The sequence below is a fragment of the Lachnoclostridium phytofermentans genome, assembly GCF_000733755.1.
Taxonomy (GTDB): domain Bacteria; phylum Bacillota; class Clostridia; order Lachnospirales; family Lachnospiraceae; genus Lachnoclostridium; species Lachnoclostridium phytofermentans_A.
Genome location: NZ_JPOF01000001.1, coordinates 463,015 through 566,604, shown reverse-complemented (window position 1 = coordinate 566,604; position 103,590 = coordinate 463,015). Strand labels below are relative to the sequence as shown.

The following is a 103,590-nucleotide window of genomic DNA, read 5'->3' as shown; positions in this document are numbered from 1 at the left end:
TCATATCATTTTCTACAGCAGAAATCATAACAGATGGTAAAAGCATATCTGCAAACCCTGCAAATATTGTTTCTGAAACAGCTGGCCGCTTCCGGTATTCCAAGCATATTTAAGAATGGTAATAATGGCTTCCCAAGTATTTTCAAAAACTGGTGTGTATTTCGCAATCACAAGTGCTGTGGTCCCCATCGCCATAACAATCGGAATAACAACAAGCCACATATTTAAAACATTGCTTACACCATCCGTCATCACACTTTTTATTACCTTTTTGCCTTCTACTGTTTCTAGAGCCTTATGATAGGCAACAGAAAGACTTTTCTGACTCTTGGCATCTCCAAATGGAATTTTATTATCCATTGTAAAATCATCTTCTGCTCTATCCCCTCCATTTACCCCATCCACATAGCAATCTTTTTTCCTAGAAAGAGGTGGAAGTTTAGGAATCACAATAGCTGCTACTAGACAGGCAAAGGTTACTGTTAGATAAAAAGGTATAAACATATGTGACAATCCAACGGTATTAATTACAACTAAGCAAAAAGTTATGGATACCAACGAAAAGCTAGTCCCAATAACACAAGCTTCTCTCTCTGTATAAAATCCCTCTTCATATTGCTTGCTTGTTAGTAATACTCCTATCGTACCATCACCTAGCCAAGAAGCAATTGCATCAATAGCAGCTCTTCCAGGCAGGTTAAACAATGGCCTCATTACCTTAATTAATAAGGTTCCTGCAAATTCTAATAATCCAAAATTCAATAACAGTGGTAATAAAAAACCTGCTAAGAAAAATATCGTAAATAGGATTGGTAATAATTCATAAAACACAAGGCCACCAGTATTTTCAGAATAGATTAGCTCTGTTCCAATATGAAAATAAGTAAAAACGCATAACAGAAAGGAAAACCCTCTTACAGCAATCGATATGAATGAAATCTGAAACAGTGAACAAAATACGGAATTCTTCTTTAACATAGCAATCACACTACTCTTACTATAACGAAACATAAAAAAAGTAATAACACTTCCAAAGAAGGAAACTCCCACTAGCCCTAAGACAATCAAAGGCAAAGAAGAAAAATATCTATCTTGTATAAAATCGGACAACAAAGCAATTGGTATCGTAATCTTATTCCCGATTTTTATTGGAAACATAAATAATATTACACCAAGTAAGGATGGTAATATAAATTTAAAACTGGTTTTGTAACTATATTTCTTTTTTACATAATTATTCATTTCTACCTCTCTTTATCAGTAGCACAAAACTAAATTTACTGGTATTTGGAGATTTTATTATAAATAAAAAAGAATAAAAATGCAAGCATATATGCATATTTTCACATTTTACCATATTCGAGTGTTGATCATGTAGAAAGGGGCTGTGAAAAAAGCACCTAACTAGAAAAGAGGATTTTTAATTCACGTTAGTGAGTTAAAAATCCTCTTTTTGTGGTAAAATTTATCTGCAATGAAAAATCAAACCACAACTTATTCTAAATCAAAACAAGGCATTTTGCCAATGTTTATTTCAGATTTTCTTGATATTTGTGATCCGGTTTTGACATTTGACGAATTCATGGAGGGAATTGACTTAGCTAAGTATCTGAGAAACATACCAGAACATGAAACTGGGCGCATCAGATATAATCCCGTCAACATGCTGAAAACGGTGCTTTTTGGATTTATGACCCAGGGCTACATGTCACTAAGAGAACTGGAAGATAACTGCAGAGTAAATATCAGATTCATGTATTTAATTGATAACGAAAGACCTTCCTACAGGACTTTTTCCTATTTCATCAATGATGTTTTAGGTGACTCCATTGAAGATATTTTCAACGATATCAATAAAAAGATTTTTGAACAGGAAAATGTAGACCTCAACCACCTTTACATAGACGGTTCAAAATTTGAAGCAAATGCGAATAAGTACAGCTGGGTATGGAAAAAAGCTACTGAGAAATCCAGATACCGACTGTTTGAAAAGATAACTGCCCTTTTTCATGAAATCAATACAGACCTTGAATGGTCAGGGCTTAAAATAGAAGCAAACGTAGAGTATGCACCTGAACAGCTACGTGAAATAGCTGATCAGTATGCCAAGGTTTGGAACGTTGATAGATCCGATTTTGTTTATGGAAAGGGACATCGAAAAACCTGTCAGCAGAGGCAGTATGAGAAGCTTTTAGAGTATGCCTCAAAGCTGGAGGAATACATAGAAAAGGTGAATATCTGTGGCCCTGCACGTAACAGTTATTCCAAAACAGATCATTCCGCCACATTTATGAGGATAAAAACGGATTACATGGGAAATGATCAGTTACTTCCGGCATACAATGTACAGGTTGGGGTAGCTGATGAATATATAGCAGTTGTTGACGTTAACCAGTATCGTTCAGACATGGACTGTTTTGTACCACTCATGGAGCAATTCAAAAAGACATATGGATTTTACCCGAAATATCCAACTGCGGATGCCGGATATGGTTCATATAATAACTATATTTACTGTGAACAGCATGATATGGAAAAATACATGAAATTCACTATGTTCAAGAAGGAAACCGAAGATAAAAAATACCATAATGATCCGTTCAGAGCTGTCAATTTCAGATTTAATTCGGAAGGATACATGATATGTCCAAATGAAAAGAGATTTATTTTTTCTCACCGAAGAGCAGTACGTGGAAATGAATACGGACGTCAGGAAGAAATCTATGTCTGCGAAGACTGCAGCAACTGTCCATATACAGCTCAATGCAAGAAAACAGAGAATAATCGTACTATAAGAATCAATCAAGAACTGACAGCGATGCATCAGGAAGTGATTGAAAATCTTGAAAGTATACATGGTGCACTTTTAAGAATGAATCGATCCATTCAAGCAGAAGGAACATTTGGAATCATGAAAAATGATCGAAACTATAAAAGAATTGTCAGAAGAGGAATCAATTCTGTACGATTAGAGATTTTTTTAGTTTCTATCGGACAAAATCTATATAAATATCATAATAAAAAGATGCGACTTCAAAAATCAGCATAAAATCCAAAATGCTGATTCTATGGGGTAGGGGGATTTATGCTCTTTTTTAGAGTGTTGATTTAGATTAAAAACAACTAGAGACGTCGGTTAAACCGACGTCTCTGTGTTAGGGGCTTTTTTCACAGCCCCAATAAGTTTGTACTGCGATTAAATTAAACCATGCGCTCTCTCTCTTTTCTTTGTAACTACGAATACTACTCCTGCAATAGTTACGATACCAAGTAATACAATAACTGGCATCCTATTCTCTCCAGTCTTTGGTACATCCTCTGTAGCAGTGCTCGTAGTTGCATCGGTAGCAACCGATGTTTCTTCAACTGCAGGTGTACCTAAACTTGAAGCCTGATCATCGGATAAAAACATGTCTTTAATGGAATAAACACTACTTCCGCCGTCAAGCCCTGTAAAATTAACCCATGAAATTACTGCAACGCCATTTTCATCGACAGGAAGAACTACATCCTGATATTCCTCTGTTAACATGATACCTAGATCTTTTAGATGAAAGGTTGCAGCATCTGAAACCACGATTTGTGCAGCAGCAGTGTCTCCTGTTGCCTTCATTACAATATGTAAGTACTTTGCATTTACTTCGTAATCACCTAAGTTAAGCTGTGTCCAGTTACCAGGTCCTTGTATTGTTCCATCTACTTCTTCCCCTGCATTGACAAATCCGCCACTTAAGATCTTACCATCCTTCATTAAATCCGTAGCTGCCAATGCATTCACAGTAAACAAAGTCATGATAGCAAGTGCCGCAAACATAGTTGCAATAGATTTTCTTAATTTTCTCATTGTAAATACCTCCTCATGTTATTTAGTTTGACGTAAAACCAAAAATCTTTTAAGATATTTATTGTATATATTGTATAGTTTAACGTTTAACTAAATAGTACCATTACTTCCTTATTATGTCAATATGTATTTTAGATTCTTATAAAAACTTTCGGAAATGATGATTGGGATCCGATGGGTGTGAAAGACCTTATCCGAGCTGCAAGCAAAGAAGATGGAAAGGACTATTCTTCCATTCCAACCTTATTATCAATTGAAACAACAAATACTGAAATCGAATCTGGAAATGCAGAAGCAACATTAACTTATTCCGTAAAATAAAACAGGCGATAACAGTTTAGTTGCAGTTTCTATCATAGGAATCTGTGTAATTTTTGCAGGAACACTTTTCTTTATCTCTGGTAGAAAATTAAAAAAAGTACAGTAATCTGTAGTTTTAAATAACATTCGAAAGGAACTGTCAAGTTATCATTGTATTCTAGATAACTGACAGTTCTTTTTATAAAATAGGTATAGGTAATATCAAAAGCTTCTTATCATTTTTAAATACTTGTGATATACTTTGTATAACCTTACGAAAGGAGGATATCTATGATTATGACACATGAATCACGACATAAAAAAGACAAAAAGAAAGTTGATACCATACATAAAAACAAAAAAGAGCAACTTTATAAGGTTATCCATATCATTTCTATTATTGCTGTAATCGTAGGTATCTTCTTACTCGTAGATATTTTATGGATTAGTCCTTCCAACTCAAACAAGGCAATAAAAGAAATTCAGAATCTTTATGAAAGTAATAATGATCAAGCACCGAAAGAGGATATCATCCCTTCTATTACAGCAGAACCAGATAACCAAGTCTCATTCACAGCAACTACAAAAGATGCACCTTTAGATAAATTTATTCCCTTACTAGAACTAAATCCTGATGTAAAAGGGTGGATTCAAATAGAAGGCACTAATATTAACTATCCGGTGCTTCAATCTAGTGTGGATGACCCTGAATATTACTTAACTAGGAATATCAATAAAGAAGAAGATCGATTCGGAAGTATTTTTCTTGATACAAACACAAATATCGAAACACCGACCCAAAGTCTGTTAATCCATGGACATAACATGACAAGCACTGGGAATATGTTTCATGAATTGATGAATTATAATGATTTAGACTTTTTAAAGAAAAATCCCGTGATTCAATTTGATACACTCTATGAGGAAAGCTTGTGGAAAATCTTTGCCGTATTTAAAACAAACGGTTCTTCGGCAAAAGAGAAGCTTTTTGATTATCAACGTGGAAGTTTTATAGATTCCGCTGATTTCTTAAATTTTGTTTATCAAATAAAAGCTCGTTCAATTTTTGATATTCCTTTGAATATTTCCGAAGAGGATCATCTGCTTTTACTCTCAACTTGTTCTTATGAACTTCCAAATTATCGAACAGTTATTGTTGCCAGAAAGTTAAGACCAGATGAATCCAAAGAACTACCAAAAGAATCCATTGTGAAAAATAAAACACCGCTTTATCCAGATAGCTGGTATCAACATTATGGCGGAACACCACCTACTATAACTAACTTTGATGAAGCCTGGAAAAATGGTGAAATTAGCTGGTATCAAGATGTCACAGATGCGATACCAGATCAAACAAGATAGATAAAACAAGAAAACGCACGCTTCGCGTACTTTTCCTTGTCCTAAATAATTCAGGCTGTACTTTAGTGGTACAGCCTGTTTATTTTTGAATTTATTGGATTATGTAAAGAATTACTTTTTACCACCGATGAGAAACATCTGGACATGCATTCGATTTCATTGCTGCTCTCATTTCAACAAAGCAACCGCAAGCTCTACACATACCACTAATTAACTTATCACATTCACGACACTGATTTAACCTCTGTTGATATATCTCTGGTGCCACCTTGATATCTTCGCTTAAGCTTTTGATATATTCATATACTCGTTCCTTTAACCCCTCTTCTGACATATCAGCAAGCAGACATCGTTTGCACATTCTTTGGTTATACATCCACAACTTTCTCCTTTTTTATTGATTTAAATCTAGAATATAACTTATTAATACAATTTGGTGTATATTCTAACATATTATTAAATAATTTGTTATTTTTTCACTACATTAAAGAATTGACAGATTTGTTTGATATTTGTATAATTTTTACAGCTTGTTTAAGCCAATCTATTTTAGAAAGAATGAGGGATGTGTATGAGTAAGAAAACCTTTCGTTGCATAAGCAGAAAGAGTATAGCAATTTTGCTTGCTTTCCTTTTTGCTCTTTCTACTGTGAATCAAGGGGTAACAGTAAATGCAGCACAATCAAGCACTAAGTTATTAGCGTCTACAAAAGATTCAAACACCTCACCTAACGCTAAACCATACGGATTAGAAAAAATATCATTAGAAAAGAATGCACTAACATTATTAAAGGAAGAAAACAAACTTTCCACTACACCACAGAATAATCAAATTTTGAAAGAGGTAACCATCATTGTAGAATTAGAAGGAGCTTCTTTGCTTGATTATTATAACATGCAGTATAGTTATGATAGCTACTCATTCATAGAAGAAGATTCTGCTCTCTATGATTTTTTTAGCATTCCTGACATACGCACCGAGAAGGAACAGATACTTCATTCTCAACAGTCATTATTTAGCCAAATTTCTGCAATGACAACAACTTCAGAAGAATCCTCAACGATAGCTCGAAGTAACAAAGTAACTCCAAAGCTATTATATCAATATACTACAATTATGAATGGTTTTGCAATCCGTTGTAATGCATCTTTGTTAAAAGACATAAAAGCACTGGAAGGTGTAAAGAATGCTTATGTCTCAGCTACCTATGAAATGGAAGAACCTCAGATGTCAAGCAGTGTTGACATGATTGGAGCAAGCAATACATGGGATTTAAAATACCGGGGAGACGGCATGGTAATTGCTGTAATTGATACTGGTCTAGACATTAACCATGCTGCTTTTTCTGCAGCACCATTTACTTTATCTCTAACTCAGAGTATAGTAAATGAAAAAATCTCCTCAGGTTTGATTGAAAATGGTAAGTACATAAGTGATAAGATTCCCTACGTTTATGATTATGCTGACATGGATTCTTCAGTCTCTCCAACTGCTGATTCCATCACTCTGTATGGCAATGAACATGGAACTCATGTTGCTGGAACGATTGGGGCGAACGCAGGTGAAATTACTGGCGTAGCACCAGAGTCCCAACTTGTCATATTAAAAGTTGCTTCTGATTATTACGATGGTATTCCAAGTGAATATATTCTCGCTGCGCTAGATGATGCAGCTGACCTCTCCGTTGATGTGGTTAATATGAGCCTTGGTGCCCCTGCTGGTTTCTCTAATGCAGAAAGCGAAACCATGGAATTGATTTATCAAAGAATGACAGATGCTGGCATCTCCTTATCGGTATCTGCTGGGAATAACTATAGCAGTACCTATCAAAACCAGCTTGGAGGATATGCAAAAACCAATAATCCAGATACAGCAGCTGTTGGTTCTCCATCCACCTATACCAGTTCTACCTCCGTTGCCAGTGTGATCAATAGCACTTACCACTCCGCCTACTTTACTATTGAAAATCTGTCGATTCCATACACAGAAACTGCTACCGCAACACAACCTAAGTTTTCCGATTTAGCAACCATAGAGAAAACTTCTTATGAAGCAGTTCCTGTCCCTGGATATGGTGATAATTTAGACTATAGTGACATATCAGTCACAGGAAAAGTAGCGGTTGTATCCCGTGGTGGTATCTCTTTTAATGAAAAAGTTGTTTATGCTGCCAGTCATGGTGCGATTGCAATCGTCGTTAAGAATAATCAATCCGGAACTTTTGGCATGGCAATCAATGATTATCTAATTCCAGCTGTATCAGTTACTTCCGCTGATGGGTTAATAATAAATAACTCCTCAATTAAAATGATAACTCCACAATTAGGAAACGGTGAATTTCCAAATGCGAATGAAAAACAACCATCTGCTTTTTCCTCTCTTGGTGTAACTCCTGACTTAAGATTAAAACCTGAAATAGCTGCACCTGGTGAAAATATTTATTCCACTGTCCCATTTGACGGATATACTTCCATGAGCGGTACTTCCATGGCTGCTCCTCATATTGCAGGCTGTTACGCCCTAATGAAAGAATATTTAAAATCATCTCCTCTGTTCACACAAAATAATCCAAAGGAATTAGAAGAACTAGCCACAAAGCTATTAATGAGCACTGCAATTCCTAGTAAGAAGAATGGTGTTCCTTATTTTCCAAGAAAGCAGGGAGCTGGCGTTGTAAATATCTATAATGCAATCAACACCAAAGCTTATCTATCCGCCTACAATAACGAAAGCCATAATCGTCCAAAGTTAGATCTTGGAGATGATAGGAATAAAACTGGAGTATTTACGCAAAGTTTTAAGCTAACCTCGATCTCAGATACAGAGTTAACATATCACATTAACACCACGACCTTAACAGAACGTGTACTTACCTCCTCCTATGGTAATCTGATTGCAGAAACACCTTTTGATATCACAGGTTTTGTGACTGCTGTTACTGCAATAAATGGGCAGCCTGTCAATACAGTTACCTTAAAGCCATTGGAAGAGGTTACAATTACACTAACCATTACTTTATCAGAACAAGTGAAACAATACCTGATAAGCAATTTTATGAATGGAGAATTTATAGAAGGATATGTAACACTAACACCAGTGTCAAGTGTTATAACACCGCTATTAGGTGAGATAACCTCGACGGATGCTGCTATTACTACGCAAACTGGTGTTACACTCTCTATTCCATTCCTCGGTTTCTTTGGTGACTGGACCAAGGCAGGCTTATTTGATGAGTCCTCTATTTATGATAATCAGTTATTTGGAAATGGAACAAATGAAGTATACTCTCAAGCGCCAACATTACTATTAAGTAAAAGCCAATATCTTGGGGTAAACTTCCTTGATGACATGGCTTATACTTTGCTTAATAATAATTATAGCCCTTATAGCTATTCCTCGTATTACCAATCCATATTAAGCCTAAGCCCAGAAAAAATAGCCATCTCACCAAATGGTGATGGCTATATGGATACTTTTTATCAAGCAAACATAAGTCTATTGAGAAATGCTGACTCCATTGCAACGAAAATCATAGCCCCGAACGGATCCATTGAAACCTCTGCAACAGACCGTTATCTCCGTAAGACCTTGTACTACTCTTCCATTAAAAGAATGGGTATTCTAACAGATACTATGGACTGGGCGCCAAAAGAACCTGTTAATAACGAAATTTATACTTACCTTGTAGAAGGCTCATTTGTCTATGATGGTCATGAAAGTAACACCCTTAGGAATACGCTCTCCTATCCTATTACCATCGATATGGAAGCACCTTCTGCACTAAGTGCTTCTCTCTCCTTACAAAATAGTAGGGTTCATCTTACCTTAACTGGAACTGACAATCAGTTCCTTGCAGGAGGTTTACTAGGCTTAATGAATGAAGATAACGAACTACTTGGTATTTTATCTATCACACCTATGAACGAATCCGCCAAAGGTGCAACTTCTACCTTCGATTATGATATCACAGACTACTTAACTGACTCTAAGGTAAATCTTGCATTCCTATTGATTGATTATGCCATGAACGAATCCGATTATGTATTTTCAATTGAAATTCCAGATAAGATATCATTACCATATGAAGAGGTATCTCTAAATCCAAAGGAACAATTAAGTCTTGTAGCAAAAACCTATCGAAATAACGAGGAATGTGATAGCGATGTTCTCTATCAAAGTTCAGACTCTTCTATTGTATCAATTGATGCCAATGGACTTATTACAGCAAAAAAAGTGGGTACAGCTACAATCACTGCTTCAACCTTTCATGGCTTAACCGCAACTTGTACTGTAACTATTAGTAACTTAAAACCTTCACTTTCTCAAAAACTCTATCCCTTAGAGATTGGAGATCAACAGATAATCAAGATACAAGGTGTCTCAACAACCGCAGAATTTTCTTATCAACTGGTTCCTGAAAAGTATGCATCCATCTCTAAAGATGGTGTCTTAACTGCTGTAAAAGAAGGAACAACACTCCTAACTATAACGATCAGACAAAACCAGACGACCTATTATCTACTTGCTACCATAGTAGTTACAAAAGCACCTACCATATCAATGGTAGCCCAAACCACAACTTTTAAAGTAAAGCAGACTGGTGTTTTCCTTCCTAAAATAACTGGCATAGTTGCTTCCTACAGCTGGTCAAGTAGTGATTTAGGAGTAGGTACTATTCATAAATATACCGGTGTATTTGTTGCAAAAAAAGCTGGAACAACAACGATTACCTTATCTGTAACTACCTTAGCCGGTAAGACGATTACTGCTACCAAATTAATTACTGTACGGTAGGATAAAAAGCTTTGTTGAAATACTTAATATCAAAAATGAGCTCATAGTTAATATACTTTTTCATGTATATGTTCGATATGACAACCTTAATAATAACAGGGACAGATGAGAATATTCTAATCTAGATCAACTTAACTCTTTTTTCGAATATTTCCTCTGTCCCCTAGTTCTGAATATCTTTATAAGATAAACTTAATTCAATTCTTACCATACTTCCATAAATCAATTTACTTTTTCTTATACTTCCTTATAACAATTTGCTTTTCTTATACTTCAATAAATCGATTTGCTTCTTCGTTTAAACTCACTGCTATCATCTCATTACTCTTAACTTCTTCGCTAATCTTAGCCATCTCTTCCACTAAATTGGAGGCACTGCTTGCAGCGTTAGAGACTCCGATTGCACTTTCATCTACAGCGGAAGCGATTCCCTTAAAAGACTCACTCATATTATTGATCATCCTGCTTAATGCATTAATATGCTCCAAGAATTGAGAGATACTATCATGAATAAAGGAAGCATCCTTATCATATTGAATACCACTACTCACATTCTTATCATAATCACTTAATACTGTAGTATGAATATAATCTAATACAAGCTTTGAACTATCCGAAAGGTTTAATACAGCATCTCTTACCAAGCCACTGATTTCTTGAATATTCGTTGCTGTATTTCGGCTGTTATCTGCTAACTGGCGAATCTCATCTGCAACAACAGCGAATCCCTTTCCTGCTTCCCCAGCACGAGCAGCTTCTATCGATGCATTTAAGGCTAACAAATTTGTTTGGTTGGAAATAACTAAAATGTCATTCGTTAACTCATCAATACGTTCTACCTTCTTACTATTTTCAATGGCTTCACGCAAAGTATCTCCGATTTTACTTATCATTTCACTGGTTGTAGCCTTCTTACCCGTTGCGTCGACCTTCATCGTGTTTGCTCTGTTCTTCATCTCGCCGATATATTCTACAATTTCCTTACTCTGTTCTGTCATTGTGATAACATCAGTATTTAAAAGACCAATACTTTCTAACATCGAGGATACGGTTGCTGTTACTTCCTCCATGCTTGCTGCCAGTTGTTGCATCGTAGAAGATATATCACAAGAATTGTCATTTACTTGACTAATACTGTCAGAGACTAAAGAAATACTTGTGTTAAGCTGCTTAGAATCTAATATCATATGCCCCATTATTCTTTGTAGCGTTTCTAAAAAGGTATTAACACCTAATACTAATCGTCCAATTTCATCCTTGGTATAAACGGTAACTCGTTTTGTTAAATCACCCTGACCAGCATCGAAATCACTTAGTATCTCTTCCAGTTGTTTCGTAGACTTCTTTGTAGGTAAAATAATGGTTTTTGTAGAGATTACTATGGCAACAAGTGTTAGAAATACCATAAATCCTATCCCGATATAATTGGATTGAACGCTATACTGATAGGTTTCTGTAAGATCATCTCTAGCTGCTGCTATTACTTCGGGATCATCGCTGTCAATCAAAGCATACGATACATCATATACCTCTCTGATTGATTTCAAATTTGTTACATTTGCTACTATACTGAATAAAGACAACAGTAATACAACTGATAATAACTTTGTTCGTATACTCTTACGCATAATCATCCTCCTGTGTATCCTAATATAATTTAGATACCATTTCTTTTAATTAAGTTCACGCAAAATTTCTTTCGTTCGATTTATAATCACTTCCATTTTTTCTTTAGGTAAATACTTCACTTTGTGTGAAATACAGATTGCTAACTCATCTTGGTAAGTAATAACACCTATCGTTTTATCATAGACAGCAGCGGCTGGCGGTAAATAAGCCATGTCTTTTATCTGATACTTCTCTGTGTTTAGATCTATTTCAAAAACTCCTAGATTCGAGAGATCAATTCCTTCTTCATGGTCCTTAAAATTAAGTAGCTTGGATACTTTTTTAAGCCAATCGTTTGTATAATCACTATACTTTGAGTAAAACAACCCATCAAATATGCTACTATCTAGTAAACAAAATAAGTGCACCAATTGAAAGGCTTTTTTCGGGTTTTGAATCTCTTTTTGTACCATCGCTCCTAGATGATTCGCATTTTCCCAAAAATCTTTTTTCAGATCATAACTTAGCATCTTAGTAATAGCTGCTGCATAATTACCGATACACCTTCCTGGATGAAACAAAAGCCTGTTTCTTAAATTAATTGCAACAGTTACTTTTTCCTCCGTAAACTCCGTCAACTCTCTTAATGCTTTCATTAATGCAACCAAGATTACAGTATTCATCGTGATCTGATGTTGTTTTACCGCTTGCCTAAGCTTTTGATACTCACTACCTTTGAGATAAAAAAGAGCAACATCAATGTTTTGCTTCTCTTGATATTTCTGATGCACTACTTTAAATTCACTTTGAGTTAAAATTTTGCGATTCTTAGCCCACTTACGGTTCAATTGCTTAATAATATAGCGGATAAGGAAAGATGGTTGACTACCCTTTGGTAAATTCTGTACGGATTGAATCGGTTTCGATTCTTTTATTTCCAGATTTTTTTTACCATTACAATAGCACTCGATAAGATCATGATATAAATATAAATACGATAAGCCATCTCCTAACATATGGTGGCCAATCATGATAAAATCAAATTCTTTTTCTTGATATAGAACAAAAAAATGAACGGTAGGTTCCTTCTCAAATTCAAAAATCACATGTTCTTGCTGTTTCACCAATTCTACCCACTGACTTTGGCTTTTTTTCTCTATGTAGGTAATTTTTAGGGTTGCCCCTTTATGATAGACATAACTGACTTTTCCGTCTATACTTTGCTTCACAACACATTGCAGAATTGGATGTGCTATTTTTAGTTGCAAAACTGATCGTTCAAATTTTTCTTTATCAAATGTTCCGACAATAGTACCTTTGAGAACAAGATTTTCTGATGGATTTCGAAAAAATCCTCGTTCAAAAACTAAATCATATCTTATTCCCATTACTACCTCCAATGAAACAATTCTTATGTTTTTTCATGTAACGCTCCAATCCGTAGCTTAGGATATTCCCCTTGCTTCTCCATTATTGTAATCTACTTCCTATTTACATCTTCTATGTTTCTAGGAAGAAATCTATTTTAACCCCTAAAATATATTCATAATGAAAAGAATTACAGCGCTTATTCTCTTTTGGACACCTTCTTTCTGTAGAATTTGTTATTATGACGTAGAAAATTATACCAATTTAAAAGTAATTCTTCAATAGAAAACAATTATTATTTGACTTCTTTGCGCATATCTCTTTTTTTCCAAACATTTACATTAATTATATAAAATAGAGCCGCAATATTTCTAATGTTCAAACATTAGAAATATCACAGCCCTTTATACTAGTTATTTACTATATTTCTTAATACTTTTATAGCTTTTTTACTAATAAGACAGGATGCATGTTCCTTAAGGTATGCTACTCTGGCTTGATTTTCCGAATGAAACTTTCCATATTCATTCGCCCGATCACATACATATTGAAAATTGACTTTTGATAATCTACCCTTTTCCAATACAAGGTAATACAAGGAGTCCTTCTCAACTTTATAAAGAGTGCTCTTAACCGTCCAGGATTCCGGTAAGATTACTGAAAATCTTTCAATATCATATAGTTTCCCAAAGGTATAAATCTGAACTACAGATTCTACTCCTTGTTTATTTTTCTTATTTTTACCTTCTTTCTCTTGATTTACATCCTTCTTTTTATTGTATTGCTGTTCCTCATATTCATCTGCAACATCCTGTATAAGATTTCGAATAAACTTATCAAAGGCTTCTGCTTTTTCAATATCCGATAAATCCTCATATCGACTTATCATGCTTTCTGGAGTAAATTCTCCATTACCACCCAATGCATCGTTAATCTGATGTAGAATATCCTCCATACCCTCGGAGCCTTTTTCAGAAAAAGTTATTGCCAGACGATTCCTTGGCAATGGCATCACCTGCATCGCTAGCAATCCGTTCTTAGGATTGTAACCGACCTCATCCACTGCCATCTCTACGATTTTATGTAGAAATTCTTGAATCTTGCCTCTATTTTTAAGAAAATCGTCGATTTCTATATTATATTCCTTCATATCGTCTTCGTTGATTATACAACGAACCGTTTCATCATCAATTCTCTTGAATTCCATATATTCTCGCTTTCATTCTATAGGGTCAATATAGGTGTTAAACTTCCCTCTATTATACGTCAACTCCCCATAGTTATGCAAGTATCTATTCATGGTATCTAAATTCTATGCGGTTCGTAACACAAAATAGCTGCTACGATTGCATCATGCTGGTCGCACATTGTAAAGGGGAGTGTCATATGACACTCCCCTTACCTACGTTCTATCTTCTCTTTAATTCGGCAGTAGATCCTTCATAAGTTAATTTTAGAGTATCCCCACTCACTTCATAAGTGTATTCTTGAGACTGCTCTGTTCCTAATAAACTCATGGTTAAGATTAACTTGTCGCCATCTGTCTTATAAGATGTATCAAGACTCATCTCCATTAATTTCACGTTGCCTGTTCCATCGGAATTAAATGTATACTCTACAGTTAAATCGTCTTCTTCGCCAAACCAAGTACCTACAAGACCATTCTTCCCCTTACTGCATGCAATGAGTGAAAGCGCAAGCACTAATGTTAATAGTACTAATACAACATTTTTTCTAAGTTTCATCCTTAGTCCTCCCTAACCTATTATTCTTTCTGCTTTTGCACAAAGTAAGTATATATTATCCAAATATATCTATTTTGTCAATATTTTACCATTATTTTCGACAAATTTCTTTTATATTACTTAACGTGTACTGCAGTTCAGAACTTTGATAAGGATGTCTGCCGCCTCACCTCTTGTTATTTTAGCTGTTGGTTCAAATGCTTTTTCTTTACCACTTCCGAATATCTGAAGTGCTTTTGCTATTGCAACATAATTGTAATAATCCTTTCCTATCTTTGCATCGTCAGTATAACCACAACGGAAGATATCTCCAATCGTCGCAAATTTCTCATATCCTAAAATTTGCACACTATACTTTGCCAGCTGTTGTTTGGTTATTCCACTATTACTCTTTATTTTAATCTCATCTCTCGTCGCTTCATAAAATAGCTTTTCAGCTAGACTCTGTAACTCTTTCCCGGTAATCACATCATTTGGTCGGAATTTAAGTTCGCCAGTTCCTGCCCCTAAATCACGTAATAATAAGATGCTGCGCTCATAAGTAGTACCTTTAATATCAGTATAATCATCCATTATCTTTGCCTTAGGAACATAAACTTCTCCAGACCAATCTAATTGCTTACCCGTAAATGGTGATATGGTATCAGGGTTAATATTGGTACGATATACTAATCTTGGTTGATAATCAATAGAGTATGAACTTTCGACAATGCTATTGGTATCTCCATCCTTTACCAGTTTATGAACTGTATTAATCTCATAAACAAGCTCATATCCCTCTAATTTGATATATGCGTTAAATGCCTGCTCTGGTGTCATTGCATTCTTTGGTGACTCGAATTTGACAGTAGTATCCCAGTACTTACGATAATCGAATACTTTACCACTAATAGAATCAACACTGCCAGAAAAATAATTGTCTGCATAAGGAATTCCTTCATTTACTCTTTGATATCCAAATGCATATCCTCCATAAACAGGAATTTCTTTTACATAGTCATAGATGTAATCTGGAATTACTGAAGCTTGCTTTGTATTCGTAAATTGTTTATCGTTCTGAGATTTTGCAAATGTTTCAAAGATCTCTGCACATTTTTCTCTGGATAGCTTCGTTTTCGCTTTCTCTAGCTCTTCTGGAGTCATCTGATCTGCATTTTTTACGCTGGAATGGAAGGATAAAATCTCCCCTGTTTTTGCATCAACCGTTGCATACGCATTTGTTCTATAATAATCATTTTTACTATCATCTGGAACTCTAGGGTCTGTTAGTGAAATACTCCAGACGTATTGCTTTTCCTTTTCTTTACCATACATACGATACCCAGAAAGAGATGCTGTTATCGCCTTTACATTAGCATCAATCAGTAGATTTTTATTCTTTACAACTTTCTCGATCGCTTGTTCCTTCGTTATTAAACTTCCTAATTCCTTAATTTGTGCTAATTCTTCTTCTGTAAAAGAAGTTGCACCTGTACTTTTCTCATTTGCAGCAGTATCTTGCATTGCATTTTCTTCTTGTTTAGAAGTTTCTATCCACTGCTCTCTCGATGTGTATACTTCCCCAGTTTTTGCATCTACTGCTACGTAATTATTACTTGGTGCATATACTAGGTAAGCACTTCTAGTGTTACCATCTTCACTCCACTTCGTTAGATACTTAAGTTCCATAGAAACTTGTTTCTTTAACTTTTCTGTAGCTTCCTCTTTTGATATCTTTATATCTTTTGCAGGTACGGTAAGTTGAAATAGCCAGTTTGCATTATATTCCTTAACTTCTTTATCTGCTGCATTAACTTGTACTGTAATTGTATTATCAGGCATCATAATACCATTTTCTGTTCGTACATACTCAAACTGATAACAGTTATTATAATATCCTACATAATACGCTGATTGGAATGTTATATGCCCCCAAGCTTCTGGTGCTACCTTTTTAATGTAAGTATCTGCAACAGGTCGTAGCTCTTTGATAAGATATTTAATTGGTTCTTGCTTCTCATATTTATCATAATTTCTATCATAAATATAAGTAATATTCGCATTATCATCACAAACCACATTAAAATAATGGGAACCTTTCTCACTATACCAATTTAGGTTCCACTGTCTTCCTCTTCCATAATCCTCCGCATAAGAATTAGAATCAAATTTTGTGCAGTCAGATGGAATTTTAACCTTTTTCTTTATTTCTGTAATAATCTTTGAAAGCTTCGTTTGCAGCTCTGTATCTTCTGATGCAATATTCTGTGAACTATCTTTTGTAACTGCTTCCGCTACTACGGTAGACATCGCATACACAGGGACTGGAATACTGGTAATAATGATGCCACTTGCTAACATAAGTGCGATAATACTCTTTCTTTTCATGTTTCCCTCCTATTACACTATCCGATTCTTCGGTTCTATGCATTAGACGATTCTTGTATCCGATAGTTCCATATTTTACTATTTTTATTTTTTCATTTTATCATAAATTTGATGTTTGCTCTATAAAAAATTATCATGATATAGAAAGCGAATATTACAACATATTTTGTTAAATTTCATAGTACGGATTAACTTCCAAATTTTTCTGTAAAGTAGTATAATATGTTTTATAGTTATGGTACATATTTACTAGTTTATAGTAAGAGGAGGTCACTCATGCCAAAGCAGCGTAAAATGATCGGGATATTAACATCACAAGTTGAATATATCTATCAACAACAGTTGCTCACTGGTATTGAGACTGTTGCTTTAAAATATCAATACGATGTTGTAGTTTTTTCTACCTTTACAAAGGAATATGCGAAAGAGGTTTATCAAACAGGTGAAATTAATATTTTTAATATGATTCAATATCATTTGTTGGATGGAATCCTCATTATTCCAGACACTCTAAGAAACCCCGGTCTCGTATCGAAGCTGGAACAAAAAATCAAGGAACATTTCACAGGTCCCGTCTTATCCATCGATTGGGAACTTTCTGATTTTGAAAGTGTTTGTTATCCAGATGAAGCTTCGATGGAATTATTGGTGTCTCATCTTATTAACACACATGGCTATCGAAACTTTGCCATCATGACTGGTCCTAAGGAACATCAACACGCCATGCGCCGATTACGTGGATGTCTTAAGGCCTTAGAAAAATACAAGATACCAATCGTCAATGATTATATCTTTTATGGTGACTTCTGGTATAAGATGGGGGAATCAGTTGTCGATACCATCCTACATAGTAATCATGCAAGACCAGATGTAATTGTTTGTGCCTCTGATACCATGGCCATTAACGTATGCAGTGAATTACAAAAACATGGTATAAAAGTACCGAATGACATCGCGGTTACAGGATATGATTCCATTCTAGAAGGTATTCTTCATAATCCAACCATTACTTCTACTGAATTAAAAAATGAACAGCTTGGTATCAAAGCTATGTTAACACTAATAAATCGAATGGAGGGTTTAGACCTACCTACAGAGACAGAAGATACTGCCAAATTACTATTGGGAGATAGTTGTGGATGCCATCCATCGAAAAAAGTCTTAGAAACTGCGGATTTAAAAGTCAGTGATTATGACCACCTCACAGATTTTTATAGCAATTATAACTATATGATGGAAGAATTAATTTCTTCCGAAGATTTGATGGATTGTCTTTCAAAGGTTAGTTGGTATGTATTCCAAATAGGGAACTTTGACTCGTTTTATATCTCCTTATGTGAGAATTGGGATAGCGTTTCATTTAATCAAAATAACGCCCAACCTTACTTAATTGATGGTTATACAGAAACTATGAAATTATATTTAGAAAAGGATCAGGAGGCCTTCTGTCATCATGATAAGACTTTTTCTACTTCTATCATGCTTCCAGCTCTATGGGAAAAAAGAGAGAATCCATGCCTCTATTACTTTGTACCACTTCATTTTTATGACCGCTGTTTTGGCTATGCTACCTTAGGATATCATAATCGCGTTGCTACTTACGATCGATGTTTTCGAGATTGGATTCGCAATATCAATACTGCGTTAGAAAACTTAAGAGTAAAAAATAATTTAAAATGGACAAACAAGCAATTAGGAAATTTAGCAGAAGTAGATAACCTTACCAAACTTTATAATCGAAATGGTTTTTGTATCTACAGCCAAGAATTCATAGAACAAGCAATTGTTCAACGTAAAAAACTCCTCGTAATACTTGGCGATTTAGATGACTTAAAAAAAATAAATGATACTTATGGGCACCTCGAAGGTGATAATGCGATTAAGGTCTGTGCTAAGGCATTGCTATCCTCTGGAATACCATTTAGTAAATGTTTTCGTTTTGGTGGTGATGAATTTATTTTATTAGCATTAGGAGACCATGAAGACAATAACATATCTATGGCATCCCATCAAATAAAGAACTATCTAGATCACTATAATCAAACATCAAATAAGCCCTATACTGTATCTTTAAGTCTTGGTACTTGGTTTGGACAGGTAACGAAAGATTTTGGTATTGATCAGGCAATACAACTTGCAGATAATGACATGTTTAAGATAAAACATAGCGATAAATCCAATAAACGTAAAAAGAAAAAGAAGAAAAAAGAAAAGAAATTAAATCAAGAATAGATGTAGAATCAAGAAAAGAATCCTCTGTAAAGTTACTCACTCTTCAGAGGATTCTTTTAATTATTATGTTTTAATAGATTTATGGAATACTAATATATAGTATTCCATAAAAAAAAACTATAACTATTGATTTAATCTTCTGATAATTACTAAGAACACGTTCGCCCTTCCTAAGAAGTAATGGGAACGAAATAACTACCACCAAATGTTTCATTTTCAATTGCACAAAAAGGTATTTCGAACACTTGATTTAAATTTTCAATCGTTAATACTTCTTTCGTCGTTCCAGCTGCAACGATCCTTCCATTCTTCATCAAAACAATCTGTTTGCAATATCTAGAAGCTAAGTTAATGTCATGAAGAACTGTGATAATCGATGTATTCTTTGAGTCATTTAACTTCTTTAAATATTTCATCAATTCCATCTGATACCGAACATCCAGATGAGCTATCGGCTCGTCTAAAAATAGCCATGGTGTCTGTTGAGCAATTGCTCTTGCTATAATAACCCTTTGCTTTTCTCCACCACTTAATCTGGAAAATATAGCTTCCCGCAAGTTATAGCAGTTCGTCATCTTCATCGCTTCACTTACAATATCTCTATCCTTATTGCTGACTGCTTGAAACCTTTTTTGATAAGGTGTTCGCCCCATCATTACGATTTCATAGGCAGTAAATCTTGTTTCGATATTGGTATTTTGTGGGACTAAGGACATCTTTTTTGCTATGTCCTTTCGTTTATAGCTTGTAAGTTCCTTATTTTCAAGGAATATACTCCCTGATTCACTTGGTAGCAATCTTAAGATATGACGAATAAATGAAGTTTTTCCAGATCCATTAGGCCCCAGAATACCGTAAAAACCTCCCTGTAAAAAGGTTGCACATATCTCTTTTAAAATTGCCTCCTCTTCTTTTTGTGGTTGCCAGGATAACTCATTTACCTGTATTGTCTGTTGCTTATCCATCTTACACCATCCTTTTCTTGTCACGATACAGTAACAGTAAGAAATATGGCGCACCAAATAAAGCGGTAATCACACCTACCGGTAATTCTCCAGGGGACCTTAAAGTTCTCGCTAAGGTATCACATACGATTAAGAAAAATGCTCCAAAGATACAACTAAATGGTAATAGTCTTTCATGCTTTGGTCCAAGTAGTAAACGTACCACATGGGGTATTATTAACCCGACAAAACCTATAATACCGCAGACCGAGACACAAGCAGCTACCAAAAGGGAACCGACTATGATAAGAACTCTCTTCACTTTCATTGTATCAATACCAAGACTTTCTGCTGTTTCTTCCCCTGCCGCAATAATATTTAGATCTCTCGCATATACAATAATTATAGTGGCACAGAGGATAAAAAACAGAAAAAGAAATCCAACTTTCTTCATACTAGCTGCAGAAAAGCTTCCCAGCGTCCACATATAAACCTTTTCTATTTGTTCTCTTCTAATACTCATTAACAAAGAAATCATTGCAGACAACATAGAACTTATTGCTGTACCAGTTAATACAATGTGCGTAACAGACCCAGTACTACCAGTAAAAGCGATTCGGTATACTAATAAAACGGTAAGCAAAGCTCCAACAAAGGCGAAAGCTCCAATTACCCCTAATCCAAAGAACGACATTGTCATTCCACTTAGTGCAGCTAAGGTAGCTCCAAGTGCTGCACCAGAAGAAATGCCAAGTATTTGTGGGTCAGCAAGTGGATTTCGAAACAACCCTTGAAAACAAGCACCAACTAATGCAAGTGAGGCTCCACTTAATCCAGAGAGTAAGATTCTAGGAATACGGATATTCCATACAATCGTAAAATAATTCTCAGGAATTTGGGAAGTGTCAATCAAACCTCCTACGAACGGAATTCTACTAAGAAGAACTCTAAAACTATCGTATATGGTAATATTGGCTGATCCTACTGATGCTGTGATTACAATTGTTACAAACAGCAACAGGGTAAAAACTATATAATAAAATGAAGGCTTTCTTTTGTTCATAACCCCTCCGGTATCTATTGAAATGCTTCCGGATGTAGCAATTTAGCTACTAATTCTACTCCCTCTGCAACTCGATAACTTTGGCGGTCCAATAAATTATTATCAATACCATAAACTTGATTATTCTTAACCGCACTTAGATTTTTATAATTCTCACTAGTAATAAAACTGTCTTTCATACTGGACGCAATGAGAATGACTTCTGGGTCTGCTTCAATGAGACTCTCTAACGTATAGGACCATCCACTGACATCCTTTGCAATATTATCTCCACCAGCAAGTGTTAATAAATCTCCGGTAAAAGTATCACCTCCTGCTGTATAATCACCATATTCACCAAATCCAACCACATAATATACAGTTTTCTTTGGATAAGATGCAACCTTCGTGGTTACATCTTCTATTTTAGCCTTCATAGACTCAATAAGCTTTGCTGAATTATCCTTACTATTAAATATCTGCCCAATTAAGTCAATCATGTCATTGATGCCACTAATCTTTTTATCTTCATTTAGTACAACGACTGTAATTCCAACCTCTTTAAATTTTTGAATAACATCTTCCGTCCATAGAGAAGACGCTAGTACAACATCTGGCGCTAAGCTTACAATTTTTTCTACATCTGGATTATAGAAGTCTCCGATGGATTCTACGGACATTACTTCCGAAGGATAATCACAATAATCAGTACGTCCAATTAGCTTATCCGATAGCTTAAGTTCATATATTATTTCTGTGATATTTGGAGCGAAGGATATCATCGTTTGAGGCTCTTGTTCAAACGTAATGGTAGCTCCTGTAGAATCAGTAATTGTGAGTGGATACGTAGTTACATTGTCCTTTGCCGTATTTTCTGGTAAGGCAGATGGAGAAGTAGTTGGCTCTGCACTAGGTGATGGTTGTGCTGTAACTTGTGCTTCAGCCGTTGGATTCGGTGTAATTCCATTGTTTTCATTTTTTGCTTTTGTTCCACATCCTGTCATGACAATGGTTAAAATCAAACCAAGTGTCAACAGTTTTTTACTTATTTTCATAAATACTCCTTTTATCTACATCTCCCTCCGAGTGCAGATGATTCATTCTCATATGGCAGGTTTCCTGGCTTATGGTCATTTTACTCATTGCTGTCTTCTCATATCATTCCTCGCTTTTAAGGTTAGGAGCCATATCCTTAATGCCAAAGAAGATACAATGACACTTATGCAATTTTCATTCCAATAACAGTAACGGGGGCTGCTGCGGATTCTCACCACATTCCCTTTTATCTTCTTTTACAAAGCACCACATGGACGCAATTATTATACCCGTAACTTGAACACATTACAAGGAAAATTTTACAACAAGATTTCACATTGATTATAAAAACATGTCAAAAAAGGACTGTCATATCAAAAATAATGACAGTCCTTCTTCTACTTTGTCATAAGTTACGATTTTTCACATGACCCAAAATAATCTTTTCTAAGACAGACTTATATACTAAAACAATCTGAGCATCAATAAAGCAATATTTATTAATGACAAATTCATAAGTCTTAACTAGAAATAGAACACTCATAGTACCAAGTGCAGTAATCGCTACCAATGGTACTAAACCCTTTAATAGAATAAACGCAGAGGCAACAATAAAGAATATCAAGGCAAACATATAATTTTTACTGATACGAAAGGCAAGTAACATAGCGTCGTTTAATCTATCATGCATTCTTGCAATCGATTCAATATCTTTATCCTTAAGCCTAGTGTAAATATCCTCATAAACCTCTTTACTCTCTAGTGATTTGTTCTTGAGATTTTTTTGAATGTATGTGAAATACTTATTGTAGTTGACTTCTCCTAACTCTTTGCGTATTAATTTCTTGAATACACTCATCATATCCCCATTTCCTTTCGGTGGAATTGAACCTGTCTTTAGTATTTGCGAAGTCCTCTAATAAAGTCTTGTAATTTTTGGTTAGTTTGTAAAAATACGAAATAAGATGAGAAATCACAGTTCACTTGTCATGAATAACAATATTATGAATTCACAAAATGTTCATAAGTTAGCCATACTATCATCATATTCATATCTTATAATATCAATATAAGATACATCATAACATTGTTTACAAGATAATTTTTTTCATAAAACAAAGCCCGGCAGTTACCCTCCCCCTCTACCGGGCTTCTCCTCTGTCCTTTTATAGGTATCTCTTAGACTTCTTGCTACTATTCTTAGAAACTTTCAATCTTTGGAGTGTTTATAAAAGTATTTCTTTCATACTTTAATTTCATTCACGTATTTTGACGTATTTTCATAATCAAATTCTTCTGCTGCTTCCATCGCTTGATAAATCCTATTTTGATCCTCTTTGGACACCATCATTAACAGTAGCCTTAGTCCATTTATAATTTCAAAATATTCATAACGGCTGATATGATACAATACTTTTTCTCGCTGCTTCGCGATTACTTCCTTAGAACAGCTTGTAAATTCCAGATTTTCATCCTTAGGATTTCTTCTATTATTATATGCGACTAATGCTTGTTCGAGTTCACTACAAAATAAGTTAAGACGTATAAGAAATCTCTTTAATTGCTCCTGCCAACAGTCAGTATTATAATTATTATAATCGAACTGTCTCTCCACCATTCTTTTTACTCCAAGAGCTGCTGCATCTTCCGCTAATTCTCTTGCACCCAAATGATTTAATACACTTTTTAAAGAGTGGCATTCTGCTTCTATAATACCACGGTCTTCTTCTCCTGTAATACAACTAAGCCTTTTCATCGATTGATTCATTTGTTTCACCGAAGCTTCCGCAATGCGGATATAGTTAGCTACCTGATCTAGCGCATAATGTAATCCTAATTTACAATCTAGAGTAGTAACCAGTTGGAAATTATCTATAAATTCTGCTATTTCATCTGCACTATCTTTCGCTTCATCATAAAAATCTGTGATATGGTCACTTAATTTTTCCTTCGGTATCCATCTTTTTAAACACTGATTTAGCTTATCTGCCTCAATTGGCTTTTCTAATACACCATAAAAATCGTTGGTTGTCGTAATTCTCCCATTTTCACCAATAAGTGCTCCTGAAATCGCTATAATTACCTGACTCGCTTTTCCTTCTAAGTTATGTATTCGTTTTGCAGCTTCAATCCCATCAATTTCTGGCATCATGAGATCCATAAAAATGATGTCAAAATCTTTTTCCGCCACTTTTTCTAAGGCGTCCCTCCCGCTCCCTGCGGTTTCTACAGTAAGACCATAGGTCTTTAACATCATTCCACCAGCTATTAGATTAACCGGATTGTCATCCACAATTAAAGCTTTGGCTCTTTTTCTATCCTTTTGAAAGAGTGTATCAACCACACATTGTCCTCCTTTTCATTCTTTTTCTATTCTTATCTATCCTATAACAATGTTATAATTTTTCCATTCATTCACTTTCTCTCCCATATCCTAACAAATTTGAAGTGTAAAATCAATATTTTCCAGTTTTTTCTTTAAAACTTTTCTTTATTTTGCTATCACTTTTTGTTATAATAGTCGATAAGAAAAAAAATTGAAGTAGGAACGCACGCACCAGCGGGCGTTCTTGCCATGAATATCATTCTGTGAACTTCCACATATTAATACATAGAACACAGAATATCTTGCAACAAAAGTTTAAGTGCATAAAAAATGCATAAATATCCTGGAGGTATCATTATGTCAAATGTTAGCATTATGGATCATCCTCTAATCCAACATAAGATTGGTATTATGAGAATGAAATCCACATCTACCAAAGAATTTCGTGATTTAGTAGCCGAAGTGGCTATGCTTATCTATTATGAAGCAAGTCGCAATCTTCCGCTTGCTGATAAGGAAGTAGAGACACCGCTTACTAAAACAATCGTGAAAGAAATCGAAGGTAAGAAATTATGTGTCGTTCCTATTCTACGTGCCGGAATGCATATGGCAGACGGCATTCTTAATCTAACACCGAATGCAAAAGTAGGTCATATAGGATTATATCGTAACGAAGAAACTCTTGAACCTGTAGAGTATTTCTGTAAATTACCATCTGACGCTCCCGACCGTGAAATCTTTGTTGTAGACCCAATGCTTGCTACTGGTGGTTCTGCAATTGCTGCTATCACCTTATTAAAAAGACGTGGAATTGATAAAATTCGTTTTCTGTGCCTAATAGCAGCTCCAGAAGGACTAAAAAAATTGCAAAACGCTCATCCAGATGTTGATATTTATATCGGTGCACTTGATGAGTGCTTAAATGAAAAGGGTTATATTTTACCTGGTTTAGGCGATGCGGGTGATCGTATCTACGGTACAAAATAAGGTATCATATACGTTATTTGCAATAATATAGGATATAATATATGTTATTTGCAATAATATTTCATTATTACCTCTGTGCTTTAAAAAAAGAGGCCGTTGCACACTAAACTGCTCACTATCAAGTTGACAGTGAGCAGTTTATAAATGCAACAGCCCTTTTTTATTACTTCACAGAAAATTTATAAATAGTAACACTTTCAAATGGCTCTCCTGCTTTTTTTAGACAGGATGGAAAACTACTAATATTGCAAGAATTTGGATAATATTGTGTTTCAAAACAAACACCATCTCTTTTCTGATAGCAATAACCCTCTTTTCCTTTTTCGTTTCCGAGGATAAAATTTCCTGTATACAACTGTAGACCTTTGGCGTCTGTAAAAACTTCCATACGACGTCCACTCTTTTCCTCCCAAAGTTCTGCAACCTTAGCAGCTTCCTCTTCTGAGGTTTTTAAAACATAATTATGATCATACCCACCAGCTATACGAAGTGGCTGATAATCTGCTTCAATATCTTTACCTATTTTCTTAAATTTCCTAAAATCCATTGGTGTACCTTCTACCTTTGCAATCTCACCAGTAGGAATTAATGTATCATCCGTTAATGTAAATTCTTCTGAATCAATCATTACCTGATGATCTTCTATACTTCCGCTATTATGACCAGCCAAATTAAAATAGGAATGATTCGTGAAGTTAATTATCGTATCCTTATCCGACACACCATAATACTCAATTACTAATTCATTATCATTTGTTAAAGTATAGGATACTACAATATCAAGATTGCCTGGTAACCCCTGCTCCATATCTGGGCTGAGGCGAGAAAACTCTACCGTAACCTCATCCTTATCTTTAAAAATTTCTGTCTCATAGAGGTATTTGTTATAACTCTTACTACCGCTATGTAAATTGTTATTACCATCATTCTTTTCCAATTTATACTCTTTACCACTTATTACAACTGATGCATTAGCGATACGATTCGCATGACGACCGATAAAAGAGCCATAACCAGGCCCATTCTCTTCATATTGTTTTACATTGTCATAACCAAGAGCAATATCATCCTGTTTTCCATTCTTATCAGGAACGATGATACTGATAATATTAGCTCCATAATCGCTAACAGATACAACCATACCCTGATCATTCGTAATAGTATATAATGTTACCTTCTCACCTTGTTTGGTTTTGCCAAAAGGTTTTTGCGATAGCTTCATAGTGACCTCCATTCCTGCGCATCCTTAATACGCATAAGGGACGAACCCTTCTATAATTCTTACATAAAACTTCTTTGACCCTTTTCTCTCTAAAAACTAGAGTTATTATATCATCTATTCCAAAATCTGTGAAGTAAAAAGAAGTATAGAAATATATAAAAATACCCCAAGACCTAAGTCTTGGGGTTTAGATTCGTTACATAATTGTCTTACAATATAGCTAATTCCGTATAAAATATTACATTTATATAATAGAAAAAGGTACACTGAAAGTAATTCCACGATCATGGAATCGTCTGAAATCAAACGGTTCTATGTCTAGAACAAGACGAATCAGTTATCTGCTACTTTATCAAGAATTATAATCTTGTTACGTTAGTAGCCTGAGGTCCTTTAGCACCCTGCACAACTTCAAAAGCAACTTCCTGTCCTTCTTCTAAAGACTTGAAGCCGTCCATGTTAAGACCTGAGTAATGTACGAATACATCGTTGCCCTGCTCATCAGAGATGAAACCGAAACCTTTTTGATTGTTAAACCACTTTACAGTACCTTTGTTCATGAGATAATCCTCCAAAAAAAAATATAATATTGCTACAATCACTCTGCCATTTGGCAAGATGTAACACCATTATGATACCATTGATTTCTAATATTGTCAAACAAAAAATTGTTAACTGTTAAATTATGACACATTTCTACACGTTTTATTTACCAACATTTACATTTTCACAATGTAGATAATGCCTATTATAATTTGCAATATTAAGAAAGATGGAATTAATATCTGAAAACTTCTATGCTTCGTTTTGTGCCGGAATATCTTCATACCAAGAAGAGAGCCTAAGCTCCCTCCAAGGAAGGCTATTAAGAATAAAGTACTTTCCTTAATCCTCCACTCTCGTGCCTTAGCTCTCTTTTTATCAATTCCCATACTACTAAATCCTAGCAGATTAACAATCAAAAGGTAACATAATAATGTATACTCTACAGTACCCATTATTCTTCTATCTCTTTCTTTGCTAGTGCAATGGAAAGCTCTTCTAATTGTTTGTTATCTACAACATTTGGAGCGTCAGTCATTAAGCAGGATGCATCTTTTACTTTAGGGAAAGCGATTACATCACGGATGGAATCTTCTTTCGCCATTAACATAACAAGACGATCTAAGCCATAAGCTAAACCAGCGTGTGGTGGAACACCATATTTGAATGCATTTAATAAAAATCCGAATCTCTCATAAGCTTCTTCCTTCGTAAATCCAAGAACTTCAAACATCTTTTCCTGAACATTATTCTGGAAGATACGGACACTACCACCACCTACTTCTGTACCATTTAATACAATATCATATGCTTTGGCACGAACTTTACCTGGGTCAGTTAAAAGAAGTGGAAGATCCTCATCCATAGGCATTGTAAATGGATGGTGCATTGCAGTATATCTTCCTTCTTCTTCTGAGTACTCAAGTAATGGGAACTCCGTTACCCATAAGAAGTTATACGTATTCTTATCTAATAGCTCAAGATTTCTAGCAATTTCAAGACGAAGATTACCAAGTACATCAAAAACTACTTTGTCTTTATCTGCTGCAAAGAACAGAAGGTCACCTGGTTTACCATCCATTGCTTCTACTAAAGCAGATAATTCTTCTTCTGTCATAAACTTAGAGAAAGAGGACTTATAAGTTCCATCTGCATTGATGCTTAGGTAAGCCAATCCTTTTGCTCCATAACCTTTTGCAAATTCAACCAAGGCATCAATCTTCTTACGAGGCATCTCCCCTTGACCATTTGCATTGATACCACGCACAGAACCGCCATTTTCTAGGGCACCGGTAAATACTGCAAACCCACAATCCTTAACTAGTTCTGATACATTCTTTAATTCCATACCAAATCTAGTATCTGGTTTGTCAGAACCGTAGCGATCCATTGCTTCTCTCCAAGTCATTCTTTGAATTGGAAGAGAAACCTCGATACCAATTGTTTCTTTAAACATCTTCTGTAGTAAACGCTCATTGACAGAGATGACATCATCTACATCAACAAAGCTAAGTTCCATATCGATCTGAGTAAATTCTGGTTGTCTGTCAGCACGAAGATCCTCATCACGGAAACATTTCACAATCTGGAAATAACGGTCATAACCACTCACCATCAATAACTGCTTAAAAATCTGTGGTGACTGTGGTAACGCATAAAAATTACCTGGATGCACACGGCTTGGTACAAGATAATCTCTTGCGCCTTCCGGTGTGGATTTTGTTAACATTGGAGTCTCGATCTCAAGGAATCCCTCGTCTGATAAAAACTGTCTTGTTAATGTGGCAACTTTACTACGAAGCATTAAGTTTCGTACTAAGTCTGGTCTTCTTAAATCAAGATAACGATATTTTAATCGTAATTCTTCTTTTGTTTTTGAATCTTCTTCAATTGGAAATGGAGGTGTTTCTGATTCCGATAAGATACGTAACTCAGTTGCTCTAACTTCGATGGAACCTGTTGCAAGATTTTCATTCACAGCACCAGAACGATGTTCCACTTTTCCCACCACAGCGATAACAAATTCACTACGTAGTTTACAAGCTTTTTCAAATCCTTCGGTTCCGGTATCTCCTTCTTCAAAAATAATCTGTAATAAACCGGAACGGTCTCTTAAATCTACAAAGATAATACCGCCCTTATTTCTGCTCTTTTGTACCCAACCCATCACTGTTACAACTTCACCAACATTGCTGCTGTTAAGCTCTGTACAACGATGAGTTCTGTGTAATCCCTTCATTGACTCTGCCATGTCAAATCCTCCTGTATCCAATTTAAATATTTCCTATACTTCCAAACATCCGCCTTTAGGCGGTAAGCCGCATATATGTTGTATAATGTCTTATGCATTCTTAAGGATAAAATCTGCTATCTCTTCTAGTGGAAGCTCAGTTTGTTCCCCGGTTTCCATATTCTTTACGTTAGCTTTTCCATTTGCCAACTCATCTGCTCCAAGAATTACCGTATTTTTTGCACCGATCTTATTCGCATATTTCATCTGTGCTTTCACAGAACGATCCATGTAATCTGTTTCTGTAATAATTCCTGCATTACGAAGTGTAGTCACGAGCTGATAAGCAGATGCTTTTGCTTCTCCTCCAAGAATACCAACATAAAGTTCGATTGCTGGCTGTGGTGGTAACGACACTTCTTCTTTCTCTAGAAAATAAAGAATACGTTCGATACCCATACCAAATCCAACACTTGGAATGTCTTGCTTTTCATCAATTTCATGAACTAACCCATCATAGCGACCACCACCACATAAGGTAAATCCTTCTTCATTTACAAATTCAAATACTGTCTTTGTATAATAATCAAGACCCCTTACGATACCGGTATCAATTTCATATGGAATATTTAATATCTTAAGAAGACTTTGTAGTTCCTCAAAATGATTTTTACATTCCTCATCTAAATATTCAATCGTTCTAGGAGCATCTTTTACTATTTCCTTGCAAGCTTTTTCTTTACAATCGATTACACGAAGCGGATTTTTTTGCATACGTTCTTTACAAGTCGAACATAAGCGGTCTTCGTGTTTTCTTAAGTAGGAAAGAAGTGCTTCATTATAAGTAGCTCTGCAATTCTTACATCCGATACTGTTAATATGAAGCTTTGCTTTCTTTAATCCGATTTCCTTTATAAAGGTGGTAATTAAAGTGATTAATTCCACTTCAGCCAAAGGACTTTTGGAACCTACAAATTCAACCCCAAACTGATGATGCTGACGTAATCTACCGCTTTGTGGTTGCTCATAACGAAAGGCTGGAGTTACATAAAAAAGTTTGGTTGGCTGACTTTCTGCATATAGGTTATTCTCTAAATAAGCACGAATAGCACCAGCAGTTCCCTCAGGCTTAAGAGTTATGCTACGGTCTTTTTTATCGAGAAACGTGTACATTTCTTTTTGTACAACATCCGTTGTCTCTCCCACTCCACGTTGGAAAAGAATCGTATGCTCAAATACCGGAGTTATAATTTCTTTCATATTATAAGCCTTACATAGCTTTCTTGCCAGCTCTTCAATTAATGTTCTTTTATACATATTATCCCCATACCAATCAAGGGTTCCTTTTGGGCGCTGCGTAATCATCTTATCCTCCATTCTGGCGCATTGGCGCCTTTATAATATTTCACACTATACTGCAGGTTTGGTCATAGTGTTATCATTTACATAAATAACATAATCACGTATTGGTTCAAACTCTTTGGAATGGACAAAACGCAAGAATGCCAAAAAAATCTCCATATCAAAATTCTTTACTTCATCTATCATAAGTTCAATCGCTGTATCAATTTCAAAGGAGGAACGATAAGGCCGTTCTGTTACTAAAGCAGCAAACACATCGCAAACACGGAGTATTCTTGCTCCATATGGGATTTCTTTCCCCGATAAATTGTCTGGATATCCTGAGCCATCAAAGTTTTCATGATGGTGATAGATGGAAGTTAATACTTCCTTCGAGTGGCATCGATGTTCTTTTAAAATCTCAGCTCCTAAACTGGGGTGAAGCCTTATATACTTCATCTCTTCTATCTTTAAAGTCTCGAGCTCTCTACCATACAGATACTCACCAAGTTTTAGTTTGCCAATATCATGTACGATTCCTGCTTCTGCAAGCTCTTCACAAGTTTTTTTAGATAATTTAAGTTCTTTCGCTATGGAGTACGCGAGATTACTCACTAGTATTCCATGAGAGATTGCCTCGTCTTTCTCTTCTTCACTTAAGCCCTCATAATCTAATCCATGAATAATTGCAATCCCAGTCGTAGAAGGTGCTGTCAGATTTCCAAATGCATGAGTGGCTTCTTTTTGATTAAGTTTTAGTTCTTCTTTTCTATAAAATCCTAAAATCCCCATTCTTATAAGTCCTTTATGGAATTTCTTAGAAAATCCTTCTTTCTTTGAATCATCTCGTCAATACGTTCTGTATAATCCATCACACTTTTTACGTTTTCTACTCGTTCGATTCGGTTTTCTTTATGAAATACAAACTTTGAAGAGCCTCCGGCGCCAAGTGCCAGAATCGTTTGTTTTTCTTCCATGATTAAGATATTATAGATTCCTTCTTTGCCATGCCTTGCATAACCAACGTTTTCAAGATTTTCAGCCATATTCTTTTGCCGATATAAGTAATATGGATGGTAATCATTTTCGTTTGCAAATAACACCGTTTCTGATAACATGTCACTTACCCGAACTGCTTCCATATCTTTATACTGTTCTCTTTGCGTATTTAACCTAGCAGCTCTCTTAATGGCAAGCGTGTGTACCGTTAAACTATCCGGATTCATAGACTTGATTTTGTCTAGAGTATATAAGACATCGGAAGGATTTTCTCCGCTAAGACCTATGATAATATCCATATTGATGTTATCATGACCAATCTCTCTTGCTAAGTAGAACGCTTCCTCAATCTGAGTAGCCGTATGCTTTCTTCCAATGAGATCTAACGTTTTTTGACGCATGGATTGTGGATTAATCGATATTCTTGATACACCAAAATCTTTTAATATCTCAAGTTTTTCTCTTGTGATACTATCCGGTCGTCCTGCTTCCACCGTTAGTTCCTTTAATCCATTGATGCCAAAATACTGATCAACTTTCGTTAATAGATACTCTAATTGTTTTACACTAAGTGTTGTCGGAGTACCTCCACCGACGTAAATAGTGCTTAATGGCTTCTCTATACAAGTAGATGCATATTCCATTTCTTTTGTTAACGCCATAAGATATGGCTCCACTAGGTGTTCAAATCGTTCCAGCGGATAAGAGGTAAACGAACAGTAGTGACAGGTGCTAGGGCAAAATGGGATACCAATGTAGATACTATATCCCTCTTGATAGTTCAAATCTTTTAGTATTTCATGCTCTCGCTTTGCAACATTAAGGCTTAATGCAATCTTTTCATCGGAGCAATAATACTCTTCTTTGAGATACTTTTTGATTTCTTCTTCCTTCGTCCCTTCCTCAAGCCTCTCAAGTACTTGTTTCGTTGGACGTATTCCTGTCATAATTCCCCATGGGAGCGACTGATTTGTATCCTCAGAAAGGAACCGATAAAGAACACGTAACAGTGCATTACGATAAATACTCCTTGTTAATGGAGACTCCGTTAAGATTTCTTCCTCTCGTTTCTTTAAGTTATCCTTCTCATATAAGAATACCTCAAATCGGTCTTGGAATAGCCGTAAGACATGCGTTGTCTCTGTAGACAGCGCTTGTTCTGGTTCTGTTTGGTATTTAATTATGTTGATTTCTTCTTTGGGGTAGAATGACTTTAGTAAAGGCGCTATGTCCTGTTCGTAATCCTCCCCAATCATCATTAACTGTATCATCTATTAAAAACTTCCCTCTTCATTCACATATGGATTATTTAGCATCTCATAACCAATGCTTGTACTACAACCATGTCCAGGATATACTTTAACCTCCTTCGGTAAGGCAAACAACTTTTCTCTTACTGATTTTATTAATACTTCACTGTTTCCAGTAGGGAAATCGGTACGTCCGATTGACTCAAAAAACAAGGTATCTCCACTTAAGAGAATCTGTTCATCAGGTATATAATAGCATACCGAACCTTTCGTATGCCCAGGAGTATGAAGTACTACAAAATCAATATCAGCAAATTGAATTTTTTCTCCATCCTGTAGGCTTTCTACAGGCGCTAAGGTAAAGGATTTACCAAAGATGGAGGAACAATTTAGCGAAGGATTTGCAAGAAGCTCACGCTCTGACTCATATGCATAGATTGGAACTCTCGTCAAGGAAGCAAGCTCCTGTGCAGCCATAATATGATCAAAATGACCATGTGTTAATAAAATAGCTTTTATACTGAGTTCATTACGGTTTAAGTGTTCTATTATACGTTCGCATTCATCCCCAGGGTCAAATACAACTGCTTCCTTTGTATCTTCATTACTAACAATAATACAATTGGTTCTAATTTTACCAAGGGTAAGCATATCAAGTCTAATCTTACTCATTACTTCCTCCATATCTTGCATGGCGCACTTATGATTGCATTTATAATGCCTGCATAACTGCAGATCTTTGTCCGCACTCCTATTATAAGTCTTACCTTATTTTTAACCGGTAGTACGCTCAATGTCAATTACACTCTCAATTCCACGAAGCTTACTAATAATGGATTGTAACTGTTCTACTCCATTAATTTCAAAACCTACACTAATCGTTGCGGTTCCTTGTTTACTTGTTCTTACCGTCATAGAAGTAACATCAATCTTATTTTCCGTAAAGATTCTTGATACATCAAGCAAAACACCATTGCGGTTATTCGCAAAGATTTTAATCTCAGCAGTGTATAATCCTGTATTTTGTTTATCAGCAGGAATATTCCACTCTGCATCAATTAGTCGTTCTCTATCTTCGTATGGAAGGTTAATCACATTAATACAATCGGTTCGATGAATCGAAACTCCACGCCCTCTTGTAACGAATCCAACTATTTCATCTCCAGGTACTGGAGAGCAGCATTTAGAAAAATGCACTGCAACATCATGAATTCCTTGTACTACAATGCCACCTTTGGATTTCATAACTGCCGGTCGGTCAAACTTCACATCTGCAATCGTTTCAAGAACCTTTTCATCGGTCATTTCTTTCCGATTCTTCTTCATAAATTCTTCTTGCAGTTTATTAATTACCTGACCTTCTTTTAATCCACCATGTCCTACTGCTGCATAAACAGATTCCCAGTCACGGAAACCATATTTCTTCATTACAATATCCATAAACTCATTTTTCAATAAGTCACTCATTGTAATACTCTTAGATTTGCAGTAGGCAACAAGCATCTCTTTACCGCGGATGATATTGTCTTCTTTTAATTCTGTTTTAAACCATTGATTTATCTTATTTTTTGCCTGAGTACTCTTAACAATATTAAGCCAGTCTCTACTTGGACCTTTTGAATTTTGAGAGGTAATAATTTCAATACGGTCGCCATTTTGAATCACATAATCAATTGGTACAAGTTTTCCGTTCACTCTGGCACCAACCATCTTATTTCCAACTGCACTATGAATACTATAAGCAAAATCTACTGGATTAGAACCAGCTGGTAAGTTTTTAACATCTCCGGTCGGTGTAAAACAGTAAACACTATCTGAAAATAAATCTAAGTCATTCTTTAACAAACTTAAAAACTCTTTATTATCCGATAAATCCCTTTGCCACTCAAGTATCTGGCGAAGCCAGGTAAGCTTTGCTTCTTCCGTATCTCTTGTATTTTTACCGTCTTGACCTTCTTTGTATTTCCAATGCGCTGCAATACCATATTCTGCAGTACGATGCATTTCAAAAGTACGAATCTGAATTTCAAATGGCTGTCCATTTGGACCAATTAAAGTGGTATGAAGTGACTGATACATATTTGGTTTCGGCATTGCGATGTAATCTTTGAAACGCCCCGGTATCGGCTTATACATCTCATGAATGACTCCGAGAGCTGCATAGCAATCCTTCACAGTTTCCACAATAATCCGTACCGCAAATAAGTCATAGATTTGTTCTAGGGTTTTCCCTTGATTCACCATCTTCTTATAGATACTAAAGAAATGCTTTACACGACCATCTATCTTTGCTGAAATATTTGCTTCTTTGATATGTTTTCCAACATCTTCTACTATGCTATTAATAAAAGCTTCTCGTTCTTCTTTTTTTGATGAGATCTTCTCATTCAGCTCCTCGTAAACTTCTGGCTCAAGGTATTGTAGTGATAAATCATCCAGCTCTATTTTAATTTTAGAAATACCAAGACGCTGTGCTATTGGAGCATAGATATCCATTGTTTCTCTGGACTTTTCTATTTGTTTCTTTGGCGTCTGGTACTGCATCGTTCTCATATTATGAAGTCTGTCGGCCAACTTTATTAAAATAACGCGGATATCCTTTGCCATGGCAAGAAACATCTTACGTAGATTTTCTGCTTGGATTTCCACTTTATCCTTCGAATAATTTAACTTCGTTAACTTCGTAACTCCATCCACTAACAGTGCTACTTCCTCTCCGAACTCTTTCGTCAGCTCTGCTACGGTTAAAACAGTATCCTCCACTACATCGTGAAGAATCCCTGCGACAATTGTCTCTTTATCAAGTTCTAATTCTGCAAGAATAATCGCTACACAAAGAGGATGTATGATATAAGGTTCCCCTGATTTACGCATCTGATTTTTATGTGCAAAAGTCGCAATTTTATAAGCCTTCTCAACAATTTCTACATCAGTAGATGGATGATAGGCACGAATGGTCTTAAGCAAAATCTCATAGAGCTCCTCAGGACTCGTAAAATCGGATGGAACAACACCTATTTTGCGGTCTTTTTGATATTTGATCGCAGTGTCATTATTTGGAATAACACTAACATTATGAAGTTTTTTCGGTTCTAAGTTTGTGTCTGTACTCTGTATTAACGATTTCTCCATAAGAACCATTCCTTTCATTTCGGGGGCCATTAAGCTTTATCTTCTTATTATAATAACAAAAGTTGAAAAAATCAATCTTTTTGACATTCTATGACTGTTCTATAGCCAATTTCATGCGTTTTTAGAAATAATAGAACGAAAAAAGAGTGTACAAAACTATTTCTTACGTTCGGGCAGTATCTTTCTGTCAAAGAAAGACACCCCCTATTTGCTTGAAATAGTAATTTTGTACACCCTCTCAACATGCTTATTATTTACCAGCATATTTTATTACAGAAGCAACATCATAGCCTTTTAATTTCTCTCTTCCCTTAAGACCTTCTAATTCCATAAGGAAAACAATCTTCACAACTTCTCCACCCAATTGTTCGATCAACTTTGTGATTGCCTCAATCGTACCTCCAGTAGCGATTAAGTCATCGATAATAACAACCTTTTGTCCTGGCTTAATGGAATCTTTATGCATTTCAATAGTAGCCGTGCCATACTCTAATGCATATTCCATCTCAACTGTCTCACAAGGTAGTTTTCCCTTCTTACGAACTGGAATAAACGCCTTGTTTAAATTATATGCAATCGGTACACCAAAGATAAATCCTCTGGATTCCGGACCGACAATTACATCAAAATCAAGTCCCTTTAGGTTTTCTTGCATCTGATCGATTGACATCTTTAAGCTATCTTTATCTTGTAAAACACTGGTTACATCGCGAAAAACAATTCCTTCCTCAGGAAAATCCGGAATGCTTCTAACATACTCTTCTAACTTTTTCATCTTTTAACATCATACCTTTCTTTCACACTAACACCCATTGCATACAAAATCTGCTCGCAGAGGTGGTCCTAATCATGTTCTTTTTCACATTCTCATCTCATGCACAGGTTTTCTAGACAAAAGTTTTATCGCTCGCCTGTCACATTCACTCAACTAATCTATTATATCACTAATCCTTTCAAATGGTAAAGGAATTTATTTTAAATCATTAAATTCTTGTAACAAGGAATTGATTTCTTCTTTCTCAAATCGATCAAAAAATTCATTTCTCTTTTCCGTTAACTTAATAGGCTTCTTATGATTATAGCGAAAAGCCTCTTTTAAATTGCTTTCTTCATATTCAAATCGATTCGATATTTTATTCCAAATATCTTCTCCTATCTTAGTGTTAATCATTAATATACTGGTACCTTTGTTATCAAACATCTCAGGTTTTGCGTATTGAATGCCCCAAAAATCCCCCATGGTTAAATCACCAACCCGGTTGGTATATACAAAGGAACATTGACTACAAGCTGGGCGTGCTATATTGTCTTTAATAAAGCTGCGATAATAATTATTCCTTCTTGCTTTTACCTTTAGAGGTTCTCGATTCGCAAATTCGACAACCATGGTATTATCAAGAGCAAGCCAACCCTTTGATTTATCTCGGAAATTGATCTTCTTAACTTTAGACTTAAAACGTTTTTCTAAGTACTGAACGTAACGACGAAAAACAAGTGGCGAGGGTCCCGCATGGCAAAGCACTTCACATACGATGAGATTTTCATAACTTTTCCTTAAAAATGCACGAAGCCCAGCTGCTTCACATGGTAACGATGAAAAAAGAACAGTTTCACCCTGATCTAATAGCTTCTTCACCTTTCGAAACATACCTGTAAAATCACTCTTGGTATACTTAGCTCCATAAAATTCTTTTGCTTCCTCCATGGTATGCGCAATCGATGAAACTGCATTCATGTCTTTATCAAACTTTACACCAACGACACATCCCTTTAACTCTTCGATGACATATTGCACTAATTCCGGAAAAATTCCCCCAGAGGAACTATTCGTTCTCACCTTAAGCTTCTTATTATTAACTGCATATACAAGAGGATAGCTTTTTGCATAAGAAACCGTCTGTGGATTTTCTCTCTTTACACAGATCTTTTTACAAAGCATACATTTGACGCACTTTTCATGATCTACAACCGGATAGATAAATCCTTCCTCATCAGCCTTCATTTCGATTGCATTGTAAGGGCATACTTCCCTACAAGCGGTACATCCACAACACTCAATCTTTTTGATATCTGTTGGGCAGTCGACATATCTCTCATAACTAGATACTCGTAATAACTGACGTATTTTTTTCTTATGCTCTTCTCTGTATGATTTGATACGATTTCTAAATTCTTGTTGATTGTTTTCATAAGTGGACAATAAGGAGTTGTAGTAACTAATATCCATCAAAGAAGAAATATCGGATAGGATGATACTGGATAATCCTAATTTCTTAAGTATTCCTACTGCCAAAACTTCATTTGATTCTTCTGACATAAGTAAAAATGGTTTTTCATATAGAAGAGCCATAAGGGAAATAAACCCTGAATCCGTAATTACAATTTTAGCATATCGAAGATAGGATAAGAATTCTTTGATATCTTGATCAGTATAGCTTTGGTAGCAGTTTAAATTAACTTCCTCTCTCTTGTTTGACACCAATTCTAAGCAATTTTCCTTCACAAGAAAGCTCAACAACTCTTGTTTTTCCTTTGTAGGACGCTCATAATAAGAAAGAAGATAATCTTCCTTAATCAATCTTTTTCTTGCAAGATGGTGATAACTTTTTTGTTGCATTAAGATTATAGAATCTCTTAAATAATGGATTGGATAATACTCTGTAAAAGCAGCATCCTTTACCTTCTGCCACATTCTATCACCTGCTACCAGATAAACTTCAAATAAATTATAATATCCAGTGGTATCGCTAAGCTGTGAACTTCCTTCTACAACATTATAAAACTCATAGGCAAGCTCCTTCGCTCCTAGTTTTTCTTCCTCCAACGTATCTCGAAAGGAATGATTAATTACCACTGACATATGTTCCATTTCTTGTAACGCTTCTTGTAAAGCATAAGTAGATAACCAAACATCCAGGTTCATATCGTTTAAATCTGCTACAATCCCTATTTTCATACTAGAGTTCCTTTCCTACCATACATTTCTTACAATAATCTTAGTACTACGAGGAATGATTACATCTGACTAATTATTGTATGATTACTATCCCCAAAGTATTTTGTAGTATGTATCTGTCTAGTTTGGAAACTCTTATGAAAAAGTTCTGCCTAACATTATAATTCCAATGAACGAAAAAAAGTAAGGAAGAAAATCTTCTAATTATTTTCTCCTTACTTCTGATTCGTATTTCATTTCTTCTTCAATTTTCTTTTATTAACTTAATTTATTCCTTGTTCTATATCTTTTCTTAAAACTTTGTTTTGATTCTTTGTTTTGATTCTTTGTTTTGATTCTTTGTTTAATTCTTGTTTAATCTTGTTTTAAATTCTTACTTTGATTCTTTATTTAAATATTGGTTTTGATTCCTTATTTTTATTTCTTGCTTAAATTCTTTCTTTGATCCTTGCTTGAGCTCTTACTTGAATCCTTCTTTATTTTGCTTTATTCTTAAGATCATTAAAACTTTCTAACAACGAATCAATTCTTTCTTTTCCTAAACGTTTAAAAATCTCTTCTCGTTCTGGTTTGAGCGGACAAGGCTTGCTGTGGTTATATTTAAACAACTCTTTTATGCTTCTTTCTTTCATAAAGAAAGAAGCTTTTAGTTCTTCAAGAACCTTCTCCCCTTTTACCGTGTTTACCATAATGGCACTAGTTCCTTTATCATCAAACATTTCTTCATCGATGTGATGGATTCCCCAGAAGTCACCGATGGTAATATCTCCAACTCGTTTTCTTCCAACAAAACTACAGTTAGAACATCCTGGGCGTTGAATATTATCCAATAAGAAATTTCTGAAATAATTATTTCTTCTTGCATTTACCACAAGTGGCTTACGATCTTTAAATTCTACGACCATACTACACTTATGAATTAGCCATCCATTCCTTTTATCACGGAATACTACATTGGTAACCGGTGACTTGTACTTAATGGAAAGAAACTTAAGATATGTCTTAAATACTTTCGGTGACGGTGCAGCATGGCATAAAATTTCACTTATGAATAGATTCTCATAGTCCTTTCGTAAATATGCTTTTAGACCGGCACATTCACAAGGTAAACCAGAATATAAGACAAATCTTCCTGCATTTAACTGCTCTTTTACCTTTTCGTATACCCCATCAATTTCACTCTTAACATATTTAGAACCATAGAATGCCTTCACATCCTTCATCGTTGAAGCTAACGTAGATACTGCATTCATTTCATCGTCAAACTTAACTCCAACTACGACACCTTCCCGTTGTTCGATTGCATATTTCGATAAAACATGAAATACGCCGCCGGAAGTACTTATCATTCTTACATTCTCGTCCTTGTTAATTGCACTATATACCTTTGGATAATCTGGTTCATAAGATACAATCTGAGAATTTTCTCTCTTAACACATACTTTTTCACATAATCCACAATTAATACACTTTTCTTTATTCACATTAGGATAATAAAATCCTTCTTTGTCTTGTAACATCTGGATGGCATCGGTAGGACATACTTCTTTACAAGCATAACATCCGCAACACTCACCACGGGTTATTTTAGTCGGACAATTTACTAGTTGATCTAAGTTAAAAACCCCCAATGAATCAAGCAAACGATCCGTCAGATCCATACGGTACTTCATAAGTTGATTACTTACTATATGCGGGTGCTTCATGGCATAAGCTTTTAATGATGTTTCCGTAGGCTTAATCGTAAAATAACTCTCCATCATCGATAATCTCTGTAGGAAGCGTTTAATTTTACCTTGTGTCATTCCCTGATCATAGCATATCAATGGTTTCTTTAGTAGAATAGCAAAATATACCGTCGCAAAGGAATCGGTGACTACTAATTTTGCATCACGGATATATGCCAAATATTCGGAAGGATCAAAAATCTCGGTCACTTTTTCAAATCCGTAAAAAGTTCGATTATAAGCTTTAGAGATCACTTCTAGTTTATTTGCCTTTGCTATCCGTCGAATTGACGGTATAATACCAGACTTGTCAGACTCACAATCCATGAATACATAGGACTGTTCTTTAGGACTTGCACCCATTATCTTCTCATATTCCGCTAAATCACAAAGCAGCAATGCTTCTGTAATTTCACTCTTGAGTTCATAACTTCTTTGATAAAAGTCTATGTAACTCGCGTTAGAGTTCGTGGTATCAATAGTAGACTTATGATTGACAATCACAAAACTATCTGCTTTTTCCGTTTTATTTTGATTCAAGGATAATCTATCTCTAATAAAGCCTTCTTGCGCGGCCCTAACTTCATTTAAATCTATGTGAATATACTGGCGACGACTTAAAGAGTCTAGTATATTCCTTCTACGAGCGGTTCTCGTACTTTTATAAGTAACATTATCTTTATTACGATACCAATAGCAATCTAAAGCTTGATCCTCTAATACTTTTTTCACTGCATATGCTTGCAAAAGGCTTTCTATCTCTGGTTTCGCATAACCGACGATTCCAATCTTCATGATAAGAACCTCCCTTCTATCTAATCTCTTACAGTATAATGGAGTTAGACTAGTTATGCAATCTATATTTTTTACTTCTCATGGGTTAAAATAACAAGATAAATATATATAAACTCATGAACTCTATCCGATATCCCATGGAAATAATAGAAGAAAATCTAGTCAAATTATAGAATTTATGGTAAAATTATGTAATAATTAATAATAACTAAATACCACCCTTCCATGAATTGGACTTACCTCAAGCTTTGACATAACCTAATCTGTGAGATATCTTCTACAGACCTCTGCCAAATTAGGTTTCTTCATGGCTATTTGAAAAGGAAGAAAGGATACTACATGAAAGAAAATATTATAGTTTGCTTTATTGTTATAGTAGCCGCTACGCTGTTCGTTTCATGCTCACCTAAAGAAAGTAATTACAGCCTTCATTTAGTGGTTGATTCGTGGTCGGACCAAGATATTGATTATCCAGAAGATGAATTCTTATTTGAAAATATTATATTAAATGAAACATATGTTATCGCGCTTGATGGTGATTCTGACTATCTCCTAAGGAAATTCAAAGTTATTAAAATTGATGAGAGTTCTATCACTATTTCTACACCGATACCACTTTCTGTTAAGGAAGAAGGTATTAACCTTGGGTCTAAAGAAAAAAAATTTACGATTGAATATGGCAAAGCTACAAGTTTAGACACTCTAATTATGGATGGCGGGGAATGGTATGTGTTTTCTTTGATCGAAAAAGAGTAAAACAAGAGAATTTTCGCTTTGCGATTGTTATGTAGAAAAGAGAGGTAAGCTTACCTCTCTTTTTATAATTCTAAAAATTCATCTATTCTTCTTATATTTTTGCTATATCAATTAAGCTTAATTCGCCATCTGCAACATTTTCTAAGCTTGTTAATAATGCATTTGCTGTATCAAGTGAAGTTAAACAGGTTACACCAGTCTCAATCGACGTACGACGGATTATGAAACCGTCTCTGGATTTATCACGTCCTTGTGTTGGTGTATCCACCACTAAGTCTATCTCATGTCCAAGTAGTAAGTCTAGAATGGTTGGAGCTTCTCCATCCAACTTCTGAACCGGAATGGCCTCTACTCCATTTTCATTTAATACTCTTGCAGTACTTCTTGTTGCATAAATTTCGTATCCAAGGGCTTTAAATCTTCTTCCTACCGATACTGCTTCTAGTTTATCTGCATCCTTTACGGTAAGAATCATTTTCTTATGCTTTGGAAGATTGATACCAGCACCAAGGAATGCCTTATACAATGCTTCATTAAAAGTCTTTGCAATACCAAGACACTCACCTGTTGACTTCATTTCAGGTCCTAAGCCGATGTCTGCTCCACGTAGCTTCTCGAAGGAGAAGACTGGCATCTTAATCGCGATATAATCCGCTTTCTTTGCAAGCCCAGTTCCATATCCTAAGTTCGCAATCTTTTCTCCAAGTACCGCTTTTGATGCTAGATCAACGATTGGAATACCGGTTACCTTACTAATGTATGGTACGGTACGAGAGGATCTTGGATTAACCTCGATCACATAAACTTCTTCATTATATACGATAAACTGGATGTTAATTAAACCGATAACATTTAAGGACTTTGCAAGCTTTCTTGTATAATCAACGATAACATCCTGTACCTTATCACTTACGCTCTGTGCTGGGTATACAGAGATACTATCACCTGAGTGGATACCAGCTCTTTCGATGTGCTCCATGATGCCAGGGATTAAGATGTCCTCGCCATCACAAACTGCATCCACTTCTACTTCCTTACCCATCAAATACTTATCTACAAGAATTGGGTGTTCCTGTACGTTACGGTTAATGATTTCCATAAATTCACGAACATCGTCATCACAAATAGCAATTTGCATACCTGCACCACCAAGTACGTAGGAAGGACGAACGAGTACAGGATATCCTAACTGATTCGCTGCAACAATTGCTTCCTCAGTAGTAAATACAGTCTTACCAGCAGGTCTTGGGATACAACATTTCTCTAGAATTTCATCGAATAACTCACGGTCTTCTGCAGCGTCAACATTTTCTGCACTAGTACCTAAGATTGGAACTCCCATCTTAAGAAGTGCTTCGGTTAACTTAATTGCAGTCTGACCACCAAACTGTACTACGGCACCATCTGGCTGTTCAAGATCTACGATGTTTTCTACATCCTCTGGAGTTAATGGCTCAAAGTATAACTTGTCTGCGATATCAAAGTCTGTACTTACTGTTTCAGGATTGTTATTTACGATGATTGTCTCGAAACCGTTCTTGCTCATAGACCAAGTTGCGTGCACGGAACAATAGTCAAACTCAATACCCTGTCCGATGCGGATTGGGCCAGAACCAAGTACTAATACTTTCTTCTTGGTCTTCGTCGCATTTACTTCATTCTCACTATCAAAGCAGGAATAGTAATATGGAGTCTGTGCCTCAAACTCTGCTGCACAAGTATCTACCGTTTTAAATGCTGCAAGAATTCCATACTCTTCTTTACGAAGTTTCTTCACTTCTTCTAACGTTTTTCCACTGAACTGTGCGATCACACGGTCTGGGAATTCCATACGCTTTGCTTCTAATAATAATTCTTTGGTTAATGGTTCCTCACTTAGGCGTTGTTCCATTTCAGTAAGTATTGCAATTTTATCAATAAACCATAAATCAATCTTTGTTATCTCATTGATCTCTTCTGGTGTAATTCCACGACGGATTGCTTCAGCAATCACAAAGATACGTCTATCATCCACTAAGTGAAGTTTCTCACGAATATCCTCGATACTGTCCTTACTGTAGTCACCATAGTTCATGCTATAGATGTTCTGCTCTAAGGAACGTACTGCCTTCATAAGCGCACCTTCAAAGTTCGTACAGATACTCATTACCTCACCAGTTGCCTTCATCTGTGTAGTTAAGGTTCTCTTCGCCATAATAAACTTATCAAATGGCCACTTAGGAATCTTTACGACACAGTAGTCAAGCGCAGGTTCGAAACTTGCTACAGTCTTTCCTGTAATTGCGTTAGGAATCTCATCTAGAGTATAACCAAGCGCAATCTTAGCTGCTACCTTTGCAATTGGATATCCGGTTGCCTTCGATGCAAGGGCAGAAGAACGGCTTACACGTGGATTTACCTCGATTACGCAGTACTCAAAACTGTCTGGCTTTAATGCATACTGTACATTACATCCACCAGTAATCTTTAACTCTGTGATAATATTTAAAGCGGAAGTACGTAACATCTGATATTCTTTATCGGATAACGTCTGGGATGGAGCAACTACGATACTATCACCAGTATGAACACCAACTGGATCTAAGTTCTCCATGTTACATACGGTAATACAGTTTCCTGCACCATCACGCATTACTTCATATTCAATTTCTTTCCATCCTGAGATACAACGCTCGATTAAGCACTGTCCTACACGGCTAAGACGTAACCCGTTGGTACAGATATCGATGAGCTCTTCTTTTGTCGCTGCAATACCGCCGCCAGAACCACCAAGGGTATATGCTGGACGAATTACGACTGGATATCCAATAGTTTCTGCAAAATCAACCGCTGCAGCTACTGTAGTAACAACCACGCTGGCTGCACAAGGCTCGCCGATTTTTTCCATGGTATTCTTGAATTCTAAACGGTCTTCTGCCTTCTTAATGGTTAAAGAAGTAGTACCGATTAGCTTCGTGCCTGTTTCCGCTAAAAATCCAGATTCCTCTAACTCCATAGCGATATTTAACGCTGCCTGACCACCAAGAGTTGGAAGAACGCTATCTGGTTTTTCTTTTAAGATAATCTTCTTTACAACATCTGGAGTCAATGGTTCAATGTAAACCATATCTGCAATGTCTTTATCTGTCATGATGGTTGCTGGATTTGAGTTAACCAATACAACAGTAACTCCTTCTTCCTTTAAAGAACGACACGCCTGGGTACCTGCATAATCAAACTCTGCTGCCTGGCCAATAACAATTGGGCCGGAACCAATCACTAAAACCTTCTTAATGTCATTATTCTTTGGCATTACGCATTTACCTCCATCATCTTCATAAACTCATCAAATAAGAACTCGGAATCCTGTGGACCAGCACATGCTTCCGGATGGAACTGCACCGTAAAGATATTTTTATTCTTATACTTTAGTCCCTCGATTGTCTTATCATTTGCATTAATAAAACGAACCTCTGCCTTTGTCTCATCAATGGTATCTTCCACTACCACATAACCGTGATTTTGGGAAGATAGATAAACACGTCCAGTTTCTAAATCTTTGACTGGATGGTTTGCTCCACGATGTCCATACTTCATTCTCTTGGTAGCAAAACCATTTGCAAGGGCCATTAGCTGGTGTCCTAAACAAATTGCAAAGATTGGAACGTTGGAATCATATAATTTCTTAATTTCTTCAATAATTTCAACGCACTCTGCTGGGTCTCCAGGTCCATTACTTAACATAATTCCATCTGGGTTTGTTGCCAAGATTTCCTCTGCCTTTGTATCAGAAGGATAAACAGTAACTTCACATCCCCTCTTTAATAAGCAATGTTCAATATTTTTCTTTGAACCAAAATCCATTAAAGCAACCTTATAGTGAGTCTTTATTAAATTTTCATCTTCTGCTAACTTATTTAAATAAGCGATTCCCGCAGTACCCTGCATGCTTGCCATTGCGATTTCACCAAGACAAACACCGTTACTTGTCGCCTTCTCAATTGCTTCTTTCATCTCAGGAGATGCCATGTAAGTCATCTTTGCCAACTCAAAATCGGTTGGTTTAAAGTTCTCGTGGGTTGTAACCTTCTTTTCTTTACAGCTTACCTTGCCAACTACTCCAGTTACCTTATACTCCTTTAATGTATTCACTACATCCTCAATTACGAAATTTTCATTCGTAGTTATCATACCATTCATAGTACCGCTTTCACGAAGAATCTTCGTTAAGCTTCTTGTATCCACACCAGTGATTCCCGGAATGTCATTCTGAATCAAGAACTCCTCTAAACTTATTTCAGATCTAAAATTACTTGGTACACGTGATAACTCTCTTACAATAAATCCATCTGGCCACGCCTTTAATGACTCCATATCCGATGGGCAAATACCATAATTGCCAATCAGCGGATACGTCATAACCACTGCCTGGCCAGCATAGGATGGATCCGTTAATATCTCCAGATAACCTGTCATTGAGGTATTAAATACGATTTCGCTAATAACCTCTCTTTTCGAACCAATATGTTTACCTTCGAAAATATGCCCATCTTCCAGTATCAGAAAAGCCTTCATACAAATCCTCCTATTTGTGTTATGTTTTTTTGGGTTGCCCCGATTTCCATATTTTGAGTGTATATTTTTTCCAATTACTACCTAAAAAAATAAGATATATCGCCTCCTTCACTTATTTCATGTAAACCATGAAAATTAAGGGTGATACATCTTAAGTCCTGAGGCTTAATTTTTTGCAAATAAATACTCAAATTGTTAAAATGATACCACACCACCCATGAAAATACAAGAACTATTTATTCATAAATATGATAGAAAATGCATTGTAAAACTATGTACTGATTGTGCACATTTACTTTACTCCGTCAAGATAACATATACTTATCTCGTTTTATAATAACTCCTTCCATATCGCACTTACTTGGTTATACATGTACTTGCACCAAACCTATCCTCTTCGCATACCTTATCATGAACCAGTATATTGAGGTAGTAAATCATGATATACAACCCAAACTCTTATCGTTACCCTGCCTATCGCCAAGGATTAGGGTTGGATAAAGATGTATATTCTCCTACTATGGATAATCAAATAATTCGTACTAATATGATGCCTCGTATCGATAATAGAGTATATCCAGCTCAAGTAGAAACGCAGTCATTCGGCGGTCTTTCCGTAGATGTAATTTCTGCTAGGGATAATCGTCCTATTAGTAATGCTACAATTGATATTAACTTTACCGGTGATCCTTCCACGCAACCTTTAGAGGAAGTTACAACTGATGATACTGGAAGAACAGGCGTCATTGAATTACCAGCTCCCCCTCTAGATTACAGTTTGGAACCTAGCGCTCCAATGCCATATGCCGAGTATACTTTGACCATAAAAGCACCCGGCTTTGAGCCTGTAATTATATCCGGAGCTCAAATTCTACCAACCGTAAATGCTAGGCAAAATATCACACTTGACCCTACTCCGTCGGCAGGAGCCGGGACTACCGCAGAATCTTTTGTAATCCCTGAACATACTTTATATGGGGATTATCCACCAAAGATTCTAGAATCTGAAATAAAGCCTTTGGAAGAAGCTGGTGAAATTGTACTTCCCAATGTTGTTATTCCAGAATTTATTATCGTTCATGATGGGCCTCCTTCCGACCGTTCCGCCAAAGATTACTGGGTCCCATATCGAGATTACATTAAAAATGTAGCCTCAAGTGAAATCTATGCTACTTGGCCAGAAGCTACCATCTATGCAAATGTATTAGCAATACAATCTTTTACCTTAAATCGTGTTTTTACTGAGTGGTATCGTAACAAAGGATTTAATTTTACCATTACATCATCTACTGCATACGATCATAAATTTATGCCTGAACGAAACTTCTTTGATCCAATCAGTAAAGTAGTTGACACGATCTTTAATAACTTTTTGTCCCGTCCTAATGTGAAACAACCAATCTTAACACAATATTGTGATGGTAAACGTGTAACCTGTCCTGAAGTAATGTCACAATGGGGCTCGAAAACTCTAGGGGATCAAGGATATACAGCAATTCAAATTCTTCGATACTTCTATGGAGAAAGTATCTATATTAATTCAACGTATGAGGTATCTGGAGTTCCGGTTTCCTTCCCTGGTTATAATTTAACAATAGGCTCCTCTGGTTCTAGCGTTATGCAACTACAAGAGCAATTAAATGCAATCGCTGATGTATACTATCCTATTCCTAATATCTCTGCCGACGGTGTATTTGGCCCAGCAACAGCAGAAGCTGTAAAAGCATTCCAAAAGCAATTTGGCCTACCGGAAAATGGAATCGTCGACCTTCCAACCTGGTATAAGATATCCGGTATTTATGTTGCTATCACTCGAATTGCTGAATATCAATAATTTGTATTCCTCTTTACTCTTTCATTCAAACGAACAAGTGAATAATGAATCACTTCACTTGTTATAAAAAAGGACTTTTGCATCATTACCTGCCAAGAAAAAGCAAGTAACCTAACATGCAAAAGCCCTTTTTCCTATACTATGTATATCTCTCACTACCAGCGAAACTGACAAGGTTCACGGTGATCTAAAGTATCAAATTCATAACCCTTTGATTCAATATAATCTATAATTCCTCCCAATACCTTTGCCGTTAATGGATTCGTTTGGCCATCATGCAATAATACTACCGGACATTGATACCGATTCAAATCTCTGCTAATATTTTTCTTAATGGAATAGGCAGTTGGGGAACCTACGGAATCCTCACCACTAACATTCCAATCATAATAGGTAAACCCTCTTCTATCCATCTCAGCGACCAATTCTTTTCTTATTCTCTTTAGATAATGATTATAACTTCCTCCTGGAAATCGATAAATATAGGGACGTACTCCAGTTACCTCCTCGATTCTTTGAAATGCTTTATCATAATCCTTTAAGAACGAATCGACTGACTTATAAATTTTATCATAATCATGCACATAAGTATGCACACCAATAAGATGCCCTCGATTGACAACTTCTTTTAATATACTAGCATTCTGCTCTGTGATTTCCTCACCAATAACAAAGAAGGTCGCTTTTATTTTTTTTTCATCTAGTACATCTAAGACCTTTAAGGTATTTGCGCTTGGTCCATCATCAAATGTTAAAAAACATACTTTTCTTCCATCAGAAGGAGACTTATATTCTGCATCTGATCTTGCATAAAGATTTGGATAGTGATGTACGTAGTCCGGTTCTCTACTTAAATCACCATCACTTACATAACCACTATCTACGTTGATACTAGCAGTTATGTCATGATCCCAAATACTACTCCCCCCCATCCATACCATTCCCTGCTTATTTAACTGTACCTCATTTTCTAAGGTAACAAAAAGGGCTAACTCATCCAGTGATTCATACTCTATTTTACCAATAATCCCTACCGCAGTTTCCTCCTTTGCTTTATCATAGAATAACCTTCCAATGAGAGATAGGAAGATTAGCAACAATACTAACATGATTACCTTGTCTTTCATATTTTGCTCCGAATCGTTTGTTACCTTATAATCTATGCCAGATGCATTGTATAACATTCCATAAAAAAAGAGAGTACGCTATTCTTTCATGCTAAGAATAACGTACTCTCTTTTTTTATCCTTTACGAGACCTCAACGGTCCAGCCAAGAGTATCTTCTATTTTTCCTAATTGAATCCCTGTTATCGTATCATAGATCTTTTGGCTAAGTTCTCCAATACCACCATCTCCAACCATTAATACATGATCTTCAAAACGAAGGTGTCCTACTGGAGAAATTACAGCCGCTGTTCCGGTACCAAAAACTTCTTCTAAACTACCATCTTTGCTTGCTTCATAAAGTTCCTCTACGGATATTTTTCTTTCCTCTACTGGAACGTTCCAAAGCTTACATAACGTAAGCACGGAATCTCTGGTTACTCCTGGTAATATACTACCATTTAATTCTGGCGTTAACACTTTACCATTAATCTTAAAGAAAATATTCATCGCTCCAACTTCCTCGATATATTTTCTTTCCTTACCATCTAACCATAATACCTGAGAATACCCTTCCTCATGTGCTTTTACTTGAGAAGCCATTGAAGCTACATAGTTACCACCTGTTTTTGCCTCTCCAATACCACCTTTAATTGCTCTGACATACTCATCCTCTATCCAAATCTTAACTGGATTTAATCCTTCTGGATAGTAAGCACCTACTGGTGACAAAATGATAGCAAACAGATAACGATGGGATGGGCGTACCCCAAGAAATGGATCTGTAGCAATGATAAACGGACGAATATACAAGGAAGTACCTGGTTTTGTAGGAATCCATCTTTCATCTATCTTAACCACTGCTTTTACAGCATCAACAAAATCCTCTTCTGGCATAGTTGGCATACAAAGTCTCTTATTACTATTGTTTGCACGTTCTGCATTCTTATTAGGGCGGAATAATAAAGTTCTTCCATCCTCTGCTTTATATGCTTTTAATCCTTCAAACATCTCTTGACCATAGTGAAATACCATAGCGGATGGTTCTAATGAGATTGGGCCATATGGGACAATTCGAGCATCGTGCCATCCCTTTCCTTCTTCATAATCCATAAGAAACATATGATCGGTAAAAATAGTACCGAATTTTAATGGATTGTCAGCTGCAGGAAGCTCTTTAGGTGCAGTTGTTTTCTCATATCTGATATTCAGCATCTGTACATCCTTCTTTCTATATATTTCCCCTTATGTTGCGCTGCTTTTCTTTCTGGGTTTGTGGTGACAGCGCAAGCACAAACTTGATTAGTGAAAGATCTTCTTCTCACTCCTAAATTACATTACATTTCTTACGGATACCTCATACAAAGAAATGATTTGGGGATTTTTCGATCCTTTGCCTTAGGCTCCGTTCGTGTTATGTAATATATTAGTCTTTCATCTACGAATTTTCAAGCTTTTTTTCATGAAGTAATCAATTTGACATATACTTTTTCCTTTTATCACCTATGAATTTAAGTTTTATCTAGGATTATATTTCCTATCAAATGGCATATCAACTCTAAGTTGTTAATATCAACTGCTGACATCTTAGATTTTTTTACCGTTCTTTCCAAAGAAATTAATCCAAAGATTGTGTTATCTTTTTTCAACATGATTTGCATCACAAAGGTTAATTTTTGTCTCATGAAAATCTGATATGCTTGTAAAGATTTACCGATATTCATATTATCCAGTACAATAACACCATTTTCAGAAAAATTTTTCTGATATCCTTGTTCTAACAGATATTTTGCATCCTTATCCTCGGAATAGGTTGTCCCCCAATGCCTAATAAGTGGTAATTCTTCTCCATAATATACATTAATCTTTTCCAATTGATATAATTCACCTAACTGGCAAAACACCTCTTCTATTCCAGTTTCTCCCTTTTTATATAAAGATTGAATCATTTTAGAAAAAATATTCGTATGATTACATCCAGCATACGCGGTATCCATCGAAAGAAGAGTAGCATTTAAAGACTTGCAACTTATTTCTCCGTGTTTTAAAGGATTATAGATGATGTAACGATTTTTTCCCTTTTCTTTCGCAAGGTATAAGCTATAGTCTGCTTTCTGAAATAGTTCCTTATACGATATCCCATCGGTAGGATACTCTACACACCCCATGGAACATGTGACATGAATATTGTTTTGTGAACCTACATAAGCATAAGCAACATTTTCTCTTATTGCCTTTAAAACATTTCTTAAACTTTTTTCATCATCCACATTTTCAAGAATAGCAAACAATTCATCTCCGCCTATTCTTCCGACGACCCCATGATCACCAACCATCTTTTTTACAATATTAGCGACTTTTACAATAGCCTCATCACCAAACATATGGCCATAGGTATCATTAATTGTTTTAAAGTTATCAACGTCTAAGATTAAAAATCGGAATTTATCCTTACCTGCATATTGAATCTTTTGTTCTGAAAGTTGAGTTATCGCTCGCTTATTTAATAAACCCGTCAAAGCATCACGATTCATTAAATCGGAAAAGAAATCATCTTTTGCATCCCCTGTTAACTTCTCAATTTCAATCACTCCAACAATTCTAGATAGTTTCATTTTTTCATGAACTGCACTACCTCGAACAATCCAACGTACTTCTTCTTTTCCCTTTGTTAAGATGCTATTAATGAGCTGGTAATAAAAATTCGATTTTCCTTCCATCAAATCTTCACACATGCTACAAAGAATTGCTTGTTCTTGTTCTTTTACATAACCATTCTCCAATACTTCTTTCTTCCACTCAAGAAGAGGTTGTTGTGCCGCTATAACTTCTTGATTTCCACTCATCCAATAATATGTAAAAATTGTTGTATCTACATTATAAGTAAAATAAAGATTATAAGATAAACTTAAGATAGTTCGATAATCCATAATCTCATACTTTTGTTTTGTTATTACTTGCTGGAATGCCTTGATATTATAAAGTCGGATTTGATATAACACTCCATCCATGTAAGGAATTCCACGATTCTCTACGATGTAATAGGTAATATAAAACTGTCCGTCCTCTAGTCGAATATGAAAAGTTCCGCTGTTTACTTCATTTTCCTTCAAATTTCGAACCACATGGCAAAACTCTTCCTGCTCCTTCGTATGTATTAACATGAGAAGAGAATAAGGATAACATTTCCCTTCATCGATAATGCGATAGATGCCTTCATCTCCTACCCTTATACGAAAGTCACTATCAAAAGTAGCACATCCCACATATGCTCTTGTCAGTATCATATTTTCTTCCATCCACTCACCTCTTAGAGATATTAATACTAATAAGTTTGATAACAAAATCACCAAGCCAACTTCTTCAAAACCGAATCTGTAAGCAAAAGCACGGGGATTTTTTCTATATACTTCCTTTATTATAGCATACATAAATTAAAAATCAAATTTTTCTATGACTTTTGACCTAGAAACAAATAAAATTTCTTAACTTTTGTTCTTATTTTAACAAGGTAAAAAAAGGCTCTATAATAAATGTTGGGGTATGTGAATAAATTAATTCACTACTCCAACATTTTATTTTATAATAATAAAAAAGCCTCCCAGTGCCAGTCTACCAAAACAATCACCAGGAGGTTGCAATAATGCATAATTATTGTATCAATAAATTACTAGATTTAAAAGAGGTAAAAATAAAAAATATCATTCATGCGGATTCTTTTGTAAAAATATTTATTGAAACTAAGGCAAAAACTCACACTTGCCCTTCCTGTGGTGCTAAGACAAATAAGGTTCATGATTACAGGCAACAGACTATTAGGGATCTACCATTTCAGATGAAGGACTGCTATCTAATACTTAGAAAAAGACGTTATCGCTGTGCATGTGGTAAAAGATTCAGTGAAAAATACGATTTTTTAGCACATTACCAACAACGTACTACTCGACTTACTAAATACATCGTAAATGAACTTAGACAAAGCGTGACTTTAAAAACCGTAGCCCGTCGAGCGAATGTCTCAGCTACAACTGTGGCGCGAATTCTTGATACTATTCATTATACTTGTCCTTCTTTAAAAGAAGCCATTTCAATTGATGAATTTAAGGGGAATGCTGAAACTGGAAAATATCAATGTATTCTAGTAAATCCAAAGCAACGTTCTATAATGGATATCCTCCCAAATCGTTCACAAGCGCATTTAGCCTCTTATTTTAAAGAAATAAACCGAAGTGAGCGGTACCGCGTAAAGTATTTTGTATGTGATATGTGGCAACCTTATGTTGATTTGGCTCATAGCTTTTTCCCTAACGCTCAAGTCATAATCGATAAATATCACTTTGTTCGTCAAGTTACATGGGCCATCGAAAATGTACGTAAAAGACTACAAAAAAGCATGACTGCAACGATGAGAAAATACTATAAACGCAGTCATAAACTAATTTTAGCAAGGTATAAACAACTAGAAAATAGGGATAAAAAAGCATGTGACATTATGTTACTTTATAATGATGATTTAAGAAAAGCACATATGCTAAAAGAATGGTTTTATGATATTTGTCAGAATACAAAGTACTCAATCCAAAGAACAGAGTTCTATGAATGGATCCGCAATGCTGAAAGTTCAGGTATTAAAGAGTTTGAAAAGTGCGCTGCAACATATCGGTATTGGTCAAATGAAATATTAAATGCTTTTAAGTACGGAATTACAAACGGTTCCACAGAGGGCTTTAATAACAAGATTAAGGTTCTTAAACGTACCTCATATGGTATCCATAACTTTGAACGTTTTCGTACCCGTATTTTACACTCTTGTAACTAAATAAAAACAGACTGGCACGAAGGTTTATTTGTCATGCCCAAAAATAGAATTTCTAGAACCTCTACATAAAAACAGCTCTAAATCCAGTAATGGGGCATGATTGAGTCCAATCATACCCCAACACTTGACAAAGAGCCTAAAAAAAAGATACAATCTTTTCCTCATGATTGTATCTTTTTTATCCTTATACTATTCTTTTGTAAGACTTATTCTAACGCTATGCTTCTTGTTTAAGTACATCGACAAACTACTATAGGAATCTAGTGTAGTACATAAGCGCTCTCTAAATCTACAAATTGCTTTATGTTGGAAGCATTCACATACTTGGTTGCCATTCCTTCTTTTACCACTAATAGCGTAGGCGCTTGCATGATGTGATATTGCTTTGCTAACTCTATATTCTCCTCAGCATCTACCACTTGATAATCCACACCATCCAAATATCCTTTTACCAGTTTACAATTTGGGCATGTCTTTGTCGTAAATAAATAACAACCATCCTTTGATAACTCTCCCTCATTATCATCAACATTTAAAGTAACCGCAACTTCCTCTAAACCATTTTCCGTACGAGGCAAATCACTGGCATGCAATGCGTGTGATAGATTGTACTCCACCCTATTTTTATACTCTTGTGATTTACCTTCATTCCAGTTTTGCACTGGTCGATAATATCCTGTAATTCTACTATAAACTTCTGCTGGTTCCCCACATTCTGGACATACAAAGTTCTCTCCTTTGATATATCCATGATTTTTACAGATGGAGTAGGTTGGTGACATCGTATAATAAGGTAATTTATAGTTTTCAGAAATCGTTCGCACTAACTTAGCTGCAGCTTTCCAGTCAGGTAATTTTTCACCCAAGAAAGCGTGGAATACAGTACCAGAAGTATACAACGTTTGCAACTGATCCTGAACATCGAGCGCAGAGAAAACATCATCAGTATAATCTACTGGAAGATGAGAACTATTTGTATAATAAGGCGCATCTCCTTCTTTACCCGCTGTTAAAATATCCGACCAACGTTTTCTATCATGCTTTGCTAGACGATAACTGGTGGATTCCGCAGGTGTTGCTTCTAGATTATATAAATCTCCATACTCTACCTGATAATCACCAAGACGTTCTCTCATATGATTTAAAACTTCCACTGTAAATTGTTGCGTTTTCTTATCTGTCATATCTTTGCCAAGCCATCTTGCATTCAGTCCAACTTCATTCATTCCAATTAATCCAATGGTCGAGAAATGGTTATCAAAGGTTCCAAGATAACGTTTCGTGTATGGATATAATCCTTCTTCCAATAATTTCGTGATAACCTTTCTCTTTACCTTTAAGGATCTTGCTGAGATGTCCATCATACGATCAAGTCTTTGATAAAATTCAGCTGGATTTGCTGATACATATGCAATTCGCGGCATATTAATCGTAACAACGCCCACCGAGCCAGTGCTTTCACCACTCCCAAAGAAACCACCCGTCTTTTTACGTAATTCACGAAGATCAAGTCTGAGACGGCAGCACATCGAACGAACATCACTTGGCTCCATATCAGAGTTAATGTAATTAGAGAAATAAGGTGTTCCATACTTTGCTGTCATTTCAAATAATAAACGATTGTTCTCTGTATCTGACCAATCAAAATCCTTTGTGATGGAGTAAGTTGGAATAGGATATTGGAAACCACGACCATTCGCATCACCCTCTATCATTATTTCGATAAAGGCTTTGTTTACTAAATCCATCTCTTTCTTACAAGCTTTATATTTAAAATCCATCTCTTTTCCGCCGACAATACATGGCAGTTCCGCTAAATCATTCGGCACTGTCCAGTCTAACGTAATATTGGAGAATGGTGCTTGTGTTCCCCAACGACTTGGAGTATTCACTCCATAGATAAAGCATTGAATACACTGCTTTACTTCATCATAACTTAAGTTGTCTACTTTCACAAATGGAGCCAGGTAAGTATCAAAGGAGGAGAAAGCCTGAGCGCCAGCCCATTCATTCTGCATGATGCCTAAGAAGTTTACCATCTGGTTACATAGTGTGGAAAGGTGTTTTGCTGGCGATGAGGTAATTTTACCTGGAATACCACCAAGCCCTTCTTTGATAAGTTGTTTTAAAGACCAACCTGCGCAATAACCTGTTAACATCGATAAATCATGAATATGTAGGTCAGCGTTACGATGGGCATTTGCTATTTCCTCATCATAAATCTCTGACAGCCAATAATTTGCAGTTATCGCTCCAGAATTATGTAGAATTAATCCTCCAACGGAATAAGTAACTGTAGAATTTTCCTTTACTCTCCAGTCTTCTTCCTTTACATACGTATCTACAATTTCTTTATAATCTAAAATAGTAGATTTCATATTACGTATTTTTTCCCTATTCTTACGATAAAGAATATAAGCTTTTGCTACATCGGTATATCCAGATTGTTCAAGTATATGCTCTACACTGTCTTGAATATCTTCCACCGTAACCGTACTGTCTTTCAACTTGGTTTGAAAATCTGATGTAACACGCAAGGACAGCAAATTAATGATATCCTCGTTATAAAGTTTTTGCGTAGCATTGAATGCTTTCGCTATGGCACTACTGATTTTTGAAAGCGCAAATTCGGCTATTTCACCATCCCGTTTCACAACTTTAATCATGTGTACTTCTCCCTTCTTACCTACATTGTTCCTTAATAAATTCTAGCAGAAAGCAATAGCAACGTCAAGGCTAACTACAATATATATTTTATGTCTTTAGTCCTACCACTACATATTGTGTTTCAACAGAAAGTCCAGAAAGTAGCTTAAACACTCGGTTTTCGTAATGTTTCGCTTCTTCCGGACTTTTTTCTTAATACTATATCTTCTATTTTCTAAAATATGATTCGAATGTCTAATCCCCTTCCTAAAACTACACTAGGCAATTTACACAAATAGAAAGAACGATTGCGTCTATGGAAATACATTAGAAGTTCTTTTTTCTGAGTATTTGTGCTATATCAGCAAACAGATTTGTCTGAGTGTAACGAGTTATCTGTTTGCTTTCACTTTATTTATTTTGAAGCAATTGGCATGCAATATCCTTTGGAACATAAGCTTTTACAAAAATACCATCTTCTTGATATTCCTCCAAAAGCAACTGACCATACTTACGAATCATCTGTATAGTTCCAGCTTCCTGATAGGAAAAGGTATGCTCTAAGAGTACTTTTGCCTCTCTAAGGACTTCTTCAATTAAATTTAAAAGTTCTTCTACACCTTCTCCTTGCTTTGCAGAAATTTTTATTGTCTTATCTGCTTTCAAATCCTTCATTGGTTCATCTATAATAACTAGATCTTGCTTATTAAAGACAGTAATCATAGTTTTATCTGTTACTTGTAGCTTTTTTAGTGTTTCATAAACAATATGCATCTGCTTATAAACTTGAGGATTCGATGCATCAACCACATGTAAGATAATATCAGCATACTTCGCTTCTTCTAAGGTAGAACGGAACGCATCAATCAAATGGTGTGGTAATTTTCTAATAAAACCAACCGTATCGGTAAGTAATACCTGCTGTCCACTCTCTAAGGTAAGATTTCTAGTGGTTGGATCAAGTGTGGCAAATAGCATATCAGCCTCTAACACATCTGCTTCCGTAAGGCGATTCAGTAGCGTAGATTTTCCTGCGTTAGTATAGCCAACGATTGCTACCACTGGAACAGGATTCTTCATACGTAAGGAACGTGCAACTTCTCTATTCTTCTTGATATCTTCTAAGTCTCTATTTAACTGTGCGATTCTATCTTTAATTAAACGACGATCAATCTCCAGTTTCTTTTCACCAGGTCCTCTAGTACCAATACCACCACCAAGTCTTGATAATGAATTTCTCATACCAATTAACCTTGTAGAACGGTATTTTAACTGTGCTAATTCTACTTGTATTTTACCTTCTCTTGTACTTGCATGCTGTGCAAAGATATCTAAGATAATCATAGTACGATCCATTACCTTTGCCTGCAAAGCATCTTCAAGGTTTTTTAATTGAGCAGGAGATAATTCATCGTCACAGATAATTCCTGTCGCACCTAATTGCTCCAACAAGAGGCGTATTTCTTCTATCTTTCCCTTTCCTACATAAGTTCCAGGGTGAACACTCTCACGATTTTGTATCACTCTTCCAACGGTTATGGCACCGGCAGTTTCTACTAGTTCCATAAGCTCATCCACTGACTCTTCGGTATCGTCATTTTCGTTAGCACTGACGGCAACAAGAATCACTTTCTCTTTCTCTTCCTTAATCTCATATAATTCTGCCATAGCTACAAGTTGTCCTCCTTATGGTTTGTCAACTGTTTCCGATGTATCATTCTTCTCTGGCTGATTCGTATCGGTTTCCTTGCTTGCACCCTCCACCCTAGTCTTTAAAAAGGTAGCATCTTTTTGCGCATCAACATCCTCCGGGTAACGTTTCAGATATTTTTTGATCTTCTCATATGCTTCGTTAAAGTCTCCGGTCTTTTCTAATAGTATAATTTCATTTCTTAAAAGCTGCTGTTCTATGGATACATCTGAGTATTTTTTTGCTTTCTTTAGGCAAACTTTCGCTTTCTCATACTCTTCCTCATTGAGATAGCAGGTCAATAACTGGTTATAAAACATTGCAGATACCGTACCACTTGATTCCTCAAAGGTTTCAAAATACTCAATTGCTTGGTTAAAGTCCCCTTCCTCTATGCTAATTTCTCCCAGGAAATAATTTGCTTCAATAAAACTATTTTTTAATGCCTGATCCAGTTGAAGCTTTGCATGGTCATAATTTTTCTGATAAAAATAAACCTTTGCTAATTCAAAACTATCTTTCTCAGAATGAACTGGAAGTTCCGCTGCAACCTTTAACACTTCTTCTGCCTCGGATGTACGGGACAACTCCTTTAAAGCAGCAAATTTTCCAAAATAAAGATCAAAATCTCCCTTGGAAATTTCTATCGCTTTATCATAGTCTTTGATACTCTCTTCATAATTACCAAGAATTCGGTTAATATTCGCTCTTGCATTATAAATCGCAGCATCTTCTTTTTGTATTTCTAAAATCTCTGTATAGATTTTAGAAGCCTCCTCTAGATTACCACTTCTCTCTAGTGCATTCCCTTTGTAATATAAAATATCGGTATCTAAATCTTTTAATTCTGTTATCTCGAGCGCTAAGTCAAAATTTTTAATTGCCTCTTCATAAGACTGCGCATATAAATAGGCAATACCAATTCCACGATAGGCTTTCTTATTATTTTGCTTTACGATAGCGATTTCTTTCTCCATAAGAATGCTTTGAAATTCCTTAATCGCATCCTCGTATCTACTCAGTTTAATCAGTGTAAATCCATAATCTAAATAATATTCTGCTTTATCCGGATTTGCTTCAATCGCATTTATAAAACTTTCCTCAGCCTTCTCATATTCTCCATCATCATAATAGGACAACGCTTTGCTATAGCTCCGATTCGCTTTACTTAATCCACAGCCGCTAACAACAAGCGATAAACATAATACCGCTAGGAACACTTTTTTCTTCTTCAATGTCTCCATCCTCCCTTTTTTGCCTTAGGTTAACGATTATTGTCATTATATAATTTTTTCCTATCATGTACAAGGGTCGGAATACGAAAAAGGGACAAAAGAAAGTTTCCGAAAAGAAGCTTAATCTTCTTTTTAGAACTATTTCTCTTGTCCCAAGTTTTATTCATCGGTTCTGCAATTGGAATCCCATCTACGTTCAGTTACAGCAATTATTCAAAATATGAAACGATATAATCCTCCACAATATTAAAAATATCATCAGACCATAAGCCGTCTCCGCCGCTAAGACATAAGACCTTAGACGAGTCTTTACCAATCTCGATTAATTTGGTAGAAACTTCGGCATCGTTTTGGTTGTCATGATAAGCAACAAAAGCACTGCATGTTATGGAGTCAGGTACTTCCCTTGGTATCTGATCCATCCAAATAACCATCCGTTCTATATGCTGAATTGAAAAGTTAAATTCCGGTCAGTTGGGGGTGCGGACGTTTTCTTGGACTAAGCTGCTATTCCTAGACTACGTCTATATTGAAGTGGGCTCATCCCACCCAAAGATATTTTAATTCTATCTTCATTATACCAACGGAGATAGGAATCAAGTTCTTTAATAAAAGAATCTATAGATACATGTTTCCATTTTCGATTATAAAACATTTCATTTTTAAGTCGCCCGAAAAAACCTTCGCAAGCTGAATTGTCAGGGGAACACCCTTTCTTTGACATTGATCTTGTTAGGTCTGCTTCAGTAATGATTTTTATCCATTCTGGCCAGCGATAATGACAGCCACGATCAGAATGAATAACCGGTTTTTCGTCTTTCTGCAAGGAAGAAATCGCGTTGTTCAGCATTGTGTTTGTAAGCTCTGCGTTGGGTGAAGTACCAATGGTCCAAGACACAGCAAGACCATCAAAGCAATCAATTATAGGTGATAAATACACTTTACCTGCTGGAATATGAAACTCTGTTATATCAGTCAACCACTTTTGGTTTGGTGCTTTAGCAGAGAAATCACGATTTATTATGTTATCAATTTCTGGACTGATTTCGCCTTTATACGAATTGTATTTGCGTTTCTTTGTGCATTTAACTAGGAGTTGATCTTCTTTCATAATACGACGCACCACTTTTTCAGAAACAATAATGCCTCTGTTTTGCAACAAACAATGAATGCGGCGATATCCGTATCTGCATTTATTAGTATCGAACAATTCCTTTATAATACCTCTGAGTTCTTGGTACTTGTCGAAAGTGCGAATACTATTAACTTGATAGCAGTAACTACTTTTTGAGAGTTTCAGAATCGGCAAGAGTTCTTTAAGCTTGTATTTACAGCGTAGGGCATCAATCAAGAATACCTTTTCCCGATTGGTGAGTTCATCAAGATTGATGCCCTTTTCTTTTTTTAGAATGTCACCGGCTTTTTCTAAAACGTCACGTTCTAGTTGAAGTTTATATACATCTTGTTCGAGGCGCTTTACTTTGGCTTCAAGTTCAGTTTTTTTACGGATTAATTCATCTATATCTTTATCAGTTTCAGATGGATTAGACATGCTAATTTCTCTCCTGTCTCCAAGCAGTTCTTTTCGCCATGTAGAAACTGCGGAGGGTGTAACATTATATATCTCAGCTATTTGAGATATTTTCAGTGTACCTTTACACGACTCCATAACTGCCTGTACTTTTTCTTCTTGAGAACATCTTACATGAGGTTTGGATTGTTTGCAATGACGTTTCTCATCTTCAGGATACAATTCATCAACCCAACTAAGAAGTAGTGGCCGGCTTGGATAACCTAGATCTTTGACTGTTTTCAATGAGTTCTGATTGTTTTCAAAGTAATAATCTACAGCATCTCGTTTTTCATCATCTGAATATTTGCTATATTTTTTCTTTCCGGTATGGAGATCATTATGTTCAGAATACTCTCTGTACCAATGCTTAAGGTTGGTTACATCAGGATAACCTAACTTACGAACGGTATAGGCTGCGTTGTAACCACAATTAATATAAAACTTTACTGCACGGATGCGATCTTCATATGAGTACATCTCATTCCTCCTTTGACTCATTCAAGTTCAGGATTTCGTCCGCACCCCCAATCTTAGATTACTGGAATTTAGTCTTGCAAGAGGTATGCCGAATCGGAAGTTAACTTTGCAAACTGGAATTTCGGATTCCAATTCAGCATCCGTTCTATATCAAAAACAATTATTGACATTTATTACTTATTTTGTTATTTTTATACATATAATATTAATTTTATCTATATTTTACCATTTTATTTTATTTAAGCAATTTTACTAAATCCTTAAGTGGGATTATGTGGATTATGTAAGTCTCAAAATTCCTGCTTAACTACTTAATCCTAAATTATTGAGATGAATTAATTATAACAGTTTAAATGATTTATTTATACGGTGAACGGTATCTGAAAAAGCTAGACCACTAGGGAATTGATAAATATTCTACGGTCTTGGTATTGTCCGCGATATCTCTTTCTACAATAAAGATTTTCTTGCTGCTCATCCTGCTTGGTAATTGATAAGAAAACTGATTCCCCAAATGAGGATAAATCTCTTGATGATTCCAAAGCCCTGCAACCTGTTTTGGATGATTTCTTTCAAAAACATCCCTTAATAAATCCAGATGTTTTCCTTGGAGATTCTGCTTTCGATACAATAAACAACTACCAATATCTTTTTAAAGAACTGCATTTTAACTAGGTCTATATACCTTTGAATCGTCGTTCCGATATTAAAAATGATGCGTATACAATCAATAAAGACGGTTACCTTGCTGCCCTAATGATCCAAATCTCCCTATGAAATCAGAAGGGAAAGACAGAAGCCGTAAGGGATTTACTTGCTATAACTTCGTTTGCCCCAAGGTCACTTGGAAGGAGGGGGAAGACGGAAAATATCGTCGGTCCTGTAATTGTGAAAATCCTTGTACTGACTCGCCATGTAGTCGTATGACTTACATTTATCCCGAAAAAGATCTGCGTGCCTATCCTGATACATTGCGTGGAACAGATGAATGAAATAATACCTATAAAATACGGTCTGTTGCTGAAAAATCCATCAACCACTTCTAGAACAGTTACTGTCTTGCAGGTCGAAGAACCCAGAATGAAACGACTCTGCATGCTGACTTATTATTATCAGGAATCACTCAACTTTTAACTGTTGTACTTGCTTACCCCTTTGAGACGTGTTCCCTTAACATTTTCTTTAATAATTATGCTAAACATCAAATCAGCACACCAGTGTGAATGAAGTTTTCAAGCAAATGTAGACAAAGTCCCAGGAGAAGTCCTGGGATTTTTCTCGTCTATCGATACATAAATCAGTAAATATAAGACTTTACCCACTTTTTATGATATAATTATTATATAAAAAACAGGTGTTGAATGCATATGATGACTCAGAATACAGATAAAAAAGAGAACAGGTCCAAATGTTCTGTATGGATGATATGGTACCTCAGAATCATCTTTTAAGAGTTATTGATAGAGCTATAGACTGGAACTTTATATATGAGCTTGTGAAGAATAAATATTCTTTAGAGTTTGGACGACCAAGTATGGATCAGTTATGTTGATTAAAATTCCTTTTATTCAGTATCTCTATGGAATCAAAAGTATGCGCAAACAATGAAAGAAATCGAAGTAAATGTAGCATACCGCTGGTTTCTTGGATTAGAAATGATGGACAATATTCTCCACTTCTCTACATTCGGAAAGAATTACACAAGAAGATTTAAAGATACCGACTGTTTGAACAAATTTTCTCCCATATACTTTCAGAATGCTATAAGTATAAATTTGTTGATCCAACAGAGGTATTTGTTGATGCAACACATGTGAAAGCAAGTGCTAATAATTAAAAGATGCAACAAAAGATAGCTCACAAAGAAGCATTGTTCTACGAAAATCTTCTTCAAAAAGAAATCAATGAAGACTGAGCTAGTCACGGAAAAAAAGCATTCAAAAGAAATGACAAAAATGATGATAATACACCTCCATCAAGTGGTGAAGGAAATGACTATACTGACGATGTTCCAATAGAAGGAAAAACAATAAAGTGTAGTACAACAGACCCAGAAAGCGGATGGTTCAGAAAAGGCGAACATAAACATGTTTTTGCGTATGCTGTTGAAGCAGCATGTGACAAAAATGGACGGCTTCTTGGTTATACAGTAAATCATGGTAATGAACATGATAGTCGAACTTTTAAGGAACTTTAGATAAAATCAAGGATATAGGAATAGAAACACTTGTTATGGATGCAGGATATAAAACACCGGTAATCGAAAAACTTCTGATAGAAGATGGTATCAAACCTCTTCTTCCATGTAAACGTCCAATGACAAAAGATGATGCCCAAACAATCAAGTATTAAAGTATTCCACAACGAATCGTGATGGTTATAGAGAATATAAGAGCTGCGAAACAACATGTGCCCAATGTCCATATCTAACCCGGTGTACGGAAAGCAAAAATCATGTAAAAGTGATTACAAAACATATTTAGGATGATTACATGGAACAATGTGAAGATATCAGGTATACCATTGGAATGAAAAATTTATATTCTCTAAGAAAAGAAACTTTTGAAAGATTATTCGGAACAGCAAAAGAGAATCACGGCTTCAGATACACACAGATGATAGGAAAAGCCCAGATGGAAATGAAAGTCGGACTGACTTTTGCATGCATGAATTTAAAGAAGCTAGGAAGAAAGGGGCTTCTGAAAGCCTTTTTTAGAAGCAAAACTCATTTATTTCTACTATTATTTAAAACGAAGAGAAAAATGGCATTAGGATTCGAATCCCAGTGCCATTTTGTCTACAGTCTGCAACCACCACTTCATCAAGTGGTGGTTTGCTATTAGCCCTATAAGGCTGGTTACATGCTCGCCTAAAAGACTGGTATCGCAAGCACTGTTACCATCAGCCTCTTTAAGAGGCGCTACTTGCTTTGTTCTTCTTGTTTTGATTCTTCTTGCTGTTCTTGTATATATCTTTTTATTGCATCTTCAGTGATATTTCCGACCGTTGATACTTAATAACCTGGTGCCCAAAATGATCTATCCCACTTACTTCCAATCTCTGGATGTTTATCAAATATCATTAGTGCACTTTTCCCCTTAAGGTACCCTACAAATTCAGATATACTCAATTTTGGTGGTATGCTTACGCATAAATGTACATGGTCTGCACATACTGCACCTTCAACTATATGCACCTTTTTAAATTCACATAGTTTATTTAATACCTCTCTAACATCCGACTTTACGTTTCCGTACATAACTTTTCTTCTGTATTTTGGAATAAATACAATGTGGTATTGGCATTTCCATTTTGTATGTGATAGACTTGAACTGTCTATTAGGACCGCCTCCTATTCTGTTATTGGCTTGCGGTACCTTTATCAGTGTAACATAGGAGGCTTTTCTATAACATACGTAACGCTACTGATTATTATATTCGCCCCAGCATAGCTGGGGGATTAATCTGTTCATTTAATAATAATTTAATGTCACCTTCATTATCAGCTAGATTTAATGCTCTTGTCTTTAATAATCTACTGCAAAGTGCTACAAAATCATCTACCGGTATATTCTTCAACTGTTTTCCACCTCGAATATTAATAGATACTGTTCTATTCTCCACCTCACTATCACCAAGAACTAATACATAAGGGACTCGATAATTCCTAAAGTATTTTATTTTCTTGTTCATATGAGTTTCAGACAGCTCTGCTTCAAATCTAACTTTCACAGCCTGAAGTAAGCTGATAACTTCTTTCGTATATTCAACATGTTTTTCGCTAATTGGAACAATACCAACTTGAACAGGTGATATCCAGAAGGGAAATGATCCTTTAAAATTTTCAATAATTATACCGATAAACCGTTCAAGCGAGCCATAAATTACTCGATGAATAATAACTGGAACTTTTGCCTTTCCATCATAATCAGTATATGAAATATCGAAATTTCTAGGTAGTTGGAAATCCAATTGAATTGTCCCCATTTGCCATTGTCTTTTTAATGCATCTTTCATCATGATGTCAATCTTCGGACCATAAAAAGCTCCATCTCCTTCATTAATATCATATCCATTTACACCATATCTGTTATCAAGAATTTCTTTTAATTCAACTTCAGCTTTATCCCATAACTCAATATCTCCCATAAAATGTTCAGGTCGAGTAGATAATTCCGGACGATATTCTAAGCCGAAAATTCCATAGAATAAATCTGCAATATCTAAAATTGCATTAACTTCATCATATATCTGGTCCTCAGTAATAAAATTATGCGAGTCATCCTGTCTAAACATCTGTACACGTAATAAACCGTTCAATTCACCAGACTTTTCTTTACGGTGTAATACATCACAATCTGATAATCTGAGAGGTAATTCTTTGTAACTTCTATTTCTTCTTTTATAAACCACAATTGAGTTTGGACAGTTCATAGGCTTTACACCATATATCGTATTCTCATCAATATCAATTGTAAACATGTTGTGTTGATAATGATCCCAATGACCTGACGTCATCCATAATGAGTTGTGATTAATTAACGGTGAAGAAATTTCCTGATAGCCACGTTTTTCATGTTCCTCTCTCCAGAAATCAAGAATAGTATTAAACAGTTTCCATCCTCTTGGTAACCAATAGGGCATTCCAGGTGCAGTTGCATCCATAAAAAACAGATCCAATTGAGGACCTAATATTTTGTGATCTCTTTCTTTTGCTTCTTTTAAAAATGCTAAATGTGCTTTAAGGTCTTCCTTATTTTCAAATGCAAACACATACACTCTCTGTAGAATATCGTTATTCTCATTGCCTTTCCAGTACGCAGAAGAAACTGCTTTAATTTCAAATGAGCAATTTAATAATTCAGTTGTGTTCTCTACATGAGGACCTCTACACAAATCCTTGAAATCATTACCTGTATTATAAATCCTTATTACCTCGTTATCCGGTAATTCACTTATGAGTTCTTTCTTAAAAGGCTGATCAGCGAACTCAGCAAAAGCTTCATAGCGCGAAACTTCTCGATAAACAAAATCTTCCTTTCTCTTCAAGATCTCACGCATTTTATTTTCAATAGTCTCAAAATCATCTGGAGTAAGAGATCTCGGTAAGAGGAAATCATAATAAAATCCTTCGTCAATCTGAGGACCTATTCCCAACTTAACATTTTCCCTTCCGAAAAGCTCAATAACAGCTTTAGCTAATATGTGAGCCAATGAATGTCTATAACATTCCGAAAAATATTCTAATTTCATAATTTACCTCCATTATCTATTTTATGGAATTTAATGCCTATATTTTCTATATTATAATACCATTGATTATTTGTAAAGATAATTCGTCAGAGAATTCACGGAAAACGTATGAGAGTCATCTGTTATTGAATCCAGATACCCATTGCATCAATTGTAATGATACAACCTTTTATTACTAACAATTCCAATAAATCTGGGATTGCTGTAATCTCATTGCTCTTCTCGTTGGTCTTTACCTGTCAAAGCACAATTTTATTCTAACTTGCCCATGCGCTTACCACATGAATAGCTGACTTTTCCATTAAACTATCTATAGTTCCACGCATAGTCTTAACATCAATAACGCAAATATTTACGGAACCAATCTTCACGTTCTTCAGCAAAATCAGCGATATCTTGCCAGGTATCCATTCCACAAAGAGTTGCAACAATAGCAAAAAAATAACATCTAGTAAATTATGTTTCACTTTCTATGCATCTCTTTTATCTTAAATTATTTCAAAAAACTTATGATCAAATTTCTCATATGTAAAACTTTCTTCTATAAACGTTATAAAACAATTATGGCAGAATACATAAAAAAGCGATAGATTTTTAAAATCTATCTCAGACTGTAGACAAAATGGCACTAGGATTCGAATCCTAATGCCATTTTTCTCTTCGTTTTAAATAATAGTAGAAATAAATGAGTTTTGCTTCTAAAAAAGGCTTTCAGAAGCCCCACCTTTTTTCATGCGTTTTCCGTGTATGAAAAAGGGACAAAAGAAAGTTTCCGAAAAGAAGCTTAATCTTCTTTTTAGAACTATTTCTCTTGTCCCAAGTTTTATTCATCGGTTCTGCAATTGGAATCCCATCTACGTTCAGTTACAGCAATTATTCAAAATATGAAACGATATAATCCTCCACAATATTAAAAATATCGTCAGACCATAAGCCGTCTCCGCCGCTAAGACATAAGACCTTAGACGAGTCTTTACCAATCTCGATTAATTTGGTAGAAACTTCGGCATCGTTTTGGTTGTCATGATAAGCAACAAAAGCACTGCATGTTATGGAGTCAGGTACTTCCCTTGGTATCTGATCCATCCAAATAACCATCCGTTCTATATCACAAGAATACTTCTTATTGTCTTTGAAATATTCTTTGACTGAGAACAAACACTGATTCATAGATTCCATATCATGAAAAGAGGACTCCTTATGTAATATGACTACGAAATAACCACGCTCTGCAAATTGTGCAAGACTTGCGTAGTTTTTTATACCTTCTTCTGTTCCCTTCTTTGTTTCTGAGAGAAAGCATATACAAGGGATTTTACTCTGATTTAGAGAACAAGATTTTGGATAAAATACCTCCATGGAATATGGTTGCATAGACTCAAATATAAGTCTTTTTCCTTGTTTTGTCGATGTAACAAAATTCCATCGCTCCCGATTTTTTTCTTTCTTATCCTTGGTTTGTTTGTCGCACTGTAATTCCATCACGATTTCCTCCATTCCCTATTACGGTAAATACGCATTTTTAAGTAACAGCATGGTAAAGTAATTTCTAATTGGAAATGATTTTCACCAATCATACTTTATTATATTACAGTGGTAAATTATTAGCAAGAAACACTTATTTACATAATTGGTATTATATATCACATATTAGTTTCATCCATCACCGATTTGAATCCGTTATGAAAGGAATGATGAGAGTATATGCTTCCTGGGCTTTTCGTTCATAAACAAGAAAAAGCACACTTCGCGAACTTTTCCTTGCCATGAATAAAAAAGTTCTTCTTTATCATAGATCTGGTATTAATAGATCATTAATAAGGAAGAACTTCAAAATACTATAAAATATTATATACGGGTAAGTGCTTCGCTCCACTAATAAAATAAGCCCTTATCCTCTGCCATACCAATGATAGCAATCATCCTAACGCTGATTTTGGCAATTAGAAAACTTCCTCTCTTATCCATTAATGAATTACTTACTATTCTATGTTCTGCATGTCCTGGTAAAATTGTGCCTGAGTAGTAAACATCTTGAAATATAATCCATTAAGCTTCATTAGTGATAAATGATCTCCCTGCTCCACTATTTTCCCCTGTTCCAATACAATAATATTATCACAGAAACGACAGCTCGACATTCTATGTGAGATAAAGATTGCCGTTTTTCCCATCGTCAAATCATTCAAATTCTGATATATTTCAAATTCTCCTGCCGGTGAAAGCATGGCAGTAGGCTCATCAAGAATAATTACCCCAGAATTTTTTAATAAAGCTCTTGCAATAGCTACTTTCTGTGCTTGCCCTCCCGAGAGTTCTATGCCTTCTTCTCCAAATAATCTTCCGCATATAGTCTCCTGTCCTGAAGGTAGTCTGGAAACCATTTCTCCCATCTGCAAATCTTTTATTATCTGGTCCAGTTCGGTTTGATCACATAGCTTGTCAAAAGCGATATTCTCTTTTAATGTATAGTTTAATACCTTAAAATCCTGAAAAACTGCAGATATATATTCATAGTATTTTTTGTTGGGTATGTTCTGTATCTCTACCCCATTAAGTAATATGGTACCGGAATCCGGTTGATAGAATTTCATAAGCAGCTTAATAACTGTCGTCTTACCCGCACCATTATCCCCTACAATAGCAATCTTACTCCCTGGAGCAATGTTAAAGGAAACACCCCTTAAAGTATCCTCTTGTGAACCAGGGTACCGAAACCAGACATCTCTGAATTCCAACGACATGTTCTGAATCATATCTTCTGAAAATATTTCCTTATTTTGTTCCATTGGAAAAGAGGATTCCTCTTCCGTACCCATATTCATATATTCATTATAGGATTGCAAATAATGCCCCGACTTAAATAGAATTACCAAACTATTTGAAATAGCAAGCAGTGCAACAATAAAGGAACTGACCGTATTAAAATAAACCGTTACCTCGGCAAGCGTAATGATTTTATCAGAGGCCAGCAAGTAAAAATAGAGAAAGAGGCCGCCATTAAAAAGGATAATTAATGCATTGGAAATGCACGCTACCATAACAAACCAACGTACTGTTTTAGAAACATCTTTTATTATTTTATTAATTACATCTGTCAATTTTGCTGACAACCAATTGCTAAGCTGATAAATCCGCAGTTCCTTTGCGTAGGCGAGGTTTGTACCCACATCTTGCAAATATCCTAATTTACGGCCATATTGAACCAATGTGATATTCCATACCTTGAACTCCTTTTCCGATGCAATGGATTCAATTATTATACTGAACAGGCAAATCACAAACATAATTAAAATAACCTGAGAATTCAATGTTAACAAGATAGAGACAAAACCAAATAACTGTAGCAGGTTCGCCAATAACGTACGGAATAAATACATTGTTTTATGTAAATCCATAAATCCAGTCATGGTTGGATAAAAAACTTCCATTGCCTTCTGACGCTGGTCAATAGCCTTTGCATTCTCCAGCTTATCATATGGCATCGTCATAGTTACTTCTTCCACGTCTAATAAAAATTTTGCTTTTATTCGCTCCAATGCCATCTGCTCCTGACGATTAAGACAAGCTGTTAAAAATCTGTATAAGAAATTAATGCCACACATCAGAAATACATAAAGCAATGATACATCAAATCTACGATGATTAACAAATTCGTCCAAAAGCAATTTAATAAACAGAATACTGTTAAATGGTATCACCGCAGATAATATGATATTGATCACGTAACCAATCAGATAGCCCGGTTCTACCCTCCCAATTCTTTTTAATAATGTAAGAACCTCTCCAAAGTATGAAAACCATTGACCTATACATTTCACTGCTTTTTTCATTCTGATTCCTCCAACTGGTCTTGATAATATCTTGACTGAAGCTCATACATCTTTTTATATTCCCCATTCAGCTCCATCAATTGCTTGTGAGATCCATATTCAATGATTTCTCCATTATGCAAAACACAAATTTTATCGCTGATTGTAGAACTGCTCAACCGATGGGAAATATAAATTGCAGTCTTATTTTTAACCAAACGGTGAAAATCCTTATAGAGCTCTGCTTCTGCCAGTGGTGATAGACTCGCAGTTGGTTCATCCAGGATAATCACCGGTGCATCCTTATAGATTGCCCTACATAAAGCAATCTTCTGCATTTGCCCCCCGGAAAGCTCAATACCGGATTCATCAAACAATTTGGATAAAATCATTTCACCGCCATGTTTCAGACTTTTGACCTTTTGCAGCATGTTGTTGTCCTCAAGTATTTCATCCATATGGAAAACATCATTCTGATAATCTTCATGAAGACATATATTTTCATAGATACTGAATGCGAAAATCCGGTAATCCTGAAAAATAGTGGCTAAAACCTTCATATATTCATCATAATCATATTCTTTAATGTTGACATTGTCATATAGGATTTCACCACTTGTAACATCATAAAGCCGCATCAGCAGTTTAACCAGTGTTGTTTTGCCAGCACCGTTTTCACCAATTACCGTTATACTTTCCCCAGGAGTTATCTTCAAGTTAATATCCTTTAAGATAACTCTGGTACTTCCGGGATAGGTAAAAGACACGTTACGAAATTCAATGCATCCAGTCTGCTTTAATTCATTAACAGACAGGGAACCAGTTGAACGCAGTTGACTTTTACGGTCCAGAAAGTGAAAAAAGTCATTCATATAATTGTTATTCTCAGCTAATAGATAAATATTCTCAGCCAATGTAACGAAACTGGCATTCATCTGAGAAGCTGAATTAAATATAACGGTAAAACTACTAATTAATAATCCCTTATATATAACAGCGTAAACAAGCCAGATAAATACCCCCAATTCCTGTAATAAAGAAATAATTCCCTTAATCATATCCGCATGAAAAATATTTTTCAGTCTTTTTCCATGTAGAGATATAAACTCACCACGGTTTTCCTCTCCTTTTTTCAGAAAATAGTCCTTCAAACTATGAAGTCTTACGGTCTTTCCAAAAGAAATATCTGTAGTCATGTCAATAATGTATCGCCATCGCCTTTCTATCGGCACAATTCCCTTATGTACTATGTAATTTTTCTTTTGGGTTGCGAAATTTATAACATTATTGAGTATCGATACCAGCAGCACTAACATAAAAATCAAAATATTGGTATTCACTAAAATAACAATGGTTATAATTAATTGAATAAAAGAAATAAGGATAAGGTTTGCTGCCTCCAAATACTGCTCCAGGTTAATTTTGTTGAGCAAAACATAAGAGGCTCTGTTCATCTCCTGTATTACCTGTTCATTTTCCATATTTTGATAATCCATTTTAATAGACTGAGTAATAAACCGTCTTGTCATGGGAATCATCTGGACTTTGGCATAGAGTTTTTCATATCTGTCTGATATGATTTTAATCCCCGTAATCGCTAAATTGATGGAAACAGCTACTATTGCAAATATGATAAAGTCCTCAAGAGATGTTTTTCTTTCAATTGCTTCTAGTAAATATTTCAAAAGAAAGATATTAATAAATGGATAGGCACTACTGGAAATAACAAGTAAGACAGAAGCAAAAAGAAATTTCTTATTTTCATGCGCAATAATCTTTAATATACGAAAATAATTTTTAACAATATTATTATTTTTCATACCACATCTCCTATTTATCTTGTTATTTAGTTAATTCCTCCAACAAATTTCGTTCTGCTTCAACAATCACAGGTATCCTTTGAGTAAGAATTAGTAGGCCATTTTCTTTTCTTGTTAATATATTTTTATACATAACATCACGTACAGACTTCCATAATTCCAAAAGTATTTCTCCTAGCCTGCTCACTTTTCCTTCTCCGAAATAACACTTTAATTTATAAAGTTCAACACCCTTGCTATTCACTATATCATTGATCGAAGCAAGTATTCTCTGCTCTATCTCTATTCTTTCGTTATTCTGAATTTTAGTTAACTTTTCTACAACCCTTTCTAATTCCAGTATGCCTTCCTCAATGTTCGTTCTGTTTTTCTTAAAAATCATGCGATATAAAACTGAAGTATTTACCTCTCCATCAGTAGCATCTTCCACTACACGGAAACGATATAAGTCCGGTTCATTTGGTGTGAATCTGTTTGCCTTATACCCTTCGTGGCAGGCAACAGCCTCTTTATAGCTATAACAATTCCTGATACCTTAGAATCACCTCCATATAATTAACGATTTTCATCCTATATTTCATTAAGCTGACAATCTTTAAACTATTTTTTCAGCATTAGGTAAGTGGTAATCTTTTACATATTTTATATAACATATAATATCATATTTTTGCTAATCAGCAACATATTTTTCCATTATTAGTTTTTTTTAATTTATTCTTTTCCTTGATTGAAAATTGAGGTTTATTCTTTTTATTTCTATAAATCCATTAGGAGCATCAACATAAAGCAGCCTGACTGGTTGTACTCCATTCAGGCTGACTAAATGTTTTTGAATTGTTATATCTGTTTCGTTATTGATATTAGAACTGAAATAATTCATATAATGTGGTGTCACACCAGCTAATTAATTAGTCTATTTTAGTATTATGTATCTATATTTGCTAATTACTTAACTTTGCACTTTTTTATTTTCTTTCCCATATCACATATAAGATAACTAGAATCTCTTCTTTATCATAGATCCAATATTAATTGATCATTTATGATAAGAAGGGATTTCATAGAACTTTGTGAAAGTAAACAAGTAAATCTATATCGGTAAACTATCCCTGACACAAAGAGCCCCCCACCCAACGATTGGATTTGGATATTCTCTAAATGCTGGTAAGTGCTTTGCCCCACTAATTAGATATGCTTTCATCTTCTCTCCATAGAGATAAAGATCATTCTCCTTTACAATCCCCCACTCCATTAACAGTGCAGCTGCTCCTGTTACAAATGGGGTTGCCATGGAGGTACCTGACCGTACAGAGTACCCACCCCCTGGGGAAGCTGAAATAATATCCACCCCAGGAGCAACCAAATCAGGTTTTACAATCTGATCTCCTCTGGTAAAACCGCGTCCAGAAAAATAGGCAAGACTATCCGTATTGGAATCATATGCTCCTACACTAATGACTCCTGATGCAGTGGATGGTATGGTTAATGTTGTCTCTGGTGTAGGTCTTGAAAATCCAGTCTGCCCACTTAATGTACCAGAAGCAGGAAGCCATAGATTATAATTACCAGCAATAATCCTTCTTGGTGTGAGTTCAATTTTCCATATCCCAGATACTAAAAACTGATCTACTGGTATTAACTCAAAATAAATTTCCTGTGCTTTATTAGAAGGGATCGGTTTGCCATAATAGAGTAATATCTTCGTCTGTCTTAATTGAAATTGCTGTGATCCAAGAATTGATGGAATCGGCCCAACTACATTACCGCTTGGGTGAATCAAAGAGATATCAAATTCATCAAAGTAATTCTTCCATAACTGTACATTAATTGATGTTTCCCCTTCTCCAATTACTAATTCGACCACTGCATTTACATTTGGCGTTAATATACCAGCGGTATGAGTCCTACTACCTCCCTCATTCCCCGTTCCAACTATTATATTTGTTTTCCAGTAATTTGCCGCAGTATTTAAGTATGTTTCTATAATCGCATTGCCATCATGAGAACCATAGTTATTACCAAAGCTAACATTAATTGCTAACGGCTGGTTCCTTGCTAGGGCAGTTTTTACAGCAAAGTCTACACCTGTCATGAGCTGTGATGTCTTAGGAAATGACTTACTTATTGGATTCCCCAATTTCACAACCAAAATATCACACTTTGGCGCTACTCCTTTATATCTACCATCAGATAAAATTCCTGTTCCAGCAGCAATTCCGGCAACATGGGTACCATGCCCCGATAAATCAGTACTTGGCACGAGTCTCATTCGTTCCGACATATTGTTAATTGCTAGAGCAGCGTTAATATCTTCCTCAGTGTACAAAGTTCCTTCTACAAAACCTTCTGGGGGTTTACGATCTTCAGTAGCTGGAATTGTTTGATCCCAAATCCCTATAATTCTGGTCTTTCCATCTTCCTTTCTAAAGTCTGGATGAGAATAATCAATTCCTGAGTCGATAACGGCTACAATAACACCCTCCCCTTCTAAATTAAAAGGCGGAGCCTGTACTGCTGTAACACAAGAAGCTACCTTGCCCTCCGTTACTTCAAAGGTTAACTGTTTTGGCTTCTCAACAAATTCAATCTCACTATATCCAACTAATCGATCAATTTTATCCTGATCAATGGTAATAATCGCATAATTACCTAATAATTCTACGAATAAAAATCCTAATTCATCCGCAACTCTTTGCAAACTACTATTAAATTTAACGATTAACTCCCATTGTCTCGTTTCTGGATTGTACCCAACATCTAAGTCTTGTGTTTGCTCACGTTCACGATTCGTTGTATCTAGTGCTAAATTCAGCTGATTATCTGCTTTTCCGCTATTCATGCAAACTCCCGTCTGCGTGCATTAGCACGCGATAGCAAAACAAGGTGTTGAAAAATGAATTTCTTTTTTCAACTTATCCTCTGGTTCTAATTCTTATCTTTAATATATTCTTATTTTTCTAATCTTACTACTAAAACCATATTTAGCATTATATCTTCGTACTTTCATTCATATCTTCGTACTTTCATTCAAATATATTCTAGTATAGTTCAGTTCTATAATGATTAGAGCAGATCATAAGTACATAAATTAATAATAAAGCAAAAGCAGATAATAAGTAAAATTTACTGTTCATCTTATATGAAAAATGTCGAAGCCATTTAAGTATCAATGGCTTCGACAAACTGGAATCTAAATTATATTTACATTCTTATTCCTTTGCATTCTTTTTAATAAAATCCACCAACTCATCCACCTGAGTAAACGCTAATCCAACCACGGTATCTGCTGCACCATAATAAATAGCAATTCGCCCAGTAGCTGCATCATGGACTGTTGCACAAGGAAATGTAACATTTGGAACATCACCAACACACTCATAAAGCTCTGATGGATGAAAGATATATGGTTTACAACGATAGGTTACCTTCCATGGCTCCTCTTTATCAAGAATAGCGGCTCCCATACTATATATCATACCATTACAAGTGGTTCCTACACCATGAAAGATTAATAACCAGCCATCGGAAAGTTCAATCGGAATTGGCCCTGCACCAATTTTAGTCCAAGCCCATCCCTCAGCCTTCATTACATATCGGTGATACCCCCAATGCTCCATATCTGGACTCTGGCTTAGATACATATCGCCAAATGGTGTATGTCCATTATCGGAAGGCCTGGAAAGCATTAAGAATTTATTCTGAATCTTCTTTGGAAACAATACTCCATTTCGGTTAAATGGTAAAAATGCATTCTCTAATAGAAAAAATTGTTTAAAATCATAGGAATATGCCACACCAATCGTTGGTCCATGGTAATCCTTACACCAAGTCACGTAATAACGATCTTCGATATAACACACTCTGGGGTCATAACCACAAGCAACGCCTGTATAATTCCCCTGTTTATCATATAAAGGCAACGGCTCATGTTCAATATCCCAATCAATTCCGTTCTCGCTTTTCCCAAGAAATAGATGCTGTTCCATTGCTGTGTTATCACTGCGGAATATTCCGACAAACTTTCCATCCTTTACAATTACCGCACTATTAAAAATACTGTTTGCACCTGGTATTTGGTTTCTTTTTATAATTGGATTGTTGCTATAGCGCCATACAATATCTGTACATCCGGCTGGTCTATCTTGCCATGGAATATTCGGTAGATTTTCTCCAATAATCATCGTAGTGGTTCTCCTATCACTTACCCCTGAGAGTTATTTGTAATGGTAATATAACATAACCCATCTTGTTTACAATGTAGTATTTTATATTGTTTTTGTACTTGTTTATTAATTTTCCTTGTATGCCACACATCCCATCACTGGATATGTGAGTGAAGTCACATTATGAAAGCATAGATTTTTTATCTTGATGACCAAACAGGGTGAGGTGCTTCCTTCTAATAGTTTTATCTTAATAGATAATTGCAAATAATTTTCTTATCAATTTAAAAATGGGCTAAATCAGCCCTATGATTTTTATCACTTAACTAATTTAACCCAAATTATATTACAAAGTTTACATCCTAAGATTTAAATCTTAGTAATTTTCTTCCTTCACCTGGAAATAAGCCTGTGGATGAGCACAAACTGGACAAATCTGTGGAGCTTCCTTGCCAATCACGATATGTCCGCAATTTCTACATTTCCAGATAGCATCTCCATCTTTAGAGAAAACTAAGCCTTTCTCCACGTTCTCAAGAAGCTTAAGGTATCTTTCTTCGTGTTCTTTCTCAATCTTTGCTACGCCTTCAAATAAATCTGCAATGTGATCGAAGCCCTCTTCTCTTGCTTCTTTTGCAAAGCTTGCATACATATCAGTCCATTCATAGTTCTCGCCTGCTGCTGCATCTTTAAGATTCTGCGCAGTATCGCCAATACCGTTATGTAGTAATTTAAACCATAACTTAGCATGCTCTTTCTCGTTCTCTGCAGTTTCTAAGAATAATGAGGCAATCTGCTCATATCCTTCTTTCTTTGCCTTACTTGCATAATAAGTGTATTTGTTTCTTGCTTCGGATTCCCCAGCAAATGCTGCCTTTAGGTTAGCTTCTGTCTTTGTTCCTTTTAAATTAGCCATAGTATCGTCCTTCCTTCGTTAAATACATTAATTGAGAATCATTATTATAATCTCTAGGATTATTTTAGCTTATCAGTAATATTATGTCAATGGTAGAAAAATAACTATAGTGGCTATTATCGTAAGAACAAAGTACCTTTGCCATACTTGCTTCCTTGTATCGCAATTTCCTACCAACAAGAAAAAGTACCCTATAAGGAAAGGGAACTTAAAAGCTCCTTTCGCACTAGAGTACTGAATGTACCTACAATTTTTAATATCAAAATAGTATTCATCCTTTAAAAGTATTAGAACTTACGAAATCTTTGATAACGGTTTTCTATAAGAGCTTCCCCCTTATCAGAGTAACGCTTAATGAATTCTAATATTTCTTGTTTTAATGACCACGCAACATGCTCCATATTACCTGTATTTAAGGTAACTTTAACTTCGTTATCCTCATTCTTTTCCTCTAAATCAGTGATAAATTCAGAGATTGGTTCCGACTCCTCACCGAAACGTGTCGACGTTTCCTTGGGTGCCTCTTCCATTAAAAGTTCAGGAATTACTTGATCAATAATTTTTAATTCTAATAAGTCTTCCCCGGTTATTTTCATGATTCCAGCGGCTTCATCTGCTCTCTTACTATCTTTCCATAATATCGATGCAAATCCTTCTGGAGAAAGAATGGAATACGTAGCATTTTCTAGCATCCACACCTCATCTGCTACTGCTAATGCTAATGCACCACCACTTCCGCCTTCCCCTATTACGATGGATAGGATTGGTGTCTTTAAAGCGGACATCTCATAAAGATTTTTTGCAATGGCTTCTCCTTGCCCTCTCATCTCAGCTTCGATACCGCAAAATGCTCCAGGTGTATCCACGAAACAAACAACAGGACGGTGAAACTTTTCCGCTTGTTTCATAAGGCGAAGTGCCTTACGATAACCTTCTGGATTTGGCATTCCAAAATTACGTTTCATGTTTTGCTTGATATTACGTCCCTTTTGCTGCCCAATCACAGTAACTGGTATTCCATCTATCGTTGCGATTCCACCAACTATTGCACCATCATCTCGGCAATAACGGTCACCATGCAACTCTAAAAAGCGGTCAAATATATGACTTATATAATCTATACTTGTTGGACGTTCTGTTCCTCTTGCAATCTTCACACGTTCCCAAGCAGATATTTTATTTTCCATATTTACCTCCTTGCACAAATAATAAAAGCACAAAATAAAATCAAATGGATTTTATTTTGGAGTTCTTTTCGTGAAAAATTTCTTTTATTTCACACGGTTCTCCTATAAGAACTCATCTAGTTCGGACGTTTCTACTTGCTCCTCCTCTTCATAGATGGATTCATAAGTAGGGTTCATACTTGTTTTGATTAAGAAGGATAATACTTGTTTTAATCTGCTTCGTTTCACAATTTTATCGATAAACCCATGCTCTAATAAAAACTCAGCACGTTGAAATCCTTCTGGTAATTTCTGACCAATCGTCTGTTCAATTACACGTGGTCCAGCAAAACCAATTAAAGCTCCTGGCTCTGCAAGAATCACATCACCAAGCATTGCAAAACTTGCAACAACACCTCCGGTAGTTGGATCTGTTAGAATTGGGATATAAATTAATCCAGCATCGGAATGACGTTTTAAGGCTGCACTTGTCTTTGCCATCTGCATAAGAGATATAATTCCCTCCTGCATCCTTGCTCCACCAGAACAACAAAATAATATCAGCGGTTGTCGTTTCTCAGTTGCATATTCAATCAACCTAGTGATTTTTTCACCGACTACTCCGCCCATACTTCCCATCAAGAAGGTTGAGGCCATAACACCGATGGAAACGCTTGCACCGCAGATTCTTCCTTCTCCTGTTATAATTGCTTCGTCAAGATTATTGACAGACTTCATATGAGATAGCTTAGCTTCATAACCTGGGAAATCAAGTGGATTACTAATTGGTAAATCCACATCAAATTCGATAAAGCTTCCTTTATCCAGAACCATACTAAGTCTCGTTTTGGGAGCGATTCGAAAGTAATTATTACAGTTTGGGCAGATATAGTAATTTGCTATTATATCTTCCGCATAAATAATTTCACCACATTTTTCACATTTTTGAAACAATCCATCGGGAACTTGTGGCTCATTCATCATATTTTTCACTTTTTCATTCCTTCTGGTTTCTTTCTCCGACGTGTTTCCAGTTTTCTTAAACATTCCCATTGTAACCTCTATTCTAGCGCTTTAGCGCCTTCTCATAACCATACTTTGTGCGCTAACACACTTACGCTTTTTAGATAACACCCTTTGATACCAGATAATAAGAAGTGTAAATTTCTTTTATTTCACACTATTTTTATAAAGAAATTGTTCTACAAAATCAGTCGTAATCTTTCCTGCTTGAAATTCATTATTCTGGATTAATTGATATAGAAAATCAGTATTCGTTTCAATACCATCAATAATGAGTTCACCAAGGACACCTCGCATCTTAGCAATCGCTTCTTCTCTTGTTTTATCATGTACCATTACTTTTGCTATCAGGGAATCATAATACCTAGGAATTATATATCCTTCATACAACATCGTATCAATACGAACTCCAAAACCTCCTGGCATATGAAATTCTGTTACAGTACCAGGAGACGGTAAGAAACCTCGTTCCGGACACTCCGCATTGATTCTGCATTCGATTGCGTGTCCCTCAATTTTAATATCCTCCTGTGTAAAACTAAGAGGCTTTCCTGCTGCTATTTTAATTTGTTCCTTTATCAAATCAATTCCAGTAACAAGCTCTGTAATCCCATGCTCTACCTGAATTCTTGTATTCATCTCAATAAAATAGTATCTTCCTTTATCATCTAGCAAAAATTCTATTGTACCTGCATTCGTATAGTTCGCTGCTTTTGCTGCCCTAACTGCTATCTCTCCCATTTCTTTTCTCAGAGTTTCATTAAGAGCAACCGATGGTGCTTCTTCAATCATCTTTTGATGTCTTCTTTGGACGGAACAGTCACGTTCCCCAAGATGTACTACATTGCCGAACTGATCCGCTAGAATCTGAAATTCAATATGTCTTGCACCAGAAATGTATCGTTCCAGATACATTGTATCATCACCGAAAGCATTTTTTGCCTCTTGCCTAGCAGTTTCAAATAAATTCTCAAATTCCTCTTCTGAATGCGCGATTCGCATACCCCTGCCACCGCCGCCAGCACTTGCTTTAATCATTATCGGATATCCGATTTCATTGGCTAAAACTTTGGCTCTCTTTAACTCATGAAGTGGTTCTTTGGTTCCTGGTACTACTGGAACTTTAGCCTCCATCATGGTGTTTCTTGCACATGCTTTATCTCCCATGCGATCAATTACATCTTTATTTGGACCAATAAATGCAATATTACATTTTTCACACAGCTGTGCAAACTTACTATTTTCTGCTAAAAAACCGAAACCTGGATGTATCGCTTCAGCACCAGAAGCCAATGTTGCACTTAAGATTCGCTCCATCTTTAAATAACTATCCTTGGCATATGCTGGTCCGATACATATCGCTTCATCTGCTAATTGGGCATGCAGTGCTTGTTCATCTGCTGTAGAATATACCGCAACCGTTTGAATCCCCATCTCTCTACAGGCACGAATAATACGAACTGCAATTTCACCACGGTTGGCTACTAAAATCTTCTTAAACATAAGAACCCCCATTCCTTCGTTACCCTGCTAACGTATTACAAACGTTAATTCTGCCTCAGCAAAAACCTTTTCATCATCGTATGCTTTCGCGGTAGCTACACCAACTGGTCCCTTTTGCTTTAGTAATTCAACCTCTAAGGTTAACACATCACCAGGTGTTACCATGTTACGAAACTTTGCCTTATCAATTCCTCCAAAGAAAGGGCTCTTGCCCTTATTTTCATCTACAGATAACATAACCACAGAACCTACTTGTGCTAAGGCTTCAATGATTAAAACTCCTGGCATCACTGGATTACCTGGATAATGTCCGGTAAAAAAAGGTTCATTAAAAGTGACACACTTTCTTCCGATAGCACGAATTCCTGGAACTAACTCTAAGATTCTATCTACTAATAAAAATGGACTGCGGTGTGGAATGATATCCATAATTTCTTTACAATTTAACATTATTCTACCCTCTATTCTGGCACTTTAGCGCCATTTCATATCAATGACAATCTTACACTAATACAAATTGCCAGTTGATAGTTTAGTTATCCTAACCAATCTTGCTTTATGAAAGCGGACGAATACGGACTAGCTTCTGTTCAAATCCAACCATCTCTTGGTTTTTTACTAAGATTTCTTCTACTATACCATCGTATGGAGATTCAATCTCATTCATTAGCTTCATAGCCTCAACGATACCAACTACCTGCCCCTTAGTTACTCTATCACCAACCTGAATAAATGGTTCTTCTCCTTCTCCCTTCGCGTGGTAGAATGTGCCCACCATTGGAGAAGTAATGATATTACATGGTACGGTCTCTTTCTGTATACAACTTTGTTCGCTGATTGCTGTCGCTGCCACTACCTTAGAAGCAGACGAACCTAGCAGTTCATGATCTAATTCAAAGGAAAGCTTTGTCTCTCCCTCTTCATAAGTAAAAGAAGTTAGCTTTGATGAGGAAACCGCCTCTATCAATGCAATAATATCTTTAATTTCCATATGATTCTCAATTCTGGCGCTTTGCGCCAACTCCTTATTCTACATATTTTTTTACAAGAAGAGTTCCATTGTGACCACCAAATCCTAGCGAATTGCTAATCGCCACATTAACCTTTTTATCAGTTCTTGCTTCTTTTGTATAATCCAAATCAAGTTCTTCGTCTGGTACGCTATACCCCACAGTTGCATGAATAAAATCTTCCTGTACCGATTTCACACATACAATGAATTCAACAGCACCGGCAGCACCTAACATGTGACCTGTCATCGATTTTGTGGAGTTCACATTCAGGTGATATGCGTACTCTCCAAAAGCACCTTTTATCGATTTTGTCTCAAATAAGTCATTGTGATGCGTACTTGTTCCGTGAGCATTAATGTAATCCACATCCTCTGGCTTTAAGCCTGCTTCCTTCACAGCAAGAAGCATAGCTCTCATAGCGCCTTCACCATCTTCGGAAGGGGAAGTAATGTGAAATGCATCTGCGGTTGCTCCATATCCAGCCACCTCTGCTAAGATCTTTGCACCTCTTGCCTTGGCATGCTCTAAGGACTCAATCACAACGACACCAGCTCCCTCTCCCATAACAAAGCCGTTACGCTCTTTATCAAAAGGAATGGATGCACGCTTTGGATCTTCTGATGGACTTAATGCAGTGAGTGCCCCAAATCCTGCAACTCCAAGCTTTGATATCGCGGCTTCTGTCCCACCACAGACCATAACATCTGCATCGCCACATTGGATTGCACGGTAAGCCTCACCTATTGAGTGTGTCCCTGTAGCGCAAGCAGTTACCACGTTGATACATTTTCCTTTTAAACCAAAATTAATGGATACATTACCTGCTGCCATATTACTTATCATCAGAGGTACAAATAATGGATTGGTTCTCTTCGGTCCGTTATTATTTAAGACTTTCTCATATTCCTTTTCAATGATCATTAGATCACCGATACCAGAACCAACAGACACGCCAATTCTTGTCCGATCTTCTTTTTCCAAATTAAGACCACTAGACTCAATTGCTTCTTTTGTAGCTGCAACAGCATATTGACAAAATTTTTCCATACGTCTTGCAGACTTTCCATCCATATAGTCGCTTGCTTTGAAATCTTTTACTTCTGCTGCAAGCTTCGCTCGATAATCAGTCGTATCAAAGTAGGTAATCGGTCCAAAACCTGTCGTTCCTTTTTTGATATTACTCCAAAAATCCTCCATGTTATTTCCTATCGGAGTGATTACTCCCATACCTGTGACTACTACTCGTTTCATTTAAGTCCTCCATTCTGTCATCAACCACGAATTCTGACAGCGATTCAATTTTCTAACTACATTCCCATGCCGCCATCTACCTGTATTACTTGCCCTGTAATATAAGCCGCTTTCTCCGATGCTAAAAATGCAACTGTTTCAGCAATATGAGAAACTTCACCAAACTTTTTTAGTGGTATCTGGGTAAGTACCATCTCTTTTGCATTCTCTGGTAAAACATCTGTCATTTCTGTTTGTATAAATCCTGGTGCTACTGCATTCACGGTAATTCCACGTGATCCTAATTCTCTCGCTGCTGATTTTGTCATTCCTATCACACCAGCCTTCGACGCACAATAATTCAATTGCCCGATATTTCCAATCACACCCACAACAGAAGAAATATTAATGATTCTTCCACTTCTTTGCTTTAGCATTGGACGGGTTACTTGCTTGATACAGTGAAAGCAACCTTTCAAATTTGTGTCAATGACCGCATTAAAGTCTTCCTCTGACATCTTCATGATAAGGTTATCCCTTGTGATGCCAGCGTTATTTACTAAGATATCAATCTGTTTAAACTCTTTTAGTATGTCTGCAAACATAACTTCTGTTGCCTTCGCATCTGCAACATCTGCCTGATAAGCAATGGCTCTGCCACCATTGTTTCTAATTGTTTGAACTACTTCTTCTGCTCGTTCCTTGGAACCACAATAATTCACAATCACTGTTGCTCCATAATTAGCAAGTGTCAACGCAACCTGGCGTCCTATTCCACGGCTCGCACCAGTCACCACTGCAACTTTATTCTCTAACATATCATTCCTCCATTTATGCGTATAAAAATGACCAATATTAGTTTATTATTTATAAAGCGTTTAACTTATCTAAATCTTCCACTTTTTCTATATTAATTACCTGCATGGTACGATCTATCTTTTTTACAAATGAGGATAACGTTTTCCCTGGTCCTATCTCAACAAAAGTTGTGATACCATTTGCAATCATCATTTCCACACTTTGCTGCCAACGTACTGAAGAGGAAACCTGAGTTGCCAATAGATCTACGATTGAATCTTTCTTTGTTACATATTCCGCGGTGGTATTCGCAACATATGGAATAACTGGGTCATTTATCGTCACTTTTTCTAATTCCATTCGAAGCTTTTCCCCAGCTGTGAGAAGCATTGGCGAATGGAATGGTCCGCTAACATTAAGTGGTAGTACTCTTTTCGCTCCTGCAGCCAAAAGACTAATCTTCGCAGCTTCAACTGATGATTTCTCGCCAGAGATTACAACCTGACCTGGACAATTATAATTTGCAACCGTTACTATTCCTTCGGTATTGGCACAAATTTCTTCGACTTTTTCATTGCTAAGCCCTAAAACTGCTGCCATAGTTCCAACCGATACTGGAACTGCTTCTTGCATATAGATTCCTCTTTTTCTTACAAGATAAATCACATCTTTTAAGCTAAGGACTCCACTCTGATAAAGGGCTACATACTCTCCTAAACTAAGTCCAGCGCATACCGCTGGTGTTATGTTCTTCTCCTTTATCGCCATTAACATTGCTGCCATGGTTATAACCATTGCTGCCTGCGTATATTCTGTGATATGAAGTCTTTCATCCTCTTCAAAAATCAATTTTGTCATATCAAGCGATAGAACATCTCTCGCTAGTTCAAATACCTCTCTAGATTCTTTATAGGTATCATAAAAATCTTTTCCCATACTAGCATATTGAGCTCCCTGTCCAGGAAAAAGAAACGCTATTTGGTTCATACTTAACCTCAATTCTGCGTATACGCGCTTGATTTATTTCAATTTAAAACGAGGAGAGAAACGAAATTATTCCGAAGAGAAGCGTGTAAGCTTCACGGAGGATTCTTCCGTTTCTCCCCTATTTCTTATTATTATAAACTGAAAGCTTGCTACTAGACTTCGAATAACAAGATTCTTCTCATAAGCTTTCTTGTATTGATTCAATGAACGAATACACCCAACTTCCTTATGCTGTTTGTACTCTCTTTCCAAATAATTTGTTTAACCATTTCTTCTTAGCAACCATTCGCACTATACTAATGATAACTACTAACATGGCTGCTACTCCTGATACTATTGCTACTAGAGCTTTCATCTTTGCCTGAACAGCACCGACCTTCTCTTTTACTTGTGCTTTTGCATGAGCCGCACGTTCTGATACAGGTTCGTATGGATGTGCAACAATGTTATCATATAGCTCTCTTTGTTCATTTATTGTTCGATTTAAGGTATCCGAAATTACGAACACATTCCCCTTCTTAAAAGGTCTTAATGTTCGACTTCTATTGGTGAAGGCTTTTTGTTTTTGTATGTCCCTTTCAGGGTACTCATTTTCTAAAAATCTAGTATCCAGATTACCCATTAGATCAATTAAGTAATTTTCAGTCATTGGCTTCTCCCTTCTTTAATTTAGTTGAAATTCATTTTTCATCTTTGTACGTAATCGTGAAAGTCTACTATCCACTGCAGTAACCGACATGCTCATCGCATGTGCAATTACTTTAGAGGACTGCACATAAAAATACTTTCTTATCATTAATTCCCGATCTTTCTCCGGGAGACTTGCAATCATTTTATTTAGTCTTTTTACATTTTCTCTGCGCATCATTTGATTTTCAATGTTCACACTTACATCTGGAAGCACCGATGCAAGCTCTGCTACATCCTCAGAATGCGTTCGATCCTCATGCCTCTTTATGTCGCGTAAACGATTGATTGCGGTGTTTCTGACAATCACCTTAAGGTAAGTAGATAATGAGGCTTTGGTATAATCATATTTCTCTGCATTCTTCCAGAATTTAAAGTAAGTATCGTTTACACACTCCTCGATATCCCTAACATGGTTTCCAAGGATACCAGCTGCGATATATACTAGCAGTTTCTCGTACTTCTCTGCTAACAAGGAGAGCCCTAGTTGATTTTTCTTATATATCAGAGAAAGAATTTCTTCATCCGTCAAGTTAACTGCCTCCTTCGAGTATATGATATTATAGTGGAATACGACAATGTCACACACACTAATATCGTTCGATATTAAAGTGGAATACGACAATGCGCACACTAAATATCGTATGCCTATCTATAAATACCCATCAAATAAAAATATCTTGCAATAATTTTTTAATTACCTGATTTCCATGGTGATTCATAATACTTTCCAGAGTTTGGAACTCTGGTTGGTAGTGGAACTTCGGTTGGGGTTGGAAGAGGAGTTGGGGTTGGTCGATTCGCATAGTGAAACGCTGCTTCTTCCTCCGTATATAACGCTCCCTTGGTATAATTCATAGAACCATTCCATAGGAGCCACTCCGAATAATCCGAATCATAGACAGCCTCTATCTGATCTCTGACTTCCTTTGGCCCATATCGAATATAATGTTTAATCCAAGAAGCAGTAAAATCCTGAAGCCAAGGTCGTACCTTCGCCCGATGTTCCCCCTCTGGTATCTGATTTAATGACTTTCTGGAAGCATCTAGCGCTGCCAGTATAAGATTATAAGGCTCGGTATCTGGATACTTAATTCCATAATACCCATCCCCATAATGAGAAGGGTAAATCATCGGACAAATATAATCTAGATATTTTGACATCTCTACATAGCTTTGCCCAACTATCTTTGCATCCACAGAGCTACTGATAATTGCTCCATAAACATCTGCGGATACAAAAATACCTAATGGTCTTAACTCTTCACAAGCATATTTTACAAACTCTGTGATCGTTTCTATTTTGGTTTTATTAGAAGCCTCAGCACCAAAATCAACATTTGACATTCCACTATCCGTTGAAAATCGAATGTAGTCAAAATTTACCTCATCAAAACCAATTTCAGCGCATTTTGAAGCTACTCCTACCAAGTAGTCCCACACTTCTTTTTTAAATGGGTTTACCCACGCTAATTTATCTTTATCACGAAAGGTAGAACCATCTTTATACTTAAGCGCAAGTTCAGGTCTTTTTTCTGCAAGTACAGGGTCCTTAAATGCTACAACTCGGGCAATTAGATAAACATCGTGTTCTTTTAACTTCTTTATTAACCCTTCAATATCACTAATATAGCCCCTAGTTGCATTGATATCAATAGCAGGTTGATAATCCATCTGATACGTGATTCTCCCATCATCATCTTTGATATCAATTACCATTGCATTAAGTTCCGTATCATCTACTAACTTTAACAAATCATCAATACTACTATTCGCTTTCGACGCAGTAATATATATTCCCTTTGCTTTTACAGCTTTTCGATTATCTGTAAAGTTCGCCATCCAGACTTCTTGGTCTTCTACAGGTTCTATAATCTCTTCTTGTACTGGATTCGTAATCCACATCCCATATGGTCCCGATGAGGTTCGATCCGATAACTCCTCTAACTTTCGTTTAATCAGTTCATTATCAGCAAAATTCTTTTTATCCGTATCCTCCATTTTTGCTTTTGCATAAAAAAACACACAAGTACCAAGTCCTAACGCAATTACTAAAATAAGAAGTGCATTTATCCCTCTTCCCAGGAAGCCTTTCATTCCTCTTTTCGAAGTAAATTTTCGTTTCCTACGTTTTGCATCAAAATTAAGATAATGATCTTTCTTTCTCATTCCTTATTCCTCTTCCTAATCTTATAGTAAGTCCGAGATCTATCTGTCGTTCCTTCGGACTATTAGCCTGGAATCTTGGGTTTTCGTTTATCTTTTTAGTTGCCTTTGTACTTTTAAAAATACTTCTAAAATCTCCGGGTCAAGGCTACGATTTGCTTCAAGCTTCATACGTCGTAGTGCTTCTTCGTGTGCACCGTCTCCTTCCTTTTCATAACATTTTAACAAATTATCATACATATTTACAACAGCTACAATGCGGGCTGATAGTGGTATCTCCGTTTCTCTTAACCCCATTGGATATCCTGTACCATCAAACTTCTCATGATGAAACTTAGCAATGTCGATTGCCATCTTTAAAAAATCATTATATTCACTTTGAGCATAAGCTTCACTTAGATTCTTTGCACCAAGTTCTGCATGTGATTCCAGCACTTTTTCTTCTTCTATAGTAAGTTTCCCTCTTTTTTGCAAAATATTATCAGGTATAAATATTTTACCAATATCGTGAAGTGCAGCAGCTAGTTCGATTGTATCAATATAATCTTGTGAAATCTCATCTTCAAACAACCCTGAAAATTGCAAGCTCATAGCAAGAAGTCTACTATTCTTACCTATATTTTCAATATGATTTGCTCTTCCTTTATCTCTTGCTTCGCACATCCTAGCCATCGCATAGATCAGATTTCTCTCCTCTGTTGCTATCTTTTCCATCTGTTCTTTCACTAACTTTTGAAGCTTTTGGTTATACATTTCAAGCTCTTGTTGCATTCGATGTATTTTAAGATGAGTACTAATCCTAAGAGACACTTCCTCATGTTCAAATGGCTTACTAATAAAATCAACTGCACCAAGTTTAAACCCTCGTATTTTGTCCTCGGTAGAATTTAGCGCTGAAATAAAAATAATTGGGATATCTCTTGTTGTTGCATCTTTTTTCAATCTCTCACACCACTCAAAACCATCCATATCCGGCATAGAGATATCTAACAAAATCAGTTGTGGGAGTGTTACCTCCATTGCCTGTATTGCTTGTTTTACACTGGTAACCGGACGTGCCACATAACCAGACTTTCGTATCATTTCTGTCAACACAACAAGATTTGCAATCACATCATCCACTATAAGAATGTTTACTTCCTGTTCTATCTTCTCTGTTAATACCAAACCAATCACCTCATGTATTCTTTCCTTCGCCACCCGATGTTACGACTGTAAGTAATCCTGCAATTCTTGCATCTGTTTCTGTGTTCTCTCATAGTCTTCTTTTCTTACTGCCAACTCTAAACGAAAGGCGCTCCTTCTTCCTTCCTTCTCAGACTCCGGTATCATTTTTTTTATTATACTAGCAAAATTCTCCGCCTTTTCCCAAGTTTCTAACTCCACACAAATAATTAGCTTTTCTAAATATTCTGCAATTGCCTCTTTATCAAGTACATATGGTACTGGCACCCTTGATGTTGTCACACTCTGCCTATCACCAGATACTACATTCCACGTAGTATTTTCCATAGTGAATTCACGATTACCTTCCAGTTTAGGTTCTGCATCCATTCCGTAATCTTCTTTCACGACCTTAAATCGAATAGAAAAAGAAAAGGTACTTCCTCTTCCCAACTCACTACTTACATGAATCGTACCACCCATTAATTCTACTAAGCTTTTACTGATTGCAAGACCAAGTCCTGTTCCGCCATATTTTCTAGTAATAGAACTATCCACTTGAGAAAAACTTTGAAAAAGCTTATCTGTATCTTCCTTCGAAATTCCAATCCCGCTATCGATCACCATAAAAAACAGTTCTACTTCCTCTTCATTTTGATATGTATTGATTACTTCAATCACAATTTGTCCCACAGAGGTAAATTTAATTGCATTGGAAATCAAATTACTAAGTACTTGTTCTAACCGAAGTTCGTCACCTAGTATTTTTTTAGGTACGTTATCCCCAATATTTACTTGAAGCTTTAACCCTTTCTCATTTAACTTTGGTAAATGATAAGATAGTGTATTTTTAAGAAAATCTGAAATATCAATTATTTTATTTTCAAGCTGCATCTTGCCAGCAGCAATTTTTGAGAAATCTAAGATTCCATTAATTATATTTGTCATATTATCACAGCAACGTCTGATAATATTTACACTTTCTCTCTGTCTTTGTGTTAACTCCGAATCTAGTAAAACATCTGCTAACCCTTTCATACCGTTTACTGGCGTTCTTAATTCATGTGTGATATTAGCCAAAAATTCATTTTTGACACCAGTTGCTTCCTTTAATTCTTCCTTGGCATTCTTTTCTCTCTTTATCACAGCATTTAACTCTGTCATATTCTGAATGAAGCAAACAACCGCATTCTCTTCTGATTTATTGCTAAAAATTAATTTCATACGCACTGGATAACAGGTCTGGTTTTTTCGATAAGCAAACGTTTCAATGATCGAATATTCCTGTGTCTCTTTCACGTCTTCTACTTCAAAACGATTTATAAATACGTTATTATTATGTACTCTTAACGCTTTTGGAAATATGTCTATTATATTCGTATTTTCTAACTCATCCAAATAACCAGTTTCTTGCTTGGCAGCATCATTGGCATAAATAATCTGGCCTATTTGATTAAAAATAAAAATTCCCTCTGTACAATATTGAAACACTAAATCATAAGGAATATTGCTCATGATGCACCCCCCTTGTCGTATTCTTAACAATATGATAATTCACCAAAAAAAGTTTGTCAATGTGATAGCGATTAGTATATCAATCTTTGGAAAATATGTTGACATTTTGCCATATTTTGTTATAATAAATGAAGAAATACGTATGCGCTACACGAAAGATTAAATGCAAGCGCTAAGAAAAGGACTTGGAGGTCAAATATGAATTTTAATATACGTTTAAAGCAATTGCGTCAAAAGCATAAGTTGACACAGAGCGAGCTTGCTGAGATTCTAGGCTTAAAGCCAACTGCCGTATCAAATTATGAGTCACGTAGAAACGAGCCATCTTTTGAAAAACTAATCGCACTCTCCAGATATTTTGATGTATCGTGTGATTACTTGCTTGGTATTTCTGATGCCTACCTTCCTGTTGGCGGTGAAGTATTAGATAAAGATATCGTGGATTTCTTTAATCTATATCAGCAATTAGATTCTAATAATGCAGCAGAATTGAAGAATTTCGCAAACTATCTACTATACAAACAGGAATCTTCAAACGAGTAAGATCGCATAAGTGGGGTAGCCCCAAGACCAAGAGTTCCAATGTCCCATAGATATATTAGAAAGCCCAACCGAAGTTACTTCGTTTGGGCTTTTTTTATTCATGACAAGGAAAAGTTCGCAATGCGTGAAAAATGCAGGTAGTTAGAACGAATCTCACCACCTGCATTTTATTCATTTATCACTATTTCCCACAACAGAATTTATACTTTTTACCACTTCCACATGGACATGGATCATTACGTCCAACTTTCTTTTCCTTCACGATAGTTCCGGACTTCTTCTGAGTAAGATATAATTCTTTTCTACGTGCATCGGATAATAAGTTCTCCCACTGTGGAAGAGTATATAACCAGTCTGCACTAGCTTCTACCATATTGTAATAAAGCTTTTCTAAATCAAATCCTAAATTAACTACAGTATTTGCTTCCATAGTCTCAATTGGATTTGGCTCTTTTAAGCTTTCATTAATTCCATCTAAGAAACCAGTCATAATCTGTAGTGTTGTATTATATTTGTTAGCAAGCTCTTCTACAGTTCCAGTAACTACTTCCTCTGGATTTGATAAAAGCTGCTCATAGATTCCCTTCTCAATTGTGAAATAATTTCCCCAGAAAACTTGTCCGGTTTTCTGATCCATATCTTCTGCGTACGCAACGTCTCTCCAGTCAGTTAATAAGCTCATTTTATTCATCCTTTCAAAAATGTATGTTTTCTTATTTTTGTGTGTATAAAAAGATTTTATACGCTAATACTATAATTAGTCTAATGATATTTCTGGGAATCACGATATCTAACAGCCTATCGCGAGACTTAGAAGTACGGTTAGATTAGCGTATGCTCTTTCAATAGTTGGATTCCCCCTCCAATGAAAAGCAACAATACAAAAGAAGAGTTAAATACTTATCCTCCCCTTTTTGATTAAGCCTGTGGCAACGGAGTCACAGGCTTAATATTCGTCAAAACCTAATTATAAAGGCTTTCTATTCGTTTGGCAAGTAGTAATTCTATAAATTAAGAAAGAGGTATCCACATGTCTTATATTGCACCCAAAATGCAGGCAAAGTTTGAAACTCTGTCGATAGATTTAAAAAACCGCATCTTAGAACGTGACGTTACCATTCATGATACGAAAGACTTGGTTCGTATCCTGGAAGAAATCGTAGAGGAAACGGAGGATAATAACAATTAATTTATTCCTTCTCTTTCTTCGACTGATTCGCTTCTTTAAACCCTTTTTTCTTCATCTGATTGATTTCATGCATAGTGTAGCCTTCCTTGCCTTTTCCAAAGGTACGACTCATCAATAAAAATACGTAGATGAAAACTGGAATAATAAAGGTTGCAAATATGCTTGCTAAAAATAACCCGTTGGCGTATGGCTTTGCCATAATTGCTGCTACAAGGGAAAATATATATAATCCCAGTAATATGATAATGCCAACGATTGCTAATACTCGTTTTGTTTTACTTGTCTTCATTCCAAATCCTTTCTTTTCTCAAATTCCTTTTTTGCTAATTCTTATCACTCTCTATTTGTCATAAACATCCCTTCCAAACACAATCAGGTTTCATTTCCTTTTATTCTATGAAAATACTCTTTAATCGTCTTTTCATAGCCATTATCACTCGGACGATAAAAGGTACGGCCGACATAAGGATCTGGTAGGTATTGCTGTTTTACATAATGATTTTCATAGTTATGCGCATATAAATAACCTACTCCATGGTTTAGTTTCGCAGCCCCTTTGTAGTGAGCATCCTGTAAATGAGAAGGAATCGGAGGTGTTTTATCCTTAGCAACCAGCTCTGATGCCTCATCGATGGCTACGATTGCTGAATTGCTCTTTGGTGCGCATGCCACGTAAGCGGCAGCTTGTGCAAGAACTATACGTCCCTCTGGCAAACCAAGCCTCTCCACTGCCTGCGCTGCTGCTGTTGCAACTACAAGTGCATTCGGATCGGCATTCGATACATCCTCCGCAGCACATATCATAATTCTTCGTGCAATAAATGCAACATCTTCTCCCGCATATAGCATCTTCGCTAAATAATAGATTGCAGCATCTGGATCACTTCCACGCATACTCTTTATAAATGCAGAAATTGTATCGTAGTGATTATCCCCCGACTTATCGTATTTTAATACTCGTTTTTGGATACACTCCGATGCCACTTCTAACGTAATATGAATTAAGTCATCTTCACTCCGTTTTGTTGTTAATACACCTAACTCAATCGCATTTAAGGCTGACCTTGCATCTCCATTTGCTGCACTTGCTAAAAAGTCTAAAGCGTCTTCCTCCATTACCGCTCGATAAGCTCCTAGCCCTTTTTCTTTATCCGTAATCGCACGAATTAAAAGTTCTTTGATATCCTTTTGCTCCAAAGGTTTTAATTCGAATACAATTGATCTTGAGATAAGCGCGCTATTAACTTCAAAATAAGGATTTTCCGTCGTAGCTCCAACTAAGACAATGGTACCATCCTCAACAAAAGGCAGCAAATAATCTTGTTGCCCTTTATTAAAACGATGAATCTCATCCACAAAAAGAATGGTCTTCTTTCCATACATACCAAGTGTTTGTTTCGCTTTCTCAATAACCTCTTCCATATCTTTTTTACCGGCAGAAGTTGCATTAATTTGATGAAAGTTTGAACTGGTGGTATTGGCAATCACCTTTGCAAGCGTAGTTTTTCCAGTTCCAGGAGGACCATAAAAAATAACCGAACCAAGTTTATCCGCCATGATTGCTCGGTATAACAACTTATCTTCTCCTATGATATGGCTCTGTCCGACCACCTCTGATAACTTCGTTGGACGAAGACGAGAGGCAAGTGGAGATTCTTTCTCCTTCGTATTTTCTCTCATATATTCAAATAGATCCATAATAACCTCCAATCTGGTGATTTGATACCTTTCTTTCAAAGTAAATAATTGATTTTTTCACACTAATACCTTGACGTGAGAAAAAACCATGCAGTATGATAAGACCATCTTAAACTGAATGAAAGGATGACTTCCATGTTACCAACCGATCCAATAATTTTATTAAGTTATGTGAACACAAAACTAAGAGATGAATTTCAAAGCCTTGAAGATTTTTGTAAAAGTCTAGATATAAAGGAAGAAACACTGATAGAGACCTTAGATAAACTTGACTACCACTATTCCAAAGAACGTAATCAATTTCTCTAATTTTTCTATAACAGAGGCTTCTTAATTCATAAAATCTATTTTACTAGATGGCTCGATAGTTGTTTTTTTAGACTCCTGTTATTTATCAGATGGCATATTAATAAGAATAATAATACTCCTAAGATACAACCAACGGAGTCTATCAAAACATCTGAGATCCTCCCGCTTCTTCCAGGAACAAAAAGCTGATGAATTTCATCCGTTACTGCGTAACCTACTGAGATAAGTAAGGTTATGATGTAGAAGCTCTTACCACGATGTCCACTAACCCATATATAATAGCTTACAAAGATGGACAAAATTCCATATTCGGTAACATGAGCTGCTTTCCTAATCAGGACATTCGCTACTCTAAGTGTAATATCATAAGAATCCGCTCCCATACTCCCAAATATTCTTTGATAAATATTTAAAAAAACCTGCGCGATTGGAATACTTGTCCCATCCGATTCCGTGGCTGTCTTCGCTGAAAATAAAAATATAATAACCATCATGCATAACATCGGGATAGCTGCCATAAACCGTTGTTTTCTTGATGTATTCTTTTCCATTAATAACTTCATATAATAGCTAAATCTCCACTCCCTTTATTTTCTAAATTCTAAGACATCTTACGGATGAAACCATTTTCAATCACTCTGAAATCGTCACCTATACGCGCTATCAATGTCATAGATAACTTAATTTTATATTCCATCTTTCTATAATGAAATTTTTTACAATAACATCATAGGTTAACTACGATATTGTATCAAACTTCTTCTTTTTTCAAGAACTTCGTTTATAACTGAATAGTTTTATCTTAATATACTATAATATAATAACCTGGTAGATTTGTAACAGTTTTAGGTCACCTGGTTATTACATAGATATTCTTATAAAAATAGATTCGCATAACCATTGGATTTCATAAAATTAGCAAGCTATCACCTTACCGGGAATTACTTTTCGCTCTCTCTCCCTTATGAATAACTTGCGCATCAAATTCGCTATTGATATAATAATGATTACTGCGTACACTTGTTTGTACTTATTGTATCGCACAAGAGTACAAAAGTAAAGCATCCAAAACATTATTAATAAAGGCGCTAAGCGCCAGAATAGAGGTCTATTATGCCAACTTCCTATAAAACAGTTTATGCCGGGGGAACCGGAGAAATTATAGAAAAGAAATCTCGTTTCATTGCCACAGTGATTCCTATCACATCAGAAGAAGAAGCCTTATCCTTTATAGAACAGATGAAGAAAAAATATTGGGATGCCGCACACAACTGTTTTGCATATGTTCTTGGTTCAAATCATGAATTACAGCGTTGCAGTGATGATGGTGAACCTAGCAAGACAGCAGGACGACCTATGCTTGATGTATTATTAGGAGAAGGAATTCATAATACAGCCGTTGTAGTGACACGTTATTTTGGTGGTACCTTACTAGGTACTGGAGGGTTAGTACGCGCTTATCAAGGCGCAACGAAAGAGGGCTTAGCCAATAGCGTAATCATAGAAAAACAATATGGAAAACAACTTGAAATTACTACCGACTATAACGGTATCGGTAAGCTTCAATATATTGCTTCTACAATGAATTTAACAATATTATCAACAGATTATACCGATATTGTAAAAGCTACTTTATTAATCCCACCAGATTCTTTGGGATTATTTATGAAAAAAATAACTGAAGCTACAAATGGACGTGCCATTATGGAGGAACTCGATGATGTTTTTTATGCTTTTTTAGATCAAGAAATTCTGATTGAGAAAGCATAATTGGTACAATATTCCTTGGAAAGTATCGCATCTCTAACTTTATTGCAAAATTTAAAGCGCTATGCTAAAATGTAGTGATCGGTCAATAATAAATATAGGAAGATATTTCTATATTTAATTTTTACCGGAACTGTTAAGAGATTTACCCAGGCTATAAAAAATCTACAAGATGAATTACATATCAGTATATTACTGTATTGTAAATTTTATAGCTGCTTTAGAATTAGGAGGTTACCTATGGATTTTAGTAGAAAGGGTGTTGTGAAAAAACAACGCGATATCAAATCTACAAGTAAGCGATTGAATTCAAAAATTCGTATCACGCTATTTCGTGTAAGTCTGATATGCATTGTTTTTCTAGGCATCGTTGGTGCAGTAGCCGTATCCGGAGCCGTTAAGGGGATTATTGAATCAGCCCCAGACATCAGTCAGGTTAACATCGATCCGGAAGGCTTTGCTAGCCACATTTATTATAGCGATGGCACTTTAGCACAAGAGTTAATTGGTGCAGAATCGAACCGTATCTTAGTTTCCATTGAAGAAATCCCAGATGTACTCGAGCATGCTTTTATCGCTCTGGAGGATGAACGTTTTTACGAACATGATGGAATCGATGTCTATGGTATTTTCCGTGCTGGTTTCTCTGTATTAAAAACCAAAGGCTTAGGCTTTGGTGGAAGTACCATTACACAACAGTTACTCAAGATAAAAGTATTTAATTATGGTAATGAGGCTAATGCCGTAGATAAGATTGTCCGAAAGATACAAGAGCAATACCTTGCAATTAAACTTGAGGACATCTATTCTAAGGATGAGATTTTAGAGGCTTATCTAAATAACATTAACCTTGGTAATGGCGCGTTTGGCGTACAAACTGCAGCACAAAGCTACTTTGGAAAAGATGTTTCTGAGTTAACCTTATCAGAGGCTTCTGTTATTGCTCCAATTGCTCTTTCTCCAGTACGTTGTAATCCAATTAACTATCCAGAAAAGAATGCAGAACGTAGAAAAAATTGTTTGGATAATATGCTACGTATTGGCTTCATTACGAAAGAGGAATATGATGCTGCTTTAGCTGATGATGTGTATAGTCGTATCAAACAATACAATGAAGAAAAGGCACCTAGTACGTATTATTCTTACTTTACAGACGAAGTAATTGAACAAGTACTATCTGATCTTCAGACAAAAAAAGGATATACACAGGATGATGCTGCTTATATGCTTTATAGTGGCGGTTTAAAAATCTATACCACTCAGGATAAAACGATTCAGGGTATCGTAGATAAGTATTTTCAAGATGAATCAAATTTCCCAGCCATAGGGGAAGGTTCTTATTATGAAATGAAATATGACCTATCCGTTTATGATGATGAGGATAATGTAACTCACTACCATCTCAATGATTTACTGGAATACTTTAAGGATTTTAAGGATACCGAAGGTCTTTACTACCATGAACCTTATACCTCGAAGGTGGGTATTAACTCCCTTGGATTTAGTAAAGAAGATATGGAAGCAAAGATTGAAGAATTCCGTAATGCGAAAGTAAAAGATGATCAGGAATATGTTGAAAATAAACAGATTACCTTACAGCCACAGACCTCAATGACCATTATGGATCAGCACAACGGTAACGTTGTAGCTTTATATGGTGGTCGTGGAACTAAGACTGGTAACCGTACAACAAACCGTGCATCAAATTCGCAGCGTCAGGTTGGTTCTACCTTTAAGGTACTTGCTTCCTTCCTTCCAGCTCTTGATTCTGGTCGTTATACACTTGCCAGTGTAATGGATGACTCAGAATACACGTATCCAAACAGTACCGATACCGTAACCAACTGGAATAAGAAGTACAAAGGCTTAAGTACAATGCGTGAAGCCATCTATAATTCTATGAATATTATTGCCTGCCGTTTTATAGAGGCAGTGACACCAAGAAAGGGATTCGATTATTTAACTAGTCTTGGATTCGACTTAATTGAATTAAAAGTATTAGAAAATGGAAAAACATATTCTGATATCGGTGTTCCACTTGCCTTAGGTGGTATTACAGAAGGTGTAACAAATGTAGAATTAACTGCTGGATATGCTGCTATCGCCAATGGTGGCGTTTATAATGAGCCTATTTATTACACCAAGGTCGTAGACCAGAATGGTAAAGTTATTCTTTCCAATGAACCAAGTTCCAAACAAGTAATGTATACCTCTACTGCATGGTTATTAACCAATGCAATGGAAGATACCATTAAAAGAGGTACTGCAACAAGTATTGGATTCCGTAATTACCCTATGCCAATCGCAGGTAAGACTGGAACCTCAACGAAAGATTATGACCTATGGTTTGTTGGATACACTCCATACTATACCTCTGCTATTTGGACAGGATTTGATTATAATTTCCCTCAAAAGGAAAAATCCTACCACAAGGCATTATGGAGAAATATCATGGAGGAAATCCACTCAACTCTTAAGCTAGAGAACAAATCATTTGCAAAACCAGACTCCATTGTATCTGCTAAAATCTGTACGAAATCAGGCCAATTAGCAGTTCCTGGACTTTGTGATAAAGCCTTAAGCGGTGACTGCACAAGAACCGAATATTTTGCAAAGGGAACCGAACCAACACAGAACTGTACCGTTCATATGAAGGTAAGTATCTGTAAGGAATCCGGACATTTTGCAAGTCCTTATTGCCCACTCGATACTTTAGAGGAAAAAGTTTACCTGATTAAAGAGGAAACCAGCCCAACCGATGATACTCCTTATATCTTACCTACAGGTGATATCGCAACTCCTTGTCCAATCCATAGTGAAGGCACTGTTGCTCCACCAACAGACGAAGAAGAGAATGAGACACCGGAAGTGCCAGAGATTCCTGATGACGGAGAAGAGAATGAAACACCGGAGGAACCAACGACAACGCCTCCTCCAGTTATTATTATTCCACCTACAGATAATCAACCTTAAAGGAATAATGATTTAGGCAATTAATAAAATATAAATACGAGATAGTTCATACTAACTTACTTTTACAAAAAGAATGAAAAGCATAATCGTAACTATGCTTTTCATTCTTTTTTTGTTCATCACATGGAAAAGCTCGTAAAGATTACTTTTTCTTGTTGGAGAAAATCGAATGGAGGATACATAAATTGGATCTATCATCCCTGTAAAGCAGCCGTTTCCCTTACATTTATTGCAAATTTTACAGTGTTATGATAAAATTGGATAATCAGTCAATAATAAAAAATGGTATTTTTTTCTATCTGCAATTATAAAGTATCCCTAACATTAGGAGGTTACCTATGGATTTTAGTAGAAAAGGTGTTATAAAAAAACAGCGAGATATCAAGTCTACAAGTAAGCGATTGAATTCTAAGATTCGCATAACGTTATTTCGGGTTGCTATGATGTCTATAGTTTTTCTAGGCATCATAGGCGTAGTAGCCGTATCCGGAGCAGTTAAGGGGATTATAGAATCAGCTCCTGACATAAATCAGGTAAGCATCGATCCGAAAGGCTTTGCAAGCCACATTTATTATAGCGATGGAACCTTAGCACAAGAGTTAATCGGTGCAGGATCCAATCGAGTCTTAGTATCCATTGAAGATATCCCTATACATCTTCAACAAGCGTTTATTGCACTCGAGGATGAACGTTATTACGAGCACGATGGAATTGATGTCTATGGTATTTTTCGTGCCGGTTTCTCCGTATTAAAAACAAAAGGCCTTGGTTTTGGGGGAAGTACGATAACACAGCAATTATTGAAGATAAAAGTATTTAATTACGGTAATGAAAAAAATGCTATAGATAAGATTACTCGCAAATTACAAGAGCAGTACCTCGCAATTAAATTAGAAGATATCTACACGAAAGACGAAATTTTAGAAGCTTATCTGAATAATATCTACCTTAGTAACAGTGCCCATGGTGTGCAGACTGCAGCCCAAAGCTATTTTGGTAAAGATGTCTCTGAACTTACTTTATCAGAATCCACAGTGATTGCTCCTATTGCTCTTTCTCCTGTTAATTGTAATCCTATTAATAACCCTGAAAGAAATGCAAAACGCAGGCTGGACTGCTTAGATATTATGTTGCGTCTTGGCTTCATTACAAAAGAGGAATATGATACTGCTTTAACCGATGATGTGTACAGCCGTATCAAACAATACAATGACGAAAAGGCACCAAGTACGTATTATTCTTATTTTACAGATGAAGTTTATGAACAAGTCTTATCCGACCTTCAGACGAAGAAAGGATATACTCTGGATGATGCCACTAATATGCTATATAGTGAAGGTTTAGATATCTATACTACTCAGGATAAAACAATTCAAAGCATTGTAGATAAGTATTTTCAAGAGGAATCTAATTTCCCGGCCATTGGGGAAGGTTCTTATTATGAGATGAAATATGACCTATCCGTTTATGATGAGAAAGAAAACTTTACTCATTACCATACGAACGATCTACTCGAATATTTTAAAGATTTTAAGGATACAGAAGGCCTTTACTACCATGAAACTTATACCCCGAAGGTGGGTATTAACACTCTTTCATTTAGTAAGGAAGATATGGAAGCAAAGATTAATGAGTTCCGTGATGCGAAAGTAAACGCTGACCAGGATTTTAAGGAAAATAAGCAAATCACCTTACAGCCACAGACCTCAATAACTATTATGGATCAGCATACTGGTCATGTTGTAGCACTTTATGGTGGCCGTGGTACTAAGACCGGTAATCTTACAACCAATCGTGCATCAAACTCCAAGCGTCAGGTTGGTTCTACCTTTAAGGTACTTGCTTCTTTCCTTCCGGCTCTCGATTCTGGTCGCTATACCCTTGCCAGTGTAATGGATGACTCAGAATATTCCTATCCCAAAGATGGTGGTACCGTCACAAACTGGAATAAGAAATACAAAGGTTTAAGCACAATGCGTGAAGCCATCTATAATTCCATGAATATCATAGCCTGTCGCTTTATGGAGGCAGTGACACCAAGGAAAGGGTTCGATTATTTAACTAATCTTGGATTTGATTTAATTGAATATAAAGAGATAAATGGAAAACCATATTCTGATATCGTTGTTCCTCTTGCCTTAGGCGGTATCACAGAAGGTGTAACAAACGTAGACTTAACCGCTGGATATGCTGCAATTGCGAATGGCGGTATTTATAATGAGCCTATTTATTATACCAAGGTCGTAGACCAAAATGGAAAAGTTATTCTCTCAAACGAACCAAATTCAAAACAGGTAATGTACACTTCAACCTCATGGTTATTAACCAATGCAATGGAAGATACCATTAAGAGAGGTACTGCTATAAGCATAACCTTCCGAAATTATGCCATGCCAATTGCAGGCAAAACAGGTACCTCGACGAAAGATTATGATTTATGGTTTGTTGGATTCACTCCTTATTATACTTCTGCTATCTGGACAGGATTTGACTATCCTTTCTCACAAAAGGAGAAATCCTACCACAAGGTTTTATGGAAAAATATTATGGAGGAAATCCACGCTACGCTTCAGTTAGAGAACAAAGCATTTGTGAAACCAGACTCTATTATATCTGCTAAGATATGTACAAAATCTGGTCAGAAAGCAGTTGCAGGACTTTGTGATAAATCACTAAGTGGTGACTGCACAAGAACCGAATATTTCGCGAAAGGAACCGAACCAATACAAAACTGTACTACTCACACAAAGGTAAGTATCTGTAAGGTTTCTGGAAATTTTGCAAGTCCTTATTGCCCACTCGATTCCATCGAGGAAAGAGTTTACTTGATAAAAGAGGAAACCGGTACAACCGATGATACTCCTTATATCTTACCAAAGGGAGATATCACAACCTCTTGTCCAATCCATAGCGAAGGAACTATTGCACCACCGATGGATGGGGATGAAAATGGGATACCAGTAGGTCCAGAGTATCCAGATAATGAAGATATAGAAACACCTTGGGCGCCAACTACAACTCCTCCTCCGGTAATAATTATTCCACCATCGGATATT

At 36.0% G+C, this 103,590-nt stretch carries 74 protein-coding genes, 5 pseudogenes and 1 riboswitch (1 of these 80 only partly in view); of the genes and pseudogenes, 18 read left to right on the top strand and 61 right to left on the bottom strand.

The window, feature by feature from the left end; genetic code table 11:
* Window positions 1-24: 24 nt before the first annotated feature.
* Window positions 25-1,242, bottom strand: coding sequence for a YjiH family protein (locus CC92_RS20675; protein ID WP_051926207.1), 1,218 nt, complete (start codon window positions 1,240-1,242; stop codon window positions 25-27).
* A gap of 232 nt (window positions 1,243-1,474) precedes the next feature.
* Between CC92_RS20675 and CC92_RS0102565 the strand changes: the two genes are divergently transcribed.
* Window positions 1,475-3,049: an IS1182 family transposase gene (locus CC92_RS0102565; protein WP_029501492.1), complete on the top strand. Its 1,575-nt coding sequence runs from the start codon at window positions 1,475-1,477 to the stop codon at window positions 3,047-3,049.
* A 147-nt stretch (window positions 3,050-3,196) separates the two neighbouring features.
* Here CC92_RS0102565 and CC92_RS0102560 read toward each other — a convergent pair whose 3' ends face one another.
* Window positions 3,197-3,844, bottom strand: coding sequence for an LPXTG cell wall anchor domain-containing protein (locus CC92_RS0102560; protein WP_029501988.1), 648 nt, complete (start codon window positions 3,842-3,844; stop codon window positions 3,197-3,199).
* A 180-nt stretch (window positions 3,845-4,024) separates the two neighbouring features.
* Between CC92_RS0102560 and CC92_RS22390 the strand changes: the two genes are divergently transcribed.
* The 3 genes and pseudogenes from CC92_RS22390 (at window position 4,025) to CC92_RS0102550 (ending at window position 5,506) form a co-directional block, all read left to right on the top strand.
* Window positions 4,025-4,165 carry a hypothetical protein gene (locus tag CC92_RS22390; protein WP_155998282.1) on the top strand — a complete coding sequence of 47 codons (141 nt, stop codon included), beginning with the start codon at window positions 4,025-4,027 and terminating at the stop codon, window positions 4,163-4,165.
* A 10-nt stretch (window positions 4,166-4,175) separates the two neighbouring features.
* A pseudogene (locus CC92_RS23580) lies at window positions 4,176-4,271 on the top strand (hypothetical protein); the annotation flags it as partial.
* Between the two features lie 164 nt (window positions 4,272-4,435).
* Window positions 4,436-5,506 (top strand): class B sortase, encoded by a 1,071-nt coding sequence (locus CC92_RS0102550; RefSeq protein ID WP_029501989.1) that lies wholly within the window; start codon window positions 4,436-4,438, stop codon window positions 5,504-5,506.
* 118 nt (window positions 5,507-5,624) lie between these two features.
* Here CC92_RS0102550 and CC92_RS0102545 read toward each other — a convergent pair whose 3' ends face one another.
* Window positions 5,625-5,882, bottom strand: a complete 258-nt coding sequence (locus CC92_RS0102545) for a DUF6171 family protein (RefSeq protein ID WP_029501990.1) — start codon at window positions 5,880-5,882, stop codon at window positions 5,625-5,627.
* A 195-nt stretch (window positions 5,883-6,077) separates the two neighbouring features.
* On the opposite strand from CC92_RS0102545, the gene CC92_RS0102540 reads away from it, so the two are divergent.
* Window positions 6,078-10,301, top strand: a complete 4,224-nt coding sequence (locus tag CC92_RS0102540) for a S8 family serine peptidase (RefSeq protein ID WP_029501991.1) — start codon at window positions 6,078-6,080, stop codon at window positions 10,299-10,301.
* 266 nt (window positions 10,302-10,567) lie between these two features.
* On the opposite strand, the gene CC92_RS0102535 is transcribed toward CC92_RS0102540, so the two are convergent.
* From CC92_RS0102535 to CC92_RS0102515, 5 genes are all read right to left on the bottom strand, one after another.
* Entirely contained in the window at window positions 10,568-11,929 is a 1,362-nt protein-coding gene (locus CC92_RS0102535) for a methyl-accepting chemotaxis protein (protein ID WP_051650624.1), read from the bottom strand.
* A gap of 45 nt (window positions 11,930-11,974) precedes the next feature.
* The gene (locus CC92_RS0102530) at window positions 11,975-13,297 is read right to left on the bottom strand and encodes a condensation domain-containing protein (protein ID WP_029501993.1); all 1,323 of its coding nucleotides are present in this window, start codon (window positions 13,295-13,297) and stop codon (window positions 11,975-11,977) included.
* 389 nt (window positions 13,298-13,686) lie between these two features.
* Entirely contained in the window at window positions 13,687-14,484 is a 798-nt protein-coding gene (locus tag CC92_RS0102525) for an adaptor protein MecA (protein WP_029501994.1), read from the bottom strand.
* A gap of 202 nt (window positions 14,485-14,686) precedes the next feature.
* Window positions 14,687-15,022, bottom strand: a complete 336-nt coding sequence (locus CC92_RS0102520) for a DUF5640 domain-containing protein (protein WP_029501995.1) — start codon at window positions 15,020-15,022, stop codon at window positions 14,687-14,689.
* Window positions 15,023-15,142: 120 nt separating this feature from the next.
* Window positions 15,143-17,389 carry an S-layer homology domain-containing protein gene (locus tag CC92_RS0102515; RefSeq protein WP_029501996.1) on the bottom strand — a complete coding sequence of 749 codons (2,247 nt, stop codon included), beginning with the start codon at window positions 17,387-17,389 and terminating at the stop codon, window positions 15,143-15,145.
* Between the two features lie 276 nt (window positions 17,390-17,665).
* Here CC92_RS0102515 and CC92_RS0102510 point away from each other — a divergent pair, with 276 nt between their 5' ends.
* Window positions 17,666-19,621, top strand: a complete 1,956-nt coding sequence (locus CC92_RS0102510) for a diguanylate cyclase (RefSeq protein WP_029501997.1) — start codon at window positions 17,666-17,668, stop codon at window positions 19,619-19,621.
* A gap of 170 nt (window positions 19,622-19,791) precedes the next feature.
* Here CC92_RS0102510 and CC92_RS0102505 read toward each other — a convergent pair whose 3' ends face one another.
* From CC92_RS0102505 to CC92_RS0102485, 5 genes are all read right to left on the bottom strand, one after another.
* Window positions 19,792-20,586, bottom strand: a complete 795-nt coding sequence (locus CC92_RS0102505) for an ABC transporter ATP-binding protein (RefSeq protein ID WP_029501998.1) — start codon at window positions 20,584-20,586, stop codon at window positions 19,792-19,794.
* Between the two features lies 1 nt (window position 20,587).
* The gene (locus CC92_RS0102500; protein WP_029501999.1) at window positions 20,588-21,628 is read right to left on the bottom strand and encodes a FecCD family ABC transporter permease; all 1,041 of its coding nucleotides are present in this window, start codon (window positions 21,626-21,628) and stop codon (window positions 20,588-20,590) included.
* A gap of 14 nt (window positions 21,629-21,642) precedes the next feature.
* A complete protein-coding gene (locus CC92_RS0102495) occupies window positions 21,643-22,662 on the bottom strand; it encodes an ABC transporter substrate-binding protein (RefSeq protein WP_029502000.1) in 1,020 nt (339 codons plus the stop codon).
* A 36-nt stretch (window positions 22,663-22,698) separates the two neighbouring features.
* Window positions 22,699-22,929, bottom strand: a riboswitch (cobalamin riboswitch).
* Window positions 22,930-23,048: 119 nt separating this feature from the next.
* Complete coding sequence (locus CC92_RS0102490; protein ID WP_029502001.1) at window positions 23,049-23,504, bottom strand: hypothetical protein; 456 nt, start codon at window positions 23,502-23,504, stop codon at window positions 23,049-23,051.
* A 381-nt stretch (window positions 23,505-23,885) separates the two neighbouring features.
* The gene (locus tag CC92_RS0102485) at window positions 23,886-24,986 is read right to left on the bottom strand and encodes a response regulator (RefSeq protein ID WP_029502002.1); all 1,101 of its coding nucleotides are present in this window, start codon (window positions 24,984-24,986) and stop codon (window positions 23,886-23,888) included.
* A gap of 339 nt (window positions 24,987-25,325) precedes the next feature.
* On the opposite strand from CC92_RS0102485, the gene upp reads away from it, so the two are divergent.
* Entirely contained in the window at window positions 25,326-25,955 is a 630-nt protein-coding gene (upp, locus tag CC92_RS0102480) for a uracil phosphoribosyltransferase (protein ID WP_029502003.1), read from the top strand.
* A gap of 163 nt (window positions 25,956-26,118) precedes the next feature.
* Here upp and CC92_RS0102475 read toward each other — a convergent pair whose 3' ends face one another.
* The 12 genes from CC92_RS0102475 to CC92_RS21360 all read right to left on the bottom strand — a co-directional run bounded on the left by CC92_RS0102475 (window position 26,119) and on the right by CC92_RS21360 (window position 42,150).
* Complete coding sequence (locus tag CC92_RS0102475) at window positions 26,119-27,177, bottom strand: aldose epimerase family protein (RefSeq protein WP_029502004.1); 1,059 nt, start codon at window positions 27,175-27,177, stop codon at window positions 26,119-26,121.
* A 359-nt stretch (window positions 27,178-27,536) separates the two neighbouring features.
* Complete coding sequence (locus tag CC92_RS0102470) at window positions 27,537-27,737, bottom strand: cold-shock protein (protein WP_029502005.1); 201 nt, start codon at window positions 27,735-27,737, stop codon at window positions 27,537-27,539.
* Window positions 27,738-27,896: 159 nt separating this feature from the next.
* Window positions 27,897-28,175 carry a DUF1294 domain-containing protein gene (locus tag CC92_RS0102465; RefSeq protein ID WP_029502006.1) on the bottom strand — a complete coding sequence of 93 codons (279 nt, stop codon included), beginning with the start codon at window positions 28,173-28,175 and terminating at the stop codon, window positions 27,897-27,899.
* Window positions 28,175-29,971 (bottom strand): aspartate--tRNA ligase, encoded by a 1,797-nt coding sequence (gene aspS / locus CC92_RS0102460; protein ID WP_029502007.1) that lies wholly within the window; start codon window positions 29,969-29,971, stop codon window positions 28,175-28,177. Before aspS ends, CC92_RS0102465 begins: the two co-directional genes overlap by 1 nt.
* A gap of 90 nt (window positions 29,972-30,061) precedes the next feature.
* Window positions 30,062-31,315 carry a histidine--tRNA ligase gene (gene hisS / locus CC92_RS0102455; protein WP_029502008.1) on the bottom strand — a complete coding sequence of 418 codons (1,254 nt, stop codon included), beginning with the start codon at window positions 31,313-31,315 and terminating at the stop codon, window positions 30,062-30,064.
* A 45-nt stretch (window positions 31,316-31,360) separates the two neighbouring features.
* Window positions 31,361-32,083, bottom strand: a complete 723-nt coding sequence (locus CC92_RS20670) for an HD-GYP domain-containing protein (RefSeq protein ID WP_029502009.1) — start codon at window positions 32,081-32,083, stop codon at window positions 31,361-31,363.
* 2 nt (window positions 32,084-32,085) lie between these two features.
* Window positions 32,086-33,561, bottom strand: a complete 1,476-nt coding sequence (hemZ, locus tag CC92_RS0102445) for a coproporphyrinogen dehydrogenase HemZ (RefSeq protein WP_029502010.1) — start codon at window positions 33,559-33,561, stop codon at window positions 32,086-32,088.
* A 3-nt stretch (window positions 33,562-33,564) separates the two neighbouring features.
* Entirely contained in the window at window positions 33,565-34,212 is a 648-nt protein-coding gene (locus tag CC92_RS0102440) for an MBL fold metallo-hydrolase (RefSeq protein WP_029502011.1), read from the bottom strand.
* 102 nt (window positions 34,213-34,314) lie between these two features.
* The gene (locus tag CC92_RS0102435) at window positions 34,315-36,672 is read right to left on the bottom strand and encodes a RelA/SpoT family protein (protein ID WP_029502012.1); all 2,358 of its coding nucleotides are present in this window, start codon (window positions 36,670-36,672) and stop codon (window positions 34,315-34,317) included.
* A 250-nt stretch (window positions 36,673-36,922) separates the two neighbouring features.
* Window positions 36,923-37,447, bottom strand: a complete 525-nt coding sequence (locus CC92_RS0102430; RefSeq protein ID WP_029502013.1) for an adenine phosphoribosyltransferase — start codon at window positions 37,445-37,447, stop codon at window positions 36,923-36,925.
* Between the two features lie 195 nt (window positions 37,448-37,642).
* Window positions 37,643-39,628, bottom strand: coding sequence for a Coenzyme F420 hydrogenase/dehydrogenase, beta subunit C-terminal domain (locus CC92_RS0102425; RefSeq protein ID WP_029502014.1), 1,986 nt, complete (start codon window positions 39,626-39,628; stop codon window positions 37,643-37,645).
* Between the two features lie 476 nt (window positions 39,629-40,104).
* Window positions 40,105-42,150: a Coenzyme F420 hydrogenase/dehydrogenase, beta subunit C-terminal domain gene (locus tag CC92_RS21360; protein WP_051650625.1), complete on the bottom strand. Its 2,046-nt coding sequence runs from the start codon at window positions 42,148-42,150 to the stop codon at window positions 40,105-40,107.
* A 339-nt stretch (window positions 42,151-42,489) separates the two neighbouring features.
* On the opposite strand from CC92_RS21360, the gene CC92_RS0102415 reads away from it, so the two are divergent.
* Entirely contained in the window at window positions 42,490-42,906 is a 417-nt protein-coding gene (locus tag CC92_RS0102415) for a hypothetical protein (RefSeq protein WP_029502016.1), read from the top strand.
* A 91-nt stretch (window positions 42,907-42,997) separates the two neighbouring features.
* Here the strand turns inward: CC92_RS0102415 and carB are convergent, their stop codons facing one another.
* Window positions 42,998-46,198, bottom strand: a complete 3,201-nt coding sequence (gene carB / locus CC92_RS0102410; protein ID WP_029502017.1) for a carbamoyl-phosphate synthase large subunit — start codon at window positions 46,196-46,198, stop codon at window positions 42,998-43,000.
* On the bottom strand, window positions 46,198-47,460 hold the full coding sequence (locus tag CC92_RS0102405) for a carbamoyl phosphate synthase small subunit (protein WP_029502018.1): 1,263 nt from the start codon (window positions 47,458-47,460) through the stop codon (window positions 46,198-46,200). The genes carB and CC92_RS0102405 overlap by 1 nt, the downstream gene beginning before the upstream one ends.
* Before the next feature lie 439 nt (window positions 47,461-47,899).
* On the opposite strand from CC92_RS0102405, the gene CC92_RS0102400 reads away from it, so the two are divergent.
* Entirely contained in the window at window positions 47,900-49,294 is a 1,395-nt protein-coding gene (locus CC92_RS0102400; RefSeq protein ID WP_081841792.1) for a peptidoglycan-binding protein, read from the top strand.
* Between the two features lie 155 nt (window positions 49,295-49,449).
* Here CC92_RS0102400 and CC92_RS21355 read toward each other — a convergent pair whose 3' ends face one another.
* The 3 genes from CC92_RS21355 to CC92_RS0102385 all read right to left on the bottom strand — a co-directional run bounded on the left by CC92_RS21355 (window position 49,450) and on the right by CC92_RS0102385 (window position 53,698).
* Window positions 49,450-50,421, bottom strand: coding sequence for a polysaccharide deacetylase family protein (locus CC92_RS21355; RefSeq protein ID WP_051650626.1), 972 nt, complete (start codon window positions 50,419-50,421; stop codon window positions 49,450-49,452).
* A gap of 122 nt (window positions 50,422-50,543) precedes the next feature.
* Window positions 50,544-51,614, bottom strand: coding sequence for a branched-chain amino acid aminotransferase (locus CC92_RS0102390; RefSeq protein ID WP_029502021.1), 1,071 nt, complete (start codon window positions 51,612-51,614; stop codon window positions 50,544-50,546).
* Between the two features lie 296 nt (window positions 51,615-51,910).
* Complete coding sequence (locus tag CC92_RS0102385) at window positions 51,911-53,698, bottom strand: GGDEF domain-containing protein (RefSeq protein ID WP_029502022.1); 1,788 nt, start codon at window positions 53,696-53,698, stop codon at window positions 51,911-51,913.
* A 344-nt stretch (window positions 53,699-54,042) separates the two neighbouring features.
* On the opposite strand from CC92_RS0102385, the gene CC92_RS0102380 reads away from it, so the two are divergent.
* Window positions 54,043-55,218 (top strand): ISL3 family transposase, encoded by a 1,176-nt coding sequence (locus tag CC92_RS0102380; protein WP_029502023.1) that lies wholly within the window; start codon window positions 54,043-54,045, stop codon window positions 55,216-55,218.
* A gap of 260 nt (window positions 55,219-55,478) precedes the next feature.
* Here the strand turns inward: CC92_RS0102380 and CC92_RS0102375 are convergent, their stop codons facing one another.
* From CC92_RS0102375 to CC92_RS0102355, 5 genes are all read right to left on the bottom strand, one after another.
* Complete coding sequence (locus CC92_RS0102375; RefSeq protein ID WP_029502024.1) at window positions 55,479-57,884, bottom strand: ribonucleoside triphosphate reductase; 2,406 nt, start codon at window positions 57,882-57,884, stop codon at window positions 55,479-55,481.
* A 391-nt stretch (window positions 57,885-58,275) separates the two neighbouring features.
* Window positions 58,276-59,532, bottom strand: a complete 1,257-nt coding sequence (gene hflX / locus CC92_RS0102370) for a GTPase HflX (RefSeq protein ID WP_029502025.1) — start codon at window positions 59,530-59,532, stop codon at window positions 58,276-58,278.
* 18 nt (window positions 59,533-59,550) lie between these two features.
* A complete protein-coding gene (locus tag CC92_RS0102365) occupies window positions 59,551-60,789 on the bottom strand; it encodes a tetratricopeptide repeat protein (protein WP_029502026.1) in 1,239 nt (412 codons plus the stop codon).
* A 209-nt stretch (window positions 60,790-60,998) separates the two neighbouring features.
* Window positions 60,999-61,211, bottom strand: coding sequence for a hypothetical protein (locus CC92_RS0102360; RefSeq protein ID WP_029502027.1), 213 nt, complete (start codon window positions 61,209-61,211; stop codon window positions 60,999-61,001).
* A 77-nt stretch (window positions 61,212-61,288) separates the two neighbouring features.
* The gene (locus CC92_RS0102355) at window positions 61,289-62,839 is read right to left on the bottom strand and encodes an IS3 family transposase (protein WP_029501631.1); all 1,551 of its coding nucleotides are present in this window, start codon (window positions 62,837-62,839) and stop codon (window positions 61,289-61,291) included.
* A 421-nt stretch (window positions 62,840-63,260) separates the two neighbouring features.
* Between CC92_RS0102355 and CC92_RS23460 the strand changes: the two are divergent.
* Together CC92_RS23460 and CC92_RS20665 are read left to right on the top strand one after the other, a co-directional pair.
* A pseudogene (locus CC92_RS23460) lies at window positions 63,261-63,828 on the top strand (ISNCY family transposase); the annotation flags it as partial.
* 372 nt (window positions 63,829-64,200) lie between these two features.
* A pseudogene (locus tag CC92_RS20665) lies at window positions 64,201-65,682 on the top strand (IS1182 family transposase).
* Between the two features lie 77 nt (window positions 65,683-65,759).
* On the opposite strand, the pseudogene tnpA reads toward CC92_RS20665, so the two are convergent.
* From tnpA to CC92_RS20655, 22 genes and pseudogenes are all read right to left on the bottom strand, one after another.
* Window positions 65,760-66,179: pseudogene (tnpA, locus tag CC92_RS20660) on the bottom strand (IS200/IS605 family transposase).
* 92 nt (window positions 66,180-66,271) lie between these two features.
* Window positions 66,272-68,092 carry a threonine--tRNA ligase gene (gene thrS, locus CC92_RS0102335; RefSeq protein WP_081841796.1) on the bottom strand — a complete coding sequence of 607 codons (1,821 nt, stop codon included), beginning with the start codon at window positions 68,090-68,092 and terminating at the stop codon, window positions 66,272-66,274.
* A 336-nt stretch (window positions 68,093-68,428) separates the two neighbouring features.
* Entirely contained in the window at window positions 68,429-68,503 is a 75-nt protein-coding gene (locus CC92_RS23575) for a hypothetical protein (RefSeq protein WP_081842013.1), read from the bottom strand.
* A gap of 462 nt (window positions 68,504-68,965) precedes the next feature.
* Complete coding sequence (locus tag CC92_RS0102325) at window positions 68,966-69,574, bottom strand: hypothetical protein (protein WP_029502031.1); 609 nt, start codon at window positions 69,572-69,574, stop codon at window positions 68,966-68,968.
* A 500-nt stretch (window positions 69,575-70,074) separates the two neighbouring features.
* Window positions 70,075-71,925, bottom strand: a complete 1,851-nt coding sequence (locus tag CC92_RS0102320) for an ABC transporter ATP-binding protein (protein WP_029502032.1) — start codon at window positions 71,923-71,925, stop codon at window positions 70,075-70,077.
* Window positions 71,922-73,724, bottom strand: coding sequence for an ABC transporter ATP-binding protein (locus tag CC92_RS0102315; RefSeq protein ID WP_029502033.1), 1,803 nt, complete (start codon window positions 73,722-73,724; stop codon window positions 71,922-71,924). The genes CC92_RS0102320 and CC92_RS0102315 overlap by 4 nt, the downstream gene beginning before the upstream one ends.
* A gap of 22 nt (window positions 73,725-73,746) precedes the next feature.
* A complete protein-coding gene (locus CC92_RS0102310; RefSeq protein ID WP_029502034.1) occupies window positions 73,747-74,106 on the bottom strand; it encodes a hypothetical protein in 360 nt (119 codons plus the stop codon).
* A gap of 708 nt (window positions 74,107-74,814) precedes the next feature.
* Window positions 74,815-76,563 carry a S8 family peptidase gene (locus CC92_RS23190; RefSeq protein ID WP_029502035.1) on the bottom strand — a complete coding sequence of 583 codons (1,749 nt, stop codon included), beginning with the start codon at window positions 76,561-76,563 and terminating at the stop codon, window positions 74,815-74,817.
* A 370-nt stretch (window positions 76,564-76,933) separates the two neighbouring features.
* A complete protein-coding gene (locus CC92_RS0102300; protein ID WP_029502036.1) occupies window positions 76,934-77,905 on the bottom strand; it encodes a glycoside hydrolase family 130 protein in 972 nt (323 codons plus the stop codon).
* A gap of 358 nt (window positions 77,906-78,263) precedes the next feature.
* Window positions 78,264-78,803, bottom strand: coding sequence for a rubrerythrin (rbr, locus tag CC92_RS0102295; protein ID WP_029502037.1), 540 nt, complete (start codon window positions 78,801-78,803; stop codon window positions 78,264-78,266).
* 287 nt (window positions 78,804-79,090) lie between these two features.
* Window positions 79,091-81,022, bottom strand: a pseudogene (locus CC92_RS23455) (acetyl-CoA carboxylase carboxyltransferase subunit alpha).
* A 117-nt stretch (window positions 81,023-81,139) separates the two neighbouring features.
* Window positions 81,140-82,495, bottom strand: coding sequence for an acetyl-CoA carboxylase biotin carboxylase subunit (locus CC92_RS0102280; protein ID WP_029502040.1), 1,356 nt, complete (start codon window positions 82,493-82,495; stop codon window positions 81,140-81,142).
* A 27-nt stretch (window positions 82,496-82,522) separates the two neighbouring features.
* Window positions 82,523-82,945, bottom strand: coding sequence for a 3-hydroxyacyl-ACP dehydratase FabZ (gene fabZ, locus CC92_RS0102275; RefSeq protein WP_029502041.1), 423 nt, complete (start codon window positions 82,943-82,945; stop codon window positions 82,523-82,525).
* Between the two features lie 106 nt (window positions 82,946-83,051).
* Window positions 83,052-83,486 carry an acetyl-CoA carboxylase biotin carboxyl carrier protein gene (gene accB / locus CC92_RS0102270; RefSeq protein WP_029502042.1) on the bottom strand — a complete coding sequence of 145 codons (435 nt, stop codon included), beginning with the start codon at window positions 83,484-83,486 and terminating at the stop codon, window positions 83,052-83,054.
* Window positions 83,487-83,520: 34 nt separating this feature from the next.
* Window positions 83,521-84,759 carry a beta-ketoacyl-ACP synthase II gene (fabF, locus tag CC92_RS0102265; RefSeq protein WP_029502043.1) on the bottom strand — a complete coding sequence of 413 codons (1,239 nt, stop codon included), beginning with the start codon at window positions 84,757-84,759 and terminating at the stop codon, window positions 83,521-83,523.
* A gap of 56 nt (window positions 84,760-84,815) precedes the next feature.
* A complete protein-coding gene (gene fabG / locus CC92_RS0102260; RefSeq protein ID WP_029502044.1) occupies window positions 84,816-85,556 on the bottom strand; it encodes a 3-oxoacyl-[acyl-carrier-protein] reductase in 741 nt (246 codons plus the stop codon).
* Between the two features lie 49 nt (window positions 85,557-85,605).
* Window positions 85,606-86,523, bottom strand: a complete 918-nt coding sequence (gene fabD / locus CC92_RS0102255) for an ACP S-malonyltransferase (protein ID WP_029502045.1) — start codon at window positions 86,521-86,523, stop codon at window positions 85,606-85,608.
* A gap of 226 nt (window positions 86,524-86,749) precedes the next feature.
* Window positions 86,750-87,172 (bottom strand): hypothetical protein, encoded by a 423-nt coding sequence (locus CC92_RS0102250; protein ID WP_029505420.1) that lies wholly within the window; start codon window positions 87,170-87,172, stop codon window positions 86,750-86,752.
* A gap of 15 nt (window positions 87,173-87,187) precedes the next feature.
* Complete coding sequence (locus tag CC92_RS0102245) at window positions 87,188-87,742, bottom strand: RNA polymerase sigma factor (protein WP_029502047.1); 555 nt, start codon at window positions 87,740-87,742, stop codon at window positions 87,188-87,190.
* 161 nt (window positions 87,743-87,903) lie between these two features.
* A complete protein-coding gene (locus tag CC92_RS0102240; RefSeq protein ID WP_051650627.1) occupies window positions 87,904-89,379 on the bottom strand; it encodes a putative glycoside hydrolase in 1,476 nt (491 codons plus the stop codon).
* Between the two features lie 87 nt (window positions 89,380-89,466).
* Window positions 89,467-90,552, bottom strand: a complete 1,086-nt coding sequence (locus tag CC92_RS0102235; protein ID WP_242841323.1) for an HD domain-containing phosphohydrolase — start codon at window positions 90,550-90,552, stop codon at window positions 89,467-89,469.
* Between the two features lie 30 nt (window positions 90,553-90,582).
* Window positions 90,583-92,055 carry an ATP-binding protein gene (locus CC92_RS20655; protein WP_029502050.1) on the bottom strand — a complete coding sequence of 491 codons (1,473 nt, stop codon included), beginning with the start codon at window positions 92,053-92,055 and terminating at the stop codon, window positions 90,583-90,585.
* A 198-nt stretch (window positions 92,056-92,253) separates the two neighbouring features.
* Between CC92_RS20655 and CC92_RS0102225 the strand changes: the two genes are divergently transcribed.
* The gene (locus CC92_RS0102225) at window positions 92,254-92,598 is read left to right on the top strand and encodes a helix-turn-helix domain-containing protein (RefSeq protein ID WP_012198541.1); all 345 of its coding nucleotides are present in this window, start codon (window positions 92,254-92,256) and stop codon (window positions 92,596-92,598) included.
* A gap of 181 nt (window positions 92,599-92,779) precedes the next feature.
* On the opposite strand, the gene CC92_RS0102220 is transcribed toward CC92_RS0102225, so the two are convergent.
* The gene (locus CC92_RS0102220; RefSeq protein WP_029502052.1) at window positions 92,780-93,280 is read right to left on the bottom strand and encodes an SEC-C metal-binding domain-containing protein; all 501 of its coding nucleotides are present in this window, start codon (window positions 93,278-93,280) and stop codon (window positions 92,780-92,782) included.
* A gap of 348 nt (window positions 93,281-93,628) precedes the next feature.
* On the opposite strand from CC92_RS0102220, the gene CC92_RS22770 reads away from it, so the two are divergent.
* Window positions 93,629-93,787 (top strand): hypothetical protein, encoded by a 159-nt coding sequence (locus CC92_RS22770; protein WP_029502053.1) that lies wholly within the window; start codon window positions 93,629-93,631, stop codon window positions 93,785-93,787.
* Window position 93,788: 1 nt separating this feature from the next.
* On the opposite strand, the gene CC92_RS21350 is transcribed toward CC92_RS22770, so the two are convergent.
* Window positions 93,789-94,076, bottom strand: coding sequence for a hypothetical protein (locus CC92_RS21350; RefSeq protein ID WP_051650629.1), 288 nt, complete (start codon window positions 94,074-94,076; stop codon window positions 93,789-93,791).
* 83 nt (window positions 94,077-94,159) lie between these two features.
* Window positions 94,160-95,485, bottom strand: coding sequence for a replication-associated recombination protein A (locus CC92_RS0102205; protein ID WP_029502055.1), 1,326 nt, complete (start codon window positions 95,483-95,485; stop codon window positions 94,160-94,162).
* A gap of 135 nt (window positions 95,486-95,620) precedes the next feature.
* Between CC92_RS0102205 and CC92_RS0102200 the strand changes: the two genes are divergently transcribed.
* A complete protein-coding gene (locus tag CC92_RS0102200) occupies window positions 95,621-95,794 on the top strand; it encodes a DUF4250 domain-containing protein (RefSeq protein ID WP_029502056.1) in 174 nt (57 codons plus the stop codon).
* 35 nt (window positions 95,795-95,829) lie between these two features.
* Here CC92_RS0102200 and CC92_RS0102195 read toward each other — a convergent pair whose 3' ends face one another.
* Window positions 95,830-96,357, bottom strand: coding sequence for a VanZ family protein (locus CC92_RS0102195; RefSeq protein WP_029502057.1), 528 nt, complete (start codon window positions 96,355-96,357; stop codon window positions 95,830-95,832).
* 550 nt (window positions 96,358-96,907) lie between these two features.
* Here CC92_RS0102195 and CC92_RS0102190 point away from each other — a divergent pair.
* The 3 genes from CC92_RS0102190 to CC92_RS0102180 form a co-directional block, all read left to right on the top strand.
* Window positions 96,908-97,564, top strand: a complete 657-nt coding sequence (locus CC92_RS0102190) for a YigZ family protein (protein ID WP_029502058.1) — start codon at window positions 96,908-96,910, stop codon at window positions 97,562-97,564.
* Window positions 97,565-97,801: 237 nt separating this feature from the next.
* Window positions 97,802-100,534: a transglycosylase domain-containing protein gene (locus tag CC92_RS0102185; protein WP_051650630.1), complete on the top strand. Its 2,733-nt coding sequence runs from the start codon at window positions 97,802-97,804 to the stop codon at window positions 100,532-100,534.
* Between the two features lie 338 nt (window positions 100,535-100,872).
* Window positions 100,873-103,590 carry the 5' portion of a transglycosylase domain-containing protein gene (locus tag CC92_RS0102180; protein ID WP_051650631.1) on the top strand. It continues 9 nt past the right edge of the window, so 2,718 of the gene's 2,727 nt are visible here — the first part of the coding sequence; it begins with the start codon at window positions 100,873-100,875; its stop codon lies off the right edge, out of view.

What these genes read in the sequence shown, in the direction of transcription:
- CC92_RS20675 (WP_051926207.1), bottom strand. Translation starts at nt 1,242, where the DNA reads ATGAATAATTATGTAAAAAAGAAATATAGTTACAAAACCAGTTTTAAA.
- CC92_RS0102565 (WP_029501492.1), top strand. Translation starts at nt 1,475, where the DNA reads ATGAAAAATCAAACCACAACTTATTCTAAATCAAAACAAGGCATTTTG.
- CC92_RS0102560 (WP_029501988.1), bottom strand. Translation starts at nt 3,844, where the DNA reads ATGAGAAAATTAAGAAAATCTATTGCAACTATGTTTGCGGCACTTGCT.
- CC92_RS0102550 (WP_029501989.1), top strand. Translation starts at nt 4,436, where the DNA reads ATGATTATGACACATGAATCACGACATAAAAAAGACAAAAAGAAAGTT.
- CC92_RS0102545 (WP_029501990.1), bottom strand. Translation starts at nt 5,882, where the DNA reads ATGTATAACCAAAGAATGTGCAAACGATGTCTGCTTGCTGATATGTCA.
- CC92_RS0102540 (WP_029501991.1), top strand. Translation starts at nt 6,078, where the DNA reads ATGAGTAAGAAAACCTTTCGTTGCATAAGCAGAAAGAGTATAGCAATT.
- CC92_RS0102535 (WP_051650624.1), bottom strand. Translation starts at nt 11,929, where the DNA reads ATGCGTAAGAGTATACGAACAAAGTTATTATCAGTTGTATTACTGTTG.
- CC92_RS0102530 (WP_029501993.1), bottom strand. Translation starts at nt 13,297, where the DNA reads ATGGGAATAAGATATGATTTAGTTTTTGAACGAGGATTTTTTCGAAAT.
- CC92_RS0102525 (WP_029501994.1), bottom strand. Translation starts at nt 14,484, where the DNA reads ATGGAATTCAAGAGAATTGATGATGAAACGGTTCGTTGTATAATCAAC.
- CC92_RS0102520 (WP_029501995.1), bottom strand. Translation starts at nt 15,022, where the DNA reads ATGAAACTTAGAAAAAATGTTGTATTAGTACTATTAACATTAGTGCTT.
- CC92_RS0102515 (WP_029501996.1), bottom strand. Translation starts at nt 17,389, where the DNA reads ATGAAAAGAAAGAGTATTATCGCACTTATGTTAGCAAGTGGCATCATT.
- CC92_RS0102510 (WP_029501997.1), top strand. Translation starts at nt 17,666, where the DNA reads ATGCCAAAGCAGCGTAAAATGATCGGGATATTAACATCACAAGTTGAA.
- CC92_RS0102505 (WP_029501998.1), bottom strand. Translation starts at nt 20,586, where the DNA reads ATGGATAAGCAACAGACAATACAGGTAAATGAGTTATCCTGGCAACCA.
- CC92_RS0102500 (WP_029501999.1), bottom strand. Translation starts at nt 21,628, where the DNA reads ATGAACAAAAGAAAGCCTTCATTTTATTATATAGTTTTTACCCTGTTG.
- CC92_RS0102495 (WP_029502000.1), bottom strand. Translation starts at nt 22,662, where the DNA reads ATGAAAATAAGTAAAAAACTGTTGACACTTGGTTTGATTTTAACCATT.
- CC92_RS0102490 (WP_029502001.1), bottom strand. Translation starts at nt 23,504, where the DNA reads ATGATGAGTGTATTCAAGAAATTAATACGCAAAGAGTTAGGAGAAGTC.
- upp (WP_029502003.1), top strand. Translation starts at nt 25,326, where the DNA reads ATGTCAAATGTTAGCATTATGGATCATCCTCTAATCCAACATAAGATT.
- CC92_RS0102475 (WP_029502004.1), bottom strand. Translation starts at nt 27,177, where the DNA reads ATGAAGCTATCGCAAAAACCTTTTGGCAAAACCAAACAAGGTGAGAAG.
- CC92_RS0102470 (WP_029502005.1), bottom strand. Translation starts at nt 27,737, where the DNA reads ATGAACAAAGGTACTGTAAAGTGGTTTAACAATCAAAAAGGTTTCGGT.
- CC92_RS0102465 (WP_029502006.1), bottom strand. Translation starts at nt 28,175, where the DNA reads ATGGGTACTGTAGAGTATACATTATTATGTTACCTTTTGATTGTTAAT.
- aspS (WP_029502007.1), bottom strand. Translation starts at nt 29,971, where the DNA reads ATGGCAGAGTCAATGAAGGGATTACACAGAACTCATCGTTGTACAGAG.
- hisS (WP_029502008.1), bottom strand. Translation starts at nt 31,315, where the DNA reads ATGATTACGCAGCGCCCAAAAGGAACCCTTGATTGGTATGGGGATAAT.
- CC92_RS20670 (WP_029502009.1), bottom strand. Translation starts at nt 32,083, where the DNA reads ATGGGGATTTTAGGATTTTATAGAAAAGAAGAACTAAAACTTAATCAA.
- hemZ (WP_029502010.1), bottom strand. Translation starts at nt 33,561, where the DNA reads ATGATACAGTTAATGATGATTGGGGAGGATTACGAACAGGACATAGCG.
- CC92_RS0102440 (WP_029502011.1), bottom strand. Translation starts at nt 34,212, where the DNA reads ATGAGTAAGATTAGACTTGATATGCTTACCCTTGGTAAAATTAGAACC.
- CC92_RS0102435 (WP_029502012.1), bottom strand. Translation starts at nt 36,672, where the DNA reads ATGGAGAAATCGTTAATACAGAGTACAGACACAAACTTAGAACCGAAA.
- CC92_RS0102430 (WP_029502013.1), bottom strand. Translation starts at nt 37,447, where the DNA reads ATGAAAAAGTTAGAAGAGTATGTTAGAAGCATTCCGGATTTTCCTGAG.
- CC92_RS0102425 (WP_029502014.1), bottom strand. Translation starts at nt 39,628, where the DNA reads ATGAAAATAGGGATTGTAGCAGATTTAAACGATATGAACCTGGATGTT.
- CC92_RS21360 (WP_051650625.1), bottom strand. Translation starts at nt 42,150, where the DNA reads ATGAAGATTGGAATCGTCGGTTATGCGAAACCAGAGATAGAAAGCCTT.
- CC92_RS0102415 (WP_029502016.1), top strand. Translation starts at nt 42,490, where the DNA reads ATGAAAGAAAATATTATAGTTTGCTTTATTGTTATAGTAGCCGCTACG.
- carB (WP_029502017.1), bottom strand. Translation starts at nt 46,198, where the DNA reads ATGCCAAAGAATAATGACATTAAGAAGGTTTTAGTGATTGGTTCCGGC.
- CC92_RS0102405 (WP_029502018.1), bottom strand. Translation starts at nt 47,460, where the DNA reads ATGAAGGCTTTTCTGATACTGGAAGATGGGCATATTTTCGAAGGTAAA.
- CC92_RS0102400 (WP_081841792.1), top strand. Translation starts at nt 47,900, where the DNA reads ATGATATACAACCCAAACTCTTATCGTTACCCTGCCTATCGCCAAGGA.
- CC92_RS21355 (WP_051650626.1), bottom strand. Translation starts at nt 50,421, where the DNA reads ATGAAAGACAAGGTAATCATGTTAGTATTGTTGCTAATCTTCCTATCT.
- CC92_RS0102390 (WP_029502021.1), bottom strand. Translation starts at nt 51,614, where the DNA reads ATGCTGAATATCAGATATGAGAAAACAACTGCACCTAAAGAGCTTCCT.
- CC92_RS0102385 (WP_029502022.1), bottom strand. Translation starts at nt 53,698, where the DNA reads ATGGAAGAAAATATGATACTGACAAGAGCATATGTGGGATGTGCTACT.
- CC92_RS0102380 (WP_029502023.1), top strand. Translation starts at nt 54,043, where the DNA reads ATGCATAATTATTGTATCAATAAATTACTAGATTTAAAAGAGGTAAAA.
- CC92_RS0102375 (WP_029502024.1), bottom strand. Translation starts at nt 57,884, where the DNA reads ATGATTAAAGTTGTGAAACGGGATGGTGAAATAGCCGAATTTGCGCTT.
- hflX (WP_029502025.1), bottom strand. Translation starts at nt 59,532, where the DNA reads ATGGCAGAATTATATGAGATTAAGGAAGAGAAAGAGAAAGTGATTCTT.
- CC92_RS0102360 (WP_029502027.1), bottom strand. Translation starts at nt 61,211, where the DNA reads ATGGATCAGATACCAAGGGAAGTACCTGACTCCATAACATGCAGTGCT.
- CC92_RS0102355 (WP_029501631.1), bottom strand. Translation starts at nt 62,839, where the DNA reads ATGTACTCATATGAAGATCGCATCCGTGCAGTAAAGTTTTATATTAAT.
- thrS (WP_081841796.1), bottom strand. Translation starts at nt 68,092, where the DNA reads ATGAAATTAGAATATTTTTCGGAATGTTATAGACATTCATTGGCTCAC.
- CC92_RS0102325 (WP_029502031.1), bottom strand. Translation starts at nt 69,574, where the DNA reads ATGGAATTACAGTGCGACAAACAAACCAAGGATAAGAAAGAAAAAAAT.
- CC92_RS0102320 (WP_029502032.1), bottom strand. Translation starts at nt 71,925, where the DNA reads ATGAAAAAAGCAGTGAAATGTATAGGTCAATGGTTTTCATACTTTGGA.
- CC92_RS0102315 (WP_029502033.1), bottom strand. Translation starts at nt 73,724, where the DNA reads ATGAAAAATAATAATATTGTTAAAAATTATTTTCGTATATTAAAGATT.
- CC92_RS0102310 (WP_029502034.1), bottom strand. Translation starts at nt 74,106, where the DNA reads ATGATTTTTAAGAAAAACAGAACGAACATTGAGGAAGGCATACTGGAA.
- CC92_RS23190 (WP_029502035.1), bottom strand. Translation starts at nt 76,563, where the DNA reads ATGAATAGCGGAAAAGCAGATAATCAGCTGAATTTAGCACTAGATACA.
- CC92_RS0102300 (WP_029502036.1), bottom strand. Translation starts at nt 77,905, where the DNA reads ATGATTATTGGAGAAAATCTACCGAATATTCCATGGCAAGATAGACCA.
- rbr (WP_029502037.1), bottom strand. Translation starts at nt 78,803, where the DNA reads ATGGCTAATTTAAAAGGAACAAAGACAGAAGCTAACCTAAAGGCAGCA.
- CC92_RS0102280 (WP_029502040.1), bottom strand. Translation starts at nt 82,495, where the DNA reads ATGTTTAAGAAGATTTTAGTAGCCAACCGTGGTGAAATTGCAGTTCGT.
- fabZ (WP_029502041.1), bottom strand. Translation starts at nt 82,945, where the DNA reads ATGTTAAATTGTAAAGAAATTATGGATATCATTCCACACCGCAGTCCA.
- accB (WP_029502042.1), bottom strand. Translation starts at nt 83,486, where the DNA reads ATGGAAATTAAAGATATTATTGCATTGATAGAGGCGGTTTCCTCATCA.
- fabF (WP_029502043.1), bottom strand. Translation starts at nt 84,759, where the DNA reads ATGAAACGAGTAGTAGTCACAGGTATGGGAGTAATCACTCCGATAGGA.
- fabG (WP_029502044.1), bottom strand. Translation starts at nt 85,556, where the DNA reads ATGTTAGAGAATAAAGTTGCAGTGGTGACTGGTGCGAGCCGTGGAATA.
- fabD (WP_029502045.1), bottom strand. Translation starts at nt 86,523, where the DNA reads ATGAACCAAATAGCGTTTCTTTTTCCTGGACAGGGAGCTCAATATGCT.
- CC92_RS0102250 (WP_029505420.1), bottom strand. Translation starts at nt 87,172, where the DNA reads ATGACTGAAAATTACTTAATTGATCTAATGGGTAATCTGGATACTAGA.
- CC92_RS0102240 (WP_051650627.1), bottom strand. Translation starts at nt 89,379, where the DNA reads ATGAGAAAGAAAGATCATTATCTTAATTTTGATGCAAAACGTAGGAAA.
- CC92_RS20655 (WP_029502050.1), bottom strand. Translation starts at nt 92,055, where the DNA reads ATGAGCAATATTCCTTATGATTTAGTGTTTCAATATTGTACAGAGGGA.
- CC92_RS0102225 (WP_012198541.1), top strand. Translation starts at nt 92,254, where the DNA reads ATGAATTTTAATATACGTTTAAAGCAATTGCGTCAAAAGCATAAGTTG.
- CC92_RS0102220 (WP_029502052.1), bottom strand. Translation starts at nt 93,280, where the DNA reads ATGAGCTTATTAACTGACTGGAGAGACGTTGCGTACGCAGAAGATATG.
- CC92_RS22770 (WP_029502053.1), top strand. Translation starts at nt 93,629, where the DNA reads ATGTCTTATATTGCACCCAAAATGCAGGCAAAGTTTGAAACTCTGTCG.
- CC92_RS21350 (WP_051650629.1), bottom strand. Translation starts at nt 94,076, where the DNA reads ATGAAGACAAGTAAAACAAAACGAGTATTAGCAATCGTTGGCATTATC.
- CC92_RS0102205 (WP_029502055.1), bottom strand. Translation starts at nt 95,485, where the DNA reads ATGGATCTATTTGAATATATGAGAGAAAATACGAAGGAGAAAGAATCT.
- CC92_RS0102200 (WP_029502056.1), top strand. Translation starts at nt 95,621, where the DNA reads ATGTTACCAACCGATCCAATAATTTTATTAAGTTATGTGAACACAAAA.
- CC92_RS0102195 (WP_029502057.1), bottom strand. Translation starts at nt 96,357, where the DNA reads ATGAAGTTATTAATGGAAAAGAATACATCAAGAAAACAACGGTTTATG.
- CC92_RS0102190 (WP_029502058.1), top strand. Translation starts at nt 96,908, where the DNA reads ATGCCAACTTCCTATAAAACAGTTTATGCCGGGGGAACCGGAGAAATT.
- CC92_RS0102185 (WP_051650630.1), top strand. Translation starts at nt 97,802, where the DNA reads ATGGATTTTAGTAGAAAGGGTGTTGTGAAAAAACAACGCGATATCAAA.